The sequence below is a fragment of the Pseudomonas sp. PB101 genome (genome assembly GCF_009764265.1).
GTDB lineage: Bacteria > Pseudomonadota > Gammaproteobacteria > Pseudomonadales > Pseudomonadaceae > Aquipseudomonas.
Genome location: NZ_RWIR01000026.1, coordinates 1 through 111,890, shown reverse-complemented (window position 1 = coordinate 111,890; position 111,890 = coordinate 1). Strand labels below are relative to the sequence as shown.

At 59.9% G+C, this 111,890-nt stretch carries 116 protein-coding genes and 2 pseudogenes (1 of these 118 running past the window's edge); 50 read left to right on the top strand and 68 right to left on the bottom strand.

Annotated elements, in window-relative coordinates; all coding sequences use genetic code 11:
* The 3 genes from EI969_RS08865 to EI969_RS08855 form a co-directional block, all read right to left on the bottom strand.
* Positions 1–874: the 5' portion of a GTP-binding protein gene (locus tag EI969_RS08865; protein WP_160387129.1), read on the bottom strand. It extends 71 nt beyond the left edge of the window; only the first 874 of its 945 coding nucleotides appear in the window; the start codon lies at positions 872–874; the stop codon falls past the left edge of the window.
* Positions 871–2,619 carry an amidohydrolase gene (locus EI969_RS08860; protein WP_160387128.1) on the bottom strand — a complete coding sequence of 583 codons (1,749 nt, stop codon included), beginning with the start codon at positions 2,617–2,619 and terminating at the stop codon, positions 871–873. Before EI969_RS08860 ends, EI969_RS08865 begins: the two co-directional genes overlap by 4 nt.
* A gap of 81 nt (positions 2,620–2,700) precedes the next feature.
* On the bottom strand, positions 2,701–4,305 hold the full coding sequence (locus EI969_RS08855; RefSeq protein WP_160387127.1) for a 5-guanidino-2-oxopentanoate decarboxylase: 1,605 nt from the start codon (positions 4,303–4,305) through the stop codon (positions 2,701–2,703).
* Between the two features lie 152 nt (positions 4,306–4,457).
* Between EI969_RS08855 and EI969_RS08850 the strand changes: the two genes are divergently transcribed.
* The 8 genes from EI969_RS08850 (at position 4,458) to EI969_RS08815 (ending at position 12,324) form a co-directional block, all read left to right on the top strand.
* A complete protein-coding gene (locus EI969_RS08850; protein ID WP_160387126.1) occupies positions 4,458–5,363 on the top strand; it encodes a LysR substrate-binding domain-containing protein in 906 nt (301 codons plus the stop codon).
* Positions 5,364–5,632: 269 nt separating this feature from the next.
* The gene (locus EI969_RS08845) at positions 5,633–6,724 is read left to right on the top strand and encodes an ABC transporter ATP-binding protein (RefSeq protein WP_160387125.1); all 1,092 of its coding nucleotides are present in this window, start codon (positions 5,633–5,635) and stop codon (positions 6,722–6,724) included.
* A gap of 89 nt (positions 6,725–6,813) precedes the next feature.
* Positions 6,814–7,926, top strand: a complete 1,113-nt coding sequence (locus EI969_RS08840; protein WP_160387124.1) for an ABC transporter substrate-binding protein — start codon at positions 6,814–6,816, stop codon at positions 7,924–7,926.
* A 10-nt stretch (positions 7,927–7,936) separates the two neighbouring features.
* Positions 7,937–8,809 (top strand): ABC transporter permease, encoded by an 873-nt coding sequence (locus EI969_RS08835; protein WP_103394243.1) that lies wholly within the window; start codon positions 7,937–7,939, stop codon positions 8,807–8,809.
* Positions 8,810–8,816: 7 nt separating this feature from the next.
* Positions 8,817–9,644: an ABC transporter permease gene (locus tag EI969_RS08830; protein ID WP_160387123.1), complete on the top strand. Its 828-nt coding sequence runs from the start codon at positions 8,817–8,819 to the stop codon at positions 9,642–9,644.
* Between the two features lie 36 nt (positions 9,645–9,680).
* Positions 9,681–9,866 (top strand): hypothetical protein, encoded by a 186-nt coding sequence (locus EI969_RS08825; RefSeq protein ID WP_160387122.1) that lies wholly within the window; start codon positions 9,681–9,683, stop codon positions 9,864–9,866.
* Between the two features lie 70 nt (positions 9,867–9,936).
* The gene (locus EI969_RS08820; RefSeq protein WP_160387121.1) at positions 9,937–10,641 is read left to right on the top strand and encodes a hypothetical protein; all 705 of its coding nucleotides are present in this window, start codon (positions 9,937–9,939) and stop codon (positions 10,639–10,641) included.
* A 252-nt stretch (positions 10,642–10,893) separates the two neighbouring features.
* A complete protein-coding gene (locus EI969_RS08815) occupies positions 10,894–12,324 on the top strand; it encodes a PLP-dependent aminotransferase family protein (protein ID WP_160387120.1) in 1,431 nt (476 codons plus the stop codon).
* A gap of 114 nt (positions 12,325–12,438) precedes the next feature.
* On the opposite strand, the gene EI969_RS08810 is transcribed toward EI969_RS08815, so the two are convergent.
* The 10 genes from EI969_RS08810 to EI969_RS08765 form a co-directional block, all read right to left on the bottom strand.
* On the bottom strand, positions 12,439–13,239 hold the full coding sequence (locus EI969_RS08810; protein ID WP_160387119.1) for an N-acyl homoserine lactonase family protein: 801 nt from the start codon (positions 13,237–13,239) through the stop codon (positions 12,439–12,441).
* Positions 13,240–13,253: 14 nt separating this feature from the next.
* The gene (locus tag EI969_RS08805; protein ID WP_160387118.1) at positions 13,254–14,213 is read right to left on the bottom strand and encodes a diiron oxygenase; all 960 of its coding nucleotides are present in this window, start codon (positions 14,211–14,213) and stop codon (positions 13,254–13,256) included.
* A gap of 67 nt (positions 14,214–14,280) precedes the next feature.
* Positions 14,281–15,039 (bottom strand): TauD/TfdA family dioxygenase, encoded by a 759-nt coding sequence (locus EI969_RS08800; RefSeq protein ID WP_160387117.1) that lies wholly within the window; start codon positions 15,037–15,039, stop codon positions 14,281–14,283.
* A 21-nt stretch (positions 15,040–15,060) separates the two neighbouring features.
* A complete protein-coding gene (locus tag EI969_RS08795) occupies positions 15,061–15,933 on the bottom strand; it encodes a branched-chain amino acid aminotransferase (RefSeq protein WP_160387116.1) in 873 nt (290 codons plus the stop codon).
* A 31-nt stretch (positions 15,934–15,964) separates the two neighbouring features.
* Positions 15,965–17,305: a KamA family radical SAM protein gene (locus EI969_RS08790; RefSeq protein WP_160387115.1), complete on the bottom strand. Its 1,341-nt coding sequence runs from the start codon at positions 17,303–17,305 to the stop codon at positions 15,965–15,967.
* Positions 17,306–17,337: 32 nt separating this feature from the next.
* Positions 17,338–17,982, bottom strand: a complete 645-nt coding sequence (gene yfcF / locus EI969_RS08785) for a glutathione transferase (protein ID WP_160387114.1) — start codon at positions 17,980–17,982, stop codon at positions 17,338–17,340.
* Between the two features lie 266 nt (positions 17,983–18,248).
* Complete coding sequence (locus EI969_RS08780; RefSeq protein WP_160387113.1) at positions 18,249–18,734, bottom strand: cupin domain-containing protein; 486 nt, start codon at positions 18,732–18,734, stop codon at positions 18,249–18,251.
* Positions 18,735–18,813: 79 nt separating this feature from the next.
* On the bottom strand, positions 18,814–19,308 hold the full coding sequence (locus EI969_RS08775; protein WP_046040191.1) for a RidA family protein: 495 nt from the start codon (positions 19,306–19,308) through the stop codon (positions 18,814–18,816).
* A gap of 50 nt (positions 19,309–19,358) precedes the next feature.
* On the bottom strand, positions 19,359–20,639 hold the full coding sequence (locus EI969_RS08770) for an acetyl-CoA carboxylase biotin carboxylase subunit family protein (RefSeq protein ID WP_160387112.1): 1,281 nt from the start codon (positions 20,637–20,639) through the stop codon (positions 19,359–19,361).
* Positions 20,640–20,682: 43 nt separating this feature from the next.
* Positions 20,683–21,783: an MFS transporter gene (locus EI969_RS08765; RefSeq protein ID WP_160387111.1), complete on the bottom strand. Its 1,101-nt coding sequence runs from the start codon at positions 21,781–21,783 to the stop codon at positions 20,683–20,685.
* 148 nt (positions 21,784–21,931) lie between these two features.
* Between EI969_RS08765 and EI969_RS08760 the strand changes: the two genes are divergently transcribed.
* The gene (locus EI969_RS08760; protein ID WP_160387110.1) at positions 21,932–23,344 is read left to right on the top strand and encodes a PLP-dependent aminotransferase family protein; all 1,413 of its coding nucleotides are present in this window, start codon (positions 21,932–21,934) and stop codon (positions 23,342–23,344) included.
* Between the two features lie 107 nt (positions 23,345–23,451).
* Here EI969_RS08760 and EI969_RS08755 read toward each other — a convergent pair whose 3' ends face one another.
* The 6 genes from EI969_RS08755 to cyoA form a co-directional block, all read right to left on the bottom strand.
* Positions 23,452–23,661 (bottom strand): hypothetical protein, encoded by a 210-nt coding sequence (locus tag EI969_RS08755; protein WP_160387109.1) that lies wholly within the window; start codon positions 23,659–23,661, stop codon positions 23,452–23,454.
* A 161-nt stretch (positions 23,662–23,822) separates the two neighbouring features.
* Positions 23,823–24,710 carry a heme o synthase gene (cyoE, locus tag EI969_RS08750; RefSeq protein ID WP_007986830.1) on the bottom strand — a complete coding sequence of 296 codons (888 nt, stop codon included), beginning with the start codon at positions 24,708–24,710 and terminating at the stop codon, positions 23,823–23,825.
* A gap of 11 nt (positions 24,711–24,721) precedes the next feature.
* Entirely contained in the window at positions 24,722–25,057 is a 336-nt protein-coding gene (cyoD, locus tag EI969_RS08745; RefSeq protein ID WP_160387108.1) for a cytochrome o ubiquinol oxidase subunit IV, read from the bottom strand.
* Positions 25,058–25,684 carry a cytochrome o ubiquinol oxidase subunit III gene (locus EI969_RS08740; RefSeq protein ID WP_056728483.1) on the bottom strand — a complete coding sequence of 209 codons (627 nt, stop codon included), beginning with the start codon at positions 25,682–25,684 and terminating at the stop codon, positions 25,058–25,060.
* A 3-nt stretch (positions 25,685–25,687) separates the two neighbouring features.
* Complete coding sequence (cyoB, locus tag EI969_RS08735) at positions 25,688–27,718, bottom strand: cytochrome o ubiquinol oxidase subunit I (protein ID WP_160387107.1); 2,031 nt, start codon at positions 27,716–27,718, stop codon at positions 25,688–25,690.
* A gap of 3 nt (positions 27,719–27,721) precedes the next feature.
* Positions 27,722–28,657 (bottom strand): ubiquinol oxidase subunit II, encoded by a 936-nt coding sequence (cyoA, locus tag EI969_RS08730; protein ID WP_160387106.1) that lies wholly within the window; start codon positions 28,655–28,657, stop codon positions 27,722–27,724.
* A 27-nt stretch (positions 28,658–28,684) separates the two neighbouring features.
* On the opposite strand from cyoA, the gene EI969_RS08725 reads away from it, so the two are divergent.
* Positions 28,685–28,945 carry a hypothetical protein gene (locus EI969_RS08725; protein WP_160387105.1) on the top strand — a complete coding sequence of 87 codons (261 nt, stop codon included), beginning with the start codon at positions 28,685–28,687 and terminating at the stop codon, positions 28,943–28,945.
* Positions 28,946–29,497: 552 nt separating this feature from the next.
* On the opposite strand, the gene EI969_RS08720 is transcribed toward EI969_RS08725, so the two are convergent.
* Complete coding sequence (locus EI969_RS08720; protein WP_160387104.1) at positions 29,498–30,007, bottom strand: disulfide bond formation protein B; 510 nt, start codon at positions 30,005–30,007, stop codon at positions 29,498–29,500.
* 266 nt (positions 30,008–30,273) lie between these two features.
* A complete protein-coding gene (gene hmpA / locus EI969_RS08715) occupies positions 30,274–31,455 on the bottom strand; it encodes an NO-inducible flavohemoprotein (RefSeq protein WP_160387103.1) in 1,182 nt (393 codons plus the stop codon).
* Positions 31,456–31,611: 156 nt separating this feature from the next.
* Between hmpA and norR the strand changes: the two genes are divergently transcribed.
* From norR to EI969_RS08695, 4 genes are all read left to right on the top strand, one after another.
* Positions 31,612–33,162, top strand: coding sequence for a nitric oxide reductase transcriptional regulator NorR (norR, locus tag EI969_RS08710; protein WP_160387102.1), 1,551 nt, complete (start codon positions 31,612–31,614; stop codon positions 33,160–33,162).
* A gap of 209 nt (positions 33,163–33,371) precedes the next feature.
* Positions 33,372–34,274 carry a chemotaxis protein CheV gene (locus tag EI969_RS08705; protein WP_160387101.1) on the top strand — a complete coding sequence of 301 codons (903 nt, stop codon included), beginning with the start codon at positions 33,372–33,374 and terminating at the stop codon, positions 34,272–34,274.
* Positions 34,275–34,301: 27 nt separating this feature from the next.
* Positions 34,302–34,760 carry a GNAT family N-acetyltransferase gene (locus EI969_RS08700; RefSeq protein WP_160387206.1) on the top strand — a complete coding sequence of 153 codons (459 nt, stop codon included), beginning with the start codon at positions 34,302–34,304 and terminating at the stop codon, positions 34,758–34,760.
* Positions 34,761–34,842: 82 nt separating this feature from the next.
* Entirely contained in the window at positions 34,843–35,169 is a 327-nt protein-coding gene (locus EI969_RS08695) for a hypothetical protein (protein ID WP_160387100.1), read from the top strand.
* Between the two features lie 82 nt (positions 35,170–35,251).
* Here EI969_RS08695 and EI969_RS08690 read toward each other — a convergent pair whose 3' ends face one another.
* Positions 35,252–35,506 carry a hypothetical protein gene (locus EI969_RS08690; protein WP_160387099.1) on the bottom strand — a complete coding sequence of 85 codons (255 nt, stop codon included), beginning with the start codon at positions 35,504–35,506 and terminating at the stop codon, positions 35,252–35,254.
* A gap of 193 nt (positions 35,507–35,699) precedes the next feature.
* On the opposite strand from EI969_RS08690, the gene EI969_RS08685 reads away from it, so the two are divergent.
* Together EI969_RS08685 and EI969_RS08680 are read left to right on the top strand one after the other, a co-directional pair.
* Positions 35,700–36,674 carry a D-glycerate dehydrogenase gene (locus tag EI969_RS08685; protein ID WP_160387098.1) on the top strand — a complete coding sequence of 325 codons (975 nt, stop codon included), beginning with the start codon at positions 35,700–35,702 and terminating at the stop codon, positions 36,672–36,674.
* 180 nt (positions 36,675–36,854) lie between these two features.
* Positions 36,855–37,364 (top strand): DUF2165 family protein, encoded by a 510-nt coding sequence (locus tag EI969_RS08680; protein ID WP_160387097.1) that lies wholly within the window; start codon positions 36,855–36,857, stop codon positions 37,362–37,364.
* Between the two features lie 6 nt (positions 37,365–37,370).
* Here EI969_RS08680 and EI969_RS08675 read toward each other — a convergent pair whose 3' ends face one another.
* Positions 37,371–38,273, bottom strand: a complete 903-nt coding sequence (locus EI969_RS08675) for a DMT family transporter (RefSeq protein WP_160387096.1) — start codon at positions 38,271–38,273, stop codon at positions 37,371–37,373.
* A gap of 151 nt (positions 38,274–38,424) precedes the next feature.
* On the opposite strand from EI969_RS08675, the gene EI969_RS08670 reads away from it, so the two are divergent.
* Positions 38,425–39,300: a helix-turn-helix domain-containing protein gene (locus EI969_RS08670; protein WP_160387095.1), complete on the top strand. Its 876-nt coding sequence runs from the start codon at positions 38,425–38,427 to the stop codon at positions 39,298–39,300.
* Between the two features lie 69 nt (positions 39,301–39,369).
* Here EI969_RS08670 and EI969_RS08665 read toward each other — a convergent pair whose 3' ends face one another.
* From EI969_RS08665 to EI969_RS08645, 5 genes are all read right to left on the bottom strand, one after another.
* Complete coding sequence (locus EI969_RS08665; RefSeq protein WP_160387094.1) at positions 39,370–41,799, bottom strand: TonB-dependent receptor; 2,430 nt, start codon at positions 41,797–41,799, stop codon at positions 39,370–39,372.
* Positions 41,800–42,015: 216 nt separating this feature from the next.
* On the bottom strand, positions 42,016–43,005 hold the full coding sequence (locus EI969_RS08660) for a FecR family protein (RefSeq protein WP_160387093.1): 990 nt from the start codon (positions 43,003–43,005) through the stop codon (positions 42,016–42,018).
* Complete coding sequence (locus EI969_RS08655) at positions 43,002–43,574, bottom strand: RNA polymerase sigma factor (protein WP_160387092.1); 573 nt, start codon at positions 43,572–43,574, stop codon at positions 43,002–43,004. Before EI969_RS08655 ends, EI969_RS08660 begins: the two co-directional genes overlap by 4 nt.
* Before the next feature lie 167 nt (positions 43,575–43,741).
* A complete protein-coding gene (locus tag EI969_RS08650; RefSeq protein WP_160387091.1) occupies positions 43,742–44,149 on the bottom strand; it encodes an HPF/RaiA family ribosome-associated protein in 408 nt (135 codons plus the stop codon).
* A 213-nt stretch (positions 44,150–44,362) separates the two neighbouring features.
* Complete coding sequence (locus tag EI969_RS08645) at positions 44,363–45,310, bottom strand: LysR substrate-binding domain-containing protein (RefSeq protein WP_160387090.1); 948 nt, start codon at positions 45,308–45,310, stop codon at positions 44,363–44,365.
* 135 nt (positions 45,311–45,445) lie between these two features.
* Here EI969_RS08645 and EI969_RS08640 point away from each other — a divergent pair, with 135 nt between their 5' ends.
* The gene (locus EI969_RS08640) at positions 45,446–46,822 is read left to right on the top strand and encodes an L-serine ammonia-lyase (protein WP_160387089.1); all 1,377 of its coding nucleotides are present in this window, start codon (positions 45,446–45,448) and stop codon (positions 46,820–46,822) included.
* 303 nt (positions 46,823–47,125) lie between these two features.
* Complete coding sequence (locus EI969_RS08635; protein WP_160387088.1) at positions 47,126–47,443, top strand: DUF3509 domain-containing protein; 318 nt, start codon at positions 47,126–47,128, stop codon at positions 47,441–47,443.
* Here the strand turns inward: EI969_RS08635 and EI969_RS08630 are convergent.
* Positions 47,440–47,940, bottom strand: a complete 501-nt coding sequence (locus EI969_RS08630) for a phosphate-starvation-inducible protein PsiE (protein ID WP_008000650.1) — start codon at positions 47,938–47,940, stop codon at positions 47,440–47,442. The genes EI969_RS08635 and EI969_RS08630 overlap by 4 nt on opposite strands.
* A gap of 276 nt (positions 47,941–48,216) precedes the next feature.
* Here EI969_RS08630 and EI969_RS08625 point away from each other — a divergent pair.
* Positions 48,217–48,456 (top strand): annotated as a pseudogene (locus EI969_RS08625) (YebG family protein); the annotation flags it as partial.
* Positions 48,457–48,642: 186 nt separating this feature from the next.
* On the opposite strand, the gene EI969_RS08620 reads toward EI969_RS08625, so the two are convergent.
* Positions 48,643–49,662 (bottom strand): Glu/Leu/Phe/Val dehydrogenase, encoded by a 1,020-nt coding sequence (locus tag EI969_RS08620; protein WP_160387086.1) that lies wholly within the window; start codon positions 49,660–49,662, stop codon positions 48,643–48,645.
* Positions 49,663–49,677: 15 nt separating this feature from the next.
* Complete coding sequence (locus tag EI969_RS08615) at positions 49,678–49,830, bottom strand: hypothetical protein (RefSeq protein ID WP_160387085.1); 153 nt, start codon at positions 49,828–49,830, stop codon at positions 49,678–49,680.
* Positions 49,831–49,845: 15 nt separating this feature from the next.
* Between EI969_RS08615 and EI969_RS08610 the strand changes: the two genes are divergently transcribed.
* A complete protein-coding gene (locus tag EI969_RS08610) occupies positions 49,846–50,649 on the top strand; it encodes a SirB1 family protein (RefSeq protein WP_160387084.1) in 804 nt (267 codons plus the stop codon).
* 99 nt (positions 50,650–50,748) lie between these two features.
* Here EI969_RS08610 and maiA read toward each other — a convergent pair whose 3' ends face one another.
* Genes maiA through hmgA form a run of 3 tightly spaced genes read right to left on the bottom strand, consistent with a single transcriptional unit; the run spans position 50,749 to position 54,009 of the window.
* A complete protein-coding gene (gene maiA / locus EI969_RS08605) occupies positions 50,749–51,384 on the bottom strand; it encodes a maleylacetoacetate isomerase (RefSeq protein ID WP_160387083.1) in 636 nt (211 codons plus the stop codon).
* 12 nt (positions 51,385–51,396) lie between these two features.
* Entirely contained in the window at positions 51,397–52,701 is a 1,305-nt protein-coding gene (gene fahA, locus EI969_RS08600) for a fumarylacetoacetase (RefSeq protein ID WP_160387082.1), read from the bottom strand.
* A gap of 3 nt (positions 52,702–52,704) precedes the next feature.
* Complete coding sequence (gene hmgA, locus EI969_RS08595; RefSeq protein WP_160387081.1) at positions 52,705–54,009, bottom strand: homogentisate 1,2-dioxygenase; 1,305 nt, start codon at positions 54,007–54,009, stop codon at positions 52,705–52,707.
* A gap of 163 nt (positions 54,010–54,172) precedes the next feature.
* Between hmgA and EI969_RS08590 the strand changes: the two genes are divergently transcribed.
* The gene (locus EI969_RS08590; RefSeq protein ID WP_160387080.1) at positions 54,173–54,970 is read left to right on the top strand and encodes an IclR family transcriptional regulator; all 798 of its coding nucleotides are present in this window, start codon (positions 54,173–54,175) and stop codon (positions 54,968–54,970) included.
* Between the two features lie 15 nt (positions 54,971–54,985).
* On the opposite strand, the gene EI969_RS08585 is transcribed toward EI969_RS08590, so the two are convergent.
* The 3 genes from EI969_RS08585 to EI969_RS08575 form a co-directional block, all read right to left on the bottom strand.
* Positions 54,986–57,529, bottom strand: coding sequence for a LuxR C-terminal-related transcriptional regulator (locus EI969_RS08585; RefSeq protein ID WP_160387079.1), 2,544 nt, complete (start codon positions 57,527–57,529; stop codon positions 54,986–54,988).
* A gap of 141 nt (positions 57,530–57,670) precedes the next feature.
* Positions 57,671–59,038 (bottom strand): DUF1329 domain-containing protein, encoded by a 1,368-nt coding sequence (locus EI969_RS08580; RefSeq protein WP_160387078.1) that lies wholly within the window; start codon positions 59,036–59,038, stop codon positions 57,671–57,673.
* 23 nt (positions 59,039–59,061) lie between these two features.
* A complete protein-coding gene (locus EI969_RS08575) occupies positions 59,062–60,855 on the bottom strand; it encodes a DUF1302 domain-containing protein (RefSeq protein WP_160387077.1) in 1,794 nt (597 codons plus the stop codon).
* A 579-nt stretch (positions 60,856–61,434) separates the two neighbouring features.
* On the opposite strand from EI969_RS08575, the gene EI969_RS08570 reads away from it, so the two are divergent.
* Complete coding sequence (locus EI969_RS08570) at positions 61,435–62,214, top strand: N-acetylmuramoyl-L-alanine amidase (protein WP_160387076.1); 780 nt, start codon at positions 61,435–61,437, stop codon at positions 62,212–62,214.
* 51 nt (positions 62,215–62,265) lie between these two features.
* Here EI969_RS08570 and EI969_RS08565 read toward each other — a convergent pair whose 3' ends face one another.
* The 4 genes from EI969_RS08565 to EI969_RS08550 form a co-directional block, all read right to left on the bottom strand.
* Complete coding sequence (locus tag EI969_RS08565) at positions 62,266–63,177, bottom strand: SDR family oxidoreductase (protein ID WP_160387075.1); 912 nt, start codon at positions 63,175–63,177, stop codon at positions 62,266–62,268.
* Positions 63,178–63,372: 195 nt separating this feature from the next.
* The gene (locus EI969_RS08560) at positions 63,373–64,275 is read right to left on the bottom strand and encodes an alpha/beta fold hydrolase (protein WP_160387074.1); all 903 of its coding nucleotides are present in this window, start codon (positions 64,273–64,275) and stop codon (positions 63,373–63,375) included.
* Complete coding sequence (locus EI969_RS08555; protein ID WP_150718054.1) at positions 64,275–65,057, bottom strand: class II aldolase/adducin family protein; 783 nt, start codon at positions 65,055–65,057, stop codon at positions 64,275–64,277. The genes EI969_RS08560 and EI969_RS08555 overlap by 1 nt, the downstream gene beginning before the upstream one ends.
* Before the next feature lie 226 nt (positions 65,058–65,283).
* On the bottom strand, positions 65,284–65,739 hold the full coding sequence (locus tag EI969_RS08550) for a flavodoxin (RefSeq protein WP_160387073.1): 456 nt from the start codon (positions 65,737–65,739) through the stop codon (positions 65,284–65,286).
* A 102-nt stretch (positions 65,740–65,841) separates the two neighbouring features.
* Between EI969_RS08550 and EI969_RS08545 the strand changes: the two genes are divergently transcribed.
* Both EI969_RS08545 and EI969_RS08540 read left to right on the top strand, forming a co-directional pair.
* Entirely contained in the window at positions 65,842–66,300 is a 459-nt protein-coding gene (locus tag EI969_RS08545; protein WP_160387072.1) for a PAS domain S-box protein, read from the top strand.
* A 72-nt stretch (positions 66,301–66,372) separates the two neighbouring features.
* Positions 66,373–66,978 carry a hypothetical protein gene (locus tag EI969_RS08540; protein WP_150718051.1) on the top strand — a complete coding sequence of 202 codons (606 nt, stop codon included), beginning with the start codon at positions 66,373–66,375 and terminating at the stop codon, positions 66,976–66,978.
* Positions 66,979–66,981: 3 nt separating this feature from the next.
* On the opposite strand, the gene EI969_RS08535 is transcribed toward EI969_RS08540, so the two are convergent.
* Positions 66,982–67,941 (bottom strand): MerR family transcriptional regulator, encoded by a 960-nt coding sequence (locus tag EI969_RS08535; protein WP_160387071.1) that lies wholly within the window; start codon positions 67,939–67,941, stop codon positions 66,982–66,984.
* 221 nt (positions 67,942–68,162) lie between these two features.
* Between EI969_RS08535 and EI969_RS08530 the strand changes: the two genes are divergently transcribed.
* From EI969_RS08530 to EI969_RS08500, 7 genes are all read left to right on the top strand, one after another.
* Entirely contained in the window at positions 68,163–68,732 is a 570-nt protein-coding gene (locus EI969_RS08530; protein ID WP_160387070.1) for an antibiotic biosynthesis monooxygenase, read from the top strand.
* Between the two features lie 84 nt (positions 68,733–68,816).
* Entirely contained in the window at positions 68,817–69,527 is a 711-nt protein-coding gene (gene folM / locus EI969_RS08525; protein ID WP_160387069.1) for a dihydromonapterin reductase, read from the top strand.
* Between the two features lie 20 nt (positions 69,528–69,547).
* Positions 69,548–70,123 carry a GTP cyclohydrolase I FolE gene (gene folE, locus EI969_RS08520; RefSeq protein WP_160387068.1) on the top strand — a complete coding sequence of 192 codons (576 nt, stop codon included), beginning with the start codon at positions 69,548–69,550 and terminating at the stop codon, positions 70,121–70,123.
* A 2-nt stretch (positions 70,124–70,125) separates the two neighbouring features.
* Positions 70,126–70,497, top strand: a complete 372-nt coding sequence (gene folX, locus EI969_RS08515; protein ID WP_007970304.1) for a dihydroneopterin triphosphate 2'-epimerase — start codon at positions 70,126–70,128, stop codon at positions 70,495–70,497.
* A 90-nt stretch (positions 70,498–70,587) separates the two neighbouring features.
* Positions 70,588–70,884, top strand: coding sequence for a DUF1244 domain-containing protein (locus EI969_RS08510; RefSeq protein WP_095129425.1), 297 nt, complete (start codon positions 70,588–70,590; stop codon positions 70,882–70,884).
* The gene (locus tag EI969_RS08505; protein ID WP_160387067.1) at positions 70,877–71,215 is read left to right on the top strand and encodes a HopJ type III effector protein; all 339 of its coding nucleotides are present in this window, start codon (positions 70,877–70,879) and stop codon (positions 71,213–71,215) included. The genes EI969_RS08510 and EI969_RS08505 overlap by 8 nt, the downstream gene beginning before the upstream one ends.
* A gap of 225 nt (positions 71,216–71,440) precedes the next feature.
* On the top strand, positions 71,441–72,691 hold the full coding sequence (locus EI969_RS08500) for an aspartate aminotransferase family protein (RefSeq protein WP_160387066.1): 1,251 nt from the start codon (positions 71,441–71,443) through the stop codon (positions 72,689–72,691).
* 166 nt (positions 72,692–72,857) lie between these two features.
* On the opposite strand, the gene trxB is transcribed toward EI969_RS08500, so the two are convergent.
* Positions 72,858–73,814 carry a thioredoxin-disulfide reductase gene (gene trxB, locus EI969_RS08495; protein WP_160387065.1) on the bottom strand — a complete coding sequence of 319 codons (957 nt, stop codon included), beginning with the start codon at positions 73,812–73,814 and terminating at the stop codon, positions 72,858–72,860.
* 314 nt (positions 73,815–74,128) lie between these two features.
* On the opposite strand from trxB, the gene cysZ reads away from it, so the two are divergent.
* Positions 74,129–74,884: a sulfate transporter CysZ gene (gene cysZ, locus EI969_RS08490; RefSeq protein WP_160387064.1), complete on the top strand. Its 756-nt coding sequence runs from the start codon at positions 74,129–74,131 to the stop codon at positions 74,882–74,884.
* 100 nt (positions 74,885–74,984) lie between these two features.
* Here the strand turns inward: cysZ and EI969_RS08485 are convergent, their stop codons facing one another.
* Positions 74,985–75,575 carry a hypothetical protein gene (locus tag EI969_RS08485; RefSeq protein WP_160387063.1) on the bottom strand — a complete coding sequence of 197 codons (591 nt, stop codon included), beginning with the start codon at positions 75,573–75,575 and terminating at the stop codon, positions 74,985–74,987.
* A gap of 314 nt (positions 75,576–75,889) precedes the next feature.
* On the opposite strand from EI969_RS08485, the gene EI969_RS08480 reads away from it, so the two are divergent.
* On the top strand, positions 75,890–77,485 hold the full coding sequence (locus EI969_RS08480) for a family 20 glycosylhydrolase (protein WP_160387062.1): 1,596 nt from the start codon (positions 75,890–75,892) through the stop codon (positions 77,483–77,485).
* A gap of 106 nt (positions 77,486–77,591) precedes the next feature.
* Positions 77,592–78,791 carry a glycosyltransferase family 1 protein gene (locus EI969_RS08475; RefSeq protein ID WP_160387061.1) on the top strand — a complete coding sequence of 400 codons (1,200 nt, stop codon included), beginning with the start codon at positions 77,592–77,594 and terminating at the stop codon, positions 78,789–78,791.
* A gap of 133 nt (positions 78,792–78,924) precedes the next feature.
* Here the strand turns inward: EI969_RS08475 and EI969_RS08470 are convergent, their stop codons facing one another.
* From EI969_RS08470 to EI969_RS08460, 3 genes are all read right to left on the bottom strand, one after another.
* Complete coding sequence (locus EI969_RS08470; protein WP_160387060.1) at positions 78,925–80,028, bottom strand: NADH:flavin oxidoreductase; 1,104 nt, start codon at positions 80,026–80,028, stop codon at positions 78,925–78,927.
* A gap of 193 nt (positions 80,029–80,221) precedes the next feature.
* Positions 80,222–80,704: a glutathione peroxidase gene (locus EI969_RS08465; protein ID WP_110660533.1), complete on the bottom strand. Its 483-nt coding sequence runs from the start codon at positions 80,702–80,704 to the stop codon at positions 80,222–80,224.
* A 122-nt stretch (positions 80,705–80,826) separates the two neighbouring features.
* On the bottom strand, positions 80,827–81,312 hold the full coding sequence (locus EI969_RS08460; protein ID WP_007942189.1) for a peptidylprolyl isomerase: 486 nt from the start codon (positions 81,310–81,312) through the stop codon (positions 80,827–80,829).
* Between EI969_RS08460 and EI969_RS08455 the strand changes: the two genes are divergently transcribed.
* Genes EI969_RS08455 through EI969_RS08445 form a run of 3 tightly spaced genes read left to right on the top strand, consistent with a single transcriptional unit; the run spans position 81,281 to position 84,670 of the window.
* A complete protein-coding gene (locus EI969_RS08455) occupies positions 81,281–81,607 on the top strand; it encodes a DUF3565 domain-containing protein (RefSeq protein ID WP_160387059.1) in 327 nt (108 codons plus the stop codon). The two genes, EI969_RS08460 and EI969_RS08455, sit on opposite strands and share 32 nt — an antisense overlap.
* A 60-nt stretch (positions 81,608–81,667) precedes the next feature.
* On the top strand, positions 81,668–83,767 hold the full coding sequence (pta, locus tag EI969_RS08450; RefSeq protein WP_150718037.1) for a phosphate acetyltransferase: 2,100 nt from the start codon (positions 81,668–81,670) through the stop codon (positions 83,765–83,767).
* Positions 83,768–84,670 carry an acyltransferase gene (locus EI969_RS08445; RefSeq protein ID WP_160387058.1) on the top strand — a complete coding sequence of 301 codons (903 nt, stop codon included), beginning with the start codon at positions 83,768–83,770 and terminating at the stop codon, positions 84,668–84,670.
* Between the two features lie 340 nt (positions 84,671–85,010).
* Here the strand turns inward: EI969_RS08445 and EI969_RS08440 are convergent, their stop codons facing one another.
* The 3 genes from EI969_RS08440 to EI969_RS08430 are packed head-to-tail and all read right to left on the bottom strand — an operon-like array spanning position 85,011 to position 86,928.
* Positions 85,011–85,805 (bottom strand): hypothetical protein, encoded by a 795-nt coding sequence (locus tag EI969_RS08440; RefSeq protein WP_160387057.1) that lies wholly within the window; start codon positions 85,803–85,805, stop codon positions 85,011–85,013.
* Positions 85,806–85,808: 3 nt separating this feature from the next.
* The gene (locus EI969_RS08435) at positions 85,809–86,393 is read right to left on the bottom strand and encodes a 2OG-Fe(II) oxygenase (RefSeq protein ID WP_160387056.1); all 585 of its coding nucleotides are present in this window, start codon (positions 86,391–86,393) and stop codon (positions 85,809–85,811) included.
* The gene (locus EI969_RS08430; protein WP_160387055.1) at positions 86,380–86,928 is read right to left on the bottom strand and encodes a hypothetical protein; all 549 of its coding nucleotides are present in this window, start codon (positions 86,926–86,928) and stop codon (positions 86,380–86,382) included. Before EI969_RS08430 ends, EI969_RS08435 begins: the two co-directional genes overlap by 14 nt.
* A gap of 221 nt (positions 86,929–87,149) precedes the next feature.
* On the opposite strand from EI969_RS08430, the pseudogene EI969_RS08425 reads away from it, so the two are divergent.
* A pseudogene (locus tag EI969_RS08425) lies at positions 87,150–87,350 on the top strand (acyltransferase); the annotation flags it as partial.
* A 108-nt stretch (positions 87,351–87,458) separates the two neighbouring features.
* On the opposite strand, the gene cysN reads toward EI969_RS08425, so the two are convergent.
* The 3 genes from cysN to EI969_RS08410 form a co-directional block, all read right to left on the bottom strand.
* Complete coding sequence (cysN, locus tag EI969_RS08420; protein WP_160387054.1) at positions 87,459–89,357, bottom strand: sulfate adenylyltransferase subunit CysN; 1,899 nt, start codon at positions 89,355–89,357, stop codon at positions 87,459–87,461.
* Positions 89,358–89,366: 9 nt separating this feature from the next.
* Complete coding sequence (gene cysD, locus EI969_RS08415; protein WP_007986727.1) at positions 89,367–90,284, bottom strand: sulfate adenylyltransferase subunit CysD; 918 nt, start codon at positions 90,282–90,284, stop codon at positions 89,367–89,369.
* Positions 90,285–90,543: 259 nt separating this feature from the next.
* Positions 90,544–91,302, bottom strand: a complete 759-nt coding sequence (locus EI969_RS08410) for a Nif3-like dinuclear metal center hexameric protein (protein ID WP_160387053.1) — start codon at positions 91,300–91,302, stop codon at positions 90,544–90,546.
* A gap of 103 nt (positions 91,303–91,405) precedes the next feature.
* Between EI969_RS08410 and algW the strand changes: the two genes are divergently transcribed.
* Positions 91,406–92,566, top strand: a complete 1,161-nt coding sequence (gene algW, locus EI969_RS08405) for a Do family serine endopeptidase AlgW (protein WP_160387052.1) — start codon at positions 91,406–91,408, stop codon at positions 92,564–92,566.
* 123 nt (positions 92,567–92,689) lie between these two features.
* On the opposite strand, the gene hisC is transcribed toward algW, so the two are convergent.
* The 10 genes from hisC to EI969_RS08355 form a co-directional block, all read right to left on the bottom strand.
* Positions 92,690–93,742, bottom strand: a complete 1,053-nt coding sequence (gene hisC, locus EI969_RS08400) for a histidinol-phosphate transaminase (RefSeq protein WP_160387051.1) — start codon at positions 93,740–93,742, stop codon at positions 92,690–92,692.
* A 2-nt stretch (positions 93,743–93,744) separates the two neighbouring features.
* Positions 93,745–95,070, bottom strand: coding sequence for a histidinol dehydrogenase (gene hisD / locus EI969_RS08395; protein WP_160387050.1), 1,326 nt, complete (start codon positions 95,068–95,070; stop codon positions 93,745–93,747).
* Between the two features lie 125 nt (positions 95,071–95,195).
* Positions 95,196–95,831: an ATP phosphoribosyltransferase gene (gene hisG, locus EI969_RS08390; protein ID WP_060542991.1), complete on the bottom strand. Its 636-nt coding sequence runs from the start codon at positions 95,829–95,831 to the stop codon at positions 95,196–95,198.
* Between the two features lie 127 nt (positions 95,832–95,958).
* Positions 95,959–97,224 carry a UDP-N-acetylglucosamine 1-carboxyvinyltransferase gene (gene murA, locus EI969_RS08385; RefSeq protein ID WP_110659054.1) on the bottom strand — a complete coding sequence of 422 codons (1,266 nt, stop codon included), beginning with the start codon at positions 97,222–97,224 and terminating at the stop codon, positions 95,959–95,961.
* A 22-nt stretch (positions 97,225–97,246) separates the two neighbouring features.
* Positions 97,247–97,486 (bottom strand): BolA family protein, encoded by a 240-nt coding sequence (locus EI969_RS08380; protein WP_007912386.1) that lies wholly within the window; start codon positions 97,484–97,486, stop codon positions 97,247–97,249.
* A 114-nt stretch (positions 97,487–97,600) separates the two neighbouring features.
* Positions 97,601–97,906 (bottom strand): lipid asymmetry maintenance protein MlaB, encoded by a 306-nt coding sequence (locus tag EI969_RS08375; protein ID WP_160387049.1) that lies wholly within the window; start codon positions 97,904–97,906, stop codon positions 97,601–97,603.
* Positions 97,903–98,544 carry a phospholipid-binding protein MlaC gene (locus EI969_RS08370; protein ID WP_160387048.1) on the bottom strand — a complete coding sequence of 214 codons (642 nt, stop codon included), beginning with the start codon at positions 98,542–98,544 and terminating at the stop codon, positions 97,903–97,905. Before EI969_RS08370 ends, EI969_RS08375 begins: the two co-directional genes overlap by 4 nt.
* An 11-nt stretch (positions 98,545–98,555) precedes the next feature.
* Positions 98,556–99,023, bottom strand: a complete 468-nt coding sequence (gene mlaD, locus EI969_RS08365) for an outer membrane lipid asymmetry maintenance protein MlaD (RefSeq protein WP_111280917.1) — start codon at positions 99,021–99,023, stop codon at positions 98,556–98,558.
* The gene (gene mlaE / locus EI969_RS08360; RefSeq protein ID WP_160387047.1) at positions 99,023–99,820 is read right to left on the bottom strand and encodes a lipid asymmetry maintenance ABC transporter permease subunit MlaE; all 798 of its coding nucleotides are present in this window, start codon (positions 99,818–99,820) and stop codon (positions 99,023–99,025) included. The genes mlaD and mlaE overlap by 1 nt, the downstream gene beginning before the upstream one ends.
* Positions 99,820–100,629, bottom strand: coding sequence for an ATP-binding cassette domain-containing protein (locus tag EI969_RS08355; RefSeq protein ID WP_008001295.1), 810 nt, complete (start codon positions 100,627–100,629; stop codon positions 99,820–99,822). Before EI969_RS08355 ends, mlaE begins: the two co-directional genes overlap by 1 nt.
* A 276-nt stretch (positions 100,630–100,905) precedes the next feature.
* On the opposite strand from EI969_RS08355, the gene EI969_RS08350 reads away from it, so the two are divergent.
* The 10 genes from EI969_RS08350 (at position 100,906) to EI969_RS08305 (ending at position 107,993) form a co-directional block, all read left to right on the top strand.
* A complete protein-coding gene (locus EI969_RS08350; protein WP_160387046.1) occupies positions 100,906–101,880 on the top strand; it encodes a KpsF/GutQ family sugar-phosphate isomerase in 975 nt (324 codons plus the stop codon).
* A complete protein-coding gene (locus EI969_RS08345) occupies positions 101,880–102,404 on the top strand; it encodes an HAD family hydrolase (RefSeq protein ID WP_150718661.1) in 525 nt (174 codons plus the stop codon). The genes EI969_RS08350 and EI969_RS08345 overlap by 1 nt, the downstream gene beginning before the upstream one ends.
* A 7-nt stretch (positions 102,405–102,411) precedes the next feature.
* Positions 102,412–102,984 carry an LPS export ABC transporter periplasmic protein LptC gene (gene lptC, locus EI969_RS08340; RefSeq protein ID WP_160387045.1) on the top strand — a complete coding sequence of 191 codons (573 nt, stop codon included), beginning with the start codon at positions 102,412–102,414 and terminating at the stop codon, positions 102,982–102,984.
* Complete coding sequence (gene lptA, locus EI969_RS08335; protein WP_160387044.1) at positions 102,971–103,519, top strand: lipopolysaccharide transport periplasmic protein LptA; 549 nt, start codon at positions 102,971–102,973, stop codon at positions 103,517–103,519. The genes lptC and lptA overlap by 14 nt, the downstream gene beginning before the upstream one ends.
* Positions 103,519–104,244, top strand: coding sequence for an LPS export ABC transporter ATP-binding protein (lptB, locus tag EI969_RS08330; protein WP_008054366.1), 726 nt, complete (start codon positions 103,519–103,521; stop codon positions 104,242–104,244). The genes lptA and lptB overlap by 1 nt, the downstream gene beginning before the upstream one ends.
* Before the next feature lie 247 nt (positions 104,245–104,491).
* A complete protein-coding gene (locus EI969_RS08325; RefSeq protein ID WP_160387043.1) occupies positions 104,492–105,985 on the top strand; it encodes an RNA polymerase factor sigma-54 in 1,494 nt (497 codons plus the stop codon).
* 74 nt (positions 105,986–106,059) lie between these two features.
* Entirely contained in the window at positions 106,060–106,368 is a 309-nt protein-coding gene (gene hpf / locus EI969_RS08320; RefSeq protein ID WP_008018717.1) for a ribosome hibernation-promoting factor, HPF/YfiA family, read from the top strand.
* Between the two features lie 12 nt (positions 106,369–106,380).
* Positions 106,381–106,845, top strand: coding sequence for a PTS IIA-like nitrogen regulatory protein PtsN (ptsN, locus tag EI969_RS08315; RefSeq protein ID WP_150718657.1), 465 nt, complete (start codon positions 106,381–106,383; stop codon positions 106,843–106,845).
* Between the two features lie 2 nt (positions 106,846–106,847).
* Entirely contained in the window at positions 106,848–107,705 is an 858-nt protein-coding gene (gene rapZ / locus EI969_RS08310) for an RNase adapter RapZ (RefSeq protein ID WP_160387042.1), read from the top strand.
* A gap of 15 nt (positions 107,706–107,720) precedes the next feature.
* On the top strand, positions 107,721–107,993 hold the full coding sequence (locus EI969_RS08305) for an HPr family phosphocarrier protein (RefSeq protein ID WP_160387041.1): 273 nt from the start codon (positions 107,721–107,723) through the stop codon (positions 107,991–107,993).
* A gap of 44 nt (positions 107,994–108,037) precedes the next feature.
* On the opposite strand, the gene EI969_RS08300 is transcribed toward EI969_RS08305, so the two are convergent.
* From EI969_RS08300 to EI969_RS08280, 5 genes are read right to left on the bottom strand one after another with little or no spacing between them, the layout of a single operon-like run.
* Positions 108,038–108,931: a ZIP family metal transporter gene (locus tag EI969_RS08300; protein ID WP_160387040.1), complete on the bottom strand. Its 894-nt coding sequence runs from the start codon at positions 108,929–108,931 to the stop codon at positions 108,038–108,040.
* A gap of 31 nt (positions 108,932–108,962) precedes the next feature.
* Positions 108,963–109,574 (bottom strand): superoxide dismutase, encoded by a 612-nt coding sequence (locus EI969_RS08295; RefSeq protein WP_160387039.1) that lies wholly within the window; start codon positions 109,572–109,574, stop codon positions 108,963–108,965.
* 2 nt (positions 109,575–109,576) lie between these two features.
* On the bottom strand, positions 109,577–110,005 hold the full coding sequence (locus tag EI969_RS08290; RefSeq protein ID WP_160387038.1) for a hypothetical protein: 429 nt from the start codon (positions 110,003–110,005) through the stop codon (positions 109,577–109,579).
* A gap of 27 nt (positions 110,006–110,032) precedes the next feature.
* Entirely contained in the window at positions 110,033–111,409 is a 1,377-nt protein-coding gene (locus tag EI969_RS08285) for an aspartate ammonia-lyase (protein WP_160387037.1), read from the bottom strand.
* Entirely contained in the window at positions 111,402–111,797 is a 396-nt protein-coding gene (locus EI969_RS08280; RefSeq protein WP_160387036.1) for a FagA protein, read from the bottom strand. The genes EI969_RS08285 and EI969_RS08280 overlap by 8 nt, the downstream gene beginning before the upstream one ends.
* Between the last annotated feature and the right edge of the window lie 93 nt (positions 111,798–111,890).

Sequence of the window (111,890 nt, the reverse complement as noted above, 5' to 3'; positions counted from 1 at the left end):
GGGCGATGAACACCAGCCGAGTGCTCCCGGCGCCGGCTTCATCTGTCGCCGGCAAAAACTGACTGCGTGTGCCGACGTGTTGCAGCCAGTGCGCCTTGTTGCCTTGCGCCAGCCTGACCAGCCCTTTGACCCGGAACACATCGCTGGGCAATGCCTGCAACCAGGCGCGCAAGCCATCAGCATCGAGGGGCTTGTCGCTCTGCCACAGCCAACTGCTGAACATCTCGCCGTGATCGCCGTCGGACACCCGCGTCAGCGGTTTCACTGTGCGCGGCTCAAGCTCCAGATCGGTGTCGAGCCACAGCGCATCCGGCAATTGCGCCTGCACGCTTTCATGCACTCGCGTCCGCAGGCCCAACGCCTCGCGCAACGCCTGCAACTGCGATTCATCAACCAGATCGATCTTGTTCAACAGCAGCAAGTCGGCGGCCGCCACCTGCGCCCGCGCCAGTCGTGCGTACTCACCGTCGAGTTGCAGATGACGGGTCGCGTCGACCACGGTAATCACCATGTCCAGTTGCATCTGGCTGCGCAGTTGCGGGTAGGCCAGGGTCTGCACGATGCGCTGCGGGTCGGACACACCGCTGCACTCGATGACGATGCGCTCCAGCCGTGGCTGCAACTGGGCCAGGCTGCCGAGCTGCGCCAACAGGTCTTCCTGCACGGTGCAGCAGATGCAGCCGTTTTGCAGGCTGTACACCGCGTCGGTGACTTCGGAAACGATGGCCGCATCGATGTTCAGCTCACCGAAATCGTTGACGATCACCGCCAGTCGGCTGCCTTCGGCACGGCGCACCATGCGGTTGAGCAACGTGGTTTTACCGGCGCCGAGGAAACCCGAGACGACGGTCACGGCGATTCGTTGGGAAGTCATTCTGCCTTGCCCTCCAGCACCGGTGGTTCGCCCTGCCACACGGCCTTGAGACCGAGCGATTCCAGCGTCGAGTGGCGGTCGTAAACCAGTTGCCCTTCGACGAAGGTCAGCAGCACCTGAGTCTTGTGGATGTAGTTGCGCGCAGGTGCGGCGAACAGGTCACGGTCGATCACGATCAGGTCCGCTGCCTTGCCCACCTGCAAGCTGCCGGTGCTGTGTTCCAGGCCCATGGCGATCGCGCCGTTGCTGGTGATCACGCTCAGCGCCTGTTCGAGGCTGATCGGGTCGCCGAAGCAGGCCGGGTCGTCGTTCCACGGGTTCTGCCGGGTGATCATGGTTTCCAGCGCCAGCCACGGGTCGATGGACGCCACCGGCCAGTCGGTGCCCATCACTGCGGTGCCGCCGGCGGCGAGCACGCCCTTGAAATCGTAGATGCGCTTGAGACGTTCCTGGCCGTAACCGGAGCGCGCACCGCTGGCGAATGGCGTCGGGTACCAGGCGGCCGGAGAGAATTCGGCGATGACATTCAGCTCCTTGAAGCGCGGCAGGTTGCCGGGGTGCAGCAAGGTGCTGTGGGCGCACTGGTGGCGCACGCCGCTGAAACCGTTGCGACGACGGGCCTCGGCCACGGCATCGAGGAACACGTCGGAGGCGCCGTCGCCGGTGCAGTGGGCGATCACGCGGATGCCCTTGCGGTCCATGTCCACCACCATGTCGGTGATGTGTTCCGGGGTCAGGTTGAGCTTGCCGCGCCAGCTCTTTTCCTCTGGCCACGGGGTCAGCAGGTACGAAGACTTCGGCTCCACGGTGCCGTCGAAGTGGAACTTCACCGCGTTGGCGCTCAGGCGTGCGCTGCGGTAGTAGTGACGCTCGCCGGCCAGCAGTTCCCAGCGGCGACGCACCGGAAAAATGTCGTCCTGCCAACTGATCGCCGCTTCGATGCGCACGGTCAGCTCGCCGCTGTCGTCCAGCTCCTTGAGCGCTTGCAAGCGCTGTTCGCAGACGTGCACGTACTTGCTCGCCGTGACGCCGCGCGAACTCTGGAAATGCACGCCATCGCGATAGGCGCGGCGCAGCACGCTGACCGAGGTCGGCGGCATGGCGGCGTGGATCATCGCGTAGGCGCCGTCGATCATCAGGCCGGTGGGTTCGCCGGTCAGCTCGTCACGCTCGAAATAGCCGTTGCGCGGATCAGAGGTGTTGCCATCGATGCCGGCCAGTTCCAGGGCCTTGGAGTTGACCATCATGGTGCCCCACATGCGGTCGAGCAGCGCCACCGGACGGTCCGGCATGACGCTGTCGAGCCAGGCGCGGCCCGGGGTCAGGCCGGCTTCGCGGAAGGTGTAGCGCACCCAGTATTGACCGTAGATCCAGCCATCGCCGGGATGGCTGTCGGCGTAGGCAAGAATGCTTTCGCGCAACTGTTGCGGGGTCGGGTCTTCGATGCCGACGTCGAGGTCATCGGCATAGCGCGGCGCCAGCGCGAGGTCGGGGTGAGTGTGCATGTCGTGCAGGCCCGGCATGCAGAACGCGCCTTGCAGGTCATGCACGCGGGTGTTCGGGCCCTTGAACATTTCGATCTGGCCGAGGCTGGCAACACCGATCAACTTGCCGTCGCGGATCGCCACGGCCTCGGCCCACGGGTTGGCCGGGTCCTGGGTGTAGATACGCCCGTTGGCGAGGATCAGGTCGGCGTAGGTCCCCTGCGCGGAATGGGTAGAGGAAAAGTTATCGGACTCAGCCATGTAAGCCACCTTTGAGTTCAGGAGATTGAAAGGTCCACCGGGCGCTGTGCGTGTCGGCGACCTGAAAAAATTGTTGTTGTTTTAGTCGGCCAGAAACGTTGCGGCGTCGACCTCGACCATGACCGGTTCGGTGATGTTGGCGAGTTGCCCCAGCAGCTTGCGCAAACCTTGCAGATTGTTGGCCCGGTGATGGCTGACGTGGCAGCTTTGCGCGAGCGCGGCGAAGTCCGGCGTGAGGATGTCCACCCCCAGCAACGGCACCGCTTTGGCATTCATGTAGTCGCGGATTTCGGCGTAGCTGCTGTTGTTCCAGACCAGCAGGATCACGCCGACACCGGCCTCTTTGGCGGCGATCAGTTCGGCGCTGGAAAACTGCAAGCCACCGTCACCGACCAATGCCACCACCGGGCGCGATGGTTGGGCGAGCTTGGCGCCGATGGCGGCGGGCAACCCGTAGCCGAGGGTGCCGTAGCCGCTGCCGGCGTTGAACCAGCTGTTGGGGGTTGGCGCGCGGTAGCCGAGAGCGCCCTGATACACCGGTTGAGTCGAGTCGCCGACGATCAGTGGCTGCGGCAGGTGGTCACGGACGGTATCGAGCAAGGCTTGCATACGGCCCTGTTTCGCGCTCCAGCCAGCACGTTCGATGGCGTTGACCCGGCTCACCCGCTCACCTGCCCAGGCCGAATCAGCCTGGCGTTGCGGCAGGCGTTCCAACAGCGCGAGCAAGCCCTGTTCGGCATCACCCAGCAAACCGACCGTGGCCGCTTGTACGCCGAGGATTTGCAGCGGATCGATGTCCAGGCGAATCAACGGCGCCTTGAACGCCAACGGGCCGAGGCCGAAAAAGTCGTAGTCGGTTTCACCCAGTTCGGTGCCGACCGCCAGCACCACATCAGCTTCGGCGATCAGTTCGCGACCGTGAGCCGACGACTGCACGCCGTCGAGCAACAACGGATGTTCCGGGGCCAGCAAACCGCGGGCATTGGTGGTCAGCGCCACGGGAGCCTGCAAGCGCTCGACAAGTGCGCTCAGGGTTTCGGCCGCCCGGCGCGCGCCACCACCGGCGAGAATCAATGGACGCTGCGCGTTGCTGATCAGCGCAACCGCTGCATCAATGTTTTCTGGCGCAGGGGCTGGCGCGGCAGGCAACGCACGCGGACGCAGGTCCAGGCCGTCGGCAGACATCTCCAGTACATCCAGCGGAATCTCGATGTGCACCGGCCGCGGCCGCGTGCAGCCAAACAAGGCAAAAGCCCGCGCCAATACTTCCGGCAATTGCGCCGGGTGCTGCAAGGTATGACTGAAAGCGCAGACCCCGGCGACCAGTGCGCGCTGATCCGGCAGTTCATGCAGGTGGCCATGGCCCAGGCGCAGGTGTTCGCGACGGTTGCAGGTGGAGATCACCAGCATCGGCACCGAGTCGGCATAGGCCTGGCCCATGGCGGTGATGATGTTGGTCATGCCCGGGCCGGTAATGATGAAGCACACCCCGGGCTTGCCGCTGGCGCGGGCATAACCGTCGGCCATGAACCCGGCGCCCTGCTCGTGGCGCGGGCTGATGTGCTTCAGGCGACTGCCGTGCAGGCCACGGTACAACTCGACGGTGTGCACGCCGGGAATGCCGAAGACGGTTTCAACACCATAACCTTCCAGCAACTGAACGAGCGCCTCGGCACAACGGGTCATGCAGCACCTCTCGGAAAAGGGGCCGCATCGGCCCAACGACGAATGGGGCTAGTATTGTTGAATCAACCGATACAACAATCGATTTTTTTTGGCCTAACTGTTCGATCTACATCACCATACGAGCCATTCAAAACAAACAACGGGATGGATTTATGCGCTTTCCTTCGATGACAGCCCTTCGCGCGCTGGATGCGGTTGCCCGCACAGGCAGCGTGTCGGTCGCGGCCCGTGAACTGAACCTGACCCGCAGCGCCATCAGCCACCAGATCAGCAAGCTCGAGGAGTGCGTCGGCTTTGCCCTGACCGAGCGGATTGGCCGAGGCATCGGCCTGACGTATCAGGGCGAACGTTATGCGCGGGAAGTCCACGGGATTCTGTTGAACCTGCTCGACGCCGGGCAGTTGATCGACGATCAGGAGATTTCCGGGCGGTTGTGCGTCAGTTGCGCTCCGGGCTTCGCCACCTATTGGCTGTGCCACCACATCGGGGCGTTTCTACGCCAATACCCGCAGGTGCAACTCCAGCTCATTTCGCCCCGTACCCCGGATGACGTGAACAATCCGGCCGCCGACCTGTTCATCGCCTACGGGATCGGCGACTGGCCGGAGGTGATCGTTGAAGAGATCGTGGCGTTGCGTTTCTTCCCGGTGTGCAGCCCGCGCCTGATCAACGCCCTGGGCGGCCTGAAAACCCCGCAGGAACTGAGCAACTACCCGTTGCTGCACATGACCGACTACTCGGACTGGCGCGTGTGGCTGACCACCGCGGGCGCCTCGGGGGTCAACGCGGTGAGCGGCATCCTCTTCTCCGATGCGCACTGCGCACAGTCCGCCTGCATTGCCGGCCAGGGCATCGCCATCGGCGACAACCTGATCAGCGGCGATGCCTTGTCCAAGGGTCTGCTGGTGCGGCCGTTCGACATCACCATCGATCTGCACCGTGGCTATTACCTGGCGGCCGACCCGCAAAAAGCCGAGCGCGCGGTGGTCCAGGCGTTCAGCAATTGGGTCAAGACGCAGTTGCAGTCATCCCACCAGACCTGGCAGGACACCCTCTGACGACAGGTCGGATAAGCCCTGGCAACTGCTGATCTGTAGGAGCCGGCTTGCTGGCGATGGCGGCCTGAAGAACGCTATCGCCAGCAAGCCGGCTCCTACAGAAAAGCGGTCGATGCACCTTCAAAAATTGAGTAATAAAACTAACCAATACGAGCAAAATAATTCCATTGATGTAGCGATATTTTTAACAATAATGAGTCCCCAAAGCCCATTTCGGATCTGCATCCGTCCTCGTACGTCATATGGGCAATAAAAAGGGGAACCTCATTGTGTCCAGCCGTTCAGCGGTTCAGCTCAGCGCTCAAGGTATCAGCCAGTATTACGGCCGTTTCGCGGCGCTGGATAACGTCGATCTCGACGTTCGCCAAGGCGAGTTTCTGACCCTGCTGGGTCCGTCCGGCTCGGGCAAGACCACCTTGCTGATGATCCTGGCCGGCTTCCTCAGCCCGACGTCGGGCAAGCTGATGGAGCAAGGCGTCGACATCATCAGGCGCTCCGCCGAGAAGCGGAACTACGGCATGGTGTTCCAGGGTTATGCGCTGTTCCCGCACATGACCGTCGCCGACAACGTCGCCTACCCGCTGCGCATCCGCAAAGTCCCGGCCGAAGAACGCAACCGTCGGGTCAAGCACATCCTTGAAGTGGTCGGCCTCGGCGCGCACATGCACAAGAAGCCATCCGAGATGTCCGGTGGCCAGCAGCAACGCGTGGCGATTGCCCGGGCGCTGGTGTTCGAGCCGGAACTGCTGTTGCTCGACGAGCCGCTGTCGGCGCTGGACAAGAACCTGCGCGAACAACTGCAAACCGAACTGCAACGCATCCACCGCCAGGTCGGCACCAGTTTCGTCTTCGTCACCCATGACCAGAACGAAGCCCTGGCGCTGTCGTCGCGCATCGCGATTTTCAACCACGGCAAGCTGACCCAGGTCGACACGCCGGAAAACATCTACAACCGCCCCGAGAGCCGTTTCGTCGCCGAATTCCTCGGCAAGATGAACCTGTTCCCGCTGGATAACCTGACCCGCAACGGCCAGACCGCCAGCGGCCGTTGCGGCACCAGCGTGCTGCATGCGCAGGCCCCGAACGCCCTGAGCGCCGCACCGATCGTGCTGGCCGTGCGCCCCGAGCACATGGAACTGCACAGCGAGTGCCCGGCCCGGGACGGCTACAACGTCATGCCCGCGCAGCTCACCGACAAGGTCTACCAGGGTTCGAGCACGCATCTTTCCCTGAAAGTCGGCGGCGACACCTTGCCGATCAATCTGTCCGTGCCGGGCAATCACCCGGGCGCCTCGATGCCCGGCGGCGCGCCGGTGTGGCTGAGCTGGCCGGTGCAGCAAAGCTTCCTGCTCCAGGCTTGACCCTTAAAAAATTGCGTCACAAAGCTCTCTTCCAATGACAACAAAAAGGCCGGTGCCCACGCAGGCGCCTGCCGACTGAGGACTTGCCCATGCGCCAGGATCACCAACAAGACTGCATCGAAGTGCTTATCGAAAAGGCCCGTGACGGTCAGATCAACCGTCGCACCTTCATCCAGGCCATGGGCCTGCTGGCTGCCGTGCCATTGGCGCTGCGCAGCGGCATCAGCTGGTCGGCGGACAAGCCGCTGGTGGTGGTCAACTGGGGTGGCGATGCGCTGAATGCGTTCCGCTCGGCATGGACCGACACCTTCACCAGGAACACCGGCATCCAGGTGCGCATCGACGGCGCCGGCCCGACCGAAGGCGCCATCCGCTCGCAACTGGCCAGCGGTCAACCGAGCTGGGACGTGGTCGACGTCGAGAGCTACAGCGCCATTGTGCTGGGCCGGGAAAAGATCCTGCAGCCGCTGGACTACAACGTGATCAAGCGCGATCAGGTGGCTCCGGCACTGGCTTCCGACTTCGGCATTGCCAGCTACCAGTTCAGCTACGTGATGGCCTGGGACAGCGAAAAATTCGGTGAAAACGGGCCCAAGACCTGGGCCGATTTCTGGGACGTGAAGAAATTCCCCGGCAAGCGCACCTTGTACAAGTGGATGAACGGCATGCTCGAAGCGGCCCTGCTCGCCGACGGCGTTCCGGCCGACCAGCTGTACCCGCTGGACGTGCCACGGGCGATGAAGAAGATCGACGAGATCAAGCCGCACGTGCTGTCGTTCTGGAGCTCGGGTGCCGAGAGCCAGCAACTGATGGTCGAGGGTGAAGTGTCGGTCGGTGCGATCTGGCACACCCGCGCCAAGCTGCTCAGCGAAGACACCGACAACCGCGTGCGCTGGAGCTTCGACAACGGCTTCATCAACTCCAGCAGCTGGGCGGTGCTCAATGGCAACCCGGGCGGCACTCAGCCAACCATGCAGTTCATCCAGCAAGCGTTGCAACCCGAAGGCCAGCTCAAGCTGTTCGAACTGCTGGGCAACGGACCGTCCAACAGCGCCACGGAAAAACTGATGTCGGCCAAGCAACTGGAGGCCAACTGCGCTTCCGAAGAAAACCTGAAAAAGCAGATCGCTCTCAACGCCCAGTGGTACGCCGACAACTACTCCAAAGCCCTGGAAGAGTACCTGACGCGGTTGTCCAAGTGAGCCTGTGACCATGACTACCACCCTGACCTCAACCCTGACCAGCCCCAAGCCCCGCTTCAGTTCGCCAGGCCTGGAGCGCGGCTTGCTGCTGTTCCCGCTGCCGGTGTTGCTGCTGGTGTTCTATGTGCTGCCGTTCCTCGGCGTGGTCGGCTGGAGCTTCTCGCTGCCCACTCCGGGCATCGAGCAGTACCAGCGCATCGCCACGGACCCGGCCATCCACGAGATGCTCTGGCGTACCTTGCGCCTGTGCCTGACCGTCAGTGGCCTGGCCTTGATGATCGGCTACCTGCTGGCCTACTGCTGGGTGTTCAGCCCGCCGTTCTGGCAGCGCGTGGTGGAGATCTGCATCTTCATCCCGTTCTGGATTTCCGTGCTGGTACGGGCCTTTGGCTGGTTGATCGCCCTGCGCAGCAACGGCGTGCTCAACAACGGGCTAATGGGCATGGGCTTGATCGATCAACCGCTGCAACTGAGCCGCAATGAAATCGGCGTGGTCATCGGCATGCTCCACGTGATGATCCCGTACGCCGTGTTCCCGCTGCTGTCGACCATGCGTCAACTCGATCAGCGTGTGCTCATGGCCTCGCGCGGCCTCGGTGCCGGTGCCCTGCGCACCTTCTGGCAAGTGCTGCTGCCGCAAACCCTGCCGGGCATTCTCGGTGCCTTCATCATGGTATTCGTGTTCTGCCTGGGCTTCTTCATCACGCCGGTGCTGCTGGGTGGCGGGCAAACGGTGATGATCGCCGAGTATGTGTTCCTGCAAATGTTCCAGACCAGCAACTGGGGCCTGGGGGCTGCACTGAGCGTGGTCTTGCTGGCCCTGGTCAGCGCGCTGATCTGGGTACTGCTGAAAATGACCCGCGTGAACCGACTGGTAGGCTGAGATATCTATGAATACCCATCGCACAAGCCTGAGTACCCGCCTGCTGGCCGTGGTCGCCATGGCCTTCATGCTGTTCCCGCTGCTGACGGTCATTCCGGTGTCGTTCACCAGCAAACGCTTCCTGTCGATGCCCGAAGGCAACTGGTCGCTGCGTCACTACGAAGCGCTGGTGAGCAACCCTGACTGGTTCCACGCGATCAGCCAGAGCCTGACCATCGCCTTCGCCACCAGCATCATCGCCACGTTGCTCGCGGCGAGTTTCAGCCTGGGCATCTGGTACATGCGCTCGAAATGGGCCACGGCGCTGATGGGCCTGGTGCTGTTGCCGATGGCGATCCCGCCGGTGATCTCCGCGCTGGTGCTGTACTTCATGGAGACCAAACTCGGCCGCTTCGCACCGGGCATGGGCTACGACACCCTGACCGGCGTGGTGATCGCCCACGTGATCATGGTGGTGCCGTACGGCGTGGTGACCATGCTGGTGGCGTTGAGCAACGTCGACCGACGCATCGAACTGGCCTCGCGCAACCTCGGCGCCAGCCTGATGCAGACCACCTTCATGGTGATCTTGCCGAACCTGAAACTGGGCCTGGCCTCGACTGCCCTGCTGGGGTTCGCCTTGTCGTGGGAAGAGGTGGCGGTGACGCTGTTCATCACCAGCGTCAACGTCGACACCTTGCCCAAACGCATCTGGAGCGGCCTGCGCGATAACGTCGACCCGAGCGTCGCGGCGATTTCGGTGTTGCTGATCAGCCTGACCTTGTTGGTATTGATTGGCCGGTTGGTGGTGCAGCATCTGGCGGACAAACGCGCGCAGAAACTGCAGCATTCCTGAGCACTGCACATCCCTGTAGGAGCGAGCCTGCTCGCGATGGACGTCAACGATAACGCGCTCATCCTGGATGAACGCGGTGTCCTTGAGACCATCGCGAGCAAGCTCGCTCCTACAGAGTATCGGTTTATCCAGAACAAACGCGTGATCGTAAGCGCCCATCGCGAAAGCAAAAACTTGACCAGCCGCCTGTTCGCCCGTGACAACGTCGCCCCGGTCCAATAGATTAGTCGGCCTGAAAAAGCCCCCGTGCTTTCTCGCCCCTATTCAAGTTCAAAGAAGTAGTGAAATTTCAATGTCCGATTCCAACACCGCCGAATCCGTAGTTACCCTGTCGTCCAAAGCGGAATACGAAAACTCCATCAATCTTTCACAACACGTTCCCCAGGCCAAAACCATCAGCGAGATGGTGCTGGACGCTTTCCAGTCCACCCGCGAAAGCGATCAGATCCGCGAACTTCGCGTCGCGATCCGCCAGGCCCACGACAGTTTCGACGACGATAAGGCCTACGATCTGATGGGCCAGCTCAAGCAGCTCAAGGACGCCGAGTCGGCAGACATCGCCGCCCTGGAAGACCTGAGCAGCAAATTCCCGATCAGCCGCATCCTGTCCAGCTTCAAGGACGATCCGGCGTTCCAGGAAATCGTCTACGGCCTGGCCCTGAAGGTGCTGAACCAGACGCATCAGGCCATCAGCAACCCGAGCGGCGGCAAGAGCAAGGCGGCCAAGGCCAAGAAAGAACTCGAAGTGTTCACCATCAGCAAGGACGGCGTGAGCGTCACCCTGCCGCTGCGCACCCCGCGCTCGCGCCTGAACGTCGACCGCGAGGCCCTGGAGTTCCTCGGTTTCACCTTCGTTGGCGAAGGCGAAGAGGCAGAGCTGGAAAGCGAGACCTTCCTGGACAACAGCGGCGCCGAGCAAGCGGTCAACCGCAAGAACATCATCACCGCCCTGCAGCAGCAGACCGCGTTCGACGGGTACAGCATCGCCGCGCAGTAATACTCACAGATGTGGTGAGGGGGCTTGCCTGTGGCAAGCCCCCTCGCCACAAGGTCCTCAGCGACCAGTCAAGAGCCCCGCCATCAGTGCGGGGCTTTTTATTGCCCGTGATTCGGGCAAAACCGCGATTACTCTTCCAGTATCGACGCAGAACACCACTTCCCTTCACCCATGAGCACCACGGGTCCGCCTGCGGGGAGCGTCAACTCACTTTCCAGCCCAGACCCCGGTGGTGCAACTGCCGAGGTCATCATGAACACGCCCCCCTTGTATCGCCAGTTGGCCAACCACTACCTGGACGCGATCCGCAGCGGCACCCTGAAAGCCGGTGAACGCTTGCCCTCGATCCGCTTGATGATGGAAAAACACGCCGTCAGCCTGTCGACCGCCGTGCAGGTGTGCCGGGAACTGGAGGACTACGGTGTGCTGGAAGCCCGGCCACGCTCCGGCAACTACATTCGCCAGCCCGACATCGCGCCCAGGCCGGCCCCGTCTGCCCTGGCGCCGGCGCTGGATACCAGCGTCTATGTCGGCATTCATGAACAGGTCTGCGCGGTGCTCAAGGCCAGTCAGCGTGCGACGATCAAGGTCAACTTCGCCAGTGCCTACTGCGCACCGCAGCTTTACCCGTTGAAGACCTTGCAAGACAACATGATCAAGTCGCTGCGCTACGACGCCGGTCTGCTCGGTGCCGCAGGCTCGACCTGCGGCAACAGCGCATTGCGCAGCCTCCTGGCGCGTCGGGCGCTGGCCAGCAAGACCCATCTGGCCCCCGAACGGATCGTGATCACCAACGGTGCCACCGAAGCGATCAACCTGGCCTTGCGTGCGGTCACCCGCCCCGGCGACACCGTGGCCGTGGAGTCGCCGACCTTCTACGGCCTGCTGCAAATTCTCGAAAGCCTGAACCTGCGTGTGCTGGAAGTCCCGGCCTCGGCCCACACCGGGCTCAATCTGGCGGCCCTGCAACTGCTGCTGCAGGGCCCCGAACGGGTCAAGGCTTTGATCGTCATTCCCAACCTGCAAAACCCGCTGGGCAGCATCATGCCCGATGCCAACAAGGCGCGGCTGGTGAAAATCTGCGCCGAGCACAACACGGTGCTGATCGAGGACGACACCTACGGCGACCTGGTGGACAGCGAGCAGCCGCTGTCCACGCTCAAACACTGGGACCGCACCGACAACGTGATCTATTGCGCCTCGCTGAACAAAACCCTGGCACCGGGCATACGCCTGGGCTGGATCAGCGCCGGCAAATGGCACGACCGCGTGGAGATGCTCAAGCACACGCAATCGCGGGGGTGCGAGGTGTTATCGCAATTGGCAGTCAGCGAATTCATGCGTACACCGTCCTACGAACGTTACCTGCGGCGGTTGCGCAAAACCCTGACCCAACAACGTCAACAGATGAGCGAGGCGATCATTCGCTACTTCCCCCTCGGCACCCATGTGACCAACCCCCAGGGCGGTACGCTGTTATGGGTGGAACTGCCGCGCCGGCATTCATCGATGCTGCTTTTTCAGGAAGCGCTGAAGCTCGGCATTCAGATTTCCCCTGGGGATATCTTTTCCAACGCCCATCGTTTCGATCACTTTGTGCGCATTGGCTGTGGCGCGCCGTACTCGCCACGGATTGATGAGGCGCTGCTGACGCTGGGGCGCATCCTGAAAAATCAGGGTTAACCGCGATCCTGTGGGAGCGAGCTTGCTCGCGATAGCGGTGTGTCAGCCACATCAATGTTGAATGTGCTGCCGTCATCGCGGGCAAGCCCGCTCCCACAGGTTTTGGGGTGGTCTTCAGATTGGATTCTGGTGCAGGCAAATGATATGCGGGTCGTCATTCCAATGCGGGAAGCGCTCGGCGATCAGAGGGTCGTGGCCGGGGATGACGTGGTCTTCGCCATCGGCCAGGCGGTCGATCTCGGTGAATGCTTCAAGGGTTTGCGCCAGGTCATCGAGAATCGGAAACGGGCTGCGCTCACGAATGTTGACCCACAAATGCGCAGCATCGGATGCCAGCACAATCCAGCCGCGTCCGGTATTGACCCGCACCACCTGGCTGCCCGGCGTATGCCCGCCCACCGGGTGCAGCGTCACGCCGGGAAGCACCTCGACAACACCGTTGTGCAAACGCATCCGCCCTTCGAACAGCGGCGGCAGCGCCGACATCACGTCCTCGACCTCGTAGGTTTTGTTCAGCGTGCGATGGGCCATTTTCGGCCCGGTGCAAAAGCGCAGTTCCGCTTCCTGCAAATGCACGGTCGCCTTGGGGAACAGTCCAAGGTTGCCGGCATGGTCCCAATGCAAGTGGGTCAGAATCAGGTGCTCGACTTGCGCCGGCTCGATGTCCAGCTGCCGCAGGGATTCCTCCGGCAGGCGGTACATCTGGCGATTTCGCCGATCCGCCGTGGCCGGTTGAAAACAGGTGTCGACCACGATCACCTGTTGCTCGTTGCGGATGACCCAGAAGTAGTAATCCAGCGGCATCGGCGCATTCGGATCACCGCAGCAGGCGTCGTAGAGAAAGTTTTCCCTGGCGGTGCGCTGGGCGTTTGCGCCGACACGAATAGCGAACACTTCGTACACAGGAGCAGACATAGACACCTCCAGGTTCAGGCGGCCGCCGTGGTTTTGAGGGTCGGACGGAAGTCGAAATCGATCTGGTCGCTGATGCCCAGGTCCCGGGCCAGCTTATGCAGGCCGCTGTAGTCGCGCATGATGGTCGCGTTCTTGTTGCTCTCGCGGGTGTCGGCAATGATCAGCGCTGCGTCCTCGACCCCGAGCTGCGTCAGAATCGCCTCCCACATCGAGTAGTCCTGAGCGATAAAAGCGCTCAGCGCCACCGACAGGTTGCGTGCGAAAAATTCCCGCTGCATGGGCTGCATGTTGGCGTACATGACCTTGGCCACTTCGGCCAGCACCTTGCTGTGGGCATATTCGTCACGGTTGTGCAGTTCGGCCACGCGGCGGTTCTGCGGCTGGATGCTCTGGTCGTCCGCGAGCAAATCCAGATAGGCGTTGACGCTGATCTCGGCCACCACCGCAAAGGTGATCGCCGCCAAATCCCGCTGCCATTGCTCGGGCAGTGCTTCACGCTGTGCTTTCAGGCGCAGGTAAGTGACAGAGGGTGGCAAGTCCAGATCCTGATCCAGCGCCCGATCCAGCTTGGTCCGTTCGATGGCGCGCAGGTGCATCAGCGTGTGGTAGTGCTCGTCGATCAGGGTCTGTTGCATGGCCTCGCGAAAATGCCAGTCGTCCTTGCCCAGGTACTGATTGGCGATCACGCTCAGGGCCGGATTGACGATGAGTTCTTCGGCGGTGACGGTGCGCAGGTTGTAGCCGATCCAGCCCCAGGTCACCACGCTGCTCTTGAGCTCGTCGCTCAGGGCCTGGAATTTCGGATGATGGAAGAACGGCACCATGCACTCTGGGTAATCCGGGCGCAGCGGGTCGAACACTTCGTCGATCAGGGCCCTGTCCGGTGCACACACGGACGCGCGCTTGGTCCAGGCCTGGTTGAGCCGCACGATCAGTTGGTGATCGACCTGGGCGATCTCGATTGCTGTTTGCATGACGCGATACCTGTAAGACGCGTACCCGCCAAGGGGTACGCCAAAAGAATGAAGGGCGCCGGAAAAATCAGGCCAGCCAGTAGCGGGTCAGGTTGCGCGCCGGGTCAGTGTAACGACTGCGAGCGTGGATCATTCGCCAGTTGTCCCAAATCAGCAGGCATCCGTCGGGAATCAGTACCGCAACGTTGTGCTCGACGAAGTACGCCTCGCCGAGCGCGGCAAACCGGGCCAGCGGCGAGGTGCTGTTGGCGACCAGGGATTGTTGTAGTGCTTCCCTGGACGGGTTTACATCGCCGTAGTGAAACTGGTTGTAACTGAAACGGAAAATATCGCCGTCCTCCGTAGGCGTGAGGACGTATTCCCTGACCCGCCGTTGCCCCGGTTCGCCCGGTTTGGCGGTGGCGACAAACTCTACCGGCGTGTCATCCAGCCATTGGCGCAATTGCGGCTCGCTGCGTTCCAGAGACTTGAGAAATTCATAACCATCCACCAGGCCGGTGTGCCCGCCACCGCACGTGGCCTGTGTATGGCAGTGCAACGCCAGATAACGCGGCGGCGGCCCGTACACCGGTGCTTCGGTGTGCGGACCGATGCCGTTCATGCTCTGGGAATACGGCAAGTCTTCGTAACCCGGCTTGCGGGTAATGGCAAAGGCCGTCTGGCCGTTGAACTGCGGAATGATCGGACCGAACGCCTGCAAGTTGCCTACGACATCATCGGCAAATTCGTCCGGAGTCAGCACAGTCCAGCCCAGCGTCGACAGTTCTTCATGACGATGGCCGAGCGAGATGCACGGTTGAGACGCAACAATCCCTTGGTCTGACATGGTGAGATTCCTGGCAGGTGATCAGGCGTTTACGGTTGAGGTGTAAGCGGCAATGAGGTCGCGGCAGGTATCGCCCGGTCGGTAACGCTGCTCATCGATGCTCTGCACCGGGGTGATTTCAGCGGCGGTACCGGTGAGAAAACACTCGTCGAAGTCGCCAAGCTCCGTAGGCAGAATCGTGCGTTCGACCACCTGGTAATCCAGCGCCCTGGCCAGCTCGATCACGGTCTGGCGGGTGATGCCGTTGAGGAAGCAATCCGCCAGCGGCGTGTGCAGCGTCCGGCCTCTGACGAAGAACACATTGGCGCTGGTGGCTTCGGCAACGTGGCCGCGCCAGTCGAGCATCAGTGCATCGTGGTAACCGCTGTTCTCGGCGTCGTGCTTGCTCAGCGTGGCGATCTGGTAATGCCCGGACGCCTTGGCTTCGAACGGGCTGCTGCACGGTGGCGGGCGACGCCAGGTCGCGGTTTTCAAGCGGATGCCGGCCATGCGCGCCGCCGGATCGAAATAGCTCGGCCACTGCCAGCAAGCGATGGCCACATGCACTCGGTTGAAGCGCGCCGAGGTGGAAATCATCTCGCTGCCGCGCCAGGCCACCGGGCGCAGGTAGCCGTCGACGACCTGGTTGCGTTGCAGCAGTTCATGGCTCGCCGCCTCCAGTTCAGCCAGCTCATGGGGGATGGCAAAGTCCATCAGTTGCGCCGAGCGATACAAGCGCTCGCTGTGCTCGCGCAGCTTGAAGATCTTGCCGTTGTAGACCCGCTCGCCTTCATACACGGTGCTCGCGTAATGCAGGCCATGGGTCAGCACATGCAACTGCGCCCGGGACCACTCGACGAACTCGCCGTCGAGCCAGATAACACCCTCGCGCTGATCAAACGGGATACTGCTCATTTCCATATCTCCCCATTTTTCATGAATTTTCCTACGCCGTTTCCAGCAACACAGGTATCAATTCCGGCACCGCGGCCAGTTCGTTCTGAAAGAAGAACGCACGCTCGCCGAAGGCCGGTTGCAAGTCGTCGAACCAGGTGACGTGCGGATCAAAGCGCGCGTAGAACGTGCGCAACACCCATTGCGGATTGCGTGCCTGGAGGAACTGCAGGACGAAGACCTTTTCCCCGGCGACGGTCTCGATACCGTTGATCAGCACCTTGCCGTAGAAGGTGCTCATGGACGGCCCGCGCACCGTTCGCGCCAGCCCCGACACCGTGCGGTACGCCGCCTGGAAGATCTCGAAGGCCCGCGCCAGCGGCATCGCGAAGTAATGGCTGGGGCCGGTGTCGCGCTCCACGAACATGTAGTACGGCACCGCCCCGAGCCGCACGCCTTCGGTCCACAGCGCGGCCCAATCGGCGGGGTTTTCGTTGATGTGGCGGATCACCGGCGCCTGCATGCGCACCGTCGCGCCCGTCGAGCGAATGCGCTCGATGGCCTGGCGGGCGATGGCCGGGCGGATCTCCACCGGGTGGTTGTAGTGCCCCATGATCGACAGGTTTTTCCCCGCCGCGACGATTCGCCGGAACAGCTCCAGCAGCTCGGGCGCATCCTTGTCGCTGACAAACCGCTGCGGCCAGTACGCCACGGATTTGGTGCCGATGCGGATGTTCTTCAGGTGCGGCAATTCCAGCAGCGGTTCGATGTAACCCGCCAGCGAACGGGTGTTCATGATCATCGGGTCGCCGCCGGTAATCAGCACGTCAGTCACTTCGCTGTGCACCTTCAGGTAGCTGACCAGTTCCCGGGATTCACGGGCATTGAACTTGAGTTCTTCCTCGCCGATGAACTGCGCCCAGCGGAAACAGAAGGTGCAGTACGCGTGACAGGTCTGACCGGCCCCGGGGAAAAACAGCACGGTCTCGCGGTACTTGTGCTGGATACCCGGCAGGACCTTGCCATTGAGGGTGACCCCGTTGTGCGTCAACTGCCCGGCCGGATGCGGATTCATGCGCAGCCAGATCGCCTCGATCCGGCGCTTGATCGCCGCACTGTCATCCAGCTCGATCAGGTGTTTGAGCGAGGCATACTCGTCCGCCAGCAACATGTCCTTGTGCGGGAAAGTCATGCGGAAAATCGGGTCGTCGGGAATGTTGTTCCAGTCGATCAGCGTGCCCAGCACATATTCGTTGGTGCGAAACGGCATGACCCGCGCCACCACGGTCATGGCCTCCTGTAACTCCGGCGTCAGCTTGTGCCAGTAGGGTGTGTCGCGGATGGTGCGTGAGTTATAGGGTGTGTAGCGTTCGTGCTCCGACAGTCCTTGCATGGCCGCGCTCCTGGTGAATGCCCTGAGTGTTGTTAGGCGATGGCCGGCGCTTTGCGCTCTATGTCCATCCACGCCCGGACGCTGTCGCGGTCCCACTGTCGCTGCACATAGGCTTCGAGCCGCGCCGGCACCGGATCACCGTTGGCCACCAGTCGGTTGAGCATGATTGCCAGGTCGGTGTCGGCAATGCTCCAGTCACCGAACAGATGTTCGGCGCCCTCTTCCAGCAAATGGTCGGCGACGAACAACAGACGCTCGACGGCAGCCTGGGCATCGGCGCTCAAGGGCAGATCCTTTTTACCGAAATAGACCAGATCAAACGGGCGTTCCCTGCGCACCACCAGCAAGTCACTGCGCAACCAGGCCTGCAATTGACGGGCACGGGCGCGTTGCTGGATGCCCTGCGGATAAAGTTTTGTATGCCCCGGGGTGAGCTCATCGAGGTACTCGGCAATCGCCGATGATTCCGCCAAGGCAAAATCTTCGTGAACCAGGGTTGGAACTTTGCATGTCAGCGAAAGATCGCGATAAACCGGCAAATAGTTTTCGCGGGCTTTTAAGTTAACAGGCACAAGTTCAAATGAAAGTTGCTTTTCCTTGAGCGCCACAAAAGCCGACATCGCAAAAGCGCTGACATGATCGGCGCTGACATACAGTTTTAGCTTGCTGTTTTCCATAGAGCACTCCATTCACTGACTGCAGGGATTAACGTGCATTGGAAGTGATCGTAGTTAGTTGAATGAGGGCTGAATAGATACAGAATTTGTTCGTTTCAATCGATACAGAAAGTTCGTTTACGCGGGCAAACGCAGAGGCAAAATCAGGCTCGGGAGCGGGTCGTGAAGGCAATGAAAAACGTAGGAGCCGGCTTGCCGGCGATGGCGGTCCCGGGGACGCTATCGCCGGCAAGCCGGCTCCTACGAAAAAGCGCTGGTGGGGGGAATTACGGCTGGGTGGTGATCAGGCCGTGGCTGTCGGCAAAGTTCGACAGCAACGCCATTTGCGGCATGTTGCTCATGTTCAGCATCGCCAGAGGCTCGTATTTGCTGGTGTTGACGAACCCATGCCGGGTCCAGGCCGGCACCAGCAGCACGTCGCCGCTGCTGACGTCGACCCCGTCGGCATCGCCGAGGGTCAACACCCCGCTGCCGCACTGGATGACAAACAGATGCCACCAGGAATGCGCGTGACCGTTGAGCGTCACACCGGGGTTCAGCCATTGCATGGCGATCGCCATCCCAGGCGTCACTTCGCAACCCCCAATGCTTTTTTCATGAGCCAGCGCGACGATATCAACGTCGCTGGCTTCGAGGGTCTGTCGCATTCCCGCCAGTTCGCTGCCTTTCCATACTTTGGGACTTGGCGCTCGATGGTGCAGGCTTTGACGAAAGTCCTTATATGAAAAAAACGCACCTTGAAAGTTATCCATTCGTACGCCCTTTTTATTTTCAACACTTTAGCGCTAAACACTAAGTTAAGGATTCAGCGCTGTAAAGTATGGAAATAACTTACAACACCGATGGACGCAAGGCCGCGATCATGTCCACCTCTATCGCGGCATTCTTGGGTAACTGATAAACACCGACGGTGGTGCGGGTATGTTTACCGGCATCGCCCAATACATGACTGAACACATCCGAGGCGCCGTTGGCCACTTCGCTCAAATCGACGAAATCCGCCGTGGATTTCACATAGACCGTTACCCGGATCAATGACTTGATCTTGTCCAGCGAACCAATCGCATCGACGATCAACGCCAGCCCACGCATCGCACTGATGCTGGCGGCGGCTTGCGCGTCGGCCATGCTGAGGTCCAGCCCGACGCGGCCCGGATAGTGGATCTTGCCGTTCATGCGCGGCACCAGGCCACTGATGTACAGCTCGTCATGATGGCGTATCAGCGGCGCGTAGTGCCCGCCTGCGGTGTTTTCGCCATAGATGTCATAACCAAACTCTTTGGCCAGGGCGATGAAGCGTTCATCGCAGGTCATGTGCTGGATCATGGATCGAACCCTCTTGATCGGTAATGCAAAAAAAACGGCTGCTGGCCAGCTCAACCTGCGGCGCGAGTGGGCGGCGCCAGGCTAGTGACCTCGATGTGTGACTCAATCACTTCGGCCAGGCGCAACAGGTCGTTGCTCAGTTGCCCGTAGTGTTCGTTGAACAACACGATGTGGCCGACGAATGAAAAATTGTCTTTGACCAGCGCGCTGACCGAGTCGCCGATACGCTTGGCGTATTGGCCTTCCACCAGATCGATGCGCAGCGCACGGGCGAGAGCCTCGATGTCGGGCATTGTGCGCAGGATGCCGCCGGCCGGCGCCTTGAGCAGGCGAATGCCGCAGTAACCACGGGCCACTGGCTCGTGCTCTTCGGTCTTGCCTTCCACCGCCCAGCGCACCCAGCGTTCCCACGGATCGAAATCGACGAAGGCGCGTTTGGCCAGGTCCCAGATGTGCATGCCGCCAGGGCGCATGTTGGTTTCCACGGCAGAGGTCAGGTTGTCGCTGCGCAGGAACACTTCGTTGTGCCAGGCACCGTTGTCCCGGGACACCAATGCCGACATGTGCCGACCGGCCGCCATCAAGCGCGCCTGCACCTCAGCCGCCAGCGGTGCGGGCACGACTTGCTGGATCTCTGCGCGGTAGGCGCCTTCGGTGGTGGTTTTTTCAGTCACCCAGGTGCTGCCGGCCACGTAGTCCCAGCTGTATTCGCGGGCGTTCTGCACCAGCTCTTCGAGAACGATGCCGCCCTCGCGGTAGGGTTTCAGGGCAAGCCAGGCGTCGTCGCATTCCGAAGGGTGATGGATCACGCGACAACCTCGGCTCGCACCTTCGCACGCCGGTTTGATGAAGGCCTTGCCGCCCAGTTCGACGACGCGCTGGCGCAGTTCCGGCAGGCTTTCGACCCGCGCGGAAAACACCGGCCGGTATTCTTCAGGGGAGCTGCTGGCCGCCGCTTCGAGGCGACGGAAGATCTGCTTGTCCAGGCCCGCCCGTGCCTCGCCCGGGGTAATGCCCGGCAAGCCGAAGTGACTGGCCAGCGCGGCCCCCAGCAGCACGCCGCGATCGGAGAACGGCAGTACGCCGATCAGCTTCCAGCTGTCGGCATTCAGGCACCCCACTACCAGTTCAAGGGACGCCGCCACGTCTTTCTCGGCCAGCGAAGTGCTGCAGACGTGATCGGCCACCTGGTCGTCATGGGGCTGAATCTTCTCGACCAGCAGGATGAGCCTGGCGTTGTAGAGCGACTTGCACAGCTCGCGCAGCTTCTGGATGTCGTGAACCCGACTGCCGTTGTAACCCACCACTACCACGCATGAAGTCGTATTCATTGATGCCCCCGACCCGCAAAGTGAAATCCGCAACGGCGATGACTCAGTCATGCAACGACGCATTGGATTTACGGTTGAGCCAATACCAGGCCAGGATCCCGCCGGCGCCGATGGCGGCGAGGACCAGCGCGTTGTACGGCGCCGGCACCACTCGCATGATCAACACGGTCAGCCCGGCCCCTACCCCCAGGGACACTTCCTTGACGAACATGTTGTTTTGCTTGACCGAAAAGTAATCGAGGTAGCTGAAGGCGCATTCGGCGATCGACAGCAGCGCCACCCAGATCAGCGCCCCGGCGAGGGTCTCGACGTGGAACGCGGATGGCGACGACAGCACGGCAAAGCCGCCGACGATGATCCCGATCACCGCGAGCACCTTGAAGCGCCCCGTGCGCTCGATCAGCTTCATCACCGGCACCTGGGCGAAGACCACCACGGCACTGTTGAGGATCAGCATCAAGCCGTACCAGGCAGGCAGTTCGCCGGTCTTGAGCAGGATCGCCTGGGGCAGGATCGAAAACACCCCGAACAGCTTGATGCCCATGATGATCCCGGCGATTACCCAAGGCAGTTTGCTGCCCCAGTTGCTGCCGGCCTGGCTGGCCGGGCGGGCTGCCAGCGGTTCGGTGGTGAAGGTCGCACCAAGGGCGATCGGCAGGCACAGCAGCACGAACGCCGCCGCACCGAGGAAAAACATCGTAGGCGTGAGCAGTGGCGACAACAGGATCAGACCGGCCACCAGGCTGCCCATGTTCATGGCCACGCGGTTGTAGGCCGCGCCTTCCTTGGTCTGTGCCGCTTCGCTCTTGATCAGGTAACCGGCAATGGCAATGCCATAGGCGAACAGTGCGGCGGCAAACATCACCATGCCTTGATTGCTGGTCAGCGCCAGCAGCACCAGGCCAAGGCCGGCACACAGCAGCGTGACGCTCAGGGAGCGGCGGCCAAGCACCAGTAGAGTCAGGGGCAACAGCAGCAGCAAGGCGCGATATCCAAGGGCCAGGATGCTGTTGGTGGCGGTGTCGAGCCAGACGTTGGCCTTGCCCAGCACCGCGAACAGCGAGACAGCGGTGATCATCCGGATCGTGAATAACCGCAGGTTAATGACCGGTTTGGCCACCGCGACCGTTGTTTCGACACCCATGCAGCACCTCAGGAACCGGGAGAACGCCCGCCAACAAAGGCCGACACTCGGAAAAGTCTGTAAGGGCATGGTAGAGAGAGAGGCTTGTCCTGATCAGAGCAAGTTCGTATAGAATCCAACAAACTTTACTGCCGGAGAGACCAGTAAAATGCAGGTTCAACGCGCAGTCATTGCCGCCATTGAATTCCAGCCCGGCGTGCCGCTGGTGCAGCAGATCGTCGATCAGCTGACCCGGGCGATCAGCACCGGTGGCCTGCCCCATGGCGCCAAGCTGCCGCCGATTCGCGAACTCTCCGACTTGATGAACGTGGGCAAGTCCACGGTGGTCGATGCACTGGACCGCTTGCGGGCCAAGGGGCTGGTGGTGTCTCGCCAGGGCTCCGGGCATTACGTGCACCGCTCCGAAGCGGCGCTGAAAAGCGGCACCGGCCCGGACCTGCAACCCCAGGACACCCTGAGCGTGGTACGCCGCGCACTGCTGCTGGACAACGGCGCGCTGCGCCCCGGCTGCGGTTTTCTGCCGACCTCGTGGCTGCCCGCCGAAGAATTGCAGAAAGCCGTGCGCAGTACCCTGCGAGCGACGTCGTTGCGCATGGGCGAGTACGGCGTGGCCGGCGGATATCTGCCGTTGCGCCAGGCCCTGCGGGTCAAACTGGCGACCTTCGGCATCGAAGCGCCGGTGGACCAGATCATCACCACCGCCAACACCATGCAGGCCATCGATCTGCTGATGCGCCTGCTGGTCAAACCCGGCGACACCGTGCTGCTCGACGATCCGTGTTACTTCAACATGCACGCCAACCTGGCGCTGCACGGGGCCAAAGTCATCACCATTGCGCGCAATCGCGACAACATCGACCTGGACGCGTTCGAGCAACTGCTGATCGCCCACAAACCCGTGCTGTACATGACCAACAGCACCCTGCATAACCCCACCGGCCACTCGTTCACCCCGGCCCAGGTGTACCGCTTGCTGGAACTGAGCCACCGCCATGGCTTCCACATCGTCGAAGACGATCTGTACTGCGACATCCAGCAACGCCGCACCCCGCGCCTGGCGGCCAGCGGGCTGGACAACGTGAGTTATGTCTCCGGCTTCTCCAAGACCCTGACCGCCAACAGCCGCGTCAGCTACACCGTACTCTCGCCACAATTGGCGGCACGCATGGTTGCCCTGAAAATGGCTTGCGGCGGGGTGACGTCGGAGCTGGCGGAGCAGATCACCTGCACCATGCTCAGCGACGGCAGCTATGCCAAACATGCGCGGCGCACGGTGGACCGGCTCTATGAATCGAACAGTCGCGTGGCCGGTTGGCTGGCCGAGGCCGGGTGTTCGCTGTCGTCATTGCCGGGTGAAGGCGTATTTATCTGGGCGCGGTTGCCGGAGGGCTTGCATGCCGAGAACCTGGCTCGCCAGGGGCTGGAGAACAACATGGTATTGGCGCCGGGCACGTTGCTGAGCAAAGCGCCGGATGCCAGCCAGTTCCTGCGATTCAACGTGGCTCACAGCGACAGCTTGCAGGTGCGGGAACGGTTTTTTCGGTTGCTCGATAAAACCTGAAAATAGCTGACGACCCTCGCCCCTGAGGGAACGACCCTGCTGGCGATGGCCGCAACAACTACTCCAAAAAAAAATCCCGCCCTTCTCTCGAAGGGCGGGATTTTTGCTTAACCAAAATCGTACGAATGGACTACCAAGTCTTCATTGAATTTCAGACTCACACGTTCTGGCCGATGATCTGCCGTACCGGCGAAACCGAAACCCATTGGGCGGACAGGACGTCCAGTGAGCAGCGACAATATCTCACGCAGTGATTCGCTGTATGGCTTATCGATTGCGGCATTCAAAATGATGCTGGTTTGTTCGATGTTTAACATGGTGCCTCCTGGCATCTGTGGATTATGCGCGTTGATCCTCAATGCGCCACGCCACTATCGACCACTCAAACAATTTGGTGCGGTACATATTTATCGCTTTTCCAAAAAGCAAAAAAAAACCGCCCTTCTCTCGAAGGACGGTTTTTTACGGCATCCGACGCTTAAGGCGCGTACGTCAGCAGCAACTCGGTCGGCACTTTGAAGTCCAGGGACATCATCACGCTCAACGCGGTAATGGTGAAGATCGAGAACACGAACAACTTGCGTGCCCAGACCGTGTCATCCACTGCCTTGTAACCGGTCCAGGCCATGTACAACCAGTACATGCCCATGGCCGCGGCGACGGCGAGGTAGCTCATGCCGGCGTAGCCGCTGAAGGTCAGCATCAAGGTCGCCACGAGGAAGGCCAGGATGTAGATCAGGATGTGCTTCTTGGCCACCTGGATACCGCGCTTCACTGGCAGCACCGGAATCGATGCGGCCAGGTAATCGTTGAAGCGGAAGATCGCGATGGCGTAGGAATGCGGCATCTGCCACAGGCTGAACATCACCAGCAGGGTCAGCGCGGCCATGTCGAAGGTGTTGCTGACTGCGACATAACCGATCACTGGCGGCATGGCGCCCGACAGGCTGCCTACCAGCGTGCCGTGAACCGACTTGCGCTTGAGGTACAGGCTGTAGAAGCCGACGTAGATCACGAAGCCGATGACTGCGAACAGCGCGGCCAACGGGTTGGCCACCTTGTACAACAGCGCAACGCCGGCGACACCCAGGACGGTCGCATAGATCAGGGCCAGTTTCAGGGAGATCAAGCCCTGCACCAGCACCCGGTTCTTGGTGCGTTCCATCTTCAGGTCGATGTCGCGGTCGATGCAGTTGTTGAACACGCAACCGGAGGCAACCACCAGGGACGTGCCGATCATGGCGGCCAGGAAGATGGCCAGATCGACATGCCCTTTGGAGGCCAGGAAAAATCCGCCTGCCACAGAAAGCACGTTACCGAAAATGATCCCCGGTTTGGTGATTTGGATAAAGTGCTTAAGGGACATGCGGATCTACCTCACTTCGCCATCATGAACGTGTGGATGCTGAACATGATCCACAGCGACAAGCCAACCAGCAGGACAATCACGATCGCGGCAAAGACAAACGCAATCACGTTGTTACGCTGCGCGGCCGAACGGTCCAGGTGGAGGAAGTACACCAGGTGCACGAGCACCTGGATGACGGCCATCGCGACGACGATCATCAGGGTGATCGACTTCGGCAGCGTCGGGTACATCACCAGACCGAACGGGATCAGGGTCAGGATCACCGACAGGATGAAGCCGATACCGTAGGACTTGACGCTGCCGTGACCGGCATCGTGGCTGTCATGGGAGTGTGTGTTAGCCATTTACATAGTCCCCATCAGGTAAACAACGGTGAATACGCAGATCCACACGACGTCCAGGAAGTGCCAGAACAGGCTCAGGCAGCTCAGACGGGTCTTGTTGGTCGCCGTCAGGCCGTTTTTCTGCACCTGGTACATCATGATCGCCATCCAGATCAGACCGCTGGTCACGTGCAGACCGTGGGTGCCGACCAGGGTGAAGAACCCGGACAGGAAGCCGGAACGGCTAGGGCCGTAGCCCTCGGAGATCAGCATGTGGAACTCGTTGATCTCCATGCCGATGAAGCCGGCACCGAACAGGAAGGTCATGGCCAGCCAGCCCAGGACCTGCTTCTTGTTGCCACGGAAGAACGCCAGCATGGCGAAGCCGTAGGTGATCGAACTGAACAGCAGCAGAGCGGTTTCGCCCAGTACGTATGGCAGTTCGAAGATGTCGTGGCCCGACGGGCCACCCGCTACGTTGTTAACCAGTACCGCGTACGCCGCGAAGATCGACGCAAACAGAATGCAGTCGGTCATCAGGTAGAGCCAGAAACCGAATACGGTCATCTCGCCCGAGTCGTGGTGATGGTCATCATGCCCATGTCCATCGACATGGGTGTGTCCAGCATTGGTCACTAAGTTCGACATGGTTTAAGCCTGTTCCAACGAGGTTTCAACACGGGTGGCGGTGGCCGGGATTTTCCCTGCCGCAACCAGACGCTTGTGCTGCTCGGCTTCGATGCGCTCGATCACGTCGACCGGCACCATATAGCCTTGATCATCACGAGCGGCGTGGATCACGAAGTAGATCACGGTGCCGGCCAGGCCAGCGATTGCCAGCCACCAGATGTGCCAGATCATCGCGAAACCGAACACGGTCAACAGAGCGCCCATGACCACACCAGTGGCGGTGTTGTTTGGCATGTGGATCGGTTCGTACTTGGCCGGAGCCTGGTACGCGGTACCGTTTTCCTTGGCTTCGGTGAACGGATCGACGCAATCGGCTTTCGGCAGCACAGCGAAGTTGTAGAACGGAGGTGGCGACGAGGTCGACCATTCCAGGGTATGGGCATTCCACGGGTCGCCGTGTTCGCACATGTTCTCTGGCTTGTTGCGGTCACGCACACTCACGTAGAGCTGGATCAGCTGGCAAGCGATACCGACAGCGATCATCACCGCACCGAACATCGCAACGTACAGGTACGGCACCCACTCAGGGTTGGTGGTGGCGTTCAGGCGACGGGTCATGCCCATGAAGCCCAGAGCGTAGAGCGGCATGAACGCGACGAAGAAGCCGCTGATCCAGAACCAGAACGCTGCCTTGCCCCAACCTTCGTGCAGCTTGAAGCCGAACGCTTTAGGGAAGTAGAACGCGAAACCTGCGATGTAACCGAATACCGCACCGCCGATGATCACGTTGTGGAAGTGCGCGATCACGAACAGGCTGTTGTGCAGAACGAAGTCGGCACCCGGGATGGCCAGCAGTACGCCAGTCATGCCGCCGATGGCGAAGGTCACCATGAAGCCCAGGGTCCACAGAACCTGGCTGGTGAAACGCAGACGGCCCTGATAAATGGTGAACAGCCAGTTGAACAGCTTCACACCCGTCGGGATGGAAATCAGCATCGTCGCCAGGCCGAAGAAGGCGTTGACGCTGGCCCCCGAACCCATGGTGAAGAAGTGGTGCAGCCAAACCATGAAGCCCAGGATCGAGATTGCGCCCGATGCGTAGATCATCGACTTGTGGCCGAACAGTTTCTTACCGGTGAACGCCGAGATCACTTCCGAGAAAATGCCGAACGCTGGCAGGATCAGGATGTACACCTCAGGGTGACCCCACGCCCAGAACAGGTTCACGTACATCATCGGATTGCCACCAAGTTCATTGGTGAAAATGTGGAAATCCATGTAACGGTCAAGCGTCAGCAGTGCCAGGGTAGCGGTCAGGATCGGGAACGAAGCCACGATCAGGACGTTGGCCCAGGTGCAGGTCCAGGTGAAGATCGGCATGTCCATCAGCTTCATGCCAGGGGTACGCATTTTCAGCACGGTGGCCAGGAAGTTGACCCCCGTCAGCGTCGTACCTAGCCCGGATAGCTGTAGCGCCCAGATGTAGTAGTCCATCCCCACGCCAGGGCTGTATTGCAGGCCCGACAGCGGCGGATAGGCAACCCAGCCGGTCTTGGCGAATTCGCCGACGCCCAGGGACAGGTTGATCAGCACTACGCCGGAAACCAGCAGCCAGAAGCTCAGGGAGTTCAGGAACGGGTAGGCAACGTCACGCGCGCCGATCTGCAGCGGCACTGCAAGGTTCATCAGGCCGGTGAAGAATGGCATCGCCATGAAGATGATCATGATCACACCGTGAGCGGTGAAGATCTGGTCATAGTGTTCAGGTGGCAGGTAGCCAGGCGAACCCTCGGTGGCCATGGCCAGCTGGGTACGCATCATGATGGCGTCGGCAAAGCCGCGCAGCAGCATGACCATGGCGACGACGATGTACATCACGCCGATTTTCTTGTGGTCGACCGACGTCAGCCACTCGGTCCACAGGTAGGTCCACTTCTTGAAGTAAGTGATACCCGCGAACAGTGCCAGACCGCCGAGCGCGATCATGGCGATGGTCACCATTACGATCGGCTCGTGGAACGGGACCGCTTCCCAACTTAATTTACCAAACATCGTTTACTCCTCTGCCCCGGCAGCTGAATGCGAATCCATGTCCGTAGCGGCCACTTCTTTCTCTTTCTTCTCGTGCTTCACTTTCGGACCTGGTTTCATGCCTTCGTACTTGTCGACGATGGTCTGGAACAGGTTCGGCGTGACCGAGGAGTAGAGCTCGACTGGGTTGTTCTGGCTCTGCTTGGCAAGGGCTGCGTACTCAGCTTGTTCAAGCTGTTTAGGTGCCTTTTTGACTTCGCTTACCCAGGCGTCGAAATCTTCCTGGGAAGTTGCGATCGCTTTGAATTTCATGCCGGTGAAACCAGCGCCGCTGTAGTTGGCGGAGATACCGTCCATTTCAGCGTTCTCGTTGGCGATCAGGTGCAGCTTGGTCTGCATGCCCGCCATCGCGTAGATCTGGCCGCCCAGGGCAGGGATGAAGAAGGAGTTCATCACGGCGTCGGAGGTGATCTTGAAGTTGATTGGCGTGTGCGCCGGGAACACGATCTTGTTGACCGTGGCGATGCCTTGTTCCGGGTAGATGAACAGCCACTTCCAGTCAAGCGCGACCACTTCGATGGTCACAGGCTTGACGTCGGATTCCAGCGGCTTGTACGGGTCCAGAGCGTGGGTCGACTTGTAGGTGACATAACCCAGGGCAATGATGATCAGCACCGGAACAGCCCACACCGCGATTTCAATCTTGGTGGAGTGGTTCCATTTCGGCGTGTAGGTGGCGTTGGTGTTGGACGCGCGGTATTTCCAGGCGAACAGGAAGGTCATGACGATGACCGGCACCACGACCAACAGCATCAGCAGCGTTGCGGTGATGATCAGGTTTCGCTCATCCAGACCTACCTGGCCCTTGGGATTGAGCAAGGTCATGTTGCAGCCTGACAGCAACAGCGTGCCGATCAGCGGCAATAAGCCTAGTAGTCTGGGGTACCTGTTTTTACTCATCTCACGACCTCTAAAGCAGCTTGCGCAATGCAGTTGGGTTTTGATCGCCAACACTTCACCCTGCCAAGGGTTGGCATTTTTCTTGGATTGAATAAGGGCATGCCCGTCGAGCGTCAGACGCTGTGCGACAAATCCCGGGCCTGCGGTGAGTTCTTATTCGAATTCGTGGTCAAAGGCCTTGTTACAGACCAATTCCATTTGGTGCGGAAAGTTGGAGGCTCCGACACCTGGGCATCGCATGAAGCCACCAGACCTCTCGACACCCTGTTTCCGCTCATATCTGGTTAAGATTTGAGCAGTGTCGGGAATTCAGTGCGGGCGATTGTAGATAGGTAGCGATCTATAAACCATGTCTCATCCCGAAATAATTTTTATCCGAACCAGCAACAATCATTAACCGTTTTCGCAAAAGTGGCGCATCTTATCGAAATTGATTCTCAACAAAAACACCAAAATAAGTAGGCCTTCCACCCGCAGTTCAGACAGTATCCTGCCCCTGCCTGCTTGCGTTTACCTTGCCCGAAGCCCGATATGACGGGGGCTCTGGCCATTCGCCAGAGCCTGTTAAAACTGCCTGTTCGGGTTCGCAACGGAAAAAACCGCAAGCCTTTAAAACAGTCCAATTTCGTTACGTTTCCATGCACCAATTCGCCTTCCTCGAACGCCCTGCGACACCGGCTCTGTGACAACATGTCGCACACGTGTCGCACCCTTGGCTGTCGCACATCACGGTCTTTTTACCTGGTGCCTGAAATGCGCCCGGCAAGACAAAAAAAGCCCCGGCCTTCTCTGGGAGGACCGGGGCTTTTTTTGTCCGACAATACGTGGCGACAGACGACCTCAGCGCAGCGCTTTGCGGTTACGCGAGGTCAGCAACGGCACCAGCACCACGATCAGCACGAAGGCGACCAGCGCCCACTGCGCCAGCGACAGGCCGAGGATCGGCGGGTACGGCGTAGAGCAGAAACCGTCGACCTGGAAACCCAGCGGGAAGATCTTCGCCAGCGGCAAGTCATCGACAATCGGTTGCAGCACATCGATGCCACAGCTGACCGCCGGATAGAACTGCGTATACACGTGATGCCCGGCAACGCCGACGCCTGCCAGTGCGCAGATCACCACCAGCGCTTCGAACACCGTGATGCTGCGACGGTTGCGCATGGCCGCACCGATGAAGGCGAAGATCGCGATCAGCAGCAACGCATAACGTTGCAGGATGCACAGCGGGCAAGGTGCTTCGCCCAGAACGATTTGCATGTACAGCGCGCCGCCGATCAACGCCAGGCAAATGATGCCCAACAATACCAGGTAGCGCCGTTCACGCCCCAACCGCATGGATTCATCGCTCATCGCGTTTCCCTTGAAGATTTCGATTGCCCGCCAGTCTACACGCTGGCCCGGACCTTTGAGAGCCTGGAGCGTGTGAGGGGGATTCGGGGGAATAGACGATAAGGCGGTTAAGGAGGGATTAACTTTCTGGTGTTTTTTCAAATCAAGACCGAGGTGAAGCAATCGCGGGCAAGCCCGCTCCCACAGGATTTGTGTCAATCCAGATTGATGTGAACGACACAAAACCTGTGGGAGCGTGGCTTGCCCGCGATGAAGCCGCCTCGGTCTTACTCCAACGCCGCAGCCGGCCCGAAGAACTCATAGCGGCTTTGCTTCTCCGGCACACCCAGGTCTTTGAGGTGACGCTTGATCGCTGCCATGAAACCTTTCGGCCCCAGGAAGTAAGCATCCAGATCACGCTGCTCCGGCAGCCATGCATTCAACTGCTGCTGGCTCAACAAACCGACCTTGTGCGCCGCCGGGCTCACGCCGTCATCTTCGGCGTAGCAGTAGAAGCGCTTGAGCTGCGGGTGACGCTCGGCCAGGCCATCGATCCAGTCGCGGAAGGCATGGACGCTGCCGTTGCGCGCGCAGTGGATGAAGTGCACCGGCCGCTGGGTCTCCAGCGCCGCTTCGAGCATCGCCAGGGTCGGGGTGATGCCGACGCCGCCACTGATCAGCACCAGTGGCTTGTCGCTGGCGGTCAGGACGAACTCGCCCGATGGCGGGAACAGCTGGATGCTGGCGCCGACATGCAACTGGTCATGCAGGAAGTTGGATGCGCGGCCACCGTCCTCGCGTTTGACGCTGATGCGATACTGGCCGTTGTTCGCCAGCGCCGACAGCGAGTAGTTGCGACGGATCTCTTCACCATCGAGGATCAGTTTCATACCGATGTACTGGCCGGGCTCTGCCGTCAGGATCGGGCCTTTGTCCGCAGGTTCAAAGTAGAACGAAGTGATCTCGGCGCTCTCCTCCACCTTGCCGGCCACGATAAATTCCCGCGCCCCGCGCCAGCCGCCCGGTGCCTGCTCCTTCTGGTCGTAGATGCTGGTTTCGGCACCGATCAGGATGTCCGCCAGTTGGCCGTAGGCCGCGCCCCAGGCTGCGATCACTTGCGGGGTGGCGATCTCTTCGCCGAGCACTTCGGCGATAGCCCGCAGCAGGCAGCTGCCGACAATCGGGTAGTGTTCCGGGAGGATCTGCAGGGCCACGTGCTTGTTGATGATCTTGGCCACCAGGTCGCCCAACTGGTCGAGTTGGTCGATATGGCGCGCATACATCAATACGCCGTTGGCCAAGGCGCGCGGCTGATCACCGCTGGCCTGGTGGGCCTGGTTGAACAGCGGGCGCACTTGCGGGTATTCGGAGAGCATCATTCGGTAGAAGTGCGTGATCAGCGCCTCACCACCGCTTTCAAGCAGCGGCACGGTGGATTTGACGATGGCACGGTCTTGAGCGCTCAGCATAAGGTGACTCCTGGTCTTCTTGGGTTGCTAACGGATTACCCTATGCCTATCAGCTTCCATGCCAACTATTTAATCGTTATAAATCAATAAGTTAATAACTTAATAGTCATTTGGACACCCTCTGACTTATAGTCATACCGACTACATGGAGTCACTATGACTGCAAAATCCCTGCTCACCGCCCTGCTGCCCCTGGTCTCCGACCTGTCCCGCGAACTGCCCGAGGGCGAGCGTTATCGCCGTCTGCTGGAAGCCATGCGCGCGCTGCTGCCGTGCGACGCCGCCGCCCTGCTGCGCCTCGACGGTGAATGGCTGGTGCCGCTGGCCGTCGACGGCTTGAGTACCGACACCCTCGGCCGGCGCTTCAAGGTCAGCGAGCACCCGCGTTTTGAAGCGCTGCTCAGCAGCCCCGGCCCGACCCGTTTCGCTGCCGACAGCGACTTGCCCGACCCCTATGACGGTCTGGTCGATGGCCTCGATGACCACCTGGAAGTCCACGACTGCATGGGTTGCCCCTTGTTCATCGACGAGCGCCCATGGGGTCTGCTGACTCTCGACGCCCTCGACCCCGAGCGCTTCGAACCGATCGAACTGGATGCCCTGCAAGCCTTCGCCAGCCTCGCGGCCGCCACGGTCAACGCCGCCGAACGCATCGAGCGCTTGAACAACCGGGTCGAAGACGAACATCAACGTGCCGAGGTGTACCGCCAGGCCAGCGGCCAGCAGAACCGCGAGATGATCGGCCAGAGCAAGGCCCACAAACGTCTGGTCGAAGAAATCAGCCTGGTGGGCGGCAGCGACCTGACCGTGCTGATCACCGGCGAAACCGGGGTCGGCAAGGAGTTGGTGGCCCAGGCCATCCATGCCGCCTCGCCCCGCGCCGACAAACCGATCATCAGCCTCAACTGCGCCGCGCTGCCCGATACCCTGGTGGAAAGCGAGCTGTTCGGCCATGTCCGTGGCGCCTTCACCGGAGCGATGAACGACCGTCGCGGCAAGTTCGAACTGGCCAATGGCGGCACGCTGTTTCTCGATGAAGTCGGTGAGCTGTCGCTGACCGTGCAGGCCAAGTTGCTGCGGGTGTTGCAGAGCGGTCAACTGCAGCGACTGGGGTCGGACAAGGAGCATCAGGTCGATGTGCGCCTGATCGCCGCGACCAACCGCGACCTCGCCGAAGAAGTACGCAGCGGCCGTTACCGCGCCGACTTCTACCATCGCCTCAGCGTTTACCCGCTGCGGGTCCCGGCCCTGCGCGATCGCGGCCGCGATGTACTGCTGCTCAGCGGCTACTTCCTGGAGCAGAACCGCTCGCGCATGGGCCTCAACAGCCTGCGCCTGAACAGCGACGCCCAGACCGCGCTCCTGGCCTACGACTGGCCCGGCAACGTGCGCGAGCTTGAACACCTGATCGGCCGCAGTGCCTTGAAAGCACTGGGCAACTGCAAGGAACGGCCAAAGATTCTCAGTTTGAGCGCCGCCGACCTGGACTTGCCCAATGCCAGCGTTGAAGCCGCCGCCGAACACCCTGCCGCCGCCGTAACGCAAGCGGTGACCGGCGACTTGCGCGAGGCCACGGAGAACTATCAACGCCAACTGATCAGTGCCTGCCTGGAGCGGCACAACCACAACTGGGCAAGCGCGGCCCGTGAGCTAGGCTTGGATCGGGCGAACCTGGGGCGGATGGCCAAAAGGTTGGGGATGAAATAACCCGGCATCGAATGCTGTAGGAGCCGGCTTGCCGGCGATAGCGTCCTCGAGGTCGCCATCGCCAGCAAGCCGGCTCCTACAGTGCGATCACCATTTGCTGGGCAATCAAGTCATTTACCCTAAAGCCTGCCCCCGACAAGTCGATAACCCGGCATCGAAGTCATTGGCGATCCAGTGATCGCCCGCCACCTTTTCCAGAGAAGGTTCCTATGTCCTCCACCAAAGCCCGCGCAGACTCTCTTTCGCTTCTGCTGTTTACCTTGCGCAGCGGCAAGTTGATGGCGATCAACCTGCTCAAGGTCAGCGAGATCATTCCCTGCCCGCCGTTGACCAAACTGCCGGAGTCGCATCCCCACGTCAAAGGCATCGCCAGCCTGCGCGGTGCGTCGCTGTCGGTGATCGACCTCAGCCGCGCCATTGGCGAGCGTCCACTGGAAGACCCCAACGGCGGCTGCCTGATCGTCACCGATGTCAGCCGCTCCAAGCAGGGCCTGCACGTGCAGGCGGTAAGCAAGATCGTCCATTGCCTGACCTCCGACATCCGCCCGCCGCCATTCGGCTCCGGTGGTTTGCGTGCCTACATCACCGGCGTGACGTCGGTCGATGGCACCCTGGTGCAAGTGCTGGACATCGAAAAAGTCATCCACAGCATTGCCCCGGCACAAATCGAAATGGCGCCGACCGAACTGAGCATGGAAGACGCCGAACTGCTCGGCAATGCGCGCATCCTGGTGGTTGACGACAGCCAGGTCGCCTTGCAGCAATCGGTGCACACCCTGCGCAACCTCGGCCTGCAATGCCATACGGCCCGCAGCGCCAAGGAAGCCATCGACTGCCTGCTGGACCTGCAAGGCACCGCGCAGCAGATCAACCTGATCGTCTCGGACATCGAAATGTCGGAGATGGACGGCTACGCCTTCACCCGCACCCTGCGGGAAACCCCGGACTTCGCGCATCTTTATGTACTGCTGCACACCTCACTGGACAGTGCGATGAACGCCGAGAAAGCACGACTGGCGGGGGCGAACGCGGTGCTGACCAAGTTCTCTTCGCCGGAACTGACCCAGTGTCTGATCACCGCGGCCAAGGCTGTCGCCGAACAAGGTTATTGAGTGTTGACCGAAGATTACTGCTGGCTGATGCGGCGCGACCTGTCTGTCGTCGTGCCGTCCTCCGAATGGCCAGCCGGCCTGCAACTTAGCGAATATCGCCCTGAACTGGGCGCAGCCGTGCACCGCGTGATGGAGTTCGGTTATCTCGACGGCGGCGGGCGCGTAGCCGCGCTGGAAATGTGGCAACGCCAGTTCGAAACCGATCCGGAATATGACCCGGCCCTGTGCTTCATTGCCCTGGAAGGCGCAGAAGTGGTGGGGGTGTGTCAGTGCTGGACCAGTGCCTATATCAAGAATCTGGTGGTGCACCCGCGGTTTCAGGGGCGGGGACTGGGGCGAGCGTTATTGCTCCAGGCATTCAAGGTGTTCGAGCAGCGACGTGAAGGTTTCGTCGACCTCAAAGTGCGTGAAGACAACCTTCGCGCGCGGCGCTTGTATGAAAGCGTCGGGATGTACGCCGTCCGCCGGGAGCCGGTTCCGCTCTGACACGACGATGGGGCCGGCACAACCACTTCAAAACCTTCAGGCATACTTACCTTTCGGTCACAGCACCAAGGATGCCTGAACCATGAAAGCAGCAACCCTGACTATTCTCTGCCTCACCGCCCTCACCGCCCAGGCCCATGCCTCCAGCCCCGACGCCTGGGCAAACTACGACAAAGCCGTACTCGCCAGCTGCACCAAGGCCAGCGGCCTGAAAGACGCCAAACCCGTGGGCAACGCCGCGCAGTTCGATGACCGGGTCGGCTACACCGCGCTCCTGCTCCAGGGCCAGTACCCGCAAAAGCACATGAAAGGCGCACAAGGCACCGAGCTGTGCCTCTACAAAAAGAACAACAAAACCGCGTACGTCACCGAATGGGACTCCATCCGCCCGACCGGCAAGGCCAACTGAGTGGCGCATGACGTGCTCTGAACAAGTGTGGGAGCGGGCTTGCTCGCGAAGACGGCTGATCAGAGTCCGCGCTGATGAAATCTCAGCGCTTGCCCATCGACCGACGAGTCCCCGGCGGTGCCATGCCCGGCGTCTTGGTGTGGCCGTTCTTGGCGCCGTTCTTGTACCACGGCTGGTTCGAGCCCTTGGCGGCGGCCAGTTCACCCGGCTTGAACGGGAACTTGAACGACGGGATCTCGGCTTTGGTTTCGCTATCGGCACTGGAGTCGACGCTGTCTGGCAGCTCTGCCTGTACGTCGCAGGCGTCCGCGACCGGCGATTGTTTCGGGGAAGTCATGAAAGCTCCGGGTGATGCATGAAGTGTCGGGCCCGGTGAGCGAGCCGCATGCCACAGTCTAAGAAGTGCGGCAGTATAACTGGATGAAGCACCGCAAGCTGCAAGCTTGCATTGACCGTCTGGCGACTCGCACAAATCCCGCGAAGAATGTTAGCGTGCTCATCATTCTTCACCGCCCCACGAGTCCGCCCCCATGAAAAAGACTGTCCTGGCTTTCAGCCGCGTCACCCCGGCCATGGTCGAACGCCTGCAAGAGGATTTCGACGTCATCGTGCCGAATCCGAAAAACGGCGACATCAATGCCCAGTTCAACGAAGCCCTACCCCACGCCCACGGCCTGATCGGCGTCGGTCGAAAACTCGGTCGCGCCCAATTGGAAAACGCCACCAGGCTGGAAGTGGTGTCCAGCGTCTCGGTGGGCTACGACAACTATGATCTCGCTTACTTCAACGAGCGCGGGATCATGCTGACCAACACCCCGGATGTGCTCACCGAAAGCACCGCCGACCTGGCGTTTGCACTATTGATGAGCAGCGCCCGTCGCGTCGCCGAACTGGACGCCTGGACCAAGGCCGGGCAATGGCAGGCCACTGTCGGTGCGCCGCTGTTCGGTTGTGATGTGCATGGCAAGACGCTGGGTATCGTCGGCATGGGCAACATCGGTGCCGCCATTGCCCGACGCGGTCGTCTGGGCTTCAACATGCCGGTCATCTACAGCGGTAACAGCCGCAAGACCGAGCTGGAACAGGAACTCGGCGCGCAATACCGCAGCCTCGACCAGTTGCTGGCCGAAGCTGATTTCGTCTGCCTGGTGGTGCCGCTCAGCGAGAAAACCAAACACCTGATCAGCCATCGCGAACTGGCGCTGATGAAGCCAGGCGCCATTCTGGTGAATATCGCCCGTGGTCCGGTGGTGGATGAACCGGCGCTGATCGAAGCGCTGCAAAACAACCGCATTCGTGGGGCCGGCCTGGACGTATACGAAAAAGAACCGTTGGCCGAGTCGCCACTGTTCCAGTTGAAAAATGCAGTGACCCTGCCGCACATCGGCTCGGCCACCCATGAGACCCGCGATGCCATGGCCAACCGTGCCCTGGCCAACTTGCGCAGTGCCTTGCTGGGTGAGCGACCGCAGGATCTGGTCAATCCGCAGGTATGGAAAGCCTGATTGAACAACGGCACGTCTTCATTGGCGTGCCACTTTATATAAAACCTTAAACAACTTTCCATCAACCCCTTATATCAAGCGACATAACTCGCAAAGCACTCTTTACCCCCACTACATCTAAACAGCTATAAACTCCGAAAAACAAGAACGTATCAACCGTACATTCGGAGAGCATCCTGCATGAGCTATTTAACCACTGCCTGCATGGTAAGGCGGAGCAAATTAATAATTGTCTTCATTGCGGCATTATTCGGTATAACGACCCTTATCAACAATTTTACCGACTACACCGCCTACGCCGAGTATATCGGGCGAATTCTCGGCATGAGCGACACCATAGGCAATGATTCCCGCCGTTACCGCGCCATCAGCTCACCTTTGGTTCACCACCGTTTCTACTGGGCTCTGATCACACTCGAGACCATATTCACATGTAGCTTCATAGTTGGATCCTATCAACTCTACCGTAAACTCGACGGATCACGAAGCGAGTTCTATGAAGCCAAGAAATTTGCCATAAGCGGCTTTATTACAGCCATTTTTACATATCAGACCTTTTACATCATCATACTAAACGAATGGTTTGACTTAGAGTATTCCAAACAGGCCAACGCCCTTTACTGGGCACAAATCCAAATTCAATACATGTTCTTCGGTATTATTTATCTGTTGGCGGCAAAGGATACCTGAACAGTTTCAGGCCAGCTTGCCCGCCACCGGACCGGCACTCGCCCTGGGTTTGCGAAACACCAGCACATTACCCAGCATGACCATTACCAGCCCCGCCAGTGCCGGAGCGGTCCACTGGTAACCTTCGGCAAACGCCGAGACATTCAGCGCCACCACCGGAAACAGTACCGTGCAATAGGCCGCGCGCTCCGGCCCCATGCGACCGACCAATGTCAGGTAGGCAGTAAAACCGATCACCGACCCTGGAATCACCAGGTACAACAGTGACCCGATGTAACGCACGCTCATTTCCATGTCGAAGGGAATGCCTTTGGCCAGGCACCACACCGAGAGCATTGCCGCCCCGTAGGCCATGCCCCAGGCATTGGTGGTCAATGGCTTGAGACCGGCCTTCTGTTGCAGGCTCGAGAGCATGTTGCCCGCCGAGAAACACAAAGTGCCGCACAGGGCCAGAGCGAGACCGAGCAAGGTTTCCGGGCTGGCGGCATGCCCGGCCAGTTCCGGCCAGAACAGCAGCCCCAGCCCCAGCAGGCCCAGCGCCCCGCCCATCAGCACATTGCGGGCGATTCTCTGACCGAAGAACACTCGTGCATTGAGGGCATTCCACAGCGTGGCGGTGGAAAACACCACGGCCACCAGACCGCTGGGGATCCACTGGCTCGCGGTGAGGAAGCACATGAAGTTGACGCAGAACAGGCACAAACCCTGAGCCAGGCAGATAAGGTGTCCGCGACGGTTCATCACTTGCAGGCGTCGGCTGAGCAGCAAGATCACGAACAGCACCAGTGCGGCGAGGCCGAAGCGATAGACGATCGACACAGGAATCGCCACCACCCCCAGTTGCCATTTCAAGGCAATCCAGGTGGTGCCCCAGATCAGCACGGTCAACAGGTACAAAGAAAGGTTCATGGCAAAGGCTCCTCGATAGGCACCCAGTGTCCGGCGCCACGCCGGGATGCACTTGCATAAACTTGCGCTTTTGTCTGGCGACAGGCTGGCAGGCGCACGTCCACGGAGTAGGATGCAAGGCGTTGCATGCAGGTGTCAGAGAACAACGATCATGGCTGCACTGGATAACCTACAAGTCTTTCAAGCCCTCAACCGCTCGCCGAATGCTCGCCTCGAGCACAGCGCCGAGCTTGGGGACGGCTTGTCTGCCGCTTTGTGGAGCAATCACCACGACGCCCAGGAATACGAAGCGCCCAGCCACCATACGTTGTCCTGTTACATTGCCGGCGGCACCGGCACCTTCCGGCGCGATCAGCCCGCGACCAAGGGCGGCCCGGACAAACTGTGCATCCTGCCGGCCGGTCACCAGTCAGGCTGGGTGATCAACGGCGACATTCGCCTGGCTCACCTGTATTTCAGCCCTGAACAATTTGCCCTCGGCTGCGTCACCCTGCTTGATCGTGAGCCGCGGGAAATGCAGCTGCGCGAGCAGACTTTTCTTGACGATGCGCAGCAGGCGCTGCGCTTTCGACGGTTGATCAGCTTGAACTGGGGCGAGCCGGGCGAACGTTTGCTCACCAGCAGCCTGGCGCACGAATTGCTCAGCCATGCCCTGCTCAGCCAAGTCAATGTACGCCCCGACCTGCGCCTCAAGGGCGGGTTGGCTGCGCATCAGCGCCGGCATCTGGTGGAGTTCATCGACAGCCATCTGGACGACGCCATCAGCCTCGGTCAACTGGCGGCGTTGTGCGCCTTGTCGGAATACCACTTCGCGCGGATGTTCCGCGAGAGCTTCGGCTTGCCGCCCCACCAGTACGTGCTGGCGCGGCGCCTGAACCGGGCGCGGGAGTTGCTGCGCACGACCTCGCAGCCGCTGGGGGAGATTGCGCTGGCCTGCGGGTTCTCCAGCGCCAGCCATTTTACCAACCGGTTTCGCCAGGCCCTGGGTGGAACGCCCGGCGAATATCGCCAGGCGTTTGTGCGCTAGGCGCGGGATTTTCGGCGGCCTTCAGGCCGCCATCGCGAGCAAGCTCGCTCCCACAGGGAGAAACAGTCGTCAAAACTCCAAGGTGCTCGACAACGTCACCTGCCGCGAATCCCCCATCGACACAAAGAACCGGCTCGCCGCCGAGGTGTAGTAGGTACGATCGAACAGGTTCTTCACATTGAGCTGGAACTTGACCTTCTGCCCTTCGACCCTGGTGTCGTAGGTGGCGAACACATCGGCCACGGAATAGCTCGGCAGGTCGAAATCGTTCACCGCGTTGCCCGCGCGCTCACCCACATAACGCGCGCCGGCGCCGACCCGCAGCTGATCGCCACCGACAAGGGTGCCGAAGTCGTAGACCGCCGACAGCGAGCCGCTGTTCTTCGCCACATTCTGCAACTGGTTGCCTTTGTAATCCGGGTCTTCGGTGACTTCGGCATCGGTGTAGGCGTAGCTGCCGATCATGCTCCAGCGATCCGTCAACTGACCGCTCAGGTCCACTTCCAGGCCACGGGAACGCACTTCGCCGGCGGCACTGTAAATCGTGGTCGGGCCTTCGGCGTTGGCCACCAGCACGTTGCGCTTCTTGATGTCGAACAGCGCGATGTTGCCAGTGACGCGGCCCGGCAGATCAAGCTTGGCCCCCAGCTCCCAGGACTTGGCTTCTTCCGGCGCGATGCCGCCGTCAAGCACGGTACTGCTGCCGCTCAATGGCGCGATCGTCGAGTTGGGTTTGAACGACTCGGTGTAGGTGCCATAGAACGACAAGGCATCGGTGTATTTGTACACCAGGCCCGCGCGCGGCACCCATTTCTGCCCGTTGCTGTCGGTGTTGGCGTGGAACGGCACGCCTTTGCCGGCGTACTGGTCGTACGTCTGGAAGCGTGCGCCGGCTACCAGAATCCACTGGTCGGTGAGGTGGATGGAGTCCTGCAGGAAAATCGAGTCGCTGCGCAGCTCATCGGTCTGTGCGCTGTCGGGAGCGCTGACAGTGGTACCCGGCACTTCCTGGCCATAGACCGGATTCACGTAGCTGAAGGTGGTGCGGCTTTTCTGGCGGATAAGGTCTTCGCGATAGATCTTGCGGTACTCGTCATCGATACCGAACAGCAGGTCATGCTGCATGCCCAGCAAATTGACGTTGCCCTCAAGGCTGGCGGTGGTGAAACGGTCGGTGCTGATCGCATTCTGGGTGCCGTCCATGCTGCGCGTCAGGGTGCCCTTTTTGGTGTCGATGGCGGTGACGCGCACCTGGCTGGCGTCGTAGGTTTCGCGGTTCCAGCTGTAGCCGAAATGGACTTTCCAGTTGTCGTTGAGTTCGTGATCGGCTTCGAAATGATAAAGGTCCGAACGCCCTTCCATGTTGTTGAACGGCTCGTCGAGACGCTCGTTGCGCGAGATGTCCAGCGGATGGTTGGTCCGTGGGTCGATCAACGTGCCGCGGTCAAACGGCGTGAGGAACTCGCGGTGCTCATAGGAGAACAGCAGGCTGGTGCTTTCGCCGTACCAGGCCAGCGACGGCGCGATCAGGCTCTCGCGATGCACACCGTAGTTGCGCCAGTAATCCTCGTCCTCGTAGTCCAGCACCATGCGGTAGGCCAGCCCGGAATCGCCGAGGGCACCGGTGCTGTCGAGGCCGCCGCCGCTGCCGTTCTTGCCGTCGTCATAGCTCGAAGCGCGCGCAGTCAGTGCGTTGTACTGCTCAAGCTCGGGCTTCTTGCTGACCATGTTGACCACCCCGCCCGGATCCTGGATGCCGTAGAGCAGCGAGGCCGGGCCCTTGAGCACTTCGACCCGGTCGACGCTGGCATTGAGGCCACGGCCCTGCACGATCGGCATGCCGTCGCGCATGATCGAGCCATTACGGTTGTCGCCAAAACCGCGGACCATCACCGAATCCTGGGTGCTGCCCAGGGTGTTGGCCTGGGTGATGCCGCTGACATTGGCCAGGGCGTCATCGAGATTGCGCGGCGCCTGGTCGCGGATGACCTGGGCCGGCACGACATTGATGGTCTGCGGGATTTCCTGAATCGGTGCCGAAGAGCGCATCACCGAAGAGGTCGGTGGCGGCTGGTAACTCATGGACTCGTCCATCACCGAGGTGATGGTGGTCGCGCCCAGGTTCAACGCACCCTCGGTCGGCCGTGGTTCCAGCGCCATGGTGTGGCCGTCGGTGCGACGGAACGTCAATCCCGAGCCGCTAAGCAAGCGTTGCAGGGCCTGTTCGGCGCTCATCTGGCCATTGACCGCCGGCGCATTGAGGCCGTACGGCGCTTCATCGGTGTAGACGACGCTGATGCCGGTCACCCGGCTGAAATCACTCAGGGCCTGGGGCAGAGGTTTGGCGGCCAGGGAGAAGCTGAACTGGGTACGCGACTGGTTGCTGCCGGCCTCGGCGGCCAGCGCCACGCTCAATGGCAGCAACGCCAATGCCGAAAAGCTCAAGACAGACACACTCAACCATTGTTTGACCGAACCCGATTTTGCCCTGGACTTCATTGCTCATGACCTGTGTAGAACCGCAACGGATGCGAATGACTCGCAGTTTCAGTCACTACACGGATGGCGATCGGGTTTACCTCAGCAAAAATCTGAAAATATTTTTATTGAAAGAACAGTGGCGTCTGACCCGACGTCTTCGCGAGCAGGCTCGCTCCCACATTTGGAATGCATTTCCCCGTGGGAGCGAGCCTGCTCGCGAAGAGGCCGGTCGTCTCAACGCAAAATAATCAGATGCCCCAACACCTGATGCTGCTCAAACCCCAACACCCCCTGCAACGAACTCAACACCGCCTGCGGGTTCCTGCTAGGAAAGCTGCCACTGACCCGCCGCATCGCCAGTTCATCATTGAGCAGCACGATCCGCCCGGGGTAATAGCGGCTCAGGTCATTCACCACATCGGCCAGCGTCGCCTTGTAGTAATTGAGCCAGCCCTGGCGCCATGCCAGCTGCGCTTCACTGTCCACCGCGTGGAGTTTTTCCGCCGTGCCTTTGCCGTAGGCCACTTGCTGGCCTGCGGTAAGAATTTGCTGTTCGGCGTGCTGCTCCGCCGTCACGCCCACCCGTCCGGACAACACCGTGACCTGCGCGCCATGGGGCTGCAAACGGACCTCGAACTGCGTGCCCAGGACCCGCGCCTGGCCTTTCTCGGCATCCACCACAAATGGCTCGCCGGTGTGGGTGACGCTGAAAAACCCGGCGCCGCGGCGCAGTTGCACATGCCGTTCGCCGCGACTGAAATCCACAGCGATGGCGCTGTCGGCATCCAGTGTCACCTGCGACTGGTCGGCCAGGGTGACGGTGCGAATCTGCCCCGGGGCCGAGACGTAATCCGCACCCAGGTCATCCATCCAGCGCGAGGGCTGCCAGCCGGTTCCGAGGCTGATCATGAGCAGCAGGCATGCAGCCATCGCCAGCACACCTGACCAGCGCCCGATCGCACTGCGCCGCGGCTTGTCCATGGCGTTGAGATAGCCCTGCAAGGCAAAAGCCTCTTCATCGGCGAGCGTGCGCGCCGGACCTTCGCTCAACTCCCACAGGACCTGCGCCCGGGCATATGCCTCGGCATGGGCGGGGTCTGCTTGCAGCCACTGGCTGAACGTCGCCTGGTCACCGCTGCTTGGCTGGTCATGCAACAGGCTCAGCCAGGCCAGCGCGGCCTGCTCCTGAGCGGGCGTCGGGGTGACGCGTTCGAAGTGGTTCACGGTGCTTTCCCTGGCGTACGCGGTTCAGGTTCCCGAAGGCTGGCCTTGCAGGCTTCGAGGGCGCGCATCATATGTTTTTCCACGGCACTTTGGGACAAGCCCATGGCCTTGGCGATCTCGGCGTATTTGCGGCCGTGAATGCGATTGAGCAAAAAGATCTGCCGCGTGCGCTCAGGTAGCGCACGCAATGCAGCTTCCACGTGGCGCAAATCGTTGCCCGCCTCCAGCGCCGCTTGCGGTCCGCTGCCATGGCTGTCCGGCGGTTCGACCATCAAGCCTTCACTGGCGCGGACCCGCGTGCCTTCACTGCGCAAATGGTCGATGGCGATGTTGCCGGCGCAGCGCAGCAGGTAAGTGCTGAGCTCCTCGACCTGCACCAGCGGCCGCCGCCAGAACCGCAGGAACAGATCCTGCACCAGATCAGCCGCCGTCGCCCGGCAACCGACGCGACGACTCACCAGCGCCTCCATTTGCGAACGCTGGGAGAGAAATACCTGGAGAAAATGCGCACGGTCGCCGCGGTGTTGATCGCGTTCGATATCGTGGGGCTCGGGGGGCAGAGTGATCATCGTTCACGTTTCGACCTGAAAACCGGTGAAGCCACGACAGCGTCAGGGGGCCGGAAAGGCCGCAATATTAATGATAAACATTCTCATATGCAAAAGGATCGGGCGAAAACAAAACGGGCCTGCAATGCAGGCCCGTTTTCATGGGAAGGTAAACAGTGAATCAGGTGTCAGCCGTTAAGCGCAGCCTGTTCGTTTTCCAGAAACTCTTCTTCCAGCAGCTGGTCGGCATGGGCGCCACTCTCGAGGGGCACCACATTGGCTCGTTTGCCGCGTAATTTGCCGAACATATGCTCCAGCGCATGTTCAAGTTTGGTGGCCGCTCCGTCGATCGCCTGCTCCATGGTGGAGGCTTTATGGGTGACGGAAACCGGTTGATGGCCTTTTGGCCGCGCCTCCAGTTGGCAGCGCATGTCGTGGGGACCGGGCTTGTCGCCGTTCTCGTCCCGCAGGTGAACCTCGACGCGTGTCAGGTCCTCTTCGTAGCGTTCGAGCGTGCTCTCAATGGTCGTACGTACCCACTCCTCCAGTCGTTTACTGCCTTGAATATGGTTATCGCTATTGACTTGGATTTGCATAGTTCATCCCTTATTTCAGCTAGCTCGCGAGAGGCCGGTCAGCTAAGCCCTTGGGCGTCATCACCGTGACCTCTTACTTACACAATCGGTCTGTACGCTGAACAATTCAACCCCTGAAAAAAGATAATTTTTCCTACGCAAAAAAACCGGACAACGAGCAAAAGCGCTGTTAAGGTCGGGAGTTGGGTCGCCCTGCTCTTACGTAATAATTGCTCACATTTGACGCTCCCCCAACGGGTGCAAGCTGCGAAAGGCAGCCGCCTCCTCCACCAGCCAGTCGTGCACTGCGCGCACACCCGGATGGCTCAATGCCCCCGGTGCGTACAGCAGCATGTAGCGCTTGTGATTGGGCACCGCCAAGCCGAAAGGCACGATCAAGGCGCCGCGTTCCAGCTCATCGTTGAGCAGCGTTCGCCGGGCAATCGCCACCCCCATTCCGGCAATGGCCGCTTCGATCGTCAGGTGATTGCGATTGAAGGTATGCCCGCGTCGCACATCTGCGCCCTCGAAGCCGATGGCGTTGAGGTAAAACTCCCACTCCGCGTACTCGTAGCTGCCGCGCCAGGCGGTGATGTCGTGCAGCAAGGGAAAGTGCATCAGGTCTGCCGGACCGTGCAGCGGCGGGCGACCACGCAACAGACCCGGCGCGCACACCGGGAAAATCTGTTCATCGAGCAAGGCTGTGGATAACAGGCCGGGGTAGCTGCCGTCGTTCAGGTCGATCGCCAGGTCGAAGTCGCCTTCGTGCAACGGCACGCTGCTGTCCTCGGCCACCAGGCGCAACTGGATGTCCGGAAAACGCTGCTGCAAACGCGGCAGGCGCGGCGTCAGCCATTTGCTCAGGAACGACGGAATCGAACGCACCCGCAGAATCCCGCTGATCATGCCCGCGTCCAGGCGCCGCAATTCCGCATCGATGCTGCCAAAGGCCTCGTTGACGGTCATGGCCAGGCGTTGCCCCTCAGCGCTCAGTTCCACTCCACGGGCACGGCGGTGAAAAAGGCGAAAGCCCAGGCGCTCCTCCAACTGGCGGATCTGTTGGCTGACGGCTCCCGGTGTGATGTGCAGCTCTTCGGCGCAGCGGGTGAACGACAGGTGTCGCGCGGCACAGGCAAACACGTTCAGCCAGACATAGGTCTGGGCGTGTAATTGACGACTCATCGTTTAGTCCTGCTAAAGGATGTCTTAGGAAGTTTCGTTGGTCACGTAGGACCTTGACGGGCAGTATCGCTGAAATTGCGCTTGTCCTACAAAAATGGCGGCGATTCCTCTTCCATTACTTGTGCAGGCTTTAGCATGGCTATCAGTGTTTTCGATCTCTTCAAAGTCGGCATCGGCCCGTCCAGTTCCCATACCGTCGGTCCGATGCGCGCTGCCGCAACCTTTGCCCAAGCGCTGGTCGATCAGGGTTTTCTGGTTGAGGTGCGACGTGTGCAAATCCGCCTTTACGGTTCACTGTCAGCAACCGGCGTCGGCCACGCGACGGACCGCGCCTGCGTCATGGGCCTGATGGGCGAGTGGCCGGACAGCATCGACCCCACCAGCATCGACAGCCGCATTCATGCCCTGCGCGAAACCGGCAGGTTGTGTCTGGCAGGCATTGCGCAAATTGCCTTCGACTGGCAAAGCGATCTCCTGCTGCTCGACGAGAGCCTGCCCTACCACCCCAATGCCATGTCCCTGACAGCCTTCGGCGAAACCGGCGAACTGTTCGAGCAAACCTATTACTCGGTAGGGGGCGGCTTCATCATCGAGGCGGCCGAAGCCGAATCCGGGATCGCACCGGCCGGCGATGTTGTGCTGCCTTACGACTTCTCCAGCGCCGCCGAACTGCTCAAACTGTGCAACGAGCACGGACTGCGGGTCAGTGAACTGATGATGGCCAACGAGCGGGCATGGCGCAGTGATGCAGACATCCGCCAGGGCCTGTTGCACATCTGGTCGGTGATGCGCGAATGCGTCGAGCAAGGCTTGCGCCACGAAGGTATTCTGCCCGGCGGTCTGAATGTTCCACGCCGAGCAGCGAAACTGCATCGCAGCCTGCAGGAAATCGGCAAGCCGAATGTGATTACGTCCACATTGTCGGCGATGGAATGGGTCAACCTGTACGCCCTGGCGGTCAACGAAGAAAACGCGGCCGGCGGGCGTATGGTCACGGCACCGACCAACGGCGCGGCGGGGATCATTCCGGCGGTGCTGCACTACTACATGAAATTCAATGCCGATGCGTCTGACGACGACGTGGTCGCGTTCTTCCTGGGCGCAGCGGCGGTGGGCATCCTGTGCAAGAAAAACGCTTCGATCTCCGGGGCCGAAGTCGGCTGCCAGGGTGAAGTCGGTTCTGCCTGCGCCATGGCCGCCGCGGGCTTGGCAGAGGTGCTTGGCGCAACCCCGGAGCAACTGGAAAACGCCGCCGAAATCGGTCTGGAGCACAACCTCGGCCTCACCTGCGACCCGGTTGGCGGCCTGGTGCAGGTGCCGTGTATCGAACGCAACGCGATCGCCGCGGTGAAAGCCATCAACGCCACGCAAATGGCCCTGCGCGGCAACGGCCAGCATTTCATTTCCCTGGATCGGGTGATCCGCACCATGCGCGACACCGGTGCCGACATGCACGACAAGTACAAGGAAACATCACGAGGCGGACTGGCGGTGAACTGGGTCGAATGCTGACCGTTTTGGTTGCACGCCCGCCGTTATTGCCCTGAAACGTGCAGAAACCCCCTGTAGGAGCGAGCCTGCTCGCGAAAAACCAGAAGGCACCGTGGGTGTCTGGGTTTACGCGTTATCGTTGACGACCATCGCGAACAGGTTCGCTCCTACAGAGTTTGTTTTTTGTCCGACAATTTTCTCGGCATGCCCCTTGCTACATCCTGACTGGAACAATGATGGCGAGATGGCCGGTGGTCTGGCATTGCGAACCAACCCGATCACGGCCGGTCAACAACTGCACGTTCAATCAGGCGGTGACGCATCATGGACAACCCTTTCCAGCTCATTACCGATGCCTTTGCAGCGGATTACCAGATCAACCTGAGCATCCAGGGCCTGGACGGCAACATCATGCTGACCCTTTCCAACAGTGGCCGCATAGTGGCCAAACGCATGATCAGCGCCGAACAGCGCAATGACCCGCAACGTCTCAAGCGACTGGTGCAAAGCATTCAATTCGGCATTGCCATCGAACAGGGCCACAGCGCCGTGGCCATCCTCGAAGCCATGACCGACGACGGCACGCGCAGCCTGCCGCCACCATCACCCAGTGGCCGTCCCCGACCCGCCATGGGACTTTAAAGTTCGCCCTTTTCCACTTCCGGGTGTTCACTGGAGCCCGCACCTGTCTTGCGGTGTGGGTTCTCGATCTTCACCGAAGGAAATTGCGACGAAGCGTAACGCACCACCAGGATCGCAAACGCCAGCAGCAGAATCCCGCCGCACAGGTAGATGATCCCCAGGTCCGGCGGGTTGTGGTGCGATACGTTGGAAATCAGCAGCCGCGTCAGCGCGGTGATTGCCACGTAGATCAGGAAGCGCACGGGCATGTGGTTGGTCTTGAAATAAATCCCGACCATCGCACCCAGCTCCAGGTAGATGAACAGCAGCAAGATGTCATCGATCTTGATGTGCCCCTCCTCGATCATCCCGAGAAACTCCATCACCGCCGCCCACGCGGTCACCGCACCAATGGCGAACAGCGCCAGGTAGTGAAAGGTTTCGACGAACAGATTGCCCAGTGACTCGGCCAGTTCATGCACGTTCTGCCGCAGTTTTTCGGCCCAGTTGATTTTCACGATGCTGCTTCCTTAGGTCGGTTCGACCGGATGATGCGGGTTGGACGTGACGGTTTTTCTGCATGCAGAAAAAAGGCCAGCCCATGATGGCGAGCCGCTCTGGATTACGCGCCGTGGCGTTTGGTCGCACCTGTGCAGCGCCTCGCCTGACAAATGCCGAAACCGGTCTACATTAAAAAGCCACTACCCAAAAGACAGGGTTTCGCTTATTCTTTAGCTGTATATAGATACAGTAGTCGAAATCGACAACCAATGTGAAGGCATGTGAGGTGGTGAATGGCCGTCGAAGTGGTATACCGCAGCAGCCGAGATCTGGAGCGCTTGTTCATGGATAAAGCCGAAGCTGACCGTCATGACAAAATGCTCGAGTTGGCCGAATTGCTGGCTGAAGTGTTGCAAAAAGCCGTTCCGTCCCTGACCGAGCAGCAGGTGGAAGAAGCCGGGATCTACATGGCGAAAAATCGCGATGTGTTCGCCAAGGCGTTCAAGAGCCAGCCGGACGCCCTGTCCGAACTGCTCAGCGCACCGGTAGAAGTCGCAGAACCCGTTGCTGTGGCCGAGGTCGTTGAAGCCGCCGAGCCGATTGCCCCGGTCAAACCTGCGAAGGCTCCCAAAGCCGCCAAGTAAGCAAGACGCAAATTGAACAGGCCCTGAGTCGAATGGCTCAGGGCCTTTTTCATGCCTGTGGAAAACTCAACACATTCACCGGTACAGCGCTTTCTCCGCCAACTCATCGGCCACCCGTGCCGGGGAGCGTTTTTCCGCCTGGGCGTGGGCGAACACCTCGGTCAGGCGCGAGCTGATTTTCGACAGGTGCGCTGTGATGGTCGAGAGTTCTTCGCCGCGATGCTTGAGTGACACGTAGATCAGTCCGCCGGCGTTGATCACGTAATCGGGCGCGTACAGGATGCCGCGCCGTTCCAGCTGGTCGGCGACGTCCAGATGTGTCAGCTGATTGTTGGCCGAGCCGGCCACCGCCGAGCAACGCAATTGCGACACGGTATGGCTGTTGAGCACACCGCCCAGCCCGCAAGGCGCGAGTATGTCGCAAGGTGTGCTGAGCAGCGCATCGTTGGCAATCGGATGCGCGCCGAGTTGTTCCATCGCCAGTTGCACCTTGCCGTGATCGATGTCGCTGACCAGCAGTTCGGCACCGGCGGCGTGCAGTTGTTCGGCCAGGGCATAGCCGACATTGCCCAATCCTTGAATGGCCACCCGCAGGCCTTCGAGGTTATCGCTGCCGAGCCGCGCTATGGCGGTACTGCGGATGCCGGTGAACACGCCCATCGCCGCGTGTGGCGCAGGGTCACCGGCTGAAGTGGTGCTGGTGACATGCTGGGTCTGTTGAGCGATGCAATCCATGTCCGCCACGGAAGTGCCGCTGTCGATGGCGGTGATGTAACGGCCTTCGAGCTGTTCGATGCAACGTCCGAAGGCTTCGAACAGTGCCGCCCGGTTTTCCACATGGGCCGGGCGCACGATCACCGCCACGCCGCCGCCCTGGGCCAGGCCGGCCAGCGCAGCCTTGTAGCTCATGCCCTGGGCCAGGCGCACGGCGTCCTCGACCGCGGATTCGTCGTTGGGATAGGCAAGGTAACGACAGCCACCCAGGGCAGGCCCCAGTCGGCTGTTATGAATGGCAATGACCGCCTTCAACCCGGTGACCGGGTCAACGCTCAGATGCAGCGATTCAAGGCGAGTACTTTGCATGAGAGCGAACATCGTAAGGCTCCCGAATCACTTCTTGTAGACGCCAGTATAGGCTTGCGCCCAAAAATTGCAGAAGCGCACCGGAATAAGCACGCCACCGATGCAGGCTTTCGGAAATAACCCGGGATCGCCCTTTTGCAGCACTGGACGAATGCCGGAGAGGGGGCTAAAACGAGGCATTGCCCGGAGATTCCGATGACCCCGCGCCAATCGTTTTTCACCTGCCTGCAACGTTCACCGCCCGCGCTGTTCGAGGCGGCGCTATGGATTGCAGCCGAACATGACAGCGAAGTGAAGCCGCAAGCGCTGCTGGCCGATTTCCAGGAGTTGCAACAACGGGTCAGTGGCGGTTTGCCGATGCTGCCGGTCAGTGAACTGGCCCAGCCGCTGCTGCGGCGCATGAACGATCTTGGCTTCGCCCAGGACGACTTCACACCCTTGCGCCCGCAAGTGGCACTGCTCGACAAGGTACTGCAGCGCCGACGCGGGCAACCCTTGACGCTGGGACTGATTGCGCTGGAATTGGCCAGGAGCCTGGAGATTCCCATGGTCGGGGTCAACTTCCCCGGGCATTTCCTGCTACGGGTGCCGGGCGCCGATCACTTGCTCGACCCTTGCGGCGGCCGTCGCCTTTATCCCAATGATTGCCGGGAACTGCTGCACCGCCAATACGGCCCGAACATGAAGCTCAGCGCCGAGCATCTGGCAACTGCCGAACCGGGGCAGATGCTGCAACGGCTGTCGCGCAACCTGCGCCAGTTGTACCTGTCCCACGACGATTTCATCAACGCCTTGATCGACGCCGATCGCGTCCTCGAACTGGGCAACGCCAGCACTTCCGACTATCTGGCCCGGGCCAGCCTGTACCAACGCCTGGACTGCCCGAACGCCGAGCGTTTTGACCTGGAGCACGCATTGCTGCTCAGCGACGATCCGATCCAGCGCATTCGCCTGACGGAACGGCTAGGCCATCTGCCGCCGAATTCAATCGTTCACTGACTCGCACTGTAGGAGCCGGCTTGCTGGCGATCAGAACGCCGCGGTTTTTCTTAATGGCCGCGTTATCGTTTATCGTCGGCAAGCCGGCTCCTACAGATTTCATGGCGTGTCTGGCTGGTTCGCCGGATGCGCCTCGATGAACGCCGGGTGCGTCGCCGCCAATGCCGCCACTCGCCGGATGCGCGGATAAGCCTCAAGGGAAACATTGAAACGTTCTGCCGCGTACAGCTGCGGGATCAGGTAGACATCCGCCAACCCTGGCTCGGGACCGAAACAGTAACCGTCATCACCGATCAACTGCTCCACCGTGGCCAGGCCTTGGCCAACCCAGTGGCCGATCCACTCCACCACCTGCGGTTCGTCGTGGCCCGACTGGCGCAGCCGATTGAGCACACTGACGTTGTGCAGCGGGTGCACATCGCAGCCGATCACCGCCGCTACGCCGCGCTCGTGAGCACGGGCAGCCAGGTCTTTGGACAGCAGTGGCACCTGTGGATAACGTTCCTCCAGGTACTCGATGATCGCGGGAGACTGGATCAGCAACTCGCCTTCATCGGTGCGCAAGGCCGGCACGCGGCCCTGTGGATTGATGCCCAGGTAAGGCGGCTGCCGATGCTCGCCGCCCTGCGGCGCGATCAGGTTCACGGGCACGGATTGATAATCCAGGCCCTTGAGCGCCAGCGCGATTCGCACCCGGTACGAAGACGTCGAACGGTAGTAGGTATAGAGTTCCATGCCCCGCTCCTCTCAGCGTGCCGGCAGCACTTTGCCGCGGCATTCGCCGAAGCCGATGGACGCAAACCCGTCGCGGCGGCAACGTGCGCGCAGGATGATTTCGTCACCGTCTTCGAGGAACTTGCGCACCTCGCCCGAGGCCAGTTCGATCGGCTTTTTACCGCCCTCGGTGATTTCCAGCAGACTGCCGAACTGACCGTTCTCCGGCCCCGACAAGGTGCCCGAGCCGAATAAGTCACCGGCCTGCAACTGGCAACCATTGACGCTGTGGTGCGCGACCATTTGCGCCACGGTCCAGTACATGTGCCCGGTGTTGCTCAGGGTCAGGCGATGGGCTGGCAGGTTTTGTTCGCGCATGACCTCGGTGAGCAGCAGCACTTCCAGTTCGATGTCGAATGCGCCAGCGGCCTGATCGCGCTTGTCGAGCAGGTACGGCAGCGGCTGCGGATCACCTTCGGGGCGCGCGGGCTGGGCACGACGGAACGGCTCCAGCGCTTCGGCGGTGACGACCCACGGCGAGATGCTGGTGATGAAGCTTTTCGACAGGAACGGACCCAGCGGCTGGTATTCCCAGGCCTGGATGTCCCGTGCCGACCAGTCGTTGAGCAGGCAGAAACCGGCGATGTGATCGGCGGCGTCGCCAATGGCGATCGAGTCGCCCATGTCGTTGCCCTGGCCGATCCAGATGCCCAGTTCCAGTTCATAGTCCAGGCGCGCGCAAGGGCCGAAGGTCGGTTCGGTTTGACCGGCCGGCAAGGTCTGGCCTTTCGGACGGCGCACATCGGTACCGGACGGGCGAATGGTCGACGCGCGACCGTGATAGCCGATGGGTACGTACTTGTAGTTCGGCAGCAGCGGATTGTCCGGGCGGAACAGTTTGCCGACGTTCTGCGCGTGCTCGATGCCGACATAGAAGTCGGTGTAGTCGTTGATTTTCGCCGGCAGGTGCATCTCGCAATCCGCCGCCAGCGGCAGCAGTTTTGCGCCCTGGGCTTCGATCTTGCCGTGCAGGGTGCTGCCCTCGGCGAACAGTTCCAGCAAACGCACGCGCAACGCGACGCGAGCCTCGCGGCCCAGTTCAAAAAAGGCATTCAACTGGCCGCCACGGGTCGCTTCGACCGCTGTTTTCGCAGCGCCATCGAACAACCCGGCTTCAAGGGCCGCTTGCAGATCAAAGATATGCTCGCCGATGGCCACGCCACTGCGCGGCGCCGAGCCGTTGAGGCTGAACACGCCCAGCGGAAGGTTTTGCAGGGGGAAATCCGCGTGGTCGTTTGCGGATGCAACCCAGCTGCGAGTGATGGAAGTCTGCGTCATGGGTTATCTCCGGGTCGGGTCGAAAGTGGCGGGCAGCGTGGCCCAACAGGCATCGTAAGTGTTTTGCAGTTGCGGGCAATCAAGGGCGAAACGGCTCGGGCGCAACACCTGGCTGGTCTCGAACATGAACGCCATGGTGTTGTCGATTTTCGCCGGTTTGAGATCAGCGTTGACCGCTTTGGTGCACGTCTCGCCGTCAGGACCGTGGGCACTCATGCAGCTGTGCAACGAAGCACCGCCGGGTACGAAACCTTCGGCCTTGGCGTCGTATTCACCCTGGATCAAACCCATGAATTCGTTCATCAGGTTGCGATGGAACCACGGCGGACGGAAGGTTTTCTCGGCCACCATCCAGCGTGGCGGGAAGATCACGAAGTCGAGGTTGGCCAGGCCGTGAACGCTGGTCGGCGAGGTCAGCACCGTGAAGATCGACGGATCGGGGTGATCGAAACTGACGGTGCCTATGGTGTTGAAACGGCGCAGGTCATATTTGTACGGCACGTTGTTGCCGTGCCAGGCGACCACATTGAGCGGCGAATGATTGAGCTCGCAGGCCCACAACTCGCCGAGGAATTTCTGCACCAGAGTGGTGGGTTGTTGCAGGTTTTCGTAGGCCGCCACCGGGGCCAGGAAATCCCGTGGATTGGCCAGGCCATTGCTGCCGATCGGTCCCAGGTCCGGCAGGCGCAGCGGTGCGCCATGGTTTTCGGCGACATAACCGCGCGCTTGCGGATCGAGCAGTTCGATGCGGAATTTAAGGCCGCGTGGCAATACGGCAATTTCCAGCGGCCCCAGTTCAAGCACGCCGAGTTCAGTGGCAATGCGCAGGCGCCCCCGTTCAGGCACCAGCAACAGCTCGCCGTCGGCATTGAAGAACACGCGCTCCATGGAGCGGTTGGCGCGGTAGTTGTAGATGCTGATCCCGGTCGGTTTTTCTGCACCCGCGTTGGCGGCCATGCTCACCAGGCCGTCGATGAAATCGGTCGGCTCGGCGGGAATGTCCAGCGGGTTCCAGCGCAGGCGGTTGGGGGTCACTTCACCCAGCGGGCCGCCGGCCAGTTGCCGGTCCAGTTTAACGAACGCCGGGTGATTGGCCGACGGCTGAATGCGGTACATCCAGGTCCGCCGCGCCTCGCTGCGCGGCATGGTGAACGCCGTGCCGGAGAACAGTTCGGTATAGAGGCCGTACGGGGCTTTTTGCGGGGAGTTCTGGCCGACAGGCAATGCGCCGGGCAACGCTTCGCTGCTGAATTCGTTGCCGAAGCCTGACAGGTAGGCCAGCGTTGGCATCGTTGAATCGGGGTTCATGGAGCCTCCTGAACAGGGAGTCGGCAGTGGCCGCTCGCTCTGTTGCAGAGGTCGAGGCACGCCTGGGTTATTTTTATCGTAATTTGATTACGCATAACGTAATTTGATTGGTATTGACCGTCAAGCTATAAAGACGCCCATTCGTCCCGGGATCCCAGCCACCATGGAAAAAACCAGCGACAACAACGGTAAACAGAAAGTCCGCTCGGCCGAGGTGGGTACTGACATCCTCAAGGCTCTGGCCGAGTTGTCGCCCTCGACTTCGCTGTCGCGCCTGGCCGAACACGTGCAGATGCCGGCGAGCAAGGTTCACCGCTATTTGCAGGCCTTGATCGCCAGCGGATTCGCCGAACAGAACGCCGCCACCAACCATTACGGCCTGGGTCGCGAAGCTTTGCGCGTAGGGTTGGCAGCACTCAACAGTATGGACGTGCTGAAAGTCGCCGCCCTGCCCCTGGCCGAGTTGCGCGATGACTTGAACGAAACCTGCTTTCTGGCGGTGTGGGGCAATCAGGGCGCGACCGTGGTGCACATCGAACCGGCAGTGCGCGCGGTGACGGTGGTGACACAGCTGGGCTCGGTGTTGCCGCTGCTCAGTTCTTCGACGGGACTGGTATTTGGCGCTTACCAGCCCACGCGTGAAACCGTGGACTTGCGCGCCCGGGAACTGCAAGGCAGTACCGCCCACGCCCTGATGGATGACCAGGCGTACGCAACGATGTGCGAACAGATCCGCCAACGGGGCCTGCACCATGTGCATGGATTGTTGATGCCCGGAGTGGATGCCTTGTCGGCACCGGTATTCAACGCCATGGGCAAGATTGCGGCGGTACTGACCGTGGTCGGGCCGACTTCGCTGTTTCATGCTGATGAAAACGGTCCGGCGGCGCAGCGTTTGTTAGCCGCCACCCGTGCCGTGAGCTGGCGTATGGGCTTTGAACCCGACTCATCGACAACCTGAACACAGCGGCGCTGATCAGGCGGGCAGGATCAGGCCCAACCTCTTGCCCATCGCCACCGCTTGCGTGCGACGTTCAACCCCCAATTTGCTATGGATTCTACGGGCATGGGTTTTCACCGTATGCAACGAAATGAACAGCTGCTCGGCAATTTGTTGATTGGAACTACCCTGGGCAATCAGGCCGAGCACTTCCAGTTCCCGACTGCTCAGTAAACTGGCGTCCTGGGCTAACGCGGACACCGTTTCCTCGCCTTGTAAACGACAGATCAGGTTCGGCTGGCGCAAGTTCAGATCACGCAATGCCTGCTGCCCCTGACAACGCTTTACCAATGACAGACCGGCCTCCAGTGCAGCGCGGGCCATGTTCGTTTCGCCGGTCAGGTCCGCCACTTCGCAGATCGCCAACTGCAATTCCGTTTCCAGCGCCAGCATGGCGTGTTGTTGCGCATGCTCGAGTAACGCCTTGAGCTGATCCAATGGCCGGTGCGCCAGTTGCAGATGAGTCTCGGCCAACACCAACTGGTATTCGATACGCGCAATCAGCTGCAGTGTGGCCGGCGGCGCCTGGCGCGCGTGGGCCCCGCGGTAATGACGCAAAACCCGGGTCAACGCTTCCCGGGCCAACTCCGGGCGCCCTTGTTGCAACCAGAAATGACTGCTGATTTGCAGCAGCACACCGCGATAAACCGTGTCGGGGATCTGCCGTTGCTGCATCAACCGTTCAGCCTCGCGCAGGCGATCAAACGCATGGGCGTAGTCGCGTTGATTGGCCGCCCGTTGCGCCTGTCCGAGGAACCCGTACAACACGTGCTTGTCCTGACTGTGCAGGCAGTCAACAAGGCCCGCCTGGAAACATTCATCGGCCAGTTCATCCTGCCCCTGGCACAAGGCGAGCCGCCCACGCCGCAGGGCGATCCGTCCCAGCAGCGGCGTTGGTCGATCAGCCTGCCGACGGAGCATTTCCTCGATGTCGACCAACAGCTGAGCGGCTCGCCGGGGTGCGCCACGCTGTTCCAGCAACTGCGCATGATCGAGTTCGAGCAAGCCTTCAAACAACAACGACCCTTGGGCCCGCGCCAGACACAATGCGTCACGATTGAAGGCCTGGGCGGCATCGAGGTCGGCGTCAAGCAGCGCTTGCTGGGTCAACCCGGACAGACACAACAAGCGCGCGGGCCACGCATCGGCCGCCAGTTCGTCCAGCGCCTCGATAAAATGCGCCCGTGCCGCCGGCAGGCGTCCCTGCAAATGCAGCAACCACCCCTGTTGCGCCTGCCAACGCGCCAGCAGTTGCCGTTGCAAGGATGCCGTCGGTTGTGGGGCAAATCGCGACAGCTGCCCGATACAGGCAGCCGCCTGCTCGAAACGCCCGGCAAACAGCAACGCTGCGGTGATCAGCCCCACCCGTTGCGGCGTGCCCAGGGTCAATTGTTCACCCAGTTGCTCATGCAGCTTGAGTAACCATCTGACATTCTGACGCTTGAACAAATGCTCGAAGCTGAAGTGTTGCAACAGACTGACCGCCACTTCGAACTCCTGCGCCAACAGCGCCTGCTCGAACGCACCTTGCCAGTCCTCTTCGGCGCTGAACCATTGGCACGCGCGGCGATGCCAGGATCGCCCGGCCGAAGCCGGCTCTTCGCGCATCGCCCGCGCCAGTGGCTCGAAGATCCGCAACCACTCGACGGAGTCTTCCCAGGGTTCGATGAAGCATCCCCTTTCCTGCAGCGCGTGCAGCCATTGCGCGCCCTCACCGACACCGAAAAGATGCTCGCACAGACTGGCGTTGAAACGTGGCAGATGAACCAACACCTGCCAGACCTCCACCAACTCCGGCGGCAAGGTGTTCAACAACTCGTGCTGCAAATAATCGAGCAACGTCGTCGAACGCCCCTGCTCTTGCGACCAGGGACAACCGTTGAGTAGCGCGATCCGCACGCCGGCGCACCAGCCACCGCTGCGCTCGACAACCCTTTTGGCCGTTTGTGCAGCCAGGCTAGGCTCGACATGACCGAGCAACTGCCTGACCTCGGCCTCTGTAAAGGCCAGCGCGCGGCCTTCGCACTCGTACAACTCATCATCCAGCAGCAAGCGTGACCAGTTGCAGGCTGGGCGACGCCGGGAACCCAGCCACCAGGTCAGCGCCGGACTGGCGACGGCCAACAGGCGATCGAGCATCCGGTCGAGTTCCGGGTCGGGTGCACGGCAGAAGTCGTCGAGAAACAGCCAGGTCGGCGTCTGCAATCGCGCCAGATGCGCCAGCAGCCCGGGCTCATCCGTCGAAGGCAGCCCCAGCGCTTGCCCCACAAGCAACAGAAAATCGGCCGCGCTCGACGGCTCTCCCGCCAGCGGCAGCCAACAGACCCGACAATGCTCCGGGGCCCGCAGCAGGCATTCCGTGAGCAGCGCACTCTTGCCACTGCCGGCCGGCGCGCACAGCAACTTCACCCGAGCGGTCGAGACCAGCAACGCGCCTGTCAGCCGCTCGCGGGACAGATGGTGGGACGACAGTCGGGGCAGAAAACCAGAGCGGTCCGGACAGTGCGTCAGTGCGGTCATAGCGGTGCGCCTTTTTTATAATTCTGGCGCCACCCTAGACCCCTCCCGAGCGCTTGTTGAAGAAGTATTCAACACACTGATCGTCCCCTATAAAAAAGGTGACCGCGAAGTCACCCTTTTGTGTAGGAGCCCGTAGGAAACTTACCGAACCCCCGTACTCCGCAAGGCTGCCGGCGTGTAGTCCCCTGCTTTTGCGCTGACGTTGAATTCGAAGCTGCGTTTCTCTTCGTTCTTCATCCCCAGTGCGATGTAGCGACCGGCGATCAGGTCGTACAGCGCTTCGACGGTGTAGGCCGGCACCTGGTGATCGTAGTAGAACTGGGCATGCCCTTCGGCGACGCGCCAGAGCTGTCCGCGTCCGTCGTAGTGGTCGGCCAGCGCCACTTGCCAGCTGTCTTCATCGATGTACATGTGGCGCTTGGCGTACACATGGCGCTCGTTCGGCTTGACCGTGGCGACGACTTCCCAGACCCGGTGCAACTCATAGCGGGTCAAGTCCTGGTTGATGTGCCCGGCCTTGATCACATCGGTGTACTTGAGGTCGGGCGAATCAAGCTTGTAGCTGTTGTAGGGAATGTACATCTCCTTCTTGCCGATCAGTTTCCAGTCATAGCGATCCGGCGCGCCGGAAAACATGTCGAAGTTGTCAGTGGTGCGCAGGCCGTCGGATGAGGTGCCGACACCGTCATATGCAACCTGCGGCGCACGCCGTACCCGGCGCTGGCCAGCGTTGTAGATCCAGGCCTTGCGCGGCTCCTTGACCTGGTCGAGGGTCTCGTGAACCAGCAACACGTTGCCCGCCAGCCGCGCCGGCGCGGTCACTTCCTGCTTGAAGTAGTTGAGGACGTTGTCGTCGCTGCCCGGTTTCAGATCGCCGAGCAACGAGGGTACGGCAACCTCGTCCCTGAAGCGGATCACGGTGAAGTCGCCATTGGCCTGCGGTGTCGCCTGGGTGATGGTGCGCCGCAGATTGCCGCCGTGGTAACGAGTGATGTGGTTCCAGATCACTTCCACGCCATTCTTCGGAATCGGGAAGGCGTAGTAGCGATTGCCGGTGAAATTGACCAGACCGTTACCGTCGTTGATCGGTGTTACGTTCAGCGCACTGCGCTTGGCCGACTCATAGATTTCAGCCGGCAATGCCACGGTGCGGTGGCTCGGGTAGACCGGAATCCTGTAGGTCTCGGGGTAGCGCTTGAACATCGCGATCTGGCCGTCGGAGAGTTTGTCCTTGTACTTGTCGACCGTCGCCGCGGTGATCACGAACAGCGGCTTTTCGCTGGCGAACGGGTCAGCCAGGAAACCTTTGCTGTCCACCGCCCCGGCGTTTTTCGGGATGCCGCCGGTCCAGGCCGGAATCGAGCCATCGGCATTGCCGGCCTTCTCGGCACCGAGCGGTGTAAGGCTGGTGCCGAGCTTGCCGGCTTCTTCCGGCGACACCGCGGCCATCACGTTGGCGGCGAGCAACCCGAGGGTCAGCGCGCCCAATTGCAACATCATCTTGCGCATCGAAATCATCCTTATCAGCCAGATCAGAAGTTCACGCCAAAGCTCAATGCCACGAAGTCACGGTCGGTGAGGACGTTGTAGTCCCCGCCGAAAAAGTCGGTGTAGCTGAGGCTCGCGGTGTAGGTATTGCGATAGTCCGCATCGACACCGAGGCTGACGGCCTTGGCGCCTTCGTTGAACAGGCCGTTGGGGCCATAGCCGGAAACGTCGTGGGACCACGAGAGGTTGGGCCGGACATTGATCCCGGCGATGAGGTTGTTGTAATCGAGGATGGCCCGGGCGCGGTAACCCCATGACGTCGAGGTCACGAAGCCATCGGTATCGCCGCCAAAACCATACTGGCCATACACCGAGTCACGGCCATAGCGCAGTTTGGAGCGAGCTTCCAGGCCACCGACCCGGACCACCGCCGCCTCGCCCACCAGGGTCAGGCGATCCGCACCTGCGACCTGATCGATGAAGTGCGTCAGGGTGCTCTGGATCTGTGTCACTTCCTTGCGGCGGTAGCCTTTGTTGTCAGCCCCGGGTGAAGTGGCGATGGGCGATGCCGCGCCGCCTGCAATCGGATTGAGCATGGCCAGGGTCAGGTCATTGGTGTTGACCTGCACCGGGAGGTTGGGGCGGTAGCTGATCTCCCCGCTCCACGCGGTGCCGGTGGATAACGTGGTGGCGAAGCTCGCGCCGTAGAGACGGATGTCCTCCGGGTATTCGAGGTAATACTGGCCGCGACCGAGCATCACACTTTGGGCCAGGCCCGAACCGCTACCGGGGGCAATGCGGTTGGCGGCGGTGACGATCCCTGGAATACTTGCCAGCGTACCGGGCCCGGCGGTGGTGGTTCCGACATTCGGGCTGCGACTGTGGTAGTTCATGAAGTACAGGCCGTACTCGGTGTCGTCCCCCAGCCAGCGCAACGCTGTCCCCCACTGCCCGGAATCCCGGGCATCGCGGTCGCCACCACGGGGAACGATCACGCCTTCCTTGCTGACTTCAAAGCCCTGGCCAAAGGCCGCTGCAATCGGCTGCAAGGGTGCAATGGCCGGGCTGGCGACGGTGTAGCCCGTGTTGCAGCCGTCCGCCACCACATCGACCCCAAAGAAGGTGCCGCAGTTATCGACGACCGTCTGGTCCCATTCCAGTTGATAGAAGCCTTCGACCGTCAGCTTGTCCGTCAGGCCCTGAGAGGCAAACAGCATGTTGACCGGAATCAGGCCTTCCTTGATCTCGGCGCCCGGTCGACGGAACGCGGAAACGTCGACCGGGTTGATGCTGTTGATCGAGTTGCCGATGAAGGTGCTCTCGCCCCAGCTGACCACCTGTTTACCGGCGCGCACAGTGCCCGGGAGATCGGCGAGGGAGTAGTTGTGATAGATGAAGGCGTCGAGAATTTGCCCGCCGGAAGACTTGGCGCCTTCTTTGCGATTGTGATCGCTGATGTCCTTGAACGGGCGGCTTTCATCCTTCAGCTCGAAGTCGTACCAGTACTTGCCACGCACAAACATGCCGGTGTCGCCGTACTTCAATTCGAGGTCGTGAATACCCTTGAAGATTTTCGAGAAGGTTTCGCCTTTCTTGAAATTCAGGCGCCCGTCATCACCGGTCGAAGCCTGGCCGGAACCGCCGTTGACGGTACCCACCAGGGCGTCATCGGCATCACGCATGCCCCAGCTTGCGCCGACCGACAACGAGGAGTCGAACGTCCCCTCGATTTCCCCGATGTTGAACGAAACGGCCTGAGCCTGGGCACAGCAGCCCAATGCAACCGCAGCCGCCAGCGCCTGCGGTGTGAAGATGGCGCGCATTGTTGTTTTTGTCATGCGTCTTCCCCGGTGAGTGACAGAAGGCCACACCCTACTGCCGGGCATCGGGGTCGATAAGCGCACCAAGGAGGTATTCGCGGTGTACCTCTAAAGGATGACTGACTATGGACATGACCCAGGCGGCGAGCGCCCGAAGCCTGACTGTTGCCGGGGCTGCAACAGTGCATGTCCGGATTCGGTATTTTTCCTACGACAGTAAGGGCTTATTCTTACCTGGCTGCCACGGTAAACCACGCAAGGCACGATGTGCCGGCCTGCGCCGTGATTGAAAGATTTCAGATGAATCGAGGATTCGGTTCATCGCCCCGTGTTCACTGACGTTGTTTTGTAGCTCCTGATCCAACGTCTTACTTGGCCGCTGCGTTTGCAGCGGCCTTTTTTATGGGCGATGGTTTACCGAAAATTAGTTACGAATCAAATCGTAACTACATATTCAACATGTCCATCTTGTCAGGAACACCTATACACGTTTTCACCAGCACCAAAAATACTCGAGCGACTTAAGATCCAGTTTCCAGCAGCCTTTCACTTTTGCATTGGCCGCTGATTCCTATCTTATCCATTACGAGTATTGATATGAAACCCATTATCCATGATAAGTATCGCTCAACTGCAGGATTCAACAGCCGTGTACGTTTTCTGGTTATGCACTACACCGCTGCCGACTTTGCCCGCTCCGTCGAGTTATTGACCGGCCCGCGGGTCAGTTCTCACTATTTGATTCCAGACATTACCGACCCGAGTTATCTGAAAGCCGGTTACAAGGAGCAGGAAGTATTCAACCTGGTAGATGAAAACGCTCGCGCCTGGCATGCAGGCGTTAGCCAGTGGGGCAGTCGCTCGTCGCTGAATGACACTTCCCTTGGCATTGAAATCGTCAACCTTGCAACGGACAATAATGGTGAGTTCTTTTTTCCGCCTTATCATCCCGAGCAGATTGCGGCGATTGAAGAACTGGCTCGGAATATTCTGGCACGTTATCCAGACATCACCCCCACTAATGTTGTTGGTCATTCCGATATCTCGATCGGCAACAAAAGCGATCCCGGCCCGGCGTTTCCCTGGCATGCACTTTATTTGAAGGGCGTTGGCGCCTGGTTTGATGAGTCGACCCGCGACAAGTATCTGAAGCAATACGAAGTGTCCGGAATTCCGGCGCAGTGCGAATTATTGAGGCTGTTTAAACGTTATGGCTACGATACATCCAATGCCTCAAACAAGGCTGGATTCAAAGCCCTTGTCCGCGCGTTTCAATTGCACTTTCGCCAGGACAATTATGATGGGGCGATAGACGCGCAGACCGCCGCAAACCTGGCTGCGTTGGTGCATAAGTACTTCCCTGAATCACCTATGTGATCCGACATTGAAAAACCGGCAAGGGCACATTGCGTGCCCTTGTCAGTGCGGTTAAATCGCATACCTCTGCAAATTCCCCATCATTTCCTTCAGCGCCTCGATGTTGTCCTTCGGATGCGCCGCGCCTTCGAAGTCGCAAATCTGCTGCCAGTGCGCCGCCACGTCTTCCGGGGAAAAACCCGCCCGTGGATCGAACCCGACGCCGAGGCTGCGCTCCCAGCGGACCTTGCCCATCCAGCCGCCGCCGACTTCAAACAGGCCGGAGGTTTCCTGGCAGCTCTCGCTGGCCAGGTACACCACCAGCGGGCTGACCAGTTCGGGCTTGAGCTGTTCAAAGACTTGCGGCGGGATCAGGCCTTCGGTCATGCGCGTGCCGCCGGTGGGGGCGATGGCGTTGACCAGGATGTTGTTCTTGCGGCCTTCGATGGCCAGGGTGCGGGTCAGGCCATAGAGTCCCAGCTTGGCCATGCCGTAGTTGGACTGGCCGAAATTGCCATAGATGCCCGAGGTCGACGCGGTGAAAATCACCCGGCCGTAGTTTTGCTCGCGCATGTGCGGCCAGGCGGCGCGGGTGACTTTGTAGGCGCCTTCGACATGGACGCGGTAAACCAGGTCCCAGTCGGCGTCTTCCATTTTGTGGAAGGTTTTGTCGCGCAGGATACCGGCATTGTTGACCACCACGTCGACGCGACCGAACACGTCCAGGGCGTGCTGGACCAGCTTGTCACCGTCCGTGACCGAGTCGTGGTTGGCCTCGGCGATGCCGCCGGCCTCGCGGATTTCCGCTACCACGCGGGCGGCGGCCGAAGCGTTGGCACCTTCGCCCTGGGTCGAGCCGCCGAGATCGTTGACCAGCACCCTGGCGCCCTGTTTGGCGAACAGCAGCGCATGCGCCCGTCCCAGGCCGCCTCCGGCACCGGTGATGATCACGACTTTATCTTCGAAGCGAACAGACTCGTTCATGGGGGGGACTCCAGCAGGCCAAGGGACAATGAGCCCGAGTTTCAGGCACGGCGCAGCGGGTCACAATGAACACGGGGGAGGCTGAATGGTGCGCGATAAGGCTGGGGGATGATTGACCGCGAAATTGACACAAACCTGGGGTGAGGGGGCTTGCCCCCTCACCACAAAAAAAGCCCCGCAGGTTCACGCGGTGCGTCAGGAATACGCCACCTTGCGCGGTGGCAAGAGCAGTTGATCGCGAAACGCCAGGTAGTGCTTGAGCACCTCGCCGGGGGCCTCGATCTGCGGGTAATGACCAATGTCGGGCAACACCACCGCGTCCGCGTCCGGGATCAGTTCGCGGTATCGCTCGACCATGTGCAGGCCGGAGATTGGATCGACCCCGCCATCGATCACCCGCAGCGGCACTTCACCGCGTTGCATCGCGCGCACCCAACGATTGCGCCAGACACGTCGCTCGGGGATGTAGGCGATCAATCTATGCATGATACGTGGCCCGCGTTGGCTTTCGACCAGGCTCCAGAAATCATCCATCTGGCTTTCGCTGGGGCGGGTTTGCGGACCGAATATCTGCCGAAAGCTTCTCACCAGACCATCGCGGCTGAAGGCCCGGCCAATCATCCAGCCCAGAGGGCTGAGCAAGAGTTTTTGCATCAGTACCGGACGATGGGTTTCCGGAAACAAGCCGCCGTTGAGAAACACGCAACTGGCCAACTCCACCCGCGACTCGTAATGCCGGGCCAGCAGTTCCTGGGCCACGCTGTCGCCGTAATCGTGAGCGAACAGGTGCACCGGTTGCCGGACGTTCAGGTGTTCAAGCAGAGCCTCTTGCAGATCCGCTTGCTCCAGCAGGCTGTATTCGTGATTCGCCGGTTTGGCCGAATCGCCGAAGCCCAGCATGTCGCAAGCAATCACGCGAAAGCGCTGGGACAATGGCTGCCACAGGTAATGCCAGTCCCAACTGGCGGACGGAAACCCGTGAATGAGCAACAACGGCTCACCCTGCCCCGCTGTCCAGTAACGGATGCTGTGGCCACGGAATACGAAGGTCTGGCTGCGTTTGCGCCAGACACACAGAGGGATCTCGGCGAGTTCCATTAGAGTTTATAACCCGGGTCCAGTTTATCGAGTTTGCGCAGCAGCGCCGGCCACGCCAGCGCTCCGCCCATTCCTTGAGCACTTCTGGTGACACCCGCGATCATGGCTTTGGCGCCGGCCAGGATCTGCGGTTCGATGGCGATCAGTTCGGCTGCACCGTTTTGCGCCATGACCTGAATGTCGCAGGCACGCTGAAAGGTGAACATCATCAGGAACGTATCGGCGATGGTGCTGCCGCAAGTCAGCAGGCCGTGGTTATGCAGCATCAGGAAATTGTTTTCACCGAGGTCGGCCTGCAGCCGCACTTTCTCTTCATGGTTGAGCGCCACACCTTCATAGGCGTGGTAGGCCAGGCTGGAAAGCACGAACAACGACTGTTGGCTGATCGGCAGGACGCCCTGTTTCTGAGCCGACACCGCTACCCCCGAAGCCGTGTGGGTGTGCAGCACGCAGACGACATCGTGACGGACCTCATGCACGGCGCTGTGGATGGTGTAGCCCGCCGGATTGATCTCGTAAGGACTGTCCATCAGCTTGTTGCCGGCCTGATCCACCTTGACCAGGCTCGACGCGGTAATTTCGTGAAACATCAACCCGAACGGGTTGATCAGGAAGTCTTCGGTGCCGGGCACCTTGGCGGAGATGTGGGTAAAAATCAGATCATCCCAACCGTGTTGAGCAACCAGGCGATAACAGGCGGCCAGGTCGACACGGGTCTGCCACTCGGCAGCACTGACCTGGTCTTTGACGCTGTGTGGCGATTGGACGGGAGCGACAGTCACGGCAAGGAGCCTCGGTGTTTTTTATTATGGAGTGTTTCCTATGACTACCGAGTCTAGTCAGCCGTTGAGGTTCGTGTAGTTGCATTGGCAGCCAGCTTGATGGCCCAGCGAGTCAGCCGCCCTGCTGCCCGGGATCCATGTCAAATGACCGGCGCCAGCGCAGCTCTGGCAGGCAGGTTTTGCTGCACTGCCAGCGCATTGACCGGCATTGGTATCGGGTTATCTGTCACGCGCGCAGAGCGCTGACCAGATCTGCCAGCCAAGGCTCGGCATCCGTCTCCGGGGTCACGCTTTCGCTGGCGTCCAGGCGCAGCATTGGCAGTACTTCGCGAATGCCCAGCTCACCGAACAATTCGCGCATCTGCTCGCCGCCGCCACAAAAGGTGTCGCCATAACTCGCATCGCCCAACCCGATCACTGCACCTGGCAAACCGCGCCAGGCCGCTGGCAATTGGTCACGAATGGTCGAGTACAGTGGTTGCAGGTTGTCCGGCAGCTCGCCCATGCCGGTGGTGGAGGTCACTGCCAGAAAGGCTTCGGGGCCAAACGCCTGGATATCGGCGAGGGTCGCACGCGGGTTGTGCGAGGTTTCGAAACCGGCGGCTTGCAACAGGCTGGCGGCGTGGCGGGCAACTTCTTCGGCCGTGCCGTACACCGAGCCGGAAATGATGGCGACTTTCATCAATCTGATCCTGAATCCGAGTAAAAAAACCGGATATTAACAGCACGGTCGTGATTGTTCTTTTAGAATGCAATCGAATATCAATCAGGAAAGGATACTCCGGTGATTAATGCACAATTGCTGCAAATGGTGATCAATGCCTCCAACGACGGTATCGTGATTGCCGAGAAGGAAGGCGATCAGGACAAGATCCTCATCTACGTCAACCCCGCGTTCGAACGCCTGACGGGCTATTCCAGCGAAGAAATTCTCTATCAGGATTGTCGTTTCCTGCAGTCAGGCGACCGCGACCAGGAAGCCCTGCCGTTGATTCGCGACGCCCTGAACCGTGAAGGCTCCTGCCGGGAAATACTGCGCAACTACCGCAAGGACGGCACTCCGTTCTGGAACGAGCTGTCCCTTTCCACGGTGAAAAATCCGGCGGACGGGCAAACCTATTTTGTCGGCGTGCAGAAAGACGTCACCGTGCAGGTCAAGGCGCAACAGCGTGTGGCTCAACTGGAGGGGCAACTGGCTGAACTCCAGGCCGAGCTTGCCGCGCTCAAGGCGACGAACGGCTAAAACAAAATTCAGAATTAATTGTCAGTAACTACAATCACCAATGACTTTGTAATTATTTCTTTCGAGTTGGCCATGCAGCGCGACGCACTCCTGACCCAGGATGAGCTGGATTTCATCCAGACCATGCAACACAACCCGCAACTCAATGTGCGGGATGCGACGTCGAGCCTGATGGTCAATGGTGGGTCGCAAATCCGTGACCTGCTCACCCGCCTGGCGGCCCATGAGCAGGTCACCATTCAAGCCAGCTTCGAAAACCAGCAAATGACCTTCCCCCTGCACCTGGTGGAAGACGAGTTCCATGCGCTGCATTTGCGCCTCGGCGTGCCGAGCATCTATGAGGACGGGCCGATGGTCCGGCCGTGGCGTCTGGTACTGGACGAACCGGTAGCGTTGGAAAACGCCCAGGGTCAGCCCGGCACCTTGTGGGTACACGAAGTGTCGTGCAAAGGGGTTTTGCTGGAAGTTCGCAACAAGACCAAGCCGCCGAAGCATTTTGCCTTGTGGTTCAGCCCCTCAGGTTATGAGCGGATTGCCCTGCGTGGCACTTTCGAGAAAGAAAACGAGCAAGGCTTCTACGCCTATCAACTGAGCCAGAGCGATACGGACGAAACCGAGCGTCTGCGCCAGTTCATCCTGCAGCAGCATCGTTTGACTCATCCAACGCTGCATCTCTGAACCTCAAGTATCCAGATTCCCCGCCAGGAACTGTTTCAGACGCTGGCCCATCACCTCGCCCTCATTGCCCAGGCAACCGATCGATGAACCGGTCAGGCTCTCCTGTGCCAGGTCAGAAGCATCGCCGGCCAACAGCAATTGGCACTCCAGCCCCATGGCCAGGCGATTCAGGCGCCGAGGCAAATCGGCAGCCGGCACATGATTGGAAAACAGCACCAGCGCCTGGGGCTTGATTCTTTCACACGTCAGCGCCAGCTCCTCGAATGGCTGGCCCATGTGCAGCACTCGAACGGTCATTGACCCGCAACTCAGGAACAGGGCGGCGACCAGCAGTTCCAGCTCCCGGCAGTGACCGACCAGGGCACAGATGACCACGCAACGCGGCTGTTTTTCGCGCATCAACAACAGGCGCTGCGCCACCCGGGCACGCAGAAAACCATCCAGGAACAGCCACTCGCTGGTTCCGCCGAACTGGTCCTGGCGTTGCAACAACTGCTTCCACACGGGAATCAGAATGTCCTGAAACACCACCGTCAGGGCGTAGCTGGAAAAGATTTGCCCGTAGACCTGTTCCAGCCGAAGGTCGTCAAACCCGTTGACCGCAGCAAGTACCTGATGCTGCCACTGCGCGTAATCGGCTGTTACGAGATTGTTGGGGATGAAATGCGACAACGCCTTGAACGGCTCGGCCCTGGCCAGGATCTTGCCGATCTTGCTGACGGCTACACCGCGCTCGATCCAGCCGAGGATGCTGCGCACCCGCTCGATATCGGTCAGCGAATACAGGCGATGCCCGCTTTCAGTGCGCGTTGGAACAATCAGGCCATGGCGTCGCTCCCAGGCACGCAGCGTGACCGGGTTGACACCTGTCAGGCGCGCCACCTCGCGAATGGGAAAGAGTTCTTCCTGTTCGAGTGATGCAGCCTGCGCGGAATCTGAAGCAGCGTCAGTAAGTACGGGCATCCTGATGTAACATCCTTGTATCGTCCGAGACACATTCTACTCGCCCAGCCCGTAAAAATTCCGTAAAAAAACATGCCGCGAATGAGCTAAAACCGTCGCAGACGCGATTGACTGAATCAGGAATAATCCTTGCTTGTTACAAGACACGGCCCACCACCCCGGCGCCTGTGCCTGGCGAAGCTCTTATCCGGAGCGACGCAAATGCCTTATGGAGATACACAATGTCTACCCCACCCGTCACGCTGATGGTTGCGCGCCGCGTTGCCAATGGACGTTATCAGGACCTGATCGCCTGGCTGCGCGAAGGCGAACAACTGGCCACCGACTTTCCCGGCTACCTCGGCTCCGGCGTGCTTGCTCCGCCGCCCGACGATGACGAATTCCAGATTATCTTCCGCTTCGCCGATGAGCAGACCCTGCACGCCTGGGAGCATTCCGCCTCGCGCAGTGCCTGGCTCGGACGTGGCAGCGAGCTGTTCGCCCACCCGACGGAGCACCGGGTCAGCGGCATAGAAGGCTGGTTCGGCGTCGCCGGCCAACGCCCGCCGCGCTGGAAACAGGCCGTGGCGATCTGGCTGGCGTTCTTTCCGGTCTCTCTGCTGTTCAACTTTGTACTGGGTCCGCTGCTGAGCGAGATGACGCTATTGCCTCGCGTACTCATCAGCACCCTGTGCCTGACGCCGTTGATGGTGTATTGGTTTATCCCGCTGTCGACCCGTCTGCTGGCCAACTGGCTGAACAGCACGCCTGTGCGCCGCTTGCCCGTCGAACCCTCGACCCAAAACCACTGATCACCTTCTGTGGATGTTGCCTGCAATAGATAGAGCGCTCCCGTCGCTGGTATAGTTTTGCTCTTACCGCGACGCGAGCCGTTCATGACTTCTTCCGCAGCCCCTGTCCTCATTACCGGCGCCGGCCAGCGCGTCGGCCTGCACTGCGCCCGGCGACTGCTGGAAGATGGCCATCGGGTGATTTTCAGCTACCGCAGCGAGCGACCCGGCGTACAAGCCCTGCGCGACCTGGGGGCCACCGCGGTGTTCGCGGACTTCTCCAGTGAAACCGGGATTCTCGCCTTCATCAGCGAACTGAAAACCCACACCGACTGTTTGCGCGCGATTGTCCACAACGCCTCCGAATGGCTGGCCGAAACACCGGACACCGATGCCGCAGCGTTCACCCGAATGTTCAACGTGCACATGCTGGCGCCTTACCTGATCAACCTGCATTGCGCCGACCTGCTGCAACGCTCGAGCCCCGCCGACATCGTGCACATCAGCGATGACGTGACGCGCAAGGGCAGCAGCAAGCACATCGGCTATTGCGCCAGCAAGGCCGGGCTCGACAGCCTGACCCTGTCCTTCGCCGCCAGGTACGCGCCGGCCATCAAGGTCAACGGGATCGCGCCGGCCCTGCTACTGTTCAACCCTGAAGACGACGCGGCCTACCGCGCCAGGGCGCTGGCCAAGTCCGCGCTGGGCATCGAACCCGGCTGCGAAGTGATCTACCAGAGCCTGCGTTATCTGCTCGACAACCCTTACGTCACCGGCACCACCCTGACCGTCAACGGCGGAAGGCACATCAAATAAGTGTCCCGCGAGGATTTTCCATGACGTTATCGCTGCCCCAGAACGCCCTATCCCAGAGCTACCGTGAGATCCTCATCGGTCTCGGTGAAAACCCCGACCGCGAGGGTTTGCTCGATACGCCCAAGCGCGCAGCCAAAGCCATGCAGTACCTTTGCCATGGGTACGAGCAAAGTATCGAGCAGATCGTCAACGGCGCGCTGTTCGCCTCCGACAACGATGAAATGGTGATCGTCGACAACATCGAGTTGTACTCGCTGTGCGAACACCACATGCTGCCCTTCATCGGCAAGGCGCATGTGGCTTATATTCCAACCGGCAAGGTGCTGGGCCTGTCGAAGATTGCGCGGCTGGTGGACATGTTCGCCCGCCGCCTGCAAATCCAGGAAAACCTCACCCGGCAAATCGCCGACGCCGTGCAACAGGTGACCGGCGCGGCAGGCGTCGCAGTGGTCATCGAAGCGCAGCACATGTGCATGATGATGCGCGGCGTCGAAAAACAGAATTCGACCATGAACACCTCGGTGATGCTCGGCGCCTTCCGCGAGTCGAGCAATACCCGCCAGGAGTTCCTGCAATTGATTGGACGGAGCAAGTAGCAATGCCACAACTTCAGCCAGGCATGGCACGCATCCGGGTCAAGGACCTGTGCCTGCGTACCTTCATCGGCATCAACGAGGATGAAATCCTCAACAAACAGGATGTGCTGATCAACCTGACCATTCTGTACGCCGCCCAGGAAGCGGTCCGGGACAACGACATCGATCACGCGTTGAACTACCGGACCATCACCAAGGCGATCATCGCCCATGTGGAAGGCAACCGCTTTGCGCTGCTCGAACGCCTGACCCAGGAAATTCTCGACCTGGTGATGGCCAACGCATCGGTGCTCTACGCCGAGGTCGAGGTCGACAAGCCCCATGCGCTGCGATTCGCCGAGTCGGTATCGATTACGCTTGCAGCGAGCCGCTAGCTTCAAGCCACAGGCGCCAGGCTGTAAACTTGTAGCCACCGCCATCCATCTTGCAGCTTGCAGCTTGCAGCTGTCTCGCAGAGACCTCCCATGAACGATCAACAACGCCTGGAACTCGAAGCCGCCGCCTTTCGCCGGCTGGTGGCCCACCTGGACAGCCGCAAGGATGTGCAGAACATCGACCTGATGAACCTCTCGGGCTTCTGCCGCAACTGCCTGTCCAAGTGGTACAAGGCGGCTGCCGACGAGCGCCAGATCGAGGTCAGCCTCGACGACGCCCGCGAAGTGGTTTACGGCATGCCGTACGCCGAATGGAAAGCCCAATATCAGCAAGAAGCCAACGCCGAACAACAGGCGGCGTTCGCCAAAGGAAAACCCAATGAGTGATCTGAACACCCTGCGCGCCAGCCTCAAGACCGGCGAACACGCCTTCGCCGACACCCTGGCGTTCATTGCCGCCGGTTACGACTACCAGCCTCAGGCCTTCAACAACGGTGGAGTGGAAAACGCGGCCGGGCAGAACGAAGGCTCGTGCAAGACCCTGGGCCTGACACTGCTCGAAGGCTTGAGTGATGAAGAAGCACTGCTGGCTTTTGGCGAGCATTACCGTTCGGTTGTTGCCACACCTGAAGGCAGCGATCACGGCAATATCCGTGCATTGATGGCCCATGGCCTGGCTGGCGTGAAATTCACCCAACAGCCTCTGACCCGCCGCTGATCTGAATTGTAGGAGCGAGCCTGCTCGCGATGAACCTGAGAGCGCTGCGGGGCATCAGGCACCCAGTGTTATCGTTCACGACCATCGCGAGCAGGCTCGCTCCTACAGATGATCAACAGCACAACCCGACTTTTAAGATTGACCCCGCCACTTTATTTCGTTTGCCGGGTACCGCTGCTCACGGCTTAGATAAAAGAAGTCCTCCTTCTTTCGAGCCGGTCATCCATGCGCAGCGAAACCATCAGCCAGTCGATCAACATCGTTCACCCTGTCACGCTCAGCCACGGCAAGAACGCCGAGGTCTGGGACACCGATGGCAAACGCTACATCGACTTTGTCGGCGGCATCGGCGTGTTGAACCTCGGCCATTGCCATCCGCGCATCGTCGAAGCCATTCGCGAGCAGGCCACCCGGCTGACCCACTATGCGTTCAACGCAGCCCCCCATACCCCCTACATCGATTTGATGGACCGCCTCAGCGCGTTCATCCCGGTCGATTATCCGGTCAGCGGCATGCTCACCAACAGCGGCGCGGAAGCCGCCGAGAACGCCCTGAAGATCGTCCGTGGCGCCACCGGCCGTACCGCCGTCATTGCCTTCGATGGCGCTTTCCACGGCCGCACCCTGGCCACCCTGAACCTCAACGGCAAGGTCGCGCCCTACAAACAAAAAGTCGGCGTGCTGCCGGGGCCGGTGTATCACCTTCCCTACCCCAGCCCGGACAACGGCGTGACCTGCGCCGAAGCCCTGAAGGCCATGCAGCGTTTGTTCAGCGTCGAGATCGATGTCGAGGACGTGGCCTGCTTCATCGTCGAACCCGTGCAGGGCGAAGCGGGTTTCCTGGCCATGGATGTGGAGTTCGCCCAGGCACTGCGCAAGTTCTGCGACGACAAGGGCATTGTGCTGATCGCCGATGAAATCCAGTCCGGTTTCGGCCGTACCGGCCAGCGCTTCGCGTTCTCGCGATTGGGCATCGAGCCCGACCTGGTCCTGCTCGGCAAAAGCATTGCCGGCGGCGTGCCGCTGGGTGCGGTGGTCGGGCGCAAAGCGCTGCTGGATAACCTGCCCAAGGGCGGACTCGGTGGCACCTACTCCGGCAATCCCATCGCCTGCGCAGCGGCACTGGCAACCCTGGACGAAATGACCGATGCCAACCTACAAGCGTGGGGCACGCAGCAGGAAGAGGCGATTGTTGGCCGCCATGCAACCTGGCGTGCGAGCAAACTGACACCTTACCTGGGTCGCCTGACTGGTGTCGGTGCCATGCGCGGTATCGAGTTGATCAATGTCGATGGCTCACCCGGATCGACACAATTGACCCAACTGCTGACCCTGGCGCGGGATGCGGGTCTGCTGCTGATGCCCAGTGGTAAATCGCGGAACATCATTCGCCTGCTGGCGCCGTTGACCATCGAAGCGGCGGTGCTGGAGGAAGGGTTGGATATCCTTGAGGCGTGCCTCGCCAAACTGACCTGAAACCTGATCCTGTAGGAGCCGGCTTGCTGGCGATTGCGGTGTGTCAGGCAACGCCGATGTTGATTGATACGCCGCCATCGCCGGCAAGCCGGCTCCTACAGGTCTGTTTTGTGTTGCCCATGAAAAAACCGGCCGAAGCCGGTTTTTCATTTCAACGAAAGCAGAATCAAGCGTTCTGCAGATCGTCGAGGTAGCGCTCGGCATCCAGTGCCGCCATGCAACCGGCGCCGGCCGAGGTGATGGCCTGACGGTACACGTGGTCAGCCACGTCACCGGCGGCGAAGATGCCTTCGAGGCTAGTGGCAGTAGCGTTGCCGTCACGGCCGCCTTGCACCACCAGGTAACCGTCTTTCAGGGTCAGCTGGCCTTCGAACAGCGAAGTGTTCGGGGTGTGGCCGATGGCGATGAACACGCCGTCGACTTTCACTTCGTCGAAGCTGCCGTCGTTGTTCTTCAGGCGGGCACCGGTCACGCCCATGTTGTCGCCCAGGACTTCGTCCAGGGTTGCGTTCAGCTTCAGCTCGATCTTGCCTTCGGCAACACGGGCGTTGAGCTTGTCGATCAGGATCTTCTCGGCGCGGAAGGTTTCGCGACGGTGGATCAGCGTGACTTTGCTGGCGATGTTGGCCAGGTACAGGGCTTCTTCGACAGCGGTGTTGCCGCCGCCGACCACAGCCACTGGCTTGTTGCGATAGAAGAAACCGTCGCAAGTCGCGCAGGCCGAAACGCCTTTGCCCATGAAGGTTTCTTCGGACGGCAGGCCCAGGTAACGAGCGCTGGCGCCGGTGGCAATGATCAGGGCGTCGCAGGTGTAGGTCGCGCTGTCGCCGGTCAGGGTGTACGGCTTGGCAGCGAAGTCCACGGCATTGATGTGATCGAAAACGATCTCGGTTTCGAAGCGCTCGGCGTGCTCGCGCATCCGCTCCATCAGCGCCGGGCCGGTCAGGCCGTGGACGTCGCCCGGCCAGTTGTCGACTTCGGTGGTGGTGGTCAGTTGACCGCCGGCCTGCATGCCGGTGATCAGCAGCGGCTTGAGGTTGGCACGGGCGGCATAGACCGCGGCGCTGTAACCGGCAGGGCCGGAACCGAGAATAATCACTCGCGAATGACGGACTTCAGACATGACCTGCTCCTGTTGACCGGCCCGGAACACCTGGCGCGGAACGCCGGATTGCCGGCTGGAATAAAAAAGAACGGTTGCAAGCGCTTGGGGAAGGCTTGAACCCGACCGTCCTGTAAAAGATTGGGTGCAGCGTATCGAGGGGGCGAAGATTAAGGAAATACGGATTAACAATCCAGCTCATAGGTGGTCTCTATGCCATCTGAGCGACGATATCGACGTCTTTGTTACAGTGAATGTCGATACCACTGCCGCGCTTTCGCACGTGAAGCAAAGCCGGTAAGGTCGGCGCGATTTCCCTCTGTCCGGAGCCTCTTATGCCCGCCCCTGTCCTGTCCGGCCCGCAATACCTGCGCGAAGGCCTCAAGCTGGTGCTGAGCCCCAGCCTGCGTTTGTTCGTCCTGTTGCCGCTGGCCATCAACCTGGTGCTGTTCGTCGGATTGATCTACCTGGCCGGCCATCAATTCAGCCTGTGGGTCGACACCTTGATGCCGTCCCTGCCCGACTGGCTGAGTTTTCTCAACTACCTCCTCTGGCCGCTGTTCGTGGTGCTCGTCGTGCTGATGGTGTTCTTCACCTTCACCATGCTCGCCAACGTCATTGCCGCGCCGTTCAATGGCTTTCTCGCGGAGAAAGTGGAAGTGGTGGTGCGCGGCACCGATGACTTCCCGGCCTTCAGCTGGGGTGAACTGATTGCCATGATCCCGCGCACCCTGGCCCGGGAAATGCGCAAGCTCGGCTACTTCCTGCCCCGTGCGATCGGGCTGTTCATCCTCTCGTTCATCCCGGTGGTGAACATCATCGCCGCGCCGCTGTGGCTGCTGTTCGGGGTGTGGATGATGGCGATCCAGTACATCGACTACCCGGCGGACAACCACAAGCTGGGCTGGAACGAAATGCTCGCCTGGCTGCGGCAGAAGCGCTGGCAGAGCATGAGTTTTGGCGGCAGCGTGTACCTGGTGCTGCTGATCCCTGTGGTCAACATCCTGATGATGCCAGCGGCCGTGGCCGGCGCGACGCTGTTCTGGGTGCGTGAACGCGACACCCAAGTGCTGACAACGCCTGCAAAGTAAAAAACGCCCGATAAAAAAACTGCGGCAAGAGTATTTCTCTTGCCGCAGGCCTTACAACTGACTCACAGCGGTTAGTTGAATCAGTTCCTGGTGGGGTATTTCACTGTACGACGAACTCAATTTGACCGCCCGATTCAGAAAGCTTGCCATTCAGGATTTGTCTTACCTTGACATGTTTGACACCTTTATCCCAAACACGGCTGTACCTCCAAGTCGCTCCATCAGAGTCTATGATAGCTTTACCTAAAACACTAAAGTCATGATTCAGCACTTCAACCGCTTCTGCTCCGTAGCTACAGGTGCCCTCGATGACAATCTGACCTGCTGGTAAGCGACTTGCGTCTTTTGGGTAAGTAATACCTGGAGTAGGTAGACTGACAAAAAAGAACCGCGGCTCGGTTGGGGAGGAAGATAGACCCGCGAGACGCTGCCGTGCCTTCACAACTTTCGCACCGTCGTCCCAGTTGCGACTGAAATACCAAGTCTTCCCGTTCACTGTGGCAGAACCCAGCCTGGTGTCGTCATAATTAAGCATGTCAACGGTTGCCCCCGGCAAACACTCCCCTTCAATAAACACTCGCCCCAAAGAGTGACGAGTTCCATCTAAAGGATAGGTGATCGTCGGAACGGGAATACCGAGCTCGGCAACATTACTTGAATCCTGATTAACTTTCGATTGCTCTTTCATCATTAAAACTCCTTTTATCCGGCACAATTGCCTGTAATGCAGAGCTATCTTTACGTTAATTGATAGAAAAGACACCTATAACAAGTGACAGGTCCGGCAAGCGATCGCCTTCCCCAGCACACCATTCAAACACTTACTTCCACCAACAAATAACAATGAACGACACAACCTTACAAACCTGTTACCCCATACCTGTTAATTCTTACCGTATACGTTTCTGCGCATAAAACATCCAATACGTACAGCGACTCCCCAAACTTGAACCCAATCAATTGTCAGGGATGAGTCAAAACTTCAACGTATGGAGAACCACTTCAATGGCAACACCCATCCATCCCCCCGCTGCGGCTTCCTTGATGACAGGCGAACATCTCAGTGCCAGGGACCGGAATGCATCCTTCCCCTGGACCAGCATGAGCCCGGCCGTACTGCATGCGAAACCGGAAGCGGGAGCTGATTTTGTCATCAGTGAAAGTTCGCGCATTCTCATCGACAGCGAGAGCCTGCGGCCCTTGGCAACAAGACTGGCAGCCGGGCTCGCGGGTGCCGCCGGGCTTGGCAAGCCCACGGCCATCACACTACTGCCAGGCGCTCCGCCACTGAGCGGTGACGTATCGTTGCAATTGTCCGCACCGAATACGGCGGACGTCCCGATTCCCGTCAAAGGCAAAAGGGAAAGTTACCGGATTGATATCTCACACAATGTTCTGGTCAGCGCACAAACCCCGGAGGCCATGGCCCGCGCCCTGACCACCCTGCATAAAGCTGTGCGAGTCTCAACCACACTCGAATCGGGGGTTGTAATTGATGCCCCCATGCATGCCGAGCGCTCGGTCATGATCGATATGGGCCGCTGGTATTTCAGCCCCGACTGGGTCATCAACCTGATTCAGGAAATGGCCTGGAATCAACTCAATACGCTGCACTTACATCTGACAGATAACGAAGGCGTAAGGGTGACCTTTCCCTCTTGCGTGGACATCTCCAGTTCCGATGCCTGGAGCGCAGAAGAGCTCAAGCGCGTTCTCGACACTGCCGCGTCCTACCATATCGAGGTAATTCCCGAGCTCGACATGCCTGGACATATGGACTGGATACTACGCGACCGGCCTGAATTTCAGCTTCGCCTCAGTAATGGCACCGTTGTGTCCAAAGCTCTCGATTTCAGCATTAGTGCTGCACGTTCCTTTATCACAACTCTCGTCTCTGACCTTTTCACAATGTTTCCACGCAGCCGGCGTATCCACTTGGGAGCCGATGAATTTTTTCTCAGCCCGATCACCCACAACAACACGCCCCAACTGGCCAAATACGCACGTGACATGTCCGGCAATCCAAATGCATCTTCCGAGGACGCTGTCAGGTACTTCATCAACGACATGGCTGGCCTGATACAAGACAGAGGCAAAATCGCGCGAGTCTGGAACGACGGGGCCGTTCGACCCAACCCGGTCATCGCTGTGGATAAAAAGGTAGAAATCGAATGCTGGAGTCTCTGGGGCAGACTGCGCGGAGAGATGACCGCACAAGACTTGATAAATGCCGGATACAACGTGATCAACGCCCATGGTGACTTTTACTTCATCATTAACAAGACCTGGGACAATCTCCTCCATGATAAACATTCGCCTCGCGGTATTTATGACACGTGGCAAGCCAACCATTTCATGGACGAGGCTGGAGGCGCGATATCGGATATTCCCGCGGACAGTCCGTTTTTAGTGGGAGCCGGAATCCAGTTCTGGATCGAAGTGCCGTCCTTCAGTTCCCCGGAAGAGGCCTGGAACCAGCTGGTCCCTTGGCTGTTGCCTTTGGGGCAACGCACTTGGGACTCTCCGAACGGCGCTACCGAGTACAAATCGCTGTCACTGATCGCACGCGCCGTCGCCCATCCGCCGCCAGAACCGTGGTAACAGAACAGGTTTCGTGAGCGTCTGATTGGGCACTCGTTAGTGCAAACTCGCTTATCGGCAAGTTCACAACGTCACAAATCCATCATCCCGACGTCACACTGACGACATGGCCCCAGCCGACACTGGGGTCATGACGACAGCTCTGCATATCACCCTGATCACCGAAACCTTCCCACCGGAAATCAACGGCGTGGCCAATACACTGGGTCGCTTGTGCGACGGTTTGCGCGCGCGCGGGCATCAGGTGGAACTGGTGCGCCCGCGTCAGGGCTGCGACCAGCACCTGGGCAGCGATGATGAACTGCTGCTGTGTCGCGGCTGGCCGCTACCGGGCTATCCCGGCTTGCAATGGGGTCAGTCGTCGATGCACAAACTGCTGCGACGCTGGACGCGTCACCGCCCGGATGTGCTCTACATCGCCACCGAGGGCCCGCTGGGCTTGTCTGCCTTGCGTGCAGCAAGGCGACTGGGGATTTGCGTGGTCAGCGGTTTCCACACCAATTTCCAGCAATATTCCAACCAGTACGGGTTGGGTTTGCTCACGCGCCTGCTGACTCACTACCTGCGCTGGTTCCACAACCGCTCGGCCATGACCCTGGTGCCCAGCGTCAGTCAGCGCATGGAGCTGGAGCGGCGGCAGTTCGAGCGACTGGCGTTGCTGTCCCGTGGGGTCGACAGCGAACTGTTTCACCCGGCCAAGCGCTTGGATGCCCTGCGCGAGCAATGGGGACTGGCCGAGGAAGACATCGCCGTCATTCATGTCGGACGCCTGGCCCCGGAAAAGAACCTCGGCCTGCTCAAGCGCACCTTCAATACCCTCAAGGCGAGTTATCCCCAGCGCAGGCTGAAACTGATCGTGGTCGGCGACGGTCCGCAGCGCCAGGAACTGGAAAAGGAAATGCCCGAGGCGATTTTCTGCGGCACGCAACGGGGGGAAGCCCTGGCCTGTCATTACGCGTCGGGGGACATGTTCCTGTTTCCGAGCCTGACCGAAACCTTTGGCAATGTGGTGCTTGAAGCACTTGCCTCGGGGTTGGGCGTGGTGGCCTACGATCAGGCGGCAGCGGCCCAGCATATTCGCCATGGCTACAACGGAGTGCTGGCGATGCCGGGGGATGAAGAAGCGTTCTGCGATGCAGCGGCATGGTTGCTGGAAGACAGGGAAACCCTGCGCAATGTGCGGCTCAATGCGCGCCAGCATGCCAGTCGCCAGGGATGGGCAACGATCATCGAGCAGTTCGAAGGGCAGTTGCGCGGGGCGTGTGCCGGGGAGATGGTGGTGCCGAATGCACCGACTGTTCCGTGATTTTGCAGTGTTCTTGAGTCAGTCTTCGCGGGCAAGCCCGCTCCCACAGGGTTCTTGGTTCACACATGATTGGTGATCACCGCAGAACCTGTGGGAGCGAGCTTGCTCGCGATGAGGCCTTCCCGGTCGCCGCTTAAACCAGCGACATCAACGCCTCACGGCTGAACGGCAGAATGTCTTCCTCACGGCCATCACGCACTTTCTGCGCCCAGTCCGGGTCCACCAGCAACGCACGACCGACCGCCACCAGGTCGAACTCGTCGTTGTTCAAGCGCTCCAGCAGTTTTTCCAGGCTGGCCGGTTGTGCGACCTTGTCGGTGTTGACCATGAACTGCAGGAACTCGCCATCCAGGCCGACACTGCCCACGGTGATCGTCGGCTTGCCGGTGAGTTGGCGGGTCCAGCCTGCCAGGTTCAACTCGGAACCGTCGAACTCCGGCTCCCAGAAGCGGCGGGTCGAGCAGTGGAAAATATCCACGCCCGCATCGGCCAACGGCTTGAGGAACTCGCCCAAGGCTTCCGGGGTTTGTACCAGGCGTGCGCTGTAGTCCTGCTGCTTCCACTGGGAGAAACGGAAGATGATCGGGAAACCTTCGCCGACCGCGGCACGCACGGCCTGGATCAATTCAATGGCGAAGCGCGAGCGGTTGGCCAGGCTGCCGCCGTATTCATCGGTACGCTGGTTGCTGCCTTCCCAGAAGAACTGGTCGACCAGGTAACCGTGGGCGCCGTGGATCTCAACGCCGTCCATGCCGATGCTCTGGGCATCCTTGGCGGCCTGGGCGAACGCAGCGATCACGTCCTGGATATCCTGTTTGGTCATGCCGTGCACCACGACCTGACCTTCCTTCACTTTTTCCGACGGGCCATAACCCGGCACGCTGGCGTCCGGCTCGGTGCCGATACGGCGCACGCTGCCCACATGCCACAGCTGCGGAACGATCTTGCCGCCTTCGGCGTGAACGGCGTCGACGACCTTCTTCCAGCCGGCGAGGGCCGCGTCACCATAGAAATGCGGAACGTTCGGGTAGCCGTTGGAAGCCTTGTGACCGACGGTGGTGCCTTCGGTGATGATCAGGCCGACGCCGGCTGCGGCGCGGCGACGGTAGTATTCGATCACTTTGGAATTTGGCACGCCGCCCGGGGAAAAGGAGCGGGTCATCGGCGCCATGACGACGCGGGTCGGCAGTTCGAGGGTGCCGAGGTGGAACGGTTTGAACAGGGCTTTGACGGGCATGGGACGCTCCACGGGAAATAATTTTATGACGGCGATAATATGGAGAGTCCAGCGTATTGAACAGCATTATTGATTTTGGTGATGTAGGAGCGAGCTTGCTCGCGATGGTGGTCAACGATAACGCTGGCGGTCTGATGCCCCGCGGTGTTCCTACAACCATCGCGAGCAGGCTCGCTCCTACAGGGAGGGGGAATCAGCTCAATGCTTTTTCGATTGCGTGGACGATGGTCGGATCATCCGGCGCGGTGCGTGGCGAGAACCGAGCCAACACGCGGCCGTCCTTGCCCAGCAGGAACTTCTCGAAGTTCCAGGTGATGTCCCCGGGGAATTCCGCGCCCTCGCCCGCCAGCAAGCGGTACAACTGATGACGTTCGTGCCCGTTGACTTCCAGCTTGCTGGACAACGGAAAGGTCACGCCATAGTTGAGGCTGCAGAAGTCCTTGATTTCCTGCTCGGTGCCAGGCTCCTGTCCGGCAAACTGGTTGCAGGGCAGGCCCAACACGCTGAAGCCTTTGGCCTTGTATTGCTGGTAGAGGTTTTCCAGCGCCGCGTACTGCGGGGTCAGGCCGCATTTGGAGGCGACGTTGACCACCAGTACGACTTGGCCTTTGAAAGGCGCCAGAGGTAGCTCCTGACCATCCAGGGCTGTCAATTTTAGGTCGTGAAAAGCACTCATGACGTACTCCAGATTCCCGTGTTCTTCTCGAAACAGCCACTTGGCGGTGTCGTCAGGGACAGCCGCAGACTAAAAAGGCGCCCTCGGGGCGCCTCTCCAGTTATCTGAGCTTAGCGCAGAAATCAGTGGTGATGGCCACCTTCGCCATGGACGTGGCCATGAGCGATTTCTTCCTGGCTGGCGTCACGGATGGCAACGATCTTTACCTGGAAATTCAGGCGCTGGCCAGCCAACGGGTGGTTGCCGTCAACGGTCACGTCGTCGCCGTCCAGATCACGGATGGTCACGATCTGCATCTGGCCGTCCGGAGCGGAAGCGTGGAACTGCATGCCCACTTCCAGCTCGTCGACGCCTTCGAACATGCTGCGGCTCAGGGTGCTGACCAGTTCGGCAGCGTACTCGCCGTAAGCGTCTTCCGGTTCAACGGCTACGGTCAGCTCGTCGCCGACGGCCTTGCCTTCCAGAGCCTTTTCCAGGCCCGGGATGATGTTGCCTGCGCCTTGCAGGTAGACCAGCGGCGCGCCGCCGGCGGAGCTGTCGATGACCTCACCAGCGTCGTTGGTCAGGGTATAGTCGATGGAGACAGCCTTATTGGCGGCGATCAGCATGGGGCGAGACCTTTTGCATAAGAAGATTGAAAGGCCAAGTTTAGCGAAGCAATCGACCGAAAGCGAACACAACCCGGACAAACGGGATTCGACGGTCACAGGCTTTCATCAGGACGAAGACGGACACTGGGTGGCCGCGCTTTCCTGCGGCCACACCCAACACCTGCGGCACCAGCCACCCTGGCAATCGCGCGCCTGGGTCATGGACCCTGCACAGCGCCAGGAAAAAATAGGCCAACCCTTTGCCTGCGGTTGGTGCGCACAAGGCATGGTTAGCGATAACCTTGGTGACTGAATTTCGGTAGACGACCAGTCATAGGTCATCACCTTTGCAATGCACCTCCAGAGAATCCGCATGCAAACTTTTTTTATCGCGCCCACCGATTTTGGTGTGGGTCTGACCTCCATCAGCCTCGGGCTGGTGCGCACCCTTGAGCGAGCCGGCCTCAAGGTCGGCTTTTTCAAACCGATTGCCCAGCCGCATCCGGGCGACACAGGCCCGGAGCGCTCCACCGAACTGGTGGCGCGTACCCACGGTTTGAAACCACCCAAGCCCCTGGGCCTGGCCCATGTCGAGCGCATGCTCGGCGACGGTCAGCTCGATGAACTGCTCGAAGAGATCATCGCCCTTTATCAGCAGGCCGCCATCGGCAAGGACGTGCTGATCGTCGAAGGCATGGTGCCGACCCGCAGCGCCAGTTACGCCGCGCGGGTCAACCTGCACCTGGCCAAGAGCCTCGACGCCGAAGTGATCCTGGTCTCGGCACCGGAAAACGAAGTGCTGACCGAGCTCTCCGGTCGCGTCGAGTTGCAGGCGCAATTGTTCGGTGGCCCGAAAGACCCGAAAGTCCTCGGCGTGATCCTCAACAAGGTCAAGACCGAAGAAAGCATGGAGGCCTTCGCCACGCGCCTGAAGGAACATTCGCCGTTGCTGCGCAGCGGTGATTTCCGCTTGCTCGGCTGCATTCCGTTCCAGCCGGAACTGAACGCCCCGCGCACCCGCGACGTCGCCGACCTGATGGGCGCGCAAGTGCTCAACGCCGGCGACTACGAAACCCGGCGCATGACCAAGATCATCATTTGCGCCCGCACCATGCGCAACACCGTGGAGTTGCTCAAGCCCGGCGTGCTGGTGGTGACCCCCGGCGACCGCGACGACATCATCCTCGCCGTCAGCCTCGCGGCCTTGAACGGCGTGCCGCTGGCCGGCCTGCTGCTGACCAGCGACACCCTGCCCGACCCACGCATCATGGACCTGTGCCGCGGCGCCCTGCAGGCCGGGTTACCGGTGCTGTCAGTGAGTACCGGCTCCTACGACACCGCCAACCTGCTCAATGGCCTGAACAAGGAAATCCCCATCGACGACCGCGAGCGCGCCGAAATCATCACCGATTTCATCGCCGGCCACCTCGATGCCAACTGGCTGCACCAGCGCTGCGGCACGCCACGGGAGATGCGCCTGTCGCCGGCGGTTTTCCGTTATCAATTGATCCAGCGCGCCCAGGCGGCCAACAAGCGCATCGTCTTGCCCGAAGGCAGCGAGCCATTTACCGTGCAGGCCGCCGCGATCTGCCAGGCCCGTGGCATCGCTCGCTGTGTGTTGCTGGCCAAGCCCGAGGACGTTCAAGCCGTCGCCCGCGCCCAGGGCATCGAGCTGCCGCCGGGGCTGGAAATCATCGATCCGGACTCGATCCGCGAGCGCTATGTCGAGCCCATGGTCGCGCTGCGCAAAAGCAAAAGCCTCAACGCGCCGATGGCCGAGCAACAACTGGAAGACACCGTGGTGATCGGCACCATGATGCTGGCCCTGGATGAAGTCGACGGCCTCGTCTCGGGCGTGATCAACACCACCGCCAACACCATTCGCCCGGCCTTGCAACTGATCAAGACCGCACCGGGCTGCACCCTGGTGTCGTCGGTGTTCTTCATGCTGTTCCCGGAAGAAGTGCTGGTCTACGGCGACTGCGTGATGAACCCGCACCCGAGCGCCAGCGAACTGGCCGAGATCGCCCTGCAAAGCGCCGACTCGGCCGCCGCCTTCGGCATCACGCCGCGGGTGGCGATGATCAGTTACTCCAGTGGCGATTCGGCCAGCGGCGAAGAGGTCGAGAAAGTCCGCGAGGCGACCCTGCTCGCCCACGAACAACAGCACTCGCTGCTGATCGACGGCCCGTTGCAGTACGACGCCGCCGCCAACGAAAGCGTGGCCCGGCAATTGGCGCCGAACAGTCAGGTAGCCGGTCGTGCCACGGTGTACGTGTTCCCCGACCTCAACACCGGCAACACCACCCACAAGGCTGTGCAGCGCAGCGCCGACTGCGTCAGCCTCGGGCCGATGCTGCAAGGCCTGCGCAAACCGGTGAACGATTTGCCGCGCGGCGCGCAGGTCGATGACATCGTCTACACCATCGCCCTGACCGCGATTCAAGCCGCCAACCGACCTATGGATGTGTAAATGCTGGACTTCCTACCCGTCCCTTTGCGCGGCGTGATCGCCGCGCTGTTGCTGGCACTCAACACGATTTTGCTGTGCTCGTTCCTGTTCTGCGTGGCGCTCGTCAAGGTCTTGCCGTTCGCCCTCACCCAACGCCTCGCCGGCTGGCTGATGAGCCATACCCACGAAGCCTGGATCAGCCTCAACAAAGGCTGGATGAACCTGGTCCGTCGCACCCGCTGGCACATCAGCGGCCTGCAAGGGCTCGACTACAAGCACTCGTACCTGATCACCAGCAACCACCAGAGCTGGGTCGACATTCTGGTGCTGCAATACGTGCTCAACCGGCGCATTCAACCGCTGAAGTTCTTTCTCAAGCAAGAGCTGATCTGGGTTCCGGTGATCGGCCTGGCCTGGTGGGCACTGGGCTTTCCGTTCATGAAGCGCTACTCCAAGGCGTATCTGGAGAAGCACCCGGAGAAGAAAGGCAAGGACCTGGAAACCACCCGCAAGACCTGTGCGAAATTTCGCGACAACCCGGTGGGCATTTTCAACTTCGTCGAAGGCACGCGCTTCACCGAGGGTAAGCACAAGCAACAGCAATCACCGTTCAAGTATCTGCTCAAGGCCAAGGCCGGCGGCATTGCCTTTGTCCTGGATGCGATGGGTGAGCAGCTTGAATCGCTGGTCAACGTAACCATCCACTACCCCGCCGGGCGCCCGGGATTCTGGGACTTGCTGTGCGGGAATGTGGCGGATGTGGTGGTGCACTTTGAAGAGCTGAAGATACCGCCGCAGTTCATCGGCAAGAACTACGATCAGGACGGCGAGTACCGATTGCAGTTCCAGGGTTGGATCAATCAGTTGTGGCAGGACAAGGATGCGCTGCTGGAACAGATGCATCGCGAGTATCCAGCGAAATAATCAGGTGTCTGTAATGCCCTCATCGCGGGCAAGCCCGCGATGACTATCTCAAGGGCACAAAAAAACCCGACGATGATCACTCATCGGCGGGTTTTTCATTTCCGGCTAACGCTTAGATCGCGCCACGCTTGCGCAGCAGATCCAGCACTTGCTAGACGCCTTCCTCCAACGAAACGCAACTCAGTTCCAAGCGATGAAGCTGACGATTACCCACACACCAGCGCACTCTTAAGTTCAGCCTGACTCGGGCTTAGCTCTAAATAGTGTCAAGCAGCTCGTTAATTGGTATTAAAAATCGAAAGTCAAAAATGAGGAGCAGAAAATCTATATATGCGAACTGCTACACATAACCATCACTTCCGCCTGTACAGCAACCATACTCATCACCGTTATCATCAGAGCCGTCATTAATCTCAAGGGGCCCGATAGTTACAACTGGGATAATATCAGGAAGGGGAGCCGGCAAAACAGGAGGTATTGGTATATACCCCCCTCCACCGCCAATATCCTCATCGAAAACAGGTACCACTGAGGGCTGCAGCTCTCCGGTTTCAGATATCCAATTACAGGAAAGCATCTGATTACTGTAGACATCCCTCAAGGTGTTTTTATGGACAATCTGCATATCGGGCGCACACACATAGTCAAGGTAGCTTTCCAATCCTTTATCGCTGAAGAAATTTTTGGCATTTGTCGCAATAGCACCGAGCACTTCTGAGTTATAAATCGAATATATCCCTGTGCCGATAGCTACAACACTTAAGGTAGCAACAACCGAAAATGGCGCAGCTAGCAAAACTGCCATGGTTGCAATCACCCCTGCAACATTACCAACCAGACTGACAACGTCACCCGTCTTGATTTCGCGCCCATCTCTGAAATCGATCCCTATTTTCAGAAAAGTTATCGTACCGGCGACTATATTGGCCGGCATATTTACAATCGGTACATAAGGACCTGCTAATTTTGTCACCGAGGTAACACTCGCTATCACAGCACCGGTCTGCACCGACTGACTCAGCAACACCATTCCAGTTCCGTTGACTAAAAACTGATCTGATACTGCAGTCGCCCCCGAGCCAATAGTCACACCATCATTGACGACAGCTACAAATATTTCGGTTTTCCCGGCCATATACTACTCCTTAATCACAGTTTTGAACGCAAGCGTCATCCTTACCTGATCACACTTTACTGAAGGCGATCTCGCCGCATGTGGAACTCGCCCGTCAAAAATCACCACACGTCGCGATTTTGGAAGTACTGATTTAATAATATTTTCTTTTTTGTCATCGTAGAATACGAGTTCACCTCCCCACGACGTTGGCCAGTGTTCATTACAAAATACGATCACTGTCATCCCTGGATGCGTCTTGTTATCCCGATGTATAATCGTGTCTTGCCCAAACGTTTGCCCATTTGCATAAACACCTAATAACGTGATTTTGAAATCATGTAATATTGATAACCTTTCCCAGAAGCCGACAAGAAAACGCCAAGATTCACTTCTGTCTAATTCGTCTAAACATGACTTCCGATCCGGCCGACCTTTACCCGCAATAAAAACATGCCAACAAGGCCTAACAAATGGAAGCTCCTCATAATTTGGCCAGTTGTATCTCCAAACGGCGCCCTTGAGTTGAACATTTATGCACTCCTCTTCCCCTTGAGTTAAAAAATCGTCAATTACAAATATCTCATCATCAATCTTATTTATTTTCACAAGCCATCCTTTTCGCTGCACACCTATTCCAAACACCAGTCAAAAAAACAATATAAAGGAAATACAACGATGAAATAAATAACAAAGAAAGCACAAAGTAATTATCGATATTAACTGAGCTAGCCCAGCGCAATATATCTTGACGACTTATCAACAACCCATAATCTTCATCATATACTCCCCAAACAAATTTTTTACTTTGGTCAGTATCTACTGCCACCCACAACCTTCTTGACTTATCAAAGTCCGTGTACATAACATCACGATTCGAAGCCTCAATGATATATTTGTAAGCAGCGTCATCAGTTCCAACCCTCAGATACAAAAAAGATGTTGTCTTTGAAGCTTGTGAATGCCCCCTATATACAAAAGCATCTTTCATAACTAACTTATCAGGAACCGGAGGAACTTCTATCAACCTACTATAAATATAAAGAGAAAAAACAAGATACAACAACAGAACAATTACACAGAAAACGATCTCAAAAGCACTAGAAACATAACCAACCGGAACTGGAAAAATTTTATTTCGCACTCCTTGATCCTCAAGCGCAAGCTTACTTTTTAAGCAACCACCGACTTCCTTGCAATTGCTCGACTTGATACAATCTGCGCAAAAACACATCTACCCTGTTGCAAACACTATTCTCATTTACAAATCAATAAAACTTCATAACTTCCGACTTTCTTGTAGTCCATTTCCGGTCAAGGATTCTGACTATTCCTTCTGACTTTAGATTTTCAGAGGCTTCCTGGTTCTGGGATCTGCTATGTGGATACGTGAAAGACGTGGTGGTGCATTTTCAGCAACTGAACATTCCGCTGCAGTTCATCGGCAAGAATTACGACCAGGACGGTGAATACCGCCTGCAATTTCAGGGTTGGATCAATCAGTTGTGGCAGGACAAGGATGCGTTGCTGGAACAGATGCATCGCGAGTATCCAGCGAAGTATTGAGGTGCCTGTTCCGGCCCTATCGCTGGCTTGCCAGCGATAGCAATCTAGAGGCAACAAAAAACCCGCAGACAATCACTTGTCTGCGGGTTTTTCATTTCCGGCTAGCGCTTAGATCGCACCACGCTTGCGCAGCAGCTCCAGCACCTGCTTGACGCCTTCCTCCAGCGACACGGACTGGGTGTCGATCACCAGATCGGCATCCAGCGGCACGTCGTACGGGAAGGACTCGCCAGGGATGTTATCCCCGGCCGCCGCGTACAGGCCTTGCGGGTCACGCTCGGCGCAGACCGTTGGCGAGGCCTGGACGTAGACCGTCAGCAGACGCTCCTTGCCGATCAGCTCCTTGGCCTGCTCACGACCTTCGGAACTCGGCGCAACGAATGCCGCCAACGTCAGCAGACCCGCTTCGTTGAACTGACGCGCAACGTGCGCGGCACGACGCCAGTTCTCGGTACGCCCGGCGCGATCCTGTGGCAGACCTTTGTTCAGGTCGTGACGCAGGTTCTGGCCATCGAGTACGAACACCGCACGACCCAGGTCGAACAGCTTGCGCTCGACCGCATAGGCCAGCGTGCTCTTGCCCGCGCCCGACAAGCCGCTGAACAACACGGTGGCCGGTTGCTGGCCGAAGCGCTGTGCGCGCTCTTCGGTGGCGACGTGAGCCAGTTTGCCATGGTGCGTGCTGGTGCCATGGGCCAGAGGCTGGGCGACGATCATGCCCGCGCCAACGGTGCCGTTGGTCAAGCGGTCGATGATGATGAAGGCGCCGGTGGTGCGGTTGCTGTCGTAACCGTCGAGGGCAATCGGCGCATCGAGCGCGATCTTGACCTTGCCGATTTCGTTCAACTGCAACGCGCTGGCCGGACCTTCTTCCAGCGTGTTCACGTCGACCTTGTTGACGATGCTGGCGATGGAGCCCGGCACGTAACTGGTGGCGCGTTTGAAGTCGTATTTCTTGCCCGGCAGCATCGGCTCTTCAGCCATCCACACCAGCATCGCTTCGAAGCTGTCGGTCACCGGCGGCACGTTGTCGGCATGCACCAACAGGTCGCCACGGGAGATGTCGATTTCGTCTTCCATGGTCAGCGTGACTGCCTGACCCGGACCTGCGTGCTCCAGTTCACCTTCGAAGGTGACGATGGATTTCACGCGGCTGCTTTTGCCCGACGGCAACACCACGACTTCGTCGCCTTTCTTGACGATGCCACTGGCCAGCGTACCGGCGAAACCACGGAAGTTCAGGTTGGGACGGTTGACGTACTGCACCGGGAAACGCAGGTCGGTGAAGTTGCGGTCGCCCGCCACTTCCACGGTCTCGAGGATTTCCATCAGCGACTGGCCGGTGTACCACGGCGAACGCTCCGACTTGTTCACCACGTTGTCGCCCTTGAGCGCCGACATCGGTACGAAGTGCATGCTGGTCGGCTTCAACTTCAAGCCTTCGGCGAATTGCAGGTAGTCGGCCTTGATCGACTCGAACACGCCCTGGTCGAAGTCCTTGAGGTCCATCTTGTTGATGGCCACGACTATGTGTTTGATGCCCAGCAGGGATGCGATGAAGCTGTGGCGACGAGTCTGGGTCTGCACGCCGTAACGGGCATCGACCAGGATGATCGCCAGGTCACAGGTGGAAGCACCGGTGGCCATGTTGCGGGTGTACTGCTCATGGCCGGGAGTGTCGGCGATGATGAATTTGCGCTTGGCGGTGGAGAAGTAGCGGTAAGCGACATCGATGGTGATGCCCTGCTCGCGCTCGGCCTGAAGGCCGTCGACCAGCAGCGCCAGGTCGATGTCTTCGCCGGTGGTGCCGACTTTTTTCGAGTCGCGGGTAATGGCTTCCAGGTGATCTTCGTAGATCATCTTGGAGTCGTGCAGCAGGCGCCCGATCAGGGTGCTCTTGCCGTCGTCGACGTTACCGCAGGTCAAGAAGCGCAGCAGTTCTTTACGTTCGTGCTGGCCCAGGTAGGCGAGGATGTCCTCGCTGATCAAATCAGATACGTGCGACATGACAACCCCTTAGAAATAACCCTGACGTTTTTTGTCTTCCATGGAGCCTGCGCCATCGTGGTCGATGACACGGCCCTGGCGCTCGGAAGTTCGCGTCAGGAGCATTTCCTGAATGATGTCCGTGAGGCTTTCGGCCTCGGACTCCACCGCGCCCGTCAACGGGTAGCAACCAAGGGTACGGAAACGCACTTTCTTTTTGACGATGCGGGCTTTGTCTTCATCGCTCAGATGTTCGAGGATGCGCTCGTCGTCGATCATGATCAGCGTGCCGTTCTTCTCGATGACTTCACGCTCGGCGGCGAAGTACAGCGGGACGATCGGGATGCCTTCCAGATAGATGTACTGCCAGATGTCCAGCTCGGTCCAGTTCGACAGCGGGAAGACACGGATCGACTCGCCCTTGTTGACCTTGCCGTTGTAGACGTTCCACAGCTCGGGGCGCTGGTTTTTCGGGTCCCAGCGGTGCTTGCTGTCGCGGAACGAGTACACGCGCTCTTTGGCGCGGGATTTCTCTTCATCGCGACGGGCGCCGCCGAAAGCTGCGTCGAAACCATACTTGTCGAGTGCCTGCTTGAGGCCCTCGGTCTTCATGATGTCGGTGTGCTTGGCGCTGCCGTGGGTGAACGGGTTGATGTTCTGCGCCACGCCGTCCGGGTTGACGTGGGTGATCAGGTCGAGACCAAGCTCGGCGACCATTTTGTCGCGAAAGGCGTACATCTCCTGGAATTTCCAGCGAGTGTCGACGTGCATCACCGGAAACGGCAGCTTGCCCGGGAAGAACGCCTTGCGTGCCAGATGCAGCATCACGGCGGAGTCTTTACCGATGGAGTACAGCATCACCGGGTTGTCGAACTCGGCGGCCACCTCGCGGATGATGTGGATGCTTTCCGCCTCCAGCTGTTTCAGATGCGTCAGTTTGTCGACCATGGCTACTCACGAAAGCTTTCTTATGAACGGCCAGCGGGCCGTGTTCGAGCGGGGATCCTAGCACAGCGACCTCTTCTAATCAGGACGCCAACTAGATCGAAAGAGCATATGAATATGCCCCCGCGTTTGGGCCAAACACGCCCCCTGTAGGAGCGAGCCTGCTCGCGATGGTCGTCAACGATAACGCTGGGAGCCTGACACCCCGCGGTGTTCTCAGGTTCATCGCGAGCAGGCTCGCTCCTACGGGGATGGTGTTTCGTCAGATCGGATTCGGGCAATCGATGAAGATGTGCTCCAGCGCAAAGCGCCGCGCCAGGTAATCCCCCAGCGCCTGAACGCCGTAGCGCTCGGTGGCATGGTGACCGGCGGCGATGAAGCTGATGTCGTTTTCCCGGGCACTGTGGAAGGTTTGCTCGGAGGCCTCGCCGCTGAGGTAGAGGTCAACGCCGGCCGAAATGGCCTGATCGATGTAACCCTGGCCGCCACCGGTACACCAGCCGACGCGGCGGATCATGGCGCTGCCTTCGATCAGCAACGGCTCACGACCCATGACTTCCTGGACGCGCCGGGCGAAATCCCGGGGCATCATCGGTTCATTCAGCGAGCCGACCAGGCCGACAATCTTCAGGTTGTCCGGGTCCAGCGGGCCTTCGACGGTGATGTCGAGCTGGCGTGCAAGCTGCACGTTATTGCCGACATCCGGGTGCAGATCCAGCGGCAGGTGATAGGACAACAGGCTGATATCGTGCTTGAGCAGGGTCTTCAAGCGGCGCTGCTTCATACCGGTGATGCACGGGTTCTCGCCCTTCCAGAAATAGCCATGATGCACCAGCACCAGATCGGCATTGGCCTGCACGGCGGCGTCGAGCAATGCCTGGCTGGCGGTGACGCCACTGACAATGCGCATCACTTGCGGCCGCCCCTCGACCTGCAGGCCGTTGGGGCAGTAATCGGCGATTTTGGCGCTGTTGAGGTAGCGGTCGGCTTCTTCGACGAGGGTGCTCAGGGCGACGGCCATAAAAGACTCCTAAATATCCCGTTCAGAGGCGCGTGCGGCCTCGTATAATGCGCGTCATTATGAGCGGTCTCATACCGCCTGCAACTCTCTCAGGACGTGCTTAATGCTCAAGGCGCTGCGTTTTTCCGGCTGGCCGCTGTTGGCCGGCGTGCTTGTCGCTCTTTTGATAATCCAGCGTTACCCCGAATGGGTCGGGCTGCCGAGCCTCGACGTCAACCTGCAACAGGCGCCGCAAACCACCAGCATGCAGCAGGGCCCGGTGTCCTATGCTGACGCCGTGACCACCGCCGCGCCGTCGGTGGTGAACCTGTACACCACCAAAGTCATCAACAAGACCAACCATCCGTTGTTCGAAGATCCGCAGTTCCGGCGCTTCTTCGGCGATAACTCGCCCAAGCAGAAACGCATGGAATCGAGCCTCGGCTCCGGCGTGATCATGAGCCCGGAAGGCTACATCCTGACCAACAACCACGTGACCAGTGGCGCCGACCAGATCGTGGTGGCACTCAAGGACGGCCGGGAAACCCTGGCGCGGGTGATCGGCAGCGACCCGGAGACTGACCTCGCGGTTCTGAAAATCGACCTGAAAAACCTGCCGTCGATCACCGTGGGGCGTTCCGACAACATCCGCATCGGCGACGTCGCGCTGGCCATCGGCAACCCGTTCGGCGTCGGCCAGACCGTGACCATGGGCATCATCAGCGCCACCGGTCGCAACCAGCTTGGCCTGAATAACTACGAAGACTTCATCCAGACCGACGCCGCCATCAACCCCGGCAACTCCGGCGGTGCGCTGGTGGATGCCATCGGCAACCTGACCGGCATCAACACGGCGATCTTCTCCAAGTCCGGCGGCTCCCAGGGCATCGGTTTCGCGATTCCGGTGAAGCTGGCGATGGAAGTGATGAAATCGATCATCGAGCACGGCCAGGTGATTCGTGGCTGGCTGGGTATCGAAGTGCAACCGCTGACCCAGGAACTGGCCGAATCGTTCGGCTTGTCCGGGCGCCCGGGCATTGTCGTGGCGGGGATTTTCCGCGATGGCCCGGCACAGAAGGCCGGCCTGCAACTGGGTGATGTGATTCTTGCCATCGATGGCGAACCGGCCGGTGATGGCCGCCGCTCGATGAATCAGGTGGCGCGGATCAAGCCGACCGACAAGGTCGCGATCCAGGTGATGCGCAACGGCAAGGAACTCAAGCTGACCGCGGAAATCGGCCTGCGTCCGCCGCCGGCACCGGTCAAAGAGAAAGAAGAAAACTAAGCAGGCGACACATGTCCTGTGGGAGCGTGGCTTGCCCGCGATAGGAACACCGCGGTGTATCAGCTATACCGCGTTATCGTTCATCGCGGGCAAGCCACGCTCCCACAAGGGGATAAAGGTGCTTTAGAGGTCGCCCAGGCCGTCGATCAGCGCCTGATTCTGCTCTGGCGTGCCGATGCTGATCCGCAGGAACTGCGCAATCCGCTCCTGCTTGAAGTGCCGGACGATCACGCCTTGCTCGCGCAACTTCGCCGCAAGCCCCGCCGCATCGTGCCGAGGGTGACGGGCAAAGATGAAGTTCGCCGCCGATGGCAGTACTTCAAAACCCTTCTCCTCAAGCTGCGCAACGACCTTCTCTCGACTCTCGATCACCAACCGGCAGGTCTTTTCGAAATACTCGCGATCCTCGAACGCGGCAGCAGCGCCGACATTCGCCATGCGGTCCAGCGGATAGGAGTTGAAGCTGTTCTTGATCCGCTCAAGCGCCTCGATCAGGTCCGGATGCCCCACCGCCAGGCCAACCCGCAAGCCGGCCAGTGAACGGGACTTGGACAGGGTCTGGGTCACCAGCAGGTTCGGGTAACGATCGACCAGCGTGATTGCCGTCTCGCCGCCGAAATCGATGTAAGCCTCGTCCACCACGACCACCGAATCCGGGCTGGCCTTGAGGATCTGCTCCACCGCTTCCAGCGCCAGCAGGCAGCCAGTCGGGGCGTTCGGGTTGGGGAAGATGATCCCGCCGTTCGGCCTGGCGTAGTCCGCCGGGTCGATCCGGAATTGCTCGTCCAGCGGCACCGCGTCGAACTTGATGCCGTACAACCCGCAGTAGACCGGGTAGAAGCTGTAGCTGATGTCCGGGAACAACAGCGGCTGATCGTGCTGCAGCAAGCCGTGGAAGATGTGCGCCAGCACTTCATCGGAGCCGTTGCCGAGAAACACCTGGTTGCTCTGCACGCCGTAGTATTTGGCGACCGCATTCTTCAGCAGATCGCTGTTCGGGTCCGGGTACAGGCGCAGGCTGTCATTGAGTTCGGTTTGCATCGCAGCCAAGGCCTTGGGCGATGGACCGTACGGGTTTTCATTGGTATTGAGCTTGACCAGTTTCGCCAGCTTCGGCTGTTCGCCCGGCACATAAGGCACCAGATTCTTGACGAACGGGCTCCAGAATTTACTCATGTTCAGTTCCCCTGCTTGTCGTCAACGATGCGGTATTCAGCACTGCGGGCGTGGGCGGTCAACGACTCGCCACGGGCCAGCACGGAAGCGGTCTTGCCCAACTCGGATGCGCCCTGCTCGGAGCAGAAGATGATCGACGAGCGTTTCTGGAAGTCGTACACACCCAGTGGCGAGGAGAAACGCGCGGTGCCGGAAGTCGGCAACACGTGGTTCGGGCCTGCGCAATAGTCGCCCAGAGCTTCGGACGTGTGACGGCCCATGAAGATCGCGCCGGCGTGGCGGATTTGCGGCAGCCAGGCCTGTGGATCGGCAACGGACAATTCGAGGTGCTCCGGCGCGATGCGGTTGGCCACTTCGATGGCTTGCTCCATGTCACGAACCTTGATCAGTGCACCACGGCCGTTGATCGAAGTTTCGATGATCGCGGCACGTTCCATGGTCGGCATCAGTTTAGCGATGCTGGCCGCGACCCTGTCGAGGAACTCGGCGTCGGGGCTGACCAGAATGGCCTGGGCGTCTTCATCGTGCTCGGCCTGGGAGAACAGGTCCATGGCGATCCAGTCGGGATCGGTCTGGCCGTCGCACACCACGAGGATTTCCGAAGGGCCGGCGATCATGTCGATTCCGACCTGGCCGAACACGTGGCGCTTGGCGGTGGCGACATAGATGTTGCCCGGGCCGACCACCTTGTCGACCTTCGGCACGCTTTCGGTGCCGTAAGCCAAAGCGGCAACGGCTTGAGCGCCACCGATGGTGAACACGCGGTCGACGCCGGCGATGCAGGCAGCGGCCAACACCAGCTCGTTGATTTCACCGCGCGGGGTCGGAACGACCATGACCACTTCGGTGACGCCGGCGACCTTGGCCGGAATCGCGTTCATCAGCACCGACGACGGGTACGACGCCTTGCCGCCCGGCACGTACAGGCCGGCGCGGTCCAGCGGCGTGACTTTCTGGCCCAGTACGGTGCCGTCGGCTTCGGTGTAGCTCCAGGAGTCCTGCTTCTGCTTCTCGTGGTAGCTGCGTACGCGGGCTGCGGCGACTTCCAGTGCTTCGCGCTGAGGCACGGTGATGCGGGTCAGCGCCAGTTCCAGACGCTCGCGCGGCAGGATCAGGTCGGCCATGGACTTCACGTCCAGCCCATCGAACTGGCGGGTGAAGTCCACCAGTGCCGCGTCGCCACGCTCACGCACGGCCTTGATGATGTCCAGCACCCGCTGATTGACCGAGTCGTCAGACACACTTTCCCAGCTCAGCAGATGATCCAGATGATGCGCGAAATCCGGGTCAGCAGCGTTGAGTCGGCGAATTGCAGTCGGTGCGGTCATAGCGAGAGCCTCATAGGAATGGCAAAAACTCAGGCGCCCGAAGCTAGCACTCCATCCGCTTGGGCACCTGAGAATTCTGGCTATGAGGCGGATAGACGGGCGCGACTTAACGTCGCGCAGGTGAATCAGCCGCGGTGTCGAGACTCCACTGCCTTGCGCAGGGTGTCGATCAACGCCTGGATACGGGCGTGCTGCATCTTCATCGAAGCCTTGTTGACGATCAACCGGGAGCTGATGGCCGCGATGAAATCCTGTGGCTCCAGGCCGTTGGCCCGCAGCGTGTTACCGGTGTCGACCACGTCGATGATCTTGTCCGCCAGACCGATCAGCGGCGCCAGTTCCATCGAACCATAGAGCTTGATGATGTCGACCTGACGGCCCTGTTCGGCGTAATAGCGCTTGGCTACGTTGACGAACTTGGTGGCGATGCGCAGACGGCCCTTGGGCTCGATTGCGCCGACTTTACCGGCGGTCATCAGCTTGCACTGGGCAATCTGCAAATCCAGCGGCTCGTACAGGCCCTGGCCGCCGTATTCCATCAGCACATCTTTACCGGCGACACCGAGGTCGGCGGCACCGTGCTCGACATAGGTCGGCACATCGGTGGCACGCACGATCAGCAGACGAACATCGTCCTGGGTCGTGGGGATGATCAGCTTGCGGCTCTTGTCCGGATTCTCGGTCGGCACGATGCCTGCTTCAGCCAGAAGCGGCAAAGTGTCGTCAAGGATGCGGCCCTTGGACAGTGCGATAGTCAGCATGGGAAACGTCAGCCCTTAATCAGGAATCTTATGCCCGGTCGCAATCGGCGCCGGACACGCATCGAGCCGGAAACCGGCTCGACATACAACATTCAGCAGGCACCTCCCTGTGCCCATGCAGCAGGAACTAGCCCGGAACGCGACGGATCTTGGCGCCCAGCATCTGCAGTTTTTCTTCGATGCACTCGTAGCCGCGATCTATGTGGTAGATGCGGTCGATCAGCGTGTCGCCTTCGGCGATCAGCGCCGAGATCACCAGGCTGGCCGAAGCACGCAGGTCGGTTGCCATCACTGGCGCGCCCTTGAGCTTTTCGGTACCGGTGACGATCGCGGTGTTGCCTTCGACCTGGATCTTGGCGCCCATGCGGTGCAGCTCGTAGACGTGCATGAAGCGGTTTTCGAAGATCGTCTCGATCACAGCGCCCGTGCCTTCGGCAATGGCGTTGAGGGAGATGAACTGCGCTTGCATGTCGGTCGGGAACGCCGGGTACGGAGCGGTCCGCACGTTAACGGCTTTAGGCCGCTTGCCATGCATGTTGAGCTCGATCCAGTCTTCGCCGGTGGTGATTTCGGCACCGGACTCACGGAGTTTTTCCAGAACGGCTTCGAGGATGGTCGGATCGGTGTCCTTGACCTTCACACGACCGCCGGTCACGGCAGCGGCTACCAGATAGGTGCCGGTCTCGATACGGTCCGGCATCACCTTGTAAGTGGTGGTGTGCAGACGCTCGACGCCATCGATGGTGATGGTGTCGGTGCCAGCGCCGGAAACCTTGGCACCCATGGCGTTCAGGAAGTTCGCCAGGTCGACCACTTCAGGCTCGCGCGCGGCGTTGGCCAGGACGCTACGACCCTTGGCCAGGGCAGCAGCCATCATGATGTTCTCGGTACCGGTCACACTGACGGTATCAAAGAAGAAATGCGCACCGCGCAGGCCGCCTTCAGGCGCCTTGGCCTTGATGTAGCCGCCCTCGACGTCGATGACCGCGCCCATGGCTTCCAGGCCGCGGATGTGCAGGTCAACCGGACGCGAACCGATGGCGCAACCGCCAGGCAGTGCGACTTCGGCTTCGCCGAAACGGGCAACCATCGGGCCCAGCACCAGGATCGACGCACGCATGGTTTTAACCAGTTCGTACGGAGCGATCAGGGTCTTGATGGTGCGCGGGTCGATTTCGACGGCGAGTTTCTCGTCGATCACCGGCTCGATGCCCATGCGACCGAACAGCTCGATCATGGTGGTGATGTCGTGCAGGTGCGGCAGGTTGGCCACGGTCACCGGGCCATCGCACAGCAAGGTGGCAGCCAGGATCGGCAGGGCAGAGTTCTTTGCCCCGGAGATGCGGATTTCGCCGTCAAGACGAGCACCGCCAGTAATAATCAATTTATCCATAAGAATCTCGACGCCCTTGGGCTCAGGTGCGCTCGGCCCAGGCCGCGCTGCTGAAAAATTTCATAGTGACCGCATGGATGCTGCCATCGGTGATCCATGGGTTCAAATGGGCATAGATCTGCTGCTGACGCTTCACCGGGCTCAACGCCGCCAGTTCATCGCTAATCACGTTCAGCTGGAAATTGCAGCCTTCGCCCTCGACTTCTACCAACGTTCCGGGCAGCTTTCCTTCTAGGAAGCTCTTCACTTCTACGGCCTGCATGCTCAACCTCAATCGGCGCCCTGTGCGCGCGGGTCGGACATCATACAAAAAAGCCCCGCGCCTGCGAACCCCGCGGAGCAGGACTCTGACGGGGGGCTTCTTTATAGATGCGGGTTAGGGATGCGCCAACAGCTCGGTCAGCTCGCTGACCTGAGCGATTTCACGCATGTCTTCCGGCATTCCACGGATGCTCAGGGCCTTGCCGGCAGCCTGCGCATCGCGGATAAAGCACAGCAGCAGCGACAAGCCGACACTGCTGGACTTGGTCACCGCCGAACAATCGACCACCAGCGCCGCGGCCTTGCTGGCCTTGATCAGCACCTTGCCCTGCTCACGCAGGCCAGGGCCGGTACGGTAATCCAGCACGCCACTGAGTCGCAGCTCGCCCGCTTCGTCCATCCGGAGTGCCGACTCACTCATTGGGTTTTGTTCTCGGTGGATTCCTTGGCCTTGGCGACTTCCCCGGCCCAACCGTTGATGGTCTTGTCCAGGTCGTTGCCATTGCGCTGCATCGCATCGGCGAACTGATCGCGGAACAGCTTGCCGATGTTGATGCCGTTGATGATGACGTTACGCAGTTTCCACTCGCCGTTGATCTTTTCCATGGTGTAGGACACCGGATAGATCGCACCGCTGCTGCCCTTGACGGTCATGCCGACGCTGGTGCGGTCGCCCGACTCGTCCTTGGCCGGATCAACGGTGATGCCCTGGTTGTTGTACTCCAGCAAGGCATTGCCATAGAACTGGAACAGGCCTTTCTTGAAGTTCTCTTCGAAGGTCTTCATCTGCGCAGGAGATGCTTTCTTCGAGTACTTGACCGTCATGATGCTCTTGGAAATACCCTCGGCATCCACGACCGGCCCGACGATGGTGTCCAGCGCCGTATAGAAATCCTGCGGATCCTGCTTGTACTTTTCCTTGTTGGCCGCCAGGTCGGCGAGCAACCGGTTGGTAGTGTCCTGTACCAGTTCATGCGCCGAAGGCGCCGCCACAGCGTTGGCCACCAGCGGCAGTGCCGCGAGCAATACCAACAGGCCACGTCGCAAGATAGAGATCATTTAGCAGTTCCTCATTTAGCTTCTTTGCTAACGGTATTGAGCAGGAATTTACCGATCAGGTCCTCGAGCACCAGCGATGACTGCGTGTCATGGATGGTTCCACCATCCTTGAGCAGGGCGTCTTCCCCGCCAACGCTGATACCGATGTACTTCTCGCCCAACAGGCCAGCGGTCAGGATAGATGCAGTGGAGTCCGCCGGCAGATTATCGATGCGTTTTTCCAGCTGCATGGTCACCCGACCGGTAAAGCTGTCGCGATCCAGATCGATGGCCGTGACCTTGCCGATGGTCACACCGGCCATGGTCACCTTTGCTCTGACAGTCAAACCGGCGATATTGTCGAAGTAGGCATAAAGTTTATAGGTGTCGGTGCTCGGAGTCGGGGACAGGCCGCTGACACGCAACGCCAACAAGAGCAAAGCCAGGATGCCGGCCAGCAAGAAAAGGCCGACACCGATTTCCAGGGTGCGGTTTTGCATCAGAAATCTCCAAACATCAAGGCGGTCAGAATAAAGTCCAGGCCGAGCACTGCCAACGAGGCATAGACAACGGTCTTGGTAGTGGCACGACTGATCCCCTCGGAAGTGGGTTCGCAGTCATAGCCTTGGAATACGGCGATCCAGGTCACGACAAAGGCAAAGACGATGCTTTTTATGATCCCGTTGAGCACATCGTCGGAGAACGTCACGCTGTTCTGCATGTTCGACCAGTAGGAACCTTCATAGACCCCCAGCCAGTCGACAGCCACCCACGAGCCGCCCCAGATGCCCACCACGCTGAAAATCATCGCCAGCACCGGCAGGGAAATGAAACCGGCCCACAAGCGTGGCGCAATGATGTACTTGAGCGGGTCAACCCCGATCATCTCCAGGCTGGACAGCTGCTCGGTGGACTTCATGTTGCCGATTTCAGCAGTCAGCGCCGAACCTGCGCGCCCGGCGAAGAGCAAAGCGGTCACCACCGGCCCCAGTTCACGCAGCAGCGTCAGCGCAACCATCTGCCCGACAGCCTGCTCCGAACCATAGCTGGAAAGGATGTTGAAGCCCTGCAGCGCCAGCACCATGCCGATGAACACCCCGGAGACCACGATGATCACCAGGGACATCACGCCCACCGAATGCAGTTGTTTGACCAGCAGCCCGAAACCGCCACCGATACCGCCGCGCCCGAGCAGGGCATGGAACAGAAACAGTGCCGAGCGCCCGAACACCGCCATTACGTCGATGCCGGCCTGGCCGAAGCGGCGAATGCGCTCCATCAATGAAATTCTGCGCATCAGCGCTTCCCCAGAAGATCTGCGCGGTAATCCGTCGCTGGAAAGTGGTACGGAACCGGGCCGTCGGGTTCGCCGGTCATGAACTGACGAATGCGCGGTTCATCCGAGTTCATCAGCTCGTCCGGGGTCCCCTGCCCCAACACCTGACCATCGCCCACCACATAAATGTAATCGGCAATGCTCGCGGTCTCGGCCAGATCGTGGGACACCACGATGCTGGTGATGCCCAGCGCATCGTTGAGCAAACGAATCAGGCGCACCAGAACGCCCATGGCGATGGGGTCCTGGCCGACAAAGGGCTCGTCGTACATGAGGATCTGTGGATCGAGCGCAATCGCCCGGGCCAGCGCAACACGGCGCTTCATGCCGCCGGAAAGCTCGTCGGGCATCAGCTCGATGGCGCCCCGCAAACCCACGGCCTGCAGCTTGAGCAGGACGATGTCGCGGATCATTTCTTCCGGCAGTTGCGTATGAACGCGCAACGGAAAAGCGACGTTCTCGAAGACATCAAGGTCGGTAAACAGTGCACCGCTCTGAAAAAGCACGCCCATATGCTTGCGCGCATCGAACAGGTCGCTGCGTGACAGTTTCGGCAGATTCTGACCGTTGACCCAGACTTCGCCCTTGGTGGGGCGCAGCTGGGCGCCCATCAGACGCAGAAGCGTAGTCTTGCCGCACCCGGAAGGCCCCATGATGCCGGTGACCTTGCCGCGCGGGATACGGATATCGACATTATTGAAAATGCTGCGCGCACCGCGCTTGAAGGACAGTCCCTTCAGCTCGACCGCGTAGGCGTTATCGGCACTCATCTAAACTCCTTGCGATGCAGCCTCTCACTCGGACGCCTGGCTTTCTGACGAAAGCACATACCTCCCGGGCAGGCCGAACTGGCGGCGAACTATATCACTGCAAAGGCTGTGCGCCCAAGGCCAAAGCCGAGCCATATTCGACTGCATGAGCGGTTGAAAGGCCCATTTAGAGGGTTTCGGGTAACAAGGAATGACAATGCGCGACGAACTTGCGTGAGGGATTCGATCATTACCGCTATAATCGCCGCCTTTTCATCAGGCTATACGATTTCTGACATGAGCCAATCCAGCGACCTGATTCAATCAGCACAACGCACCATCCGCCTCGAGGTAGAAGCCGTACAAGGCCTGCTGCCCCATATCGACGCGGATTTCGTACGCGCTTGCGAGATGATTCTGGCCAGCAAAGGCCGCGTGGTCGTGGTCGGCATGGGCAAGTCGGGGCACGTCGGCAACAAGATCGCCGCGACCCTGGCCAGCACCGGCACCACGGCATTTTTTGTGCACCCGGCAGAAGCCAGCCACGGCGACATGGGCATGATCACCCGCGACGACATCATTCTGGCGCTCTCGAATTCCGGCTCCACCAATGAAATCGTGACCCTGCTGCCGTTGATCAAGCGCCTGGGCATTCAGTTGATCAGCATGACCGGCAACCCTGAGTCGCCGCTGGCCAAGGCCGCCGAGGTCAACCTGAACGTTCACGTCGAACACGAAGCCTGTCCGTTGAACCTGGCACCGACCTCGTCGACCACCGCCGCCCTGGTCATGGGCGACGCCCTGGCGGTCGCGCTGCTGGAAGCCCGTGGTTTTACCGCCGAAGACTTCGCCTTTTCCCATCCCGGCGGTGCCCTGGGCCGACGCCTGCTGCTGAAAGTGGAAAATGTCATGCACGCCGGGCAAGAGTTGCCGCAAGTACAGCGCGGCACCCTGCTGAAGGACGCGCTGATGGAAATGACCCGCAAGGGCCTGGGCATGACCGTGATCCTGGAAGCCGATGGAAAGCTGGCCGGGATCTTTACCGACGGTGACTTGCGTCGAACGCTGGACCGTAGCATCGACATCCATAGCGCTACAATCGACCAGGTCATGACGGCCCATGGCAAGACCGCCCGCGCCGAGATGCTCGCCGCCGAAGCGCTGAAAATCATGGAAGACCATAAAATCAACGCATTGGTCGTGGTCGACAGCGAAGACCGCCCGGTCGGCGCCCTGAACATGCACGACTTGCTGCGTGCAGGAGTAATGTAATGAGTGCGGACCTGCTGCAACGCGGCAAACAGATCAAACTGGCGGTGTTCGATGTCGATGGCGTGCTGACCGATGGCCGCCTGTATTTCCTCGAAGACGGCAGCGAATTCAAGACGTTCAACACCCTCGACGGCCAGGGCATCAAGATGTTGATGGCCGCCGGCGTGCAGACCGCCATCATCAGCGGTCGCAAGACCCCGGTGGTCGAGCGGCGAGCCAGGAACCTCGGCATCCCGCACCTGTATCAGGGCCGCGAAGACAAACTGGTGGTGCTCGACGAACTGTTGGCCCAGTTGAACCTGAGCTATGAACAGGTGGCCTACCTGGGCGACGACCTGCCGGACCTGCCGGTGATTCGCCGCGTCGGCCTGGGCATGGCGGTGGCCAATGCCGCCGGCTTCGTGCGCGAACACGCTCACGGCATCACCCTTGCCCGTGGCGGCGAAGGTGCCGCGCGCGAATTCTGCGAATTGATCCTGCGCGCCCAGGATCGCCTCGATGCGGCCAATGCGGCGTACCTGTGAGCCCGATATGCTGAGCAAAAAATTTCGCAACACCCTGATCTACAGTTGCATCGCGGCGATATTCGCCGCGGTTGGCTACTGGAACATCAGCCCGGAGCGTTTCCTCGACAAGCCGGTAACGCCGGTCGATGAAAACATGGTCGACTATTACGCCATCAACGCCCACAGCGTGCAGTACCTGCCGGACGGCAAGCTGCAATATGATCTGGTGTCCGACAAGGTCGAGCACCTGAAAGCGACCGAAGTGACATTGCTGACCAACCCCGACCTGAACGTGTTCCGCGGCACTGAATTCCCGTGGCACGTCCAGAGCCTGCGCGGCGAGGTCAACCCCGATGGCACGCAGGTCGAGTTGATCGACGACGTGCGCATCACGCGCTTCGACGAGAAAAACCGCAAGACCCTGATCACCAGCACCCGCATGACGGTGTTCCCGCAGCAGCAATATGCGCAGACCGAGCAAGACGTTAGAATCGACGGCGCTGGCGGTGTATCGACTGGCAAGGGAATGAAAGCGTATTTGAAAGAAAGCAGGATACACCTGCTATCGAACGTAAGAGGACAGTATGAGGCTCGTTAAAACCCTCCCGATTTTGCTCAGTCTGGGCGCAGCACTGGGAAGCGTGAGCGCCTGGGCTCTGCCGGAAGATCAACAGCAGCCTATCCGCATTCAGGCCGACGATGCCCAACTGGACGACAAGCAAGGTATTGCCACCTATAAGGGTGACGTGATCATCACCCAAGGCTCGATGAAGGTGACCGGCAACACCGTCACCATCACCCGTACTCCGACCGGCGACATCGACGTAGTGACCTCGGTAGGCAATCTGGCTTACTTCGAGCAACTGCAAACCGCTGGCGACACCAAACCCGTTCAGGGCTGGGGTGTGACCATCCAGTATCACGCCGCGCAAAACCGGGTCGTGCTGATTGACAAGGCGAAGGTTGTCGACAAGGACAACAACGTCACCCAAGGCGAGAAAATCGTCTACGACACCGAGAAGAAGCTGGCCAGCGCCGGTCGCGCCACCGGTAGCAAGGTGACCGAGTCGCGTCCGCGAATCGACATGGTGATCCAGCCGAAGAAGAAAACCGACGAGAAAAAGGCCCAGTAATGGCAACTCTGAAAGCTCAGCATCTGGCCAAGAGCTACAAGAGCCGCCAGGTCGTGCGTGATGTCAGCCTGTCCATCGACAGCGGTCAGATCGTCGGCCTGCTTGGCCCGAACGGCGCCGGCAAGACCACCTGCTTCTACATGATCGTAGGCCTGGTGCAGGCCGACCAGGGCCGCGTCCTGATCGATGACCTGGACGTCAGCCACCAGCCGATGCACGGCCGCGCAAAGGCCGGTATCGGCTACCTGCCGCAAGAAGCATCGATCTTTCGCAAACTGTCGGTGGCCGACAACATCATGGCCATCCTCGAGACCCGCAAGGAACTCGACAAGGCCGGTCGGCGCAAGGAACTGGAAAGCCTGCTGCAGGAATTCCACATCAGCCACATCCGCGACAACCTCGGCATGAGCCTGTCCGGCGGCGAGCGCCGCCGCGTGGAAATCGCCCGTGCCCTGGCCACCAATCCGAAATTCATCCTCCTCGACGAACCCTTCGCCGGCGTGGACCCGATTTCGGTCGGCGACATCAAGCAGATCATTCACCACCTCAAGGCCAAAGGCATTGGCGTGCTGATCACGGACCACAATGTTCGTGAAACCCTGGATATCTGTGAAACCGCCTACATCGTCAATGACGGTCAACTGATCGCCGAAGGCGACGCAGAGACCATCCTGGCCAATGATCTGGTGAAGGAAGTGTACCTGGGTCACGAGTTCCGCCTGTAAGCGCCGAGCCGTGCCCTGGCAGCCGCCCGGGCACATGACCTGCGGATTCACCGGTGCTTCATGCAACCCGGCGTGAACAGCCCCCCGACAAGGGCAATTCAGCAACATATTTTTATCGTTTTTTATTGTTACTGCGCTCTAGGCAAAACCTTCAGTTTCAGGCATATAATTTGCTTATGTTTGGCGCCCCGGCGCCCTGTAGTGGATGGCGCATGTGCGCCGGCGAATAAGGTGTTAAGCCCCTGCCATGAAACCATCGCTAGTCTTGAGAATGGGCCAGCAGCTGACGATGACACCGCAGCTGCAACAGGCCATCCGCCTGCTCCAATTGTCGACCCTGGACCTGCAACAGGAAATCCAGGAGGCCCTGGAGTCCAATCCGATGCTCGAACGCCAGGAAGAAGGCGACGACTTCGACAATTCCGACCCCTTGGCCGACAACGCAGAACAAAAACCCAACACCGATATCCAGGAACCTTCCTACCAGGAAAGCGCACCGACGGTTGACAACCTTGAAGAGGGTGACTGGAACGAGCGCATCCCCAACGAACTCCCTGTCGACACCGCATGGGAAGACGTTTACCAGACCAGCGCCAGCAGCCTGCCCAGCAACGACGATGACGAGTGGGACTTCACCACCCGCACCTCGGCCGGTGAAAGCCTGCAAAGCCACTTGCTGTGGCAACTGAACCTGGCGCCGATGTCCGATACCGATCGGCTGATCGCCGTGACCCTGATCGACTGCATCAACAATCAGGGCTACCTGGACGAAACCCTCGAGGAAATCCTCGAAGCCTTCGACCCGGAACTGGACATCGAGCTGGACGAAATCGAAGCCGTCCTGCACCGTATCCAGCAATTCGAGCCCGCCGGCATCGGCGCCCGCAACCTGGGCGAATGCCTGCTGCTGCAATTGCGCCAGCTACCCGCCAAGACCCCTTGGCTGGCCGAGGCCAAGCGCCTGGTCAGCGACTACATCGACTTGCTGGGCAGCCGCGACTACAGCCAGTTGATGCGCCGCATGAAGCTCAAGGAAGACGAGCTGCGCCAAATCATCGAACTGGTCCAGAGCCTCAATCCGCGCCCGGGCTCGCAGATCGAGTCGACCGAAGCCGAGTACGTCGTTCCCGACGTGATCGTGCGCAAGGACAACGAACGCTGGCTGGTGGAGCTCAATCAGGAGTCGGTGCCACGGCTGCGGGTCAATGCCCAGTACGCCGGTTTCGTGCGCCGCGCCGACACCAGCGCCGACAACACTTTCATGCGCAATCAGCTGCAGGAGGCTCGCTGGTTCATCAAGAGCCTGCAAAGCCGCAATGAAACCCTGATGAAGGTTGCCACCCAGATCGTCGAGCATCAGCGCGGTTTCCTCGAATATGGCGACGAAGCCATGAAGCCGCTGGTCCTGCATGACATCGCCGAAGCGGTCGGCATGCATGAGTCGACGATTTCACGGGTGACCACCCAGAAGTTCATGCACACCCCCCGGGGCATTTATGAACTGAAATACTTTTTTTCAAGTCATGTAAGCACCTCAGAGGGCGGCGAATGCTCGTCCACGGCCATCCGGGCGATCATCAAAAAACTGGTTGCCGCGGAAAATCAGAAAAAGCCGTTGAGTGACAGCAAGATCGCTGGTTTACTGGAGGCACAAGGCATTCAGGTGGCTCGCCGCACCGTCGCCAAGTACCGCGAATCCCTCGGGATCGCGCCTTCGAGCGAACGCAAGCGGTTGATGTAGGGCCACGCCACAGCGTTCCAGTGGTAGATCATCTGATCTGCCGCTTTATGCACTGGCAACGAAGGAGAAGCTGTATGCAAGTCAACATCAGTGGACACCAACTGGAAGTGACCGAACCTCTTCGCTCCTACATCGGCGAAAAACTCGAACGATTGGAGCGACATTTCGACAAGATCACTAATGTGCAGGTCACGATGACCGTCGAAAAGTTGAAGCAGAAAATCGAAGCCACGCTGCATATTCCCGGGAATGAAGTGGTCGCCAACGCGGAGCATACTGATATGTATGCGGCGATCGACGCACTCACCGACAAGCTGGATAAACAACTCAAAAAGCATAAGGAAAAGACCCAGAGCCTCCTCCAGGGCGCAACCGGTCGTTAACACTCCCTACCCATGATCCGACTTGAAAGTATCCTGACCCCCGGCCGTTCCCTGGTGAACGTGCCGGGCGGCAGTAAAAAGAAAGCCCTCGAACAAATTGCCAATCTGATCGCCCGCGAAGTGCCGGCCCTGGAGATGCAAGATGTCTTCGAGGCGCTGATCGCCCGTGAAAAACTCGGTTCCACCGGTTTTGGCAACGGCATTGCGATTCCACATTGCCGTCTCAAGGGCTGTGTGTCGCCCATCAGTGCATTGATGCACCTGGACGCCCCAATAGATTTTGACGCCATCGACGGCGCGCCGGTTGACCTGCTGTTCGTACTGCTGGTCCCGGAAGCCGCCACCGATGCGCACCTGGAGCTGCTGCGACAGATCGCCAGCATGCTCGACCGCAAGGAAGTTCGCGAAAAACTGCGTAATGCCGCAAGCAATGAAGCCCTGTATCAGGTTGTCCTGGACGAGCAAAACGGTCAGTAATCATGCGCTTGATCATCGTCAGTGGCCGTTCCGGCTCAGGTAAAAGTACCGCCCTCAACGTACTTGAGGACAACGGCTACTACTGCATCGACAATCTGCCTGCCGGCCTGCTGCCGGAACTGGCCGAACGAGCGTTGATTCACACCGAGCTGATGCAGCCGCTGGTCGCCGTCTCCATTGACGCCCGCAACCTGCCCAGCCATCTGTCACGCTTCCCCGACCTGCTCGAAGAAGTCCGCAGCCGCCACATCCAGTGCGATGTCCTGTATCTGGACGCCGACGAAGAAACCCTGCTCAAGCGTTTCTCGGAAACCCGCCGGCGCCATCCACTGAGCAACGCCAACCGCTCGCTGGCCGAAGCCATCAATGTCGAGAGCGTGCTGCTCGGGCCGATTGCCGACCTCGCCGACCTCAAGATCAACACCACCAGCCTGAACCTGTACCAACTGCGCGACACCATCAAGCTGCGCCTGCTGAATCAACCGGAACCCGGCACTGCCTTCCTGGTGGAGTCGTTCGGATTCAAGCGTGGCATGCCGGTGGACGCCGACCTGGTGTTCGATGTGCGCTGCCTGCCCAACCCTTACTGGAAGCCGGAATTGCGCGAGCAGTCCGGGCTCGATCAGCCGGTTGCCGATTACCTGGCGGCACAGCCGGATGTCGAAGAGATGTTCCAGGACATTTCCACATACCTGCTAAAGTGGCTGCCTCGTTTTGCCGCCAGCAACCGCGCCTACGTCACCATTGCCATTGGCTGCACGGGCGGACATCACCGCTCCGTCTACCTGACAGAGCGTCTGGGGCAGGCGCTGCAAAAAACCCTGAAGAACGTCCAGGTTCGCCACCGCGACCTCAGCTAAAGGATTCACATCGCGATGCCTGCTCTGGAAATCGAAATCATCAATAAACTGGGCCTGCACGCCCGCGCTTCTGCAAAATTCGTTGGGGTGGCAGGTCAGTTCCCGTGCCAGATCCGGGCCGGTCGCACACCAGAATCAATGGTCGATGGCAAAAGCATCATGGCGATGATGATGCTGGCCGCCGGCAAAGGCACCACGATCCACTTGAGCACGGAAGGCGAGCAGGAACAGGAAGCGCTGGCTGCGCTGGTGGCGTTGATCAACAACTTCTTCGACGAAGGCGAGTAAAGGCCAGGGCTTGGTAGTGAGGGGGCAAGCCCCCTCTCCACAAATCAGGCCAAAGCCGTATCCATCACCATCATCAAACAAAACCCCATCAGCAACCCAAGGCTGGCAAGCTTGTCATGACCATTGCGGCGCGACTCGGGAATGACTTCGTGAGTCACCACCAGCAACATGGCCCCCGCCGCCAACGCCAACCCCAAAGGCAACAACAGCTCGGCCAGGCTCACCAGCCAGGCGCACAACAGCGCGAACACCGGTTCGACCACGCCTGAGGCGGCACCTATCAGGAACGCCTTGACCCGAGACATCCCCGCCCCGGCCAAAACCAACGCGATGACCAACCCTTCCGGCACATCCTGCAAGGCAATGCCCATCGCCAGGCTGTCGGCATCCGGCATGCCGCCGCCGGCAGAAACACCAACCGCCATGCCTTCGGGAATGTTGTGGGCAATGATCGCAAACACAAACAGCCAGATGCGCGGAGGAATGACCGGCCGCTCCAGGGTGCCGACCAGCATTTGCGGGCTGGCACCGGAGACCTTCCGGTCCACGAGGAACAGCCCGAACGCGCCGAGCATGATGCCGAAGCTGATCAGCCCACTGGACGCCCAGGGTGACAAGCCAAGCCCTTCGGCGGCAGCGATGCCCGGAACGATCAACGAAAATGCCGTTGCCGCGAGCATCACGCCAGCGCCAAAACCAAGCAAAGTGTCGCTGAGCATCTGCGGCATCCGCCGAATCACCAACACCGGCACGGCACCCAGCGCGGTGCCCAGGGCGCAGATCGCACCGCCCTGCAATGCACGCAGCAACTTCGGTTCAAGGTCGAGCCAGGCCAATCCATGGGCAACCAAAAGGCTCATACCCGCCAGCAGTAACAGCGATCCGAACGCGTAACGAAACATCCGTCCACTTCCGATCGCCAGTGTTTCAGTGCCCATAGTCCAGCCTTGGATTGTTTTTGTAGAAGACTTAAGCCAGTGCGGCTTGATAGCGCGCAGCGACTTGCGGCCAATTGATCACGTTGTAGAACGCGCCGATGTATTCAGGACGGCGGTTCTGATAGCGCAGGTAATAGGCATGTTCCCAGACGTCGAGGCCCAGGATCGGCGTATTGCCGTTCATTAGCGGGCTGTCCTGGTTACCGCTGCTTTCCACCACCAGGTTTTTTTGCGGGGTCACGCTCAGCCAGGCCCAGCCACTGCCGAAGCGGGTCAACGCAGCTTTGGTGAAGGCATCCCTGAAACTGTCGAGCCCGCCCAATTGCTCGTCGATAGCCTTGGCCAGCGCGCCTTCGGGTTTACCTCCGCCGCCGGGCGCCATGACTTCCCAGAACAACGAATGGTTGGCGTGGCCGCCACCTTGGTTGATCACCGCCACGCGCAGTTTTTCCGGCAGTTGCTGAACGGCGGACACCAGCTTCTCCACCGGCCACTCGGCATACTCGGTGCCTTCGACTGCCGCGTTGAGGTTGTTGATGTAAGTCTGGTGATGCTTGGTGTAGTGGATCTCCATGGTCTGCGCATCGATGTGCGGTTCCAGGGCGTCGTAGGCGTAGGGCAAGGCAGGCAAGGTAAAAGCCATGTTCAATGGACTCCATGATGATGAGGCGCAGGCGAAGCGACATTGATGTGCAGCAGTCGATGGGTGCGCGGATATTCGCCGTGTTCACTGATGAAATTCAGCAGTTCGACGTAGGTCTTGCTGCTCTGGCGCAACGCGGCTTCACGCAAGGCCTGCGGCAGTCGTGGGTCCTGCATGGTCTGCAGCAGCCGTTGATGGATGGCGCACAGGTATTCGGCGCTCTCCTCCGGCTGGTTCAGGCGCAAGTGCAGGTCCGCCAGGTTGTGATGGGAAATCACGCAAGCTGCCACCGCTTCGTCGGCATCCGCCCAGCGTTCAAACAGCACCTGGGCCAGAGCCAATGCCTGCAGATACGCCTCGCGGGCATCGACCAGTTCACCCTGCATGAAAAAGCGGTTGGCTCTTTCGATCGTGCGTTTCCAGTGCTCCATGGTGCGCCTCCAAAGCGGTAGCGGGGCTTACACGCCGCCTGCGGTGAGTTTTTCCGGGTTGAGCAATTCTTCCAGCTGGCCGCGCGACAGATCAGTGTGCTCCAAGGCGACGTCAATCACCGGGCGGCCTTGCTGATAAGCCTTCTTGGCAATCTCGGCGGCCTTCTGGTAACCGATGATCGGGTTGAGCGCCGTGACCAGAATCGGGTTGCGTGACAACGCTTCCTTGATCCGGCTCTCGTTGACCTTGAAGCTGGCGATCGCCTTGTCCGCCAGCAGACGGCTGGAGTTGGCCAGCAACTCGATGCTGCTCAGCAGGTTCTGGGCAATGATCGGCAGCATCACGTTCAGTTCGAAGTTGCCCGACTGGCCGGCGATAGTGATGACGCTGTCGTTGCCGATGACCTGAGCCGCGACCATCGCGGTAGCCTCGGGAATGACTGGGTTGACCTTGCCTGGCATGATCGAAGAACCCGGCTGCAACGCTTCCAGTTCGATCTCGCCAAGGCCGGCCAACGGGCCGGAGTTCATCCAGCGCAGGTCGTTGGCGATTTTCATCAGCGATACGGCGGTGGTTTTCAGTTGCCCGGAGACTGCGACGGCGGTGTCCTGGGAACCAATCAGCGCGAACAAGTCCTGACCTGGCTTGAACTCGACCTGGGTCAATTTGCTGAGTTGCTGGCTGAAGCGCGCTGCAAATTCGGGGTGGGCGTTGACGCCCGTCCCGACCGCCGTACCGCCCTGGGCCAGTGATTGCAGGCTTGGCTGCAAGTCTTGCAGATGGCCGATGTTGGCCTTGAGCTGCTGCGCCCAGCCGTTGAGCACCTGGCTCATACGCACCGGCATCGCATCCATCAGGTGCGTACGCCCGGTCTTGACGTGGTGATGAACTTGCCCGGCCTTGCGCTCGATGACCTGGACCAGGTGCGTCAACGCCGGCAGCAGTTGCTCGTGCAAGGCCAACGCCGCACTGACATGAATGGTGGTCGGAATGATGTCGTTGCTGCTTTGGCCACAGTTGACGTGGTCATTGGGGTTCACCGTCTCGCCGAGCAAGCGGCTGGCGAGCGTGGCGATCACTTCGTTGGCGTTCATGTTGGAGCTGGTGCCCGAGCCGGTCTGGAACACATCCACCGGAAAGTGCTGCATGAAATCGCCTTCGAGCAGGCCCTGGGCCGCATCGACAATGGCTTTGCCCTGGGCTTCACTGATCTGCTTGAGCTCGACGTTGGCGCGTGCCGCTGCCGCCTTGGCCAGAATCAGCGCGCGAATGAACTGCACCGGCATCGGTTTGCCGCTGATCGGGAAGTTATCCACCGCACGTTGCGTCTGTGCGCCGTACAGGGCGTCTTCCGGGACGTTCAATTCGCCCATGCTGTCGCGTTCGATACGGGTATTACTCATCGGGAGATCCTTGCATCAGTTCTATGAGAGGAATCGAGGGCTGTAACTCACAAGTCGCGAGTTGCCACGTGTAGCTCTGCCAGCGTTTGAGGCGGCATTTGCACAACGACAGGCGTTCGAGTTCGCGTAGCGGACGCCAGGCCTGGTCCAGGCAGTACGTGCGCCAGTGCCACGGCAGCGCGACATCGGCGGCGGTGTCGAGCAGCAAACGGAAGGAGGTTTCGGCGACGGTCCAGGGCGAGGTTGCCGTGCAAGCTGCCAGATACCGGCCTTCGGCCAGGTAATGGTCGATCAGGCGAGGCTCGTCGGGATTCATCGCACAGCGGATCTGGCGACTCATCCAGCGCCAGCTTTCGAGGTAAGGCAGCTCGTGCAAGACAGGATTCATAATCCGGGGCTCATTCGGCAATGAGATTTATTATTAAATGATAATAATAACCAACACAAGCTCTGTAAGAGCCCGGCTTGCCGGCGATGGCGT

Bases quoted from the DNA above. Each gene is read 5' to 3' on its own strand.
- EI969_RS08705 (WP_160387101.1), top strand. From the start codon at position 33,372: ATGTCCTCCACCAAAGCCCGCGCAGACTCTCTTTCGCTTCTGCTGTTT.
- EI969_RS08855 (WP_160387127.1), bottom strand. From the start codon at position 4,305: ATGACCCGTTGTGCCGAGGCGCTCGTTCAGTTGCTGGAAGGTTATGGT.
- lptB (WP_008054366.1), top strand. From the start codon at position 103,519: ATGGCAACTCTGAAAGCTCAGCATCTGGCCAAGAGCTACAAGAGCCGC.
- EI969_RS08325 (WP_160387043.1), top strand. From the start codon at position 104,492: ATGAAACCATCGCTAGTCTTGAGAATGGGCCAGCAGCTGACGATGACA.
- EI969_RS08440 (WP_160387057.1), bottom strand. From the start codon at position 85,805: ATGGCCGGGAAAACCGAAATATTTGTAGCTGTCGTCAATGATGGTGTG.
- EI969_RS08690 (WP_160387099.1), bottom strand. From the start codon at position 35,506: ATGACTTCCCCGAAACAATCGCCGGTCGCGGACGCCTGCGACGTACAG.
- EI969_RS08575 (WP_160387077.1), bottom strand. From the start codon at position 60,855: ATGACAAAAACAACAATGCGCGCCATCTTCACACCGCAGGCGCTGGCG.
- hisG (WP_060542991.1), bottom strand. From the start codon at position 95,831: ATGCTGACTATCGCACTGTCCAAGGGCCGCATCCTTGACGACACTTTG.
- murA (WP_110659054.1), bottom strand. From the start codon at position 97,224: ATGGATAAATTGATTATTACTGGCGGTGCTCGTCTTGACGGCGAAATC.
- yfcF (WP_160387114.1), bottom strand. From the start codon at position 17,982: ATGGAAAACAGCAAGCTAAAACTGTATGTCAGCGCCGATCATGTCAGC.
- EI969_RS08610 (WP_160387084.1), top strand. From the start codon at position 49,846: ATGACCCCGCGCCAATCGTTTTTCACCTGCCTGCAACGTTCACCGCCC.
- EI969_RS08700 (WP_160387206.1), top strand. From the start codon at position 34,302: ATGCGGCGCGACCTGTCTGTCGTCGTGCCGTCCTCCGAATGGCCAGCC.
- EI969_RS08650 (WP_160387091.1), bottom strand. From the start codon at position 44,149: ATGCAAATCCAAGTCAATAGCGATAACCATATTCAAGGCAGTAAACGA.
- EI969_RS08285 (WP_160387037.1), bottom strand. From the start codon at position 111,409: ATGAGTAATACCCGTATCGAACGCGACAGCATGGGCGAATTGAACGTC.
- EI969_RS08775 (WP_046040191.1), bottom strand. From the start codon at position 19,308: ATGATCCAGCACATGACCTGCGATGAACGCTTCATCGCCCTGGCCAAA.
- EI969_RS08655 (WP_160387092.1), bottom strand. From the start codon at position 43,574: ATGATCACTCTGCCCCCCGAGCCCCACGATATCGAACGCGATCAACAC.
- EI969_RS08370 (WP_160387048.1), bottom strand. From the start codon at position 98,544: ATGATCTCTATCTTGCGACGTGGCCTGTTGGTATTGCTCGCGGCACTG.
- EI969_RS08795 (WP_160387116.1), bottom strand. From the start codon at position 15,933: ATGAGCAGTATCCCGTTTGATCAGCGCGAGGGTGTTATCTGGCTCGAC.
- EI969_RS08580 (WP_160387078.1), bottom strand. From the start codon at position 59,038: ATGCGCAAGATGATGTTGCAATTGGGCGCGCTGACCCTCGGGTTGCTC.
- algW (WP_160387052.1), top strand. From the start codon at position 91,406: ATGCTCAAGGCGCTGCGTTTTTCCGGCTGGCCGCTGTTGGCCGGCGTG.
- EI969_RS08860 (WP_160387128.1), bottom strand. From the start codon at position 2,619: ATGGCTGAGTCCGATAACTTTTCCTCTACCCATTCCGCGCAGGGGACC.
- norR (WP_160387102.1), top strand. From the start codon at position 31,612: ATGACTGCAAAATCCCTGCTCACCGCCCTGCTGCCCCTGGTCTCCGAC.
- hpf (WP_008018717.1), top strand. From the start codon at position 106,060: ATGCAAGTCAACATCAGTGGACACCAACTGGAAGTGACCGAACCTCTT.
- EI969_RS08640 (WP_160387089.1), top strand. From the start codon at position 45,446: ATGGCTATCAGTGTTTTCGATCTCTTCAAAGTCGGCATCGGCCCGTCC.
- EI969_RS08475 (WP_160387061.1), top strand. From the start codon at position 77,592: ATGGCCCCAGCCGACACTGGGGTCATGACGACAGCTCTGCATATCACC.
- hmgA (WP_160387081.1), bottom strand. From the start codon at position 54,009: ATGAACCCCGATTCAACGATGCCAACGCTGGCCTACCTGTCAGGCTTC.
- cyoD (WP_160387108.1), bottom strand. From the start codon at position 25,057: ATGGCTAACACACACTCCCATGACAGCCACGATGCCGGTCACGGCAGC.
- EI969_RS08670 (WP_160387095.1), top strand. From the start codon at position 38,425: ATGGCTGCACTGGATAACCTACAAGTCTTTCAAGCCCTCAACCGCTCG.
- hisD (WP_160387050.1), bottom strand. From the start codon at position 95,070: ATGACCGCACCGACTGCAATTCGCCGACTCAACGCTGCTGACCCGGAT.
- EI969_RS08380 (WP_007912386.1), bottom strand. From the start codon at position 97,486: ATGCAGGCCGTAGAAGTGAAGAGCTTCCTAGAAGGAAAGCTGCCCGGA.
- EI969_RS08530 (WP_160387070.1), top strand. From the start codon at position 68,163: ATGTCTACCCCACCCGTCACGCTGATGGTTGCGCGCCGCGTTGCCAAT.
- EI969_RS08760 (WP_160387110.1), top strand. From the start codon at position 21,932: ATGCAGGTTCAACGCGCAGTCATTGCCGCCATTGAATTCCAGCCCGGC.
- EI969_RS08500 (WP_160387066.1), top strand. From the start codon at position 71,441: ATGCGCAGCGAAACCATCAGCCAGTCGATCAACATCGTTCACCCTGTC.
- EI969_RS08805 (WP_160387118.1), bottom strand. From the start codon at position 14,213: ATGCAAACAGCAATCGAGATCGCCCAGGTCGATCACCAACTGATCGTG.
- cysZ (WP_160387064.1), top strand. From the start codon at position 74,129: ATGCCCGCCCCTGTCCTGTCCGGCCCGCAATACCTGCGCGAAGGCCTC.
- lptC (WP_160387045.1), top strand. From the start codon at position 102,412: ATGCTGAGCAAAAAATTTCGCAACACCCTGATCTACAGTTGCATCGCG.
- EI969_RS08280 (WP_160387036.1), bottom strand. From the start codon at position 111,797: ATGAATCCTGTCTTGCACGAGCTGCCTTACCTCGAAAGCTGGCGCTGG.
- EI969_RS08535 (WP_160387071.1), bottom strand. From the start codon at position 67,941: ATGCCCGTACTTACTGACGCTGCTTCAGATTCCGCGCAGGCTGCATCA.
- cyoA (WP_160387106.1), bottom strand. From the start codon at position 28,657: ATGAGTAAAAACAGGTACCCCAGACTACTAGGCTTATTGCCGCTGATC.
- EI969_RS08810 (WP_160387119.1), bottom strand. From the start codon at position 13,239: ATGTCTGCTCCTGTGTACGAAGTGTTCGCTATTCGTGTCGGCGCAAAC.
- EI969_RS08770 (WP_160387112.1), bottom strand. From the start codon at position 20,639: ATGAATACGACTTCATGCGTGGTAGTGGTGGGTTACAACGGCAGTCGG.
- EI969_RS08305 (WP_160387041.1), top strand. From the start codon at position 107,721: ATGCCTGCTCTGGAAATCGAAATCATCAATAAACTGGGCCTGCACGCC.
- EI969_RS08505 (WP_160387067.1), top strand. From the start codon at position 70,877: ATGAGTGATCTGAACACCCTGCGCGCCAGCCTCAAGACCGGCGAACAC.
- EI969_RS08485 (WP_160387063.1), bottom strand. From the start codon at position 75,575: ATGATGAAAGAGCAATCGAAAGTTAATCAGGATTCAAGTAATGTTGCC.
- EI969_RS08445 (WP_160387058.1), top strand. From the start codon at position 83,768: ATGCTGGACTTCCTACCCGTCCCTTTGCGCGGCGTGATCGCCGCGCTG.
- lptA (WP_160387044.1), top strand. From the start codon at position 102,971: ATGAGGCTCGTTAAAACCCTCCCGATTTTGCTCAGTCTGGGCGCAGCA.
- EI969_RS08455 (WP_160387059.1), top strand. From the start codon at position 81,281: ATGGAGACAGCCTTATTGGCGGCGATCAGCATGGGGCGAGACCTTTTG.
- EI969_RS08620 (WP_160387086.1), bottom strand. From the start codon at position 49,662: ATGTTCGCTCTCATGCAAAGTACTCGCCTTGAATCGCTGCATCTGAGC.
- hmpA (WP_160387103.1), bottom strand. From the start codon at position 31,455: ATGCTGAGCGCTCAAGACCGTGCCATCGTCAAATCCACCGTGCCGCTG.
- EI969_RS08615 (WP_160387085.1), bottom strand. From the start codon at position 49,830: ATGCCTCGTTTTAGCCCCCTCTCCGGCATTCGTCCAGTGCTGCAAAAG.
- EI969_RS08480 (WP_160387062.1), top strand. From the start codon at position 75,890: ATGGCAACACCCATCCATCCCCCCGCTGCGGCTTCCTTGATGACAGGC.
- EI969_RS08350 (WP_160387046.1), top strand. From the start codon at position 100,906: ATGAGCCAATCCAGCGACCTGATTCAATCAGCACAACGCACCATCCGC.
- EI969_RS08680 (WP_160387097.1), top strand. From the start codon at position 36,855: ATGAGCTATTTAACCACTGCCTGCATGGTAAGGCGGAGCAAATTAATA.
- EI969_RS08550 (WP_160387073.1), bottom strand. From the start codon at position 65,739: ATGAAAGTCGCCATCATTTCCGGCTCGGTGTACGGCACGGCCGAAGAA.
- EI969_RS08825 (WP_160387122.1), top strand. From the start codon at position 9,681: ATGGACGTCAACGATAACGCGCTCATCCTGGATGAACGCGGTGTCCTT.
- EI969_RS08695 (WP_160387100.1), top strand. From the start codon at position 34,843: ATGAAAGCAGCAACCCTGACTATTCTCTGCCTCACCGCCCTCACCGCC.
- rapZ (WP_160387042.1), top strand. From the start codon at position 106,848: ATGCGCTTGATCATCGTCAGTGGCCGTTCCGGCTCAGGTAAAAGTACC.
- EI969_RS08590 (WP_160387080.1), top strand. From the start codon at position 54,173: ATGGAAAAAACCAGCGACAACAACGGTAAACAGAAAGTCCGCTCGGCC.
- EI969_RS08290 (WP_160387038.1), bottom strand. From the start codon at position 110,005: ATGGAGCACTGGAAACGCACGATCGAAAGAGCCAACCGCTTTTTCATG.
- trxB (WP_160387065.1), bottom strand. From the start codon at position 73,814: ATGTCTGAAGTCCGTCATTCGCGAGTGATTATTCTCGGTTCCGGCCCT.
- EI969_RS08725 (WP_160387105.1), top strand. From the start codon at position 28,685: ATGCAGTTGGGTTTTGATCGCCAACACTTCACCCTGCCAAGGGTTGGC.
- EI969_RS08780 (WP_160387113.1), bottom strand. From the start codon at position 18,734: ATGGATAACTTTCAAGGTGCGTTTTTTTCATATAAGGACTTTCGTCAA.
- EI969_RS08470 (WP_160387060.1), bottom strand. From the start codon at position 80,028: ATGCCCGTCAAAGCCCTGTTCAAACCGTTCCACCTCGGCACCCTCGAA.
- folM (WP_160387069.1), top strand. From the start codon at position 68,817: ATGACTTCTTCCGCAGCCCCTGTCCTCATTACCGGCGCCGGCCAGCGC.
- EI969_RS08850 (WP_160387126.1), top strand. From the start codon at position 4,458: ATGCGCTTTCCTTCGATGACAGCCCTTCGCGCGCTGGATGCGGTTGCC.
- EI969_RS08295 (WP_160387039.1), bottom strand. From the start codon at position 109,574: ATGGCTTTTACCTTGCCTGCCTTGCCCTACGCCTACGACGCCCTGGAA.
- cyoB (WP_160387107.1), bottom strand. From the start codon at position 27,718: ATGTTTGGTAAATTAAGTTGGGAAGCGGTCCCGTTCCACGAGCCGATC.
- EI969_RS08685 (WP_160387098.1), top strand. From the start codon at position 35,700: ATGAAAAAGACTGTCCTGGCTTTCAGCCGCGTCACCCCGGCCATGGTC.
- EI969_RS08460 (WP_007942189.1), bottom strand. From the start codon at position 81,312: ATGCTGATCGCCGCCAATAAGGCTGTCTCCATCGACTATACCCTGACC.
- EI969_RS08345 (WP_150718661.1), top strand. From the start codon at position 101,880: ATGAGTGCGGACCTGCTGCAACGCGGCAAACAGATCAAACTGGCGGTG.
- EI969_RS08765 (WP_160387111.1), bottom strand. From the start codon at position 21,783: ATGGGTGTCGAAACAACGGTCGCGGTGGCCAAACCGGTCATTAACCTG.
- mlaE (WP_160387047.1), bottom strand. From the start codon at position 99,820: ATGCGCAGAATTTCATTGATGGAGCGCATTCGCCGCTTCGGCCAGGCC.
- EI969_RS08465 (WP_110660533.1), bottom strand. From the start codon at position 80,704: ATGAGTGCTTTTCACGACCTAAAATTGACAGCCCTGGATGGTCAGGAG.
- EI969_RS08830 (WP_160387123.1), top strand. From the start codon at position 8,817: ATGAATACCCATCGCACAAGCCTGAGTACCCGCCTGCTGGCCGTGGTC.
- EI969_RS08820 (WP_160387121.1), top strand. From the start codon at position 9,937: ATGTCCGATTCCAACACCGCCGAATCCGTAGTTACCCTGTCGTCCAAA.
- ptsN (WP_150718657.1), top strand. From the start codon at position 106,381: ATGATCCGACTTGAAAGTATCCTGACCCCCGGCCGTTCCCTGGTGAAC.
- EI969_RS08540 (WP_150718051.1), top strand. From the start codon at position 66,373: ATGCAGCGCGACGCACTCCTGACCCAGGATGAGCTGGATTTCATCCAG.
- EI969_RS08665 (WP_160387094.1), bottom strand. From the start codon at position 41,799: ATGAAGTCCAGGGCAAAATCGGGTTCGGTCAAACAATGGTTGAGTGTG.
- pta (WP_150718037.1), top strand. From the start codon at position 81,668: ATGCAAACTTTTTTTATCGCGCCCACCGATTTTGGTGTGGGTCTGACC.
- EI969_RS08585 (WP_160387079.1), bottom strand. From the start codon at position 57,529: ATGACCGCACTGACGCACTGTCCGGACCGCTCTGGTTTTCTGCCCCGA.
- EI969_RS08510 (WP_095129425.1), top strand. From the start codon at position 70,588: ATGAACGATCAACAACGCCTGGAACTCGAAGCCGCCGCCTTTCGCCGG.
- EI969_RS08645 (WP_160387090.1), bottom strand. From the start codon at position 45,310: ATGAGTCGTCAATTACACGCCCAGACCTATGTCTGGCTGAACGTGTTT.
- EI969_RS08300 (WP_160387040.1), bottom strand. From the start codon at position 108,931: ATGGGCACTGAAACACTGGCGATCGGAAGTGGACGGATGTTTCGTTAC.
- fahA (WP_160387082.1), bottom strand. From the start codon at position 52,701: ATGACGCAGACTTCCATCACTCGCAGCTGGGTTGCATCCGCAAACGAC.
- EI969_RS08675 (WP_160387096.1), bottom strand. From the start codon at position 38,273: ATGAACCTTTCTTTGTACCTGTTGACCGTGCTGATCTGGGGCACCACC.
- EI969_RS08565 (WP_160387075.1), bottom strand. From the start codon at position 63,177: ATGAACGAGTCTGTTCGCTTCGAAGATAAAGTCGTGATCATCACCGGT.
- EI969_RS08410 (WP_160387053.1), bottom strand. From the start codon at position 91,302: ATGGCCGTCGCCCTGAGCACCCTCGTCGAAGAAGCCGACCGCTACCTC.
- EI969_RS08835 (WP_103394243.1), top strand. From the start codon at position 7,937: ATGACTACCACCCTGACCTCAACCCTGACCAGCCCCAAGCCCCGCTTC.
- hisC (WP_160387051.1), bottom strand. From the start codon at position 93,742: ATGAGTAAATTCTGGAGCCCGTTCGTCAAGAATCTGGTGCCTTATGTG.
- EI969_RS08635 (WP_160387088.1), top strand. From the start codon at position 47,126: ATGGACAACCCTTTCCAGCTCATTACCGATGCCTTTGCAGCGGATTAC.
- EI969_RS08375 (WP_160387049.1), bottom strand. From the start codon at position 97,906: ATGAGTGAGTCGGCACTCCGGATGGACGAAGCGGGCGAGCTGCGACTC.
- maiA (WP_160387083.1), bottom strand. From the start codon at position 51,384: ATGGAACTCTATACCTACTACCGTTCGACGTCTTCGTACCGGGTGCGA.
- folX (WP_007970304.1), top strand. From the start codon at position 70,126: ATGCCACAACTTCAGCCAGGCATGGCACGCATCCGGGTCAAGGACCTG.
- EI969_RS08755 (WP_160387109.1), bottom strand. From the start codon at position 23,661: ATGTTAAACATCGAACAAACCAGCATCATTTTGAATGCCGCAATCGAT.
- EI969_RS08790 (WP_160387115.1), bottom strand. From the start codon at position 17,305: ATGCAAGGACTGTCGGAGCACGAACGCTACACACCCTATAACTCACGC.
- EI969_RS08560 (WP_160387074.1), bottom strand. From the start codon at position 64,275: ATGGAACTCGCCGAGATCCCTCTGTGTGTCTGGCGCAAACGCAGCCAG.
- cysD (WP_007986727.1), bottom strand. From the start codon at position 90,284: ATGGTCGACAAACTGACGCATCTGAAACAGCTGGAGGCGGAAAGCATC.
- cysN (WP_160387054.1), bottom strand. From the start codon at position 89,357: ATGTCGCACGTATCTGATTTGATCAGCGAGGACATCCTCGCCTACCTG.
- folE (WP_160387068.1), top strand. From the start codon at position 69,548: ATGACGTTATCGCTGCCCCAGAACGCCCTATCCCAGAGCTACCGTGAG.
- mlaD (WP_111280917.1), bottom strand. From the start codon at position 99,023: ATGCAAAACCGCACCCTGGAAATCGGTGTCGGCCTTTTCTTGCTGGCC.
- EI969_RS08355 (WP_008001295.1), bottom strand. From the start codon at position 100,629: ATGAGTGCCGATAACGCCTACGCGGTCGAGCTGAAGGGACTGTCCTTC.
- EI969_RS08740 (WP_056728483.1), bottom strand. From the start codon at position 25,684: ATGTCGAACTTAGTGACCAATGCTGGACACACCCATGTCGATGGACAT.
- cyoE (WP_007986830.1), bottom strand. From the start codon at position 24,710: ATGTCCCTTAAGCACTTTATCCAAATCACCAAACCGGGGATCATTTTC.
- EI969_RS08815 (WP_160387120.1), top strand. From the start codon at position 10,894: ATGAACACGCCCCCCTTGTATCGCCAGTTGGCCAACCACTACCTGGAC.
- EI969_RS08840 (WP_160387124.1), top strand. From the start codon at position 6,814: ATGCGCCAGGATCACCAACAAGACTGCATCGAAGTGCTTATCGAAAAG.
- EI969_RS08570 (WP_160387076.1), top strand. From the start codon at position 61,435: ATGAAACCCATTATCCATGATAAGTATCGCTCAACTGCAGGATTCAAC.
- EI969_RS08720 (WP_160387104.1), bottom strand. From the start codon at position 30,007: ATGAGCGATGAATCCATGCGGTTGGGGCGTGAACGGCGCTACCTGGTA.
- EI969_RS08800 (WP_160387117.1), bottom strand. From the start codon at position 15,039: ATGTCAGACCAAGGGATTGTTGCGTCTCAACCGTGCATCTCGCTCGGC.